The sequence below is a fragment of the Streptomyces sp. NPDC004539 genome (assembly GCF_040610055.1).
Lineage (GTDB): Bacteria > Actinomycetota > Actinomycetes > Streptomycetales > Streptomycetaceae > Streptomyces.
The window spans coordinates 54,857-153,503 of record NZ_JBEXLS010000007.1; the positions used below are offsets into that span (position 1 = coordinate 54,857).

At 72.1% G+C, this 98,647-nt stretch carries 93 protein-coding genes, 1 pseudogene and 1 riboswitch (1 of these 95 only partly in view); of the genes and pseudogenes, 43 read left to right on the forward strand and 51 right to left on the reverse strand.

Translation table 11 applies throughout. From position 1 onward, the window contains the following. Positions 1–60: the 5' end (the start) of a 4-hydroxybenzoate 3-monooxygenase gene (locus ABZX85_RS16600; protein WP_355868943.1), read on the reverse strand. It extends 1,110 nt beyond the left edge of the window; 60 of the gene's 1,170 nt are visible here — the first part of the coding sequence; the start codon lies at positions 58–60; its stop codon lies beyond the left edge, outside the window. Between the two features lie 193 nt (positions 61–253). Next, positions 254–664: a CoA-binding protein gene (locus ABZX85_RS16605; RefSeq protein WP_355868120.1), complete on the reverse strand. Its 411-nt coding sequence runs from the start codon at positions 662–664 to the stop codon at positions 254–256. Positions 665–848: 184 nt separating this feature from the next. On the opposite strand from ABZX85_RS16605, the gene ABZX85_RS16610 reads away from it, so the two are divergent. The 5 genes from ABZX85_RS16610 to ABZX85_RS16630 all read left to right on the forward strand — a co-directional run bounded on the left by ABZX85_RS16610 (position 849) and on the right by ABZX85_RS16630 (position 7,263). Further along, positions 849–1,577 carry a hypothetical protein gene (locus ABZX85_RS16610; RefSeq protein ID WP_355868123.1) on the forward strand — a complete coding sequence of 243 codons (729 nt, stop codon included), beginning with the start codon at positions 849–851 and terminating at the stop codon, positions 1,575–1,577. A gap of 265 nt (positions 1,578–1,842) precedes the next feature. Next, complete coding sequence (locus ABZX85_RS16615) at positions 1,843–2,394, forward strand: histidine phosphatase family protein (protein ID WP_355868946.1); 552 nt, start codon at positions 1,843–1,845, stop codon at positions 2,392–2,394. A 9-nt stretch (positions 2,395–2,403) separates the two neighbouring features. Then, complete coding sequence (locus ABZX85_RS16620) at positions 2,404–3,030, forward strand: YigZ family protein (protein WP_355868126.1); 627 nt, start codon at positions 2,404–2,406, stop codon at positions 3,028–3,030. An 88-nt stretch (positions 3,031–3,118) separates the two neighbouring features. After that, the gene (locus ABZX85_RS16625; protein WP_355868129.1) at positions 3,119–4,282 is read left to right on the forward strand and encodes an exonuclease SbcCD subunit D; all 1,164 of its coding nucleotides are present in this window, start codon (positions 3,119–3,121) and stop codon (positions 4,280–4,282) included. Further along, complete coding sequence (locus tag ABZX85_RS16630; RefSeq protein WP_355868132.1) at positions 4,279–7,263, forward strand: SMC family ATPase; 2,985 nt, start codon at positions 4,279–4,281, stop codon at positions 7,261–7,263. The genes ABZX85_RS16625 and ABZX85_RS16630 overlap by 4 nt, the downstream gene beginning before the upstream one ends. On the opposite strand, the gene ABZX85_RS16635 is transcribed toward ABZX85_RS16630, so the two are convergent. After that, positions 7,257–7,703, reverse strand: coding sequence for an Lrp/AsnC family transcriptional regulator (locus tag ABZX85_RS16635; RefSeq protein WP_355868135.1), 447 nt, complete (start codon positions 7,701–7,703; stop codon positions 7,257–7,259). The genes ABZX85_RS16630 and ABZX85_RS16635 overlap by 7 nt on opposite strands. 94 nt (positions 7,704–7,797) lie before the next feature. On the opposite strand from ABZX85_RS16635, the gene ABZX85_RS16640 reads away from it, so the two are divergent. Continuing rightward, positions 7,798–8,253, forward strand: coding sequence for a rhodanese-like domain-containing protein (locus ABZX85_RS16640; protein ID WP_355868138.1), 456 nt, complete (start codon positions 7,798–7,800; stop codon positions 8,251–8,253). A gap of 42 nt (positions 8,254–8,295) precedes the next feature. On the opposite strand, the gene ABZX85_RS16645 is transcribed toward ABZX85_RS16640, so the two are convergent. The 4 genes from ABZX85_RS16645 to ABZX85_RS16660 form a co-directional block, all read right to left on the reverse strand. Next, a complete protein-coding gene (locus ABZX85_RS16645) occupies positions 8,296–9,984 on the reverse strand; it encodes a DUF885 domain-containing protein (protein WP_355868141.1) in 1,689 nt (562 codons plus the stop codon). Positions 9,985–10,084: 100 nt separating this feature from the next. Beyond that, entirely contained in the window at positions 10,085–11,323 is a 1,239-nt protein-coding gene (locus ABZX85_RS16650) for a GNAT family N-acetyltransferase (protein WP_355868144.1), read from the reverse strand. A gap of 173 nt (positions 11,324–11,496) precedes the next feature. Beyond that, positions 11,497–13,083, reverse strand: a complete 1,587-nt coding sequence (locus tag ABZX85_RS16655) for an alkaline phosphatase D family protein (protein ID WP_355868147.1) — start codon at positions 13,081–13,083, stop codon at positions 11,497–11,499. A 229-nt stretch (positions 13,084–13,312) separates the two neighbouring features. Beyond that, complete coding sequence (locus ABZX85_RS16660; RefSeq protein WP_355868150.1) at positions 13,313–14,143, reverse strand: alpha/beta fold hydrolase; 831 nt, start codon at positions 14,141–14,143, stop codon at positions 13,313–13,315. Between the two features lie 239 nt (positions 14,144–14,382). On the opposite strand from ABZX85_RS16660, the gene ABZX85_RS16665 reads away from it, so the two are divergent. After that, entirely contained in the window at positions 14,383–15,132 is a 750-nt protein-coding gene (locus tag ABZX85_RS16665) for a GntR family transcriptional regulator (protein ID WP_355868153.1), read from the forward strand. Between the two features lie 211 nt (positions 15,133–15,343). Here the strand turns inward: ABZX85_RS16665 and ABZX85_RS16670 are convergent, their stop codons facing one another. From ABZX85_RS16670 to ABZX85_RS16685, 4 genes are all read right to left on the reverse strand, one after another. After that, a complete protein-coding gene (locus ABZX85_RS16670; protein WP_355868156.1) occupies positions 15,344–16,513 on the reverse strand; it encodes an ROK family transcriptional regulator in 1,170 nt (389 codons plus the stop codon). An 85-nt stretch (positions 16,514–16,598) separates the two neighbouring features. Then, positions 16,599–16,973: a VOC family protein gene (locus tag ABZX85_RS16675; RefSeq protein WP_355868159.1), complete on the reverse strand. Its 375-nt coding sequence runs from the start codon at positions 16,971–16,973 to the stop codon at positions 16,599–16,601. A gap of 78 nt (positions 16,974–17,051) precedes the next feature. Continuing rightward, complete coding sequence (locus ABZX85_RS16680; RefSeq protein WP_355868162.1) at positions 17,052–17,702, reverse strand: response regulator transcription factor; 651 nt, start codon at positions 17,700–17,702, stop codon at positions 17,052–17,054. 14 nt (positions 17,703–17,716) lie between these two features. Continuing rightward, positions 17,717–18,949 carry a histidine kinase gene (locus ABZX85_RS16685; RefSeq protein ID WP_355868165.1) on the reverse strand — a complete coding sequence of 411 codons (1,233 nt, stop codon included), beginning with the start codon at positions 18,947–18,949 and terminating at the stop codon, positions 17,717–17,719. A 109-nt stretch (positions 18,950–19,058) separates the two neighbouring features. Here ABZX85_RS16685 and ABZX85_RS16690 point away from each other — a divergent pair, with 109 nt between their 5' ends. After that, on the forward strand, positions 19,059–19,970 hold the full coding sequence (locus ABZX85_RS16690; RefSeq protein WP_355868168.1) for an ATP-binding cassette domain-containing protein: 912 nt from the start codon (positions 19,059–19,061) through the stop codon (positions 19,968–19,970). A gap of 9 nt (positions 19,971–19,979) precedes the next feature. Then, entirely contained in the window at positions 19,980–20,663 is a 684-nt protein-coding gene (locus tag ABZX85_RS16695) for an ABC transporter permease (protein WP_355868171.1), read from the forward strand. A gap of 108 nt (positions 20,664–20,771) precedes the next feature. On the opposite strand, the gene mug is transcribed toward ABZX85_RS16695, so the two are convergent. The 11 genes from mug to ABZX85_RS16750 all read right to left on the reverse strand — a co-directional run bounded on the left by mug (position 20,772) and on the right by ABZX85_RS16750 (position 32,667). After that, positions 20,772–21,317 carry a G/U mismatch-specific DNA glycosylase gene (mug, locus tag ABZX85_RS16700; RefSeq protein WP_355868949.1) on the reverse strand — a complete coding sequence of 182 codons (546 nt, stop codon included), beginning with the start codon at positions 21,315–21,317 and terminating at the stop codon, positions 20,772–20,774. Further along, positions 21,314–22,756 carry an adenylosuccinate lyase gene (gene purB, locus ABZX85_RS16705; protein WP_355868174.1) on the reverse strand — a complete coding sequence of 481 codons (1,443 nt, stop codon included), beginning with the start codon at positions 22,754–22,756 and terminating at the stop codon, positions 21,314–21,316. Before purB ends, mug begins: the two co-directional genes overlap by 4 nt. Positions 22,757–22,892: 136 nt before the next feature. Next, positions 22,893–23,681: an SGNH/GDSL hydrolase family protein gene (locus ABZX85_RS16710; protein ID WP_355868177.1), complete on the reverse strand. Its 789-nt coding sequence runs from the start codon at positions 23,679–23,681 to the stop codon at positions 22,893–22,895. Between the two features lie 128 nt (positions 23,682–23,809). After that, positions 23,810–24,823 (reverse strand): hemolysin family protein, encoded by a 1,014-nt coding sequence (locus tag ABZX85_RS16715; RefSeq protein ID WP_355868180.1) that lies wholly within the window; start codon positions 24,821–24,823, stop codon positions 23,810–23,812. After that, on the reverse strand, positions 24,820–26,166 hold the full coding sequence (locus tag ABZX85_RS16720; RefSeq protein ID WP_355868183.1) for a hemolysin family protein: 1,347 nt from the start codon (positions 26,164–26,166) through the stop codon (positions 24,820–24,822). Before ABZX85_RS16720 ends, ABZX85_RS16715 begins: the two co-directional genes overlap by 4 nt. A gap of 178 nt (positions 26,167–26,344) precedes the next feature. Beyond that, positions 26,345–26,776 (reverse strand): GNAT family N-acetyltransferase, encoded by a 432-nt coding sequence (locus ABZX85_RS16725; RefSeq protein WP_355868186.1) that lies wholly within the window; start codon positions 26,774–26,776, stop codon positions 26,345–26,347. A 7-nt stretch (positions 26,777–26,783) separates the two neighbouring features. Beyond that, on the reverse strand, positions 26,784–27,710 hold the full coding sequence (locus ABZX85_RS16730; protein WP_355868189.1) for a TIGR03621 family F420-dependent LLM class oxidoreductase: 927 nt from the start codon (positions 27,708–27,710) through the stop codon (positions 26,784–26,786). Positions 27,711–27,757: 47 nt separating this feature from the next. Further along, the gene (locus tag ABZX85_RS16735) at positions 27,758–30,325 is read right to left on the reverse strand and encodes an ABC transporter permease (RefSeq protein ID WP_355868192.1); all 2,568 of its coding nucleotides are present in this window, start codon (positions 30,323–30,325) and stop codon (positions 27,758–27,760) included. Between the two features lie 3 nt (positions 30,326–30,328). Then, a complete protein-coding gene (locus ABZX85_RS16740) occupies positions 30,329–31,120 on the reverse strand; it encodes an ABC transporter ATP-binding protein (RefSeq protein ID WP_355868195.1) in 792 nt (263 codons plus the stop codon). Positions 31,121–31,248: 128 nt separating this feature from the next. Next, positions 31,249–31,905, reverse strand: coding sequence for a class I SAM-dependent methyltransferase (locus ABZX85_RS16745; protein ID WP_355868198.1), 657 nt, complete (start codon positions 31,903–31,905; stop codon positions 31,249–31,251). 75 nt (positions 31,906–31,980) lie between these two features. Beyond that, positions 31,981–32,667, reverse strand: coding sequence for an alpha/beta fold hydrolase (locus ABZX85_RS16750; protein WP_355868201.1), 687 nt, complete (start codon positions 32,665–32,667; stop codon positions 31,981–31,983). 115 nt (positions 32,668–32,782) lie between these two features. Here ABZX85_RS16750 and ABZX85_RS16755 point away from each other — a divergent pair, with 115 nt between their 5' ends. After that, positions 32,783–35,071 carry a LuxR C-terminal-related transcriptional regulator gene (locus tag ABZX85_RS16755; protein WP_355868204.1) on the forward strand — a complete coding sequence of 763 codons (2,289 nt, stop codon included), beginning with the start codon at positions 32,783–32,785 and terminating at the stop codon, positions 35,069–35,071. Between the two features lie 52 nt (positions 35,072–35,123). On the opposite strand, the gene bioD is transcribed toward ABZX85_RS16755, so the two are convergent. From bioD to bioB, 3 genes are read right to left on the reverse strand one after another with little or no spacing between them, the layout of a single operon-like run. Then, entirely contained in the window at positions 35,124–35,843 is a 720-nt protein-coding gene (bioD, locus tag ABZX85_RS16760; protein ID WP_355868207.1) for a dethiobiotin synthase, read from the reverse strand. Positions 35,844–35,845: 2 nt separating this feature from the next. Further along, the gene (locus ABZX85_RS16765) at positions 35,846–37,120 is read right to left on the reverse strand and encodes an adenosylmethionine--8-amino-7-oxononanoate transaminase (RefSeq protein ID WP_355868210.1); all 1,275 of its coding nucleotides are present in this window, start codon (positions 37,118–37,120) and stop codon (positions 35,846–35,848) included. Further along, positions 37,113–38,309: a biotin synthase BioB gene (gene bioB, locus ABZX85_RS16770; RefSeq protein WP_355868212.1), complete on the reverse strand. Its 1,197-nt coding sequence runs from the start codon at positions 38,307–38,309 to the stop codon at positions 37,113–37,115. The genes ABZX85_RS16765 and bioB overlap by 8 nt, the downstream gene beginning before the upstream one ends. Before the next feature lie 146 nt (positions 38,310–38,455). On the opposite strand from bioB, the gene ABZX85_RS16775 reads away from it, so the two are divergent. Then, complete coding sequence (locus tag ABZX85_RS16775; RefSeq protein ID WP_355868216.1) at positions 38,456–39,583, forward strand: 8-amino-7-oxononanoate synthase; 1,128 nt, start codon at positions 38,456–38,458, stop codon at positions 39,581–39,583. A gap of 29 nt (positions 39,584–39,612) precedes the next feature. Here ABZX85_RS16775 and ABZX85_RS16780 read toward each other — a convergent pair whose 3' ends face one another. Together ABZX85_RS16780 and ABZX85_RS16785 are read right to left on the reverse strand one after the other, a co-directional pair. Continuing rightward, positions 39,613–39,819, reverse strand: a complete 207-nt coding sequence (locus ABZX85_RS16780; RefSeq protein WP_355868219.1) for a DUF397 domain-containing protein — start codon at positions 39,817–39,819, stop codon at positions 39,613–39,615. A gap of 12 nt (positions 39,820–39,831) precedes the next feature. Continuing rightward, positions 39,832–40,692, reverse strand: coding sequence for a helix-turn-helix transcriptional regulator (locus tag ABZX85_RS16785; RefSeq protein WP_355868221.1), 861 nt, complete (start codon positions 40,690–40,692; stop codon positions 39,832–39,834). 224 nt (positions 40,693–40,916) lie between these two features. On the opposite strand from ABZX85_RS16785, the gene ABZX85_RS16790 reads away from it, so the two are divergent. Further along, on the forward strand, positions 40,917–41,366 hold the full coding sequence (locus tag ABZX85_RS16790; protein ID WP_355868223.1) for an ATP-binding protein: 450 nt from the start codon (positions 40,917–40,919) through the stop codon (positions 41,364–41,366). Here ABZX85_RS16790 and ABZX85_RS16795 read toward each other — a convergent pair. From ABZX85_RS16795 to ABZX85_RS16825, 7 genes are all read right to left on the reverse strand, one after another. Further along, positions 41,359–41,832: a C40 family peptidase gene (locus ABZX85_RS16795; protein WP_355868226.1), complete on the reverse strand. Its 474-nt coding sequence runs from the start codon at positions 41,830–41,832 to the stop codon at positions 41,359–41,361. The genes ABZX85_RS16790 and ABZX85_RS16795 overlap by 8 nt on opposite strands. Before the next feature lie 3 nt (positions 41,833–41,835). After that, a riboswitch (cyclic di-AMP (ydaO/yuaA leader) is annotated at positions 41,836–42,025 on the reverse strand. 473 nt (positions 42,026–42,498) lie between these two features. Beyond that, positions 42,499–42,801: a hypothetical protein gene (locus ABZX85_RS16800; RefSeq protein ID WP_355868229.1), complete on the reverse strand. Its 303-nt coding sequence runs from the start codon at positions 42,799–42,801 to the stop codon at positions 42,499–42,501. Between the two features lie 6 nt (positions 42,802–42,807). Continuing rightward, on the reverse strand, positions 42,808–43,428 hold the full coding sequence (locus tag ABZX85_RS16805; protein ID WP_355868232.1) for an ATP-dependent Clp protease proteolytic subunit: 621 nt from the start codon (positions 43,426–43,428) through the stop codon (positions 42,808–42,810). Positions 43,429–43,678: 250 nt separating this feature from the next. Then, positions 43,679–45,046, reverse strand: a complete 1,368-nt coding sequence (locus ABZX85_RS16810; RefSeq protein ID WP_355868235.1) for an aldehyde dehydrogenase family protein — start codon at positions 45,044–45,046, stop codon at positions 43,679–43,681. Continuing rightward, positions 45,046–46,146 (reverse strand): phenazine antibiotic biosynthesis protein, encoded by a 1,101-nt coding sequence (locus ABZX85_RS16815; RefSeq protein WP_355868238.1) that lies wholly within the window; start codon positions 46,144–46,146, stop codon positions 45,046–45,048. The genes ABZX85_RS16810 and ABZX85_RS16815 overlap by 1 nt, the downstream gene beginning before the upstream one ends. A gap of 45 nt (positions 46,147–46,191) precedes the next feature. After that, positions 46,192–46,506, reverse strand: a complete 315-nt coding sequence (locus ABZX85_RS16820; RefSeq protein ID WP_355868240.1) for a hypothetical protein — start codon at positions 46,504–46,506, stop codon at positions 46,192–46,194. A 35-nt stretch (positions 46,507–46,541) separates the two neighbouring features. Then, positions 46,542–46,739, reverse strand: coding sequence for a hypothetical protein (locus tag ABZX85_RS16825; RefSeq protein WP_355868243.1), 198 nt, complete (start codon positions 46,737–46,739; stop codon positions 46,542–46,544). A 669-nt stretch (positions 46,740–47,408) separates the two neighbouring features. Here ABZX85_RS16825 and ABZX85_RS16830 point away from each other — a divergent pair. From ABZX85_RS16830 to ABZX85_RS16910, 17 genes are all read left to right on the forward strand, one after another. Continuing rightward, positions 47,409–48,395 (forward strand): ParB/RepB/Spo0J family partition protein, encoded by a 987-nt coding sequence (locus ABZX85_RS16830; protein WP_355868246.1) that lies wholly within the window; start codon positions 47,409–47,411, stop codon positions 48,393–48,395. A 109-nt stretch (positions 48,396–48,504) separates the two neighbouring features. Then, positions 48,505–50,106 (forward strand): AMP-binding protein, encoded by a 1,602-nt coding sequence (locus ABZX85_RS16835; RefSeq protein WP_355868249.1) that lies wholly within the window; start codon positions 48,505–48,507, stop codon positions 50,104–50,106. Between the two features lie 96 nt (positions 50,107–50,202). Continuing rightward, positions 50,203–50,667, forward strand: coding sequence for a PhzA/PhzB family protein (locus tag ABZX85_RS16840; protein WP_355868252.1), 465 nt, complete (start codon positions 50,203–50,205; stop codon positions 50,665–50,667). Between the two features lie 16 nt (positions 50,668–50,683). Further along, positions 50,684–51,304, forward strand: a complete 621-nt coding sequence (locus ABZX85_RS16845) for an isochorismatase family protein (protein ID WP_355868255.1) — start codon at positions 50,684–50,686, stop codon at positions 51,302–51,304. After that, the gene (locus ABZX85_RS16850; RefSeq protein WP_355868258.1) at positions 51,294–53,174 is read left to right on the forward strand and encodes a chorismate-binding protein; all 1,881 of its coding nucleotides are present in this window, start codon (positions 51,294–51,296) and stop codon (positions 53,172–53,174) included. The genes ABZX85_RS16845 and ABZX85_RS16850 overlap by 11 nt, the downstream gene beginning before the upstream one ends. Then, on the forward strand, positions 53,174–54,025 hold the full coding sequence (locus ABZX85_RS16855) for a PhzF family phenazine biosynthesis protein (protein ID WP_355868261.1): 852 nt from the start codon (positions 53,174–53,176) through the stop codon (positions 54,023–54,025). The genes ABZX85_RS16850 and ABZX85_RS16855 overlap by 1 nt, the downstream gene beginning before the upstream one ends. Then, positions 54,022–54,672: a pyridoxal 5'-phosphate synthase gene (locus tag ABZX85_RS16860; RefSeq protein ID WP_355868264.1), complete on the forward strand. Its 651-nt coding sequence runs from the start codon at positions 54,022–54,024 to the stop codon at positions 54,670–54,672. The genes ABZX85_RS16855 and ABZX85_RS16860 overlap by 4 nt, the downstream gene beginning before the upstream one ends. After that, positions 54,669–55,745 carry a hypothetical protein gene (locus ABZX85_RS16865; protein WP_355868267.1) on the forward strand — a complete coding sequence of 359 codons (1,077 nt, stop codon included), beginning with the start codon at positions 54,669–54,671 and terminating at the stop codon, positions 55,743–55,745. The genes ABZX85_RS16860 and ABZX85_RS16865 overlap by 4 nt, the downstream gene beginning before the upstream one ends. Positions 55,746–55,945: 200 nt before the next feature. Continuing rightward, positions 55,946–57,271 (forward strand): FAD-binding oxidoreductase, encoded by a 1,326-nt coding sequence (locus ABZX85_RS16870; protein WP_355868270.1) that lies wholly within the window; start codon positions 55,946–55,948, stop codon positions 57,269–57,271. A 25-nt stretch (positions 57,272–57,296) separates the two neighbouring features. Next, on the forward strand, positions 57,297–59,024 hold the full coding sequence (locus ABZX85_RS16875; protein ID WP_355868273.1) for an ABC transporter ATP-binding protein: 1,728 nt from the start codon (positions 57,297–57,299) through the stop codon (positions 59,022–59,024). Next, entirely contained in the window at positions 59,021–60,937 is a 1,917-nt protein-coding gene (locus ABZX85_RS16880; RefSeq protein ID WP_355868275.1) for an ABC transporter ATP-binding protein, read from the forward strand. The genes ABZX85_RS16875 and ABZX85_RS16880 overlap by 4 nt, the downstream gene beginning before the upstream one ends. 76 nt (positions 60,938–61,013) lie before the next feature. Continuing rightward, positions 61,014–61,397, forward strand: a complete 384-nt coding sequence (locus tag ABZX85_RS16885) for a phosphopantetheine-binding protein (protein ID WP_355868278.1) — start codon at positions 61,014–61,016, stop codon at positions 61,395–61,397. Next, positions 61,390–63,831 (forward strand): beta-ketoacyl synthase N-terminal-like domain-containing protein, encoded by a 2,442-nt coding sequence (locus ABZX85_RS16890; protein WP_355868281.1) that lies wholly within the window; start codon positions 61,390–61,392, stop codon positions 63,829–63,831. Before ABZX85_RS16885 ends, ABZX85_RS16890 begins: the two co-directional genes overlap by 8 nt. Before the next feature lie 10 nt (positions 63,832–63,841). Beyond that, the gene (locus tag ABZX85_RS16895; protein ID WP_355868284.1) at positions 63,842–66,046 is read left to right on the forward strand and encodes an alpha/beta fold hydrolase; all 2,205 of its coding nucleotides are present in this window, start codon (positions 63,842–63,844) and stop codon (positions 66,044–66,046) included. Beyond that, positions 66,009–66,428: a lipocalin-like domain-containing protein gene (locus ABZX85_RS16900; RefSeq protein ID WP_355868287.1), complete on the forward strand. Its 420-nt coding sequence runs from the start codon at positions 66,009–66,011 to the stop codon at positions 66,426–66,428. Before ABZX85_RS16895 ends, ABZX85_RS16900 begins: the two co-directional genes overlap by 38 nt. A 248-nt stretch (positions 66,429–66,676) precedes the next feature. Next, positions 66,677–68,143, forward strand: coding sequence for an FAD-binding oxidoreductase (locus ABZX85_RS16905; protein WP_355868290.1), 1,467 nt, complete (start codon positions 66,677–66,679; stop codon positions 68,141–68,143). 62 nt (positions 68,144–68,205) lie between these two features. Next, entirely contained in the window at positions 68,206–68,496 is a 291-nt protein-coding gene (locus ABZX85_RS16910; protein ID WP_355868293.1) for a type II toxin-antitoxin system Phd/YefM family antitoxin, read from the forward strand. Positions 68,497–69,030: 534 nt separating this feature from the next. On the opposite strand, the gene ABZX85_RS16915 is transcribed toward ABZX85_RS16910, so the two are convergent. Next, the gene (locus tag ABZX85_RS16915) at positions 69,031–70,008 is read right to left on the reverse strand and encodes an ABC transporter permease (RefSeq protein WP_355868952.1); all 978 of its coding nucleotides are present in this window, start codon (positions 70,006–70,008) and stop codon (positions 69,031–69,033) included. 169 nt (positions 70,009–70,177) lie between these two features. Between ABZX85_RS16915 and ABZX85_RS16920 the strand changes: the two genes are divergently transcribed. The 8 genes from ABZX85_RS16920 to ABZX85_RS16955 all read left to right on the forward strand — a co-directional run bounded on the left by ABZX85_RS16920 (position 70,178) and on the right by ABZX85_RS16955 (position 77,338). Further along, positions 70,178–70,810 carry a TetR/AcrR family transcriptional regulator gene (locus ABZX85_RS16920; RefSeq protein ID WP_355868296.1) on the forward strand — a complete coding sequence of 211 codons (633 nt, stop codon included), beginning with the start codon at positions 70,178–70,180 and terminating at the stop codon, positions 70,808–70,810. Between the two features lie 139 nt (positions 70,811–70,949). Next, positions 70,950–71,252 carry an urease subunit gamma gene (locus ABZX85_RS16925; RefSeq protein WP_037782101.1) on the forward strand — a complete coding sequence of 101 codons (303 nt, stop codon included), beginning with the start codon at positions 70,950–70,952 and terminating at the stop codon, positions 71,250–71,252. Between the two features lie 11 nt (positions 71,253–71,263). Then, positions 71,264–71,575, forward strand: coding sequence for an urease subunit beta (locus ABZX85_RS16930; protein ID WP_355868299.1), 312 nt, complete (start codon positions 71,264–71,266; stop codon positions 71,573–71,575). Next, positions 71,568–73,289, forward strand: coding sequence for an urease subunit alpha (locus ABZX85_RS16935; RefSeq protein WP_355868302.1), 1,722 nt, complete (start codon positions 71,568–71,570; stop codon positions 73,287–73,289). Before ABZX85_RS16930 ends, ABZX85_RS16935 begins: the two co-directional genes overlap by 8 nt. Before the next feature lie 110 nt (positions 73,290–73,399). Next, complete coding sequence (locus ABZX85_RS16940; protein ID WP_355868305.1) at positions 73,400–74,062, forward strand: urease accessory UreF family protein; 663 nt, start codon at positions 73,400–73,402, stop codon at positions 74,060–74,062. A gap of 127 nt (positions 74,063–74,189) precedes the next feature. Continuing rightward, positions 74,190–74,867: an urease accessory protein UreG gene (gene ureG / locus ABZX85_RS16945; RefSeq protein ID WP_355868308.1), complete on the forward strand. Its 678-nt coding sequence runs from the start codon at positions 74,190–74,192 to the stop codon at positions 74,865–74,867. Then, a complete protein-coding gene (locus tag ABZX85_RS16950) occupies positions 74,855–75,616 on the forward strand; it encodes an urease accessory protein UreD (RefSeq protein WP_355868311.1) in 762 nt (253 codons plus the stop codon). Before ureG ends, ABZX85_RS16950 begins: the two co-directional genes overlap by 13 nt. Positions 75,617–75,745: 129 nt before the next feature. Further along, positions 75,746–77,338: an alpha/beta hydrolase gene (locus tag ABZX85_RS16955; RefSeq protein WP_355868314.1), complete on the forward strand. Its 1,593-nt coding sequence runs from the start codon at positions 75,746–75,748 to the stop codon at positions 77,336–77,338. 48 nt (positions 77,339–77,386) lie between these two features. Here ABZX85_RS16955 and ABZX85_RS16960 read toward each other — a convergent pair whose 3' ends face one another. The 4 genes from ABZX85_RS16960 to ABZX85_RS16975 form a co-directional block, all read right to left on the reverse strand. Beyond that, complete coding sequence (locus tag ABZX85_RS16960) at positions 77,387–78,100, reverse strand: lysophospholipid acyltransferase family protein (RefSeq protein ID WP_355868317.1); 714 nt, start codon at positions 78,098–78,100, stop codon at positions 77,387–77,389. A gap of 496 nt (positions 78,101–78,596) precedes the next feature. Continuing rightward, on the reverse strand, positions 78,597–79,814 hold the full coding sequence (gene rocD / locus ABZX85_RS16965) for an ornithine--oxo-acid transaminase (RefSeq protein ID WP_355868320.1): 1,218 nt from the start codon (positions 79,812–79,814) through the stop codon (positions 78,597–78,599). After that, the gene (gene ddaH / locus ABZX85_RS16970; protein WP_355868323.1) at positions 79,814–80,623 is read right to left on the reverse strand and encodes a dimethylargininase; all 810 of its coding nucleotides are present in this window, start codon (positions 80,621–80,623) and stop codon (positions 79,814–79,816) included. The genes rocD and ddaH overlap by 1 nt, the downstream gene beginning before the upstream one ends. Before the next feature lie 115 nt (positions 80,624–80,738). Beyond that, on the reverse strand, positions 80,739–81,239 hold the full coding sequence (locus ABZX85_RS16975; RefSeq protein WP_355868326.1) for an Lrp/AsnC family transcriptional regulator: 501 nt from the start codon (positions 81,237–81,239) through the stop codon (positions 80,739–80,741). 77 nt (positions 81,240–81,316) lie between these two features. On the opposite strand from ABZX85_RS16975, the gene ABZX85_RS16980 reads away from it, so the two are divergent. The 4 genes and pseudogenes from ABZX85_RS16980 (at position 81,317) to ABZX85_RS16995 (ending at position 85,983) form a co-directional block, all read left to right on the forward strand. Beyond that, a complete protein-coding gene (locus ABZX85_RS16980) occupies positions 81,317–82,066 on the forward strand; it encodes a LytTR family transcriptional regulator DNA-binding domain-containing protein (RefSeq protein WP_355868329.1) in 750 nt (249 codons plus the stop codon). A gap of 41 nt (positions 82,067–82,107) precedes the next feature. Beyond that, the gene (locus ABZX85_RS16985; RefSeq protein WP_355868332.1) at positions 82,108–82,470 is read left to right on the forward strand and encodes a hypothetical protein; all 363 of its coding nucleotides are present in this window, start codon (positions 82,108–82,110) and stop codon (positions 82,468–82,470) included. Between the two features lie 13 nt (positions 82,471–82,483). Continuing rightward, positions 82,484–84,175: pseudogene (locus ABZX85_RS16990) on the forward strand (cation acetate symporter); the annotation flags it as partial. 602 nt (positions 84,176–84,777) lie between these two features. Next, positions 84,778–85,983 carry a histidine kinase gene (locus tag ABZX85_RS16995; RefSeq protein ID WP_355868335.1) on the forward strand — a complete coding sequence of 402 codons (1,206 nt, stop codon included), beginning with the start codon at positions 84,778–84,780 and terminating at the stop codon, positions 85,981–85,983. A gap of 3 nt (positions 85,984–85,986) precedes the next feature. Here the strand turns inward: ABZX85_RS16995 and ABZX85_RS17000 are convergent, their stop codons facing one another. The 5 genes from ABZX85_RS17000 to ABZX85_RS17020 form a co-directional block, all read right to left on the reverse strand. Next, a complete protein-coding gene (locus tag ABZX85_RS17000; RefSeq protein WP_355868338.1) occupies positions 85,987–86,157 on the reverse strand; it encodes a hypothetical protein in 171 nt (56 codons plus the stop codon). Between the two features lie 62 nt (positions 86,158–86,219). Beyond that, positions 86,220–87,170 (reverse strand): cytochrome c oxidase assembly protein, encoded by a 951-nt coding sequence (locus ABZX85_RS17005; RefSeq protein ID WP_355868341.1) that lies wholly within the window; start codon positions 87,168–87,170, stop codon positions 86,220–86,222. A gap of 146 nt (positions 87,171–87,316) precedes the next feature. Continuing rightward, positions 87,317–88,342, reverse strand: coding sequence for a 6-phosphofructokinase (locus ABZX85_RS17010; RefSeq protein WP_355868344.1), 1,026 nt, complete (start codon positions 88,340–88,342; stop codon positions 87,317–87,319). A 192-nt stretch (positions 88,343–88,534) separates the two neighbouring features. Continuing rightward, the gene (locus ABZX85_RS17015; RefSeq protein ID WP_355868347.1) at positions 88,535–89,263 is read right to left on the reverse strand and encodes a glutamine amidotransferase; all 729 of its coding nucleotides are present in this window, start codon (positions 89,261–89,263) and stop codon (positions 88,535–88,537) included. 15 nt (positions 89,264–89,278) lie between these two features. Continuing rightward, a complete protein-coding gene (locus ABZX85_RS17020) occupies positions 89,279–90,517 on the reverse strand; it encodes a MurT ligase domain-containing protein (RefSeq protein WP_355868350.1) in 1,239 nt (412 codons plus the stop codon). Positions 90,518–90,671: 154 nt separating this feature from the next. Here ABZX85_RS17020 and def point away from each other — a divergent pair, with 154 nt between their 5' ends. Beyond that, positions 90,672–91,217 (forward strand): peptide deformylase, encoded by a 546-nt coding sequence (gene def / locus ABZX85_RS17025; protein ID WP_355868353.1) that lies wholly within the window; start codon positions 90,672–90,674, stop codon positions 91,215–91,217. Here the strand turns inward: def and ABZX85_RS17030 are convergent. Further along, positions 91,214–91,858: a TetR family transcriptional regulator gene (locus ABZX85_RS17030; RefSeq protein ID WP_355868356.1), complete on the reverse strand. Its 645-nt coding sequence runs from the start codon at positions 91,856–91,858 to the stop codon at positions 91,214–91,216. The genes def and ABZX85_RS17030 overlap by 4 nt on opposite strands. A gap of 152 nt (positions 91,859–92,010) precedes the next feature. On the opposite strand from ABZX85_RS17030, the gene ABZX85_RS17035 reads away from it, so the two are divergent. Continuing rightward, on the forward strand, positions 92,011–93,237 hold the full coding sequence (locus ABZX85_RS17035) for an acyl-CoA dehydrogenase family protein (RefSeq protein ID WP_355868359.1): 1,227 nt from the start codon (positions 92,011–92,013) through the stop codon (positions 93,235–93,237). On the opposite strand, the gene ABZX85_RS17040 is transcribed toward ABZX85_RS17035, so the two are convergent. The 6 genes from ABZX85_RS17040 to ABZX85_RS17065 form a co-directional block, all read right to left on the reverse strand. Beyond that, positions 93,234–93,755, reverse strand: a complete 522-nt coding sequence (locus ABZX85_RS17040; protein WP_355868362.1) for a cupin domain-containing protein — start codon at positions 93,753–93,755, stop codon at positions 93,234–93,236. The genes ABZX85_RS17035 and ABZX85_RS17040 overlap by 4 nt on opposite strands. Continuing rightward, positions 93,752–94,966 carry a cytochrome P450 gene (locus ABZX85_RS17045; protein ID WP_355868365.1) on the reverse strand — a complete coding sequence of 405 codons (1,215 nt, stop codon included), beginning with the start codon at positions 94,964–94,966 and terminating at the stop codon, positions 93,752–93,754. The genes ABZX85_RS17040 and ABZX85_RS17045 overlap by 4 nt, the downstream gene beginning before the upstream one ends. Further along, positions 94,963–96,012 carry a type III polyketide synthase gene (locus ABZX85_RS17050; RefSeq protein ID WP_355868368.1) on the reverse strand — a complete coding sequence of 350 codons (1,050 nt, stop codon included), beginning with the start codon at positions 96,010–96,012 and terminating at the stop codon, positions 94,963–94,965. The genes ABZX85_RS17045 and ABZX85_RS17050 overlap by 4 nt, the downstream gene beginning before the upstream one ends. Positions 96,013–96,182: 170 nt before the next feature. Then, positions 96,183–96,419, reverse strand: a complete 237-nt coding sequence (locus ABZX85_RS17055; protein ID WP_355868371.1) for a DUF6213 family protein — start codon at positions 96,417–96,419, stop codon at positions 96,183–96,185. 60 nt (positions 96,420–96,479) lie between these two features. Then, complete coding sequence (locus tag ABZX85_RS17060) at positions 96,480–96,947, reverse strand: NUDIX domain-containing protein (protein ID WP_355868374.1); 468 nt, start codon at positions 96,945–96,947, stop codon at positions 96,480–96,482. Then, the gene (locus tag ABZX85_RS17065; protein WP_355868376.1) at positions 96,944–98,476 is read right to left on the reverse strand and encodes an ATP-dependent DNA ligase; all 1,533 of its coding nucleotides are present in this window, start codon (positions 98,474–98,476) and stop codon (positions 96,944–96,946) included. Before ABZX85_RS17065 ends, ABZX85_RS17060 begins: the two co-directional genes overlap by 4 nt. Between the last annotated feature and the right edge of the window lie 171 nt (positions 98,477–98,647).

The following is a 98,647-nucleotide window of genomic DNA, read 5'->3' on the forward strand; positions in this document are numbered from 1 at the left end:
CGACGCGGCCCGCAGGATCGTCCCGACGGTGAGTCCGGCGGGGCCGGCGCCGATGATCACGACCGGGACGCGCTCGGGGGCCGGCTCGGAGGGCGCCGCCGGAGCGGGCTCGGTGGCGGACTCCGCGGCTGACTCGGCAGGTTCGGCGGGGGGTTGTGCGGTGGGCTCGGGAGCCGGTTCCGAAGGCGGTTCGGGGGACGGTGCGTTCACTCCGCCAGTATGGACGCCGGGTCTGACAACGGCCCTCGGCCGGTCACCGGTCCAGCCGGGGTATCTCGATCGCCGGGCAGCGGTCCATCACCATGTCGACGCCCTGCGCGCGCGTCCGCGCGTACGCGTCCTCGTCGACGACGTCCAGCTGGAACCACACCGCCTTCGCGCCCTTGGCGACCGCCTCGTCGGCGACGGCGCCCGCGAGATCGCTGTTCACGAAGACGTCGACGACGTCCACGGGGAACGGGATCTCCGCGAGGGACGCGTACCCCGGCTCCCCGTGGACCGTCTCCGCCTTCGGGTGCACCGGCACGACCCGCTTCCCGAACCTCTGGAGCACCCGGGCGACGCCGTACGCCGCGCGCGAGGGGTTCGTCGACAGGCCGACCACGGCCCAGGTGTCGCCGCTCTCGGTGAGGATCTTGCGGATCGTTGCCTCGTCGCCGTACACGGTCGGCCTCCAGGGGGCGCGGGAAGAAGGGTCTGTCCGGGCAACCGCCGGGAAGGGCGCCTGATTCCGCACATCCTCGCCCCACGCGCGCGTGGGGCGAAGAACGTGTCCTGTTTCCTCTCCTTTCCCCGCGTTTCCGCGCCATCGAACTGCGCGCGGGCCCCGGGCCGCCTACGCTCGCCCCGTGCTCCGCATCATCGACGCCCGTACCGGCGAGTCCGTCGCCGCAGCCCCTGTCCGCCGAGGTCTGACCCGGGTCGAGGTGCATGCCTCCGGGTACGCGACGGGGACGCTGCGGGTGCTGCTCGTCGCCGATCTCCTCGTCCGGGCGCTGGAACTGGGAGGCACGCCGGTGTGGGCGCTGCTCACCGGGGCACGCGATCAGGCCGAGTTGCGGGCCGGGGCTGCGGCGCTCGGCGCGCGGCCGTTCGAGGACAGCCGGGACGTCGGCGCGGGGCTGGGGGAGGCACAGGTGGTGCACGTCGCGCAGGAGGGCAGTCCGGCGCCCGACGGGGTGCTGCTCACGGTGGCCCCCGTGGACGGCGTGACGGACCTCCCCGCGGCCTGGGACACCGACCCGGCGGCCCTGCGTCTCGCGCTGCTCTCCGCGCGCCGCGAGACGCCCCTGAGGCTCGGCACGGACGCCGTGGACGAGGCCCGCGGGACCCTCACGCGCTGGCGGCACGCCGTCGCCGACTGGTCCCGCCGCCCCTCCCGCCCCGTCCCCGACCCCGTCCGCACCCGGCTGCGCCGCGCCTGGGACGACGACCTCGACGTCCCCGCCGTCCTCGCCACCCTCCATGCCGTCGAGACCGACCCCGCCCTCCCCGACGGCGCCCGCTTCGAGACCTACGCCTACGCCGACCGGCTCCTCGGCCTCGACCTGGCGCGGGACATCGGGAGCCTGGCGTGAACGGGCGACGGGACGGGGGTGTGGCGCGCGTGCGCGCGGGAGGCGCCGGGGCGGGGAGCGGCGCCGGCTTCACCGGCGTGCGGACGGGAGGGTCTGTGGAGGACGGCGGTACCGGGTTCGCGCGCGGCCGACGGGGAGAGCCGGCGCAGGGCAGCGGCACACCCGCGCCCGCACACGCCCGCCGGGAGGGACTGTGAACGGCGGTCGTGACGGCATCGCGCGCGCCCGCGCGACAGCGCTCGGGGAAGGCGCTGCCACCGGGTTCGTGCCCGCCGGTGCCGGGCCGTTGCGGCGCCTGGTCGTTCTGCGGCATGCCAAGTCCGCCTGGCCGGAGGGGGTTCCGGATCACGACCGGCCGCTCGGCCCGCGCGGGCTGCGGGACGCGCCGGCGGCCGGGCGGGCGCTCGCGGGCGCGGACCGCCTGCCGGACCTCGCGCTGTGCTCCACCGCCGAGCGGGCCCGCCGTACCTGGGAGCTGGCGTCGGCGCAGTGGGGTACGCCGCCTCCGGTGCGCTACGACCCGCGCCTGTACGGGGCCGACGTCCCGGAGCACCTGGAGGTCGTCCGGGAGACGCCCCCGGAGGTCGGGACGCTTCTCCTGGTCGGCCACAACCCCGGCCTCGAAGACCTCGTCCTCGCCCTCGCGGCCGACGGGGTGGACGACACCCTGGACCGCGTCGCCGTGAAGTTCCCCACCTCCGCGATCGCGGTCCTCACCTGGCACGCCCCCACCTGGCACACGCTCGCGCCCGGGACGGCGCTCCTGACGGAGATGACCGTCCCGCGCGGGAGGAAGCCGGGGCCGGCCGCCCCGTAGTCTGGCCGGATGCAGGACGAGTACCGCACCGTCGCCCGCGCGGGCGTCCACGAGACCGAGGTCAACCGCTCCCGCTTCCTGTGCGCGCTCGCCCCGGCGGCCACCGAACAGGAGGCCCAGGACTTCGTCGCGGCCGTCCGCAAGGAGCACGCCGACGCCACCCACAACTGCTGGGCGTACGTCATCGGCGCCGACGCCTCCGTCCAGAAGGCGAGCGACGACGGCGAACCGGGCGGCACGGCGGGGCTCCCGATGCTCCAGATGCTGACCCGCCGGGACATGCGGTACGTCGTCGCCGTCGTGACCCGCTACTACGGCGGCGTCAAACTCGGCGCGGGCGGCCTCATCAGGGCGTACGGCGGCGCCGTCGGCGAGGCCGTCGACACCCTCGGCACGATCACCCGCCGCCGCTTCCGCCTCGCCACCCTCACCGTCGACCACCAGCGCGCCGGCCGACTCCAGAACGACCTGCGCGCCACCGGCCGTGAGGTCCGCGACGTCCGCTACGGCGAGGCGGTGACCATCGAGATCGGCCTCCCCGACGCCGACGTCCCCGCCTTCCGGAGCTGGCTCGCGGACGCGACGGCGGGCACGGCGGGGTTCGAGGCGGGCGGGGAGGCGTACGGGGACGTGTGAGGCGCGCAGGGGCGCCGGGACGGCTGAGAAGGCCGGTGCCGACGGGATCGTCCGTGATTGTCGGACCCGGCCGATAACCTCGGGGACCATGAGGCTCCTGCACACTTCCGACTGGCATCTGGGCCGGGCGTTCCACCGGGTGAACATGCTCGGCGCCCAGGCCGAGTTCATCGCCCACCTCGTGGCGACCGCGCGCGAACGCGAGGTCGACGCGGTGGTCGTGTCGGGAGACGTGTACGACCGCGCGGTCCCGCCCCTCGCGGCGGTGGAGCTGTTCGACGACGCCCTGCACCGCCTGGCCGGCCTCGGCGTCCCGGCGGTGATGATCTCCGGGAACCACGACTCGGCCCGCCGCCTCGGCGTCGGCGCCGGCCTGATCGACCGCGCGGGCATCCACCTCCGCACGGACCCCGCCTCGGCGGGCACCCCGGTCCTCCTGCGCGACGCGCATGGCGAGGTCGCCCTCTACGGCCTCCCGTACCTCGAACCGGCCCTCGTGAAGGACGAGTTCGGCGTCGAGAAGCCCGGCCACGAAGCGGTCCTCGCCGCCGCCATGGACCGCGTCCGCGCCGACCTCGCCACCCGCCCGCCGGGCACCCGCTCGGTCGTCCTCGCGCACGCGTTCGTCACCGGCGGCCGGCCCAGCGACAGCGAACGGGACATCACGGTCGGCGGCGTCGCCTCCGTCCCGGCGGGCGTCTTCGACGGCGTCGACTACGTCGCCCTCGGCCATCTCCACGGCGCCCAGACCCTCACCGACCGCGTCCGCTACTCCGGTTCGCCCCTCCCGTACTCCTTCTCGGAGTCGGCCCACCACAAGAGCATGTGGCTGATCGACCTGGACGCGCGCGGGGAGGTGACGGCCGAACGCCTCCCGTGCCCCGTCCCGCGCGACCTGGCCCGCATCCGAGGCACCCTGGAGGACCTCCTGGCGGACCCGGCGCTCGCGCGCCACGAGGACGCGTGGGTGGAGGCCACCCTCACCGACCCGGTCCGCCCCGCCGACCCCATGGCCCGCCTCACCGCCCGCTTCCCCCACACCCTGAACCTCGTCTTCGCCCCCGACCGCTCCCCGGAGGACCCCGAGGCGTCCTACGCCCGCCGCCTCGCCGACCGCACGGACGAGCAGATCGCCGAGGACTTCGTGGCGCACGTCAGAGGAGCCGGCCCGGACGCGGCCGAACAGACCGTGCTGCGGGCGGCGTTCGACGCGGTCCGCGCGGACGACACGCTGCGGGAGGTCGCCCGATGAGGCTCCACCGCCTGTCCCTCACCGCCTTCGGCCCCTTCGGCGCCACCCAGACCGTCGACTTCGACGCCCTCTCCACGGCCGGCCTCTTCCTCCTCCACGGCCCCACGGGCGCCGGCAAGACCTCCCTCCTGGACGCCGTCTGCTATGCCCTGTACGGCGCGGTCCCGGGCGCCCGGCAGAACGGCCAGGGCCTCACCCTCCGCAGCGACCACGCCGCTCGGGACGTCCGTACGGAGGTCGTCCTCGACCTGACCGTCGCGGGCCGCCGCCTGGAGATCACCCGCCAGCCCCCGTGGGAGCGCCCCAAGAAACGCGGTTCGGGGACGACGCTCGACAAGGCCCAGTCCTGGCTGCGCGAGCACAAGGCGGGCGCCTGGAAGGACCTCAGCCGTTCCCACCAGGAGATCGGCGAGGAGATCACGCAACTCCTCGGCATGAGCCGCGAACAGTTCTGCCAGGTCGTCCTGCTCCCGCAGGGCGACTTCGCCAGGTTCCTGCGCTCCGGCGCCGAGGAGCGCGGAAAGCTCCTCGGCCGCCTCTTCGACACCCAGCGCTTCGCCGAGGTCGAGAAACGCCTCGCGGACCGCCGCCGCACGACCGAGGCCCAGGTCAAGGAGGGCGACGCGAGCCTCCTCGCGGACGCGCACCGCATGCAGCAGGCGGCCGGCGGCGCCCTCGACCTCCCCGACCTCACCCCGGGAGAGCCGGGGCTCGCCGAAGCGGTCCTCGGCGCGGCGGCGATCGCCCGCAGCACGGCCCGCGAACAGCTCACGATCGCCCACTGCGCCCGCGCGGCGGCCGACTCCGCCCAGACGACGGCCCAGCGCACCCTGGACGACGTCCGTGAACTGGCCGGACTCCAAAGGCGGTTCGGCGAGGCGCAGGACCGTGCGGCCCGGCTCCAGGAGCGCTCCGGCGCCTACGAGGAGGCCCGCGCCCGCATGGAGCGCGCCCGCAAGGCGGAGGCGGTGAAACCGGCGCTGGACCTGCGGGACGCGGCGGACGCCGAGCACCGCGCGGCGGCACGGGCGCAGGAGCGCGCGCGTGCGCTCCTGCCGGACCCCCTCGCCGAGGCCGACGCCGTCTCCCTCGCGGTAGCCGCCCGGCGCACCGCCGAGGAGCTGGGCGGCCTGGAGGCGGCGCGCGGCGCGGAACGCCGGCTCGCCGCCCTCGTCACCGAACGCGCCGCGCTGGACCGCCAGGAGCGGGCGGACGCCGCCGACCTCGCCGACGCGGAGAGCTGGCTCACCGGCTGGGACGAGACCCGCGCCGCGCTCCAGCACCGGATCGACGCGGCCCAGGACGCCGCGACCCGCGCCGAACAGCTCGCGGAACGCCGCGACCCCGCCCGCAGGAGGCTCACGGCCGCCGAACTCCGCGACCGTCTCGCCGTCGACGCCGACGCGGCCCAGGAACGCGCCCTCGTCTCGGGGCGGGCCGCGCAGGACGCCCGTACGCACTGGCTCGACCTCAAGGAGCAGCGCCTCGACGGCATCGCCGCCGAACTCGCCGCGAGCCTCGTCGACGGCGAGGCGTGCGCCGTCTGTGGGGCCGTCGAGCACCCCGCGCCCGCCCGCAAGGACGCCGGGCACGTCGACCGCGCGGCCGAGGAGGACGCCCAGCGGGCCTTCCAGCGCGCGGAGGCCCGCCGCACCGAGGACGAACAGCGCCTCTCCACCACCCGCGAGGCCCTCGCCGCCGCCTCCGCCGAGGCCGGTGATACCCCGACCGCCGCCCTCACCACCGAGGTCGGCGAACTGGAGCACGCCTGCGCGCACGCGCGCCGGGAGGCGTCCGACCTGCACCCCGCGCGCGAGCAGCTGCGCGGCGCCGAACAGGAGCACGCGCGCCGGACCGCCGTCCAGCGCGACGCGGCCGTACGCGTCGCCTCCCGGACCGGCCGGCGGGACGGCCTGGAGCGGGAACAGGCCGCGCTGGAGGGCGAGTTGGCGCGGGCGCGCGGCACCGCCGAGAGCGTCGCCGCACGCGCCGCCCACCTGGAGCGGGAGGCGGAGCGGCTGACCGGAGCGGCCGACGCCGTCCGCCTCGCCGAGGACAGCGCCGTACGCCTCAAGGACGCCGACGGTCGGCTCGCCGAGGCCGCCTACCGTGCGGGTTTCGGCACGCCGGCCGAGGCCGCGGACGCCCTGCTGAGCCCCGACGCCCACCGCGATCTCCAACACCGTCTGGACGCCTGGCAGGCCGAGGAGGCGGCCGTCCGGGCCGTCCTCGCCGAACCCGGGACGGCCGCCGCCGCCCGCCGCCCCGCCGCCGACGTCGCGGGCGCGGCCGAACGCGCCTCCGCCGCCGCCGAGGCGCTGCGCCGGACCGCCTCCGCGCGCGACGCCGCCGCCCGCCGCTGCGAGGAGCTGGACCGGCTCTCCGCGCGCGCGGACAGCGGCGTGCGCGAACTCGCCCCGCTGCGCCGCGAGTACGACCGGGTGGCCCGGCTCGCGGGGCTCACGGCCGGCACCTCGGCGGACAACGAACGCAAGATGCGCCTGGAGGCGTACGTCCTCGCCGCCCGCCTGGAGCAGGTCGCCGCCGCCGCGACCGCACGGCTCCACCGGATGTCGTCCGGGCGCTACACCCTCGTCCACTCCGCCGACCGCTCCGGGCGCGGGCGCAGCGGGCTCGGGCTGCATGTCGTGGACGCCTGGACGGGCCGCGAGCGCGACACGGCGACGCTGTCCGGCGGGGAGACCTTCTTCGCGTCCCTCGCGCTGGCCCTCGGGCTCGCCGACGTCGTCACCGACGAGGCGGGCGGGGTGCGGCTCGACACCCTCTTCATCGACGAGGGGTTCGGCAGCCTCGACGACCAGACCCTCGACGAGGTCCTCGACGTCCTCGACTCACTGCGCGAACGGGACCGCAGCGTCGGCATCGTCAGCCATGTCGCGGACCTGCGGCGGCGCGTCCACGCCCAGTTGGAGGTGGTGAAGGACCGCGGCGGCTCGACCGTGCGGCGGCGCGGTCACTGACCGAGCGGGCGGCGCGGCAGCGGGGAGGAGTAGACGACGCTCGTCGTCACCGACCCGAGCGCGCCGATCTTCCCCGACACCTCCTCCAGATGCCGCATCGACCGGGCGGTGACCTTGATGACGAAACAGTCGTCGCCCGTCACGTGATGCGCCTCCAGGATCTCCGGGGTGACCGCCACCAGGTCGTGGAACGGCTTGTAGTTGCCGTTCGGGTACCTGAGCCGGACGAACGCGAGGATCGGCAGGCCCAGCCGCTCCGGGTCGACGACCGCCGCGTACCCCTGGATCACCCCGGCCTCCTCCAGCCGCCGCACCCGCTCGGTCACCGCGCTCGGCGACATCGACACGGCCCGCGCCAGCTCGGCGAACGAGGCCCGCCCGTCGCGCTGGAGGACATCGAGGATGCGCCAGTCGGTGGCGTCCGGGGAATACGTGGTCATCGGCCAAGAGTGCCGGGGAATCACCGGCCGATCAAGGTGGGGGCCGGGGAACACGCCTTCAGGAAGATGATCACCGAGCCGTAGATTTCCGGTCATGACGAACCCCGTACTGCGCACCGCGCCCGCCGCCCCCGCCGAAGCCGCCGCCCACTTCCGGGCGAGCCTCGCCTTCCACGCGGACGTCTCCGACGTCGCCGCCTCGCTGCCGACCGACGCGTTCGTCGTGCTCGACACCCGCTCCACCGAGGCGTGGGACCAGGGGCACATCCCCGGCGCGGTCCACCTGCCGACCGCGCTCATCGCCGAACAGGCGGAGCGACTCCTCGACAGGAGCGTGCCGGTGGTCACCTACTGCTGGGGGCCCGGCTGCAACGGCGCCACCCGCGCCGCCCTCGCGCTCGCCGAACTCGGCTACCAGGTCAAGGAGATGCTCGGCGGGTTCGAGTACTGGGTGCGCGAGGGCTTCGAGTTCGAGACGTGGGAAGGGACGGAACGCCGAGTCCCCGACCCGCTCACCGCACCTGTCGGTTCCGACGACTGCGGCTGCTGACCGGGGACTCGGGCGTTATTACTGACGTCCCGTCAAGAACGCTTACAGGGCTGCCAGTTCGTCCACCAGGTCGTCCAGGCCCAGCGAACCCTGCGACAGGGCGGCCATGTGCCACGCCTTCAGGTCGAACGCGTCGCCGTGCCGTTCGCGGGCCCGCTCGCGGCCGAGCAGCCAGGCACGCTCGCCGAGTTTGTAGCCGATGGCCTGGCCGGGGATGGTCAGGTAGCGGGTCAGCTCGCTGACGACGAAGTCGGCGGGGCGGCTGCTGTGCGAGAGGAAGAACTCCTCGCCCAGCTCCGGCGTCCAGCGCTCACCCGGGTGGAACGGCGAGTCCGCCGGGATCTCCAGCTCCAGGTGCATGCCGATGTCGATGATGACGCGGACCGCGCGCATCATCTGCGCGTCGAGGTAGCCGAGCCGCTCCTCCGCGTCGGCCAGGAAGCCCAGTTCGTCCATCAGGCGCTCCGCGTACAGCGCCCAGCCCTCGGCGTTCGCGCTGACGATGCCGACGGTCGCCTGGTAGCGGGAGAGGTCCTCCGCGACGTGCACCCACTGGGCGAGCTGGAGGTGGTGGCCGGGGACGCCCTCGTGGTACCAGGTGGAGACCAGGTCGTAGACGGGGAACCGGTTCTGGCCCATCGTCGGCAGCCAGGTGCGGCCCGGGCGCGAGAAGTCCTCCGAGGGGCCCGTGTAGTACGGGGCCGCCGCGCTGCCGGGCGGGGCGATCCGGGACTCCACCTTCCGTACCCGCTCGGCGAGTTCGAAGTGCGTGCCGTCCAGGGACTCGATCGCGCGGTCCATCACGCTCTGGAGCCAGTCGCGGACCTCGTCGACGCCCTCGATGTGCCGGCCGTGCTCGTCGAGGTGCGCGAGCGCCGTCCACGGCGTGGCCGCGCCGGGGAGGATCTTCTCGGCCTCCTTCCGCATCTCGCCCAGCAGCCGGTGGTACTCGGCCCAGCCGTACGCGTACGCCTCGTCCAGGTCGAGGTCGGTGCCGTTGTAGTAGCGCGACAGGCGCGCGTACCGCTCACGGCCGACGACGTTCGGGGCGTCCTCGATCGTGGGCGCGTACACCTCCCGCATCCAGTCCCGGAGCTGGACCACCGAAGCGGTCGCCTCCCGGGCGGCGGCGTCGAGTTCGGTACGCAGCGCGTCCGGGCCGGCCGCCGCGAAGTCCTCGAACCAGCCGCGCCCCTCGCCCGTGTCGGCCCACTCGCCGAGCTGCTCGACGAACGTCGCCGTCGGCCTCGGGGCCGCGAACAGCTTGCGCTCCAGGCCGAGTTCGAGGGACTCGCGGTAGCCGCGCAGCGCCTCGGGCACGGCCCGCAGCCGCTCGGCGATCGCCGCCCAGTCCTCCTCGGTGTCGGCCGGCGTCACCGTGAAGACCTCGCGCACGTGCTGCGCGGGCGTGCCCAGGTTGCCGACCGAGCGCAGGCCCTCCCCGGCGTCGTGGACGGCGAGTTCGGCGGTCAGCCGCTCGCGCAGCAGCCGCGCGCACCGACGTTCCACGTCGCTGTCCGCGCCGGGCCGCGTCTCCGCCTCGTCCAGCGCGGCCAGCGTCTCCCGCGCGAGCCGCGCCAGCGCCTCCTGGCCGGCGGGGGAGAGGTCCGGCATCCGGCGTGAACTCTCCTGCGCGCCGAGGTAGGTTCCGGTGACCGGATCGAGGGCGATGAGACCGTCGACGTACGCGTCGGCGACCTCGCGGGGCAGCGGGCTGTTCGTCTCTGACATGCGGACATCCTCGTACGGATGCCGGTGTCCCGTCAGCCCGCATTGCCTGAGCATGGGCAGGGGGGCGACCGGATTTCGCTGAGGGCCGAGGCCCCCGCCCCTACTCCCGTCCGCCCCGCTCTCCCGCGCACACCTCGAACGGCAGGTCCTGCGGGGTGAGTTCGTCGAGGCGGGCCGTGATGACGAGGGTGCCCTCCTCGATCTGGTAGTCGAGGGGGAGGCCGAGGGAGCGCATCGCGGCGACCATCGCGGTGTTGCCGGAGCGGGTGACGGCGTACACGCTCTCGCCGCCGGTCTCCACGGCCATCCGTACGAGCCGGCGCAGGAGTTCGCCGCCGATGCCGCGCCCCTGCCACTCGTCCTCGACGAGGAGGGCGACCTCGGTCTCGTCGCCGTCCCACAGCAGGTGGCCGAGGCCGACGACGCGCCCGGAGGCGGTGCGGACGGCGAGGGTGCGGCCGAAACGGGGGCTCAGGAGGTGGTTGAGGTAGCGGTCGGCGTCGTGCACGGGACCGTGGTAGCGCATCGTGAGCGTCTGCTGCGAGCACCGCTCGTGCATCGCCCGCGCCGCCGCCAGATCGGCGGTGTCGGCGCGGCCGACCGTGATGTCGTCGCCCTCCGGCAGCGTCAGCACGTCCTGCCCGCGCGGGACGCGGGGCCCGAGCCGGATGTCCAGGTCGACCAGCGCGCGGGCGCGCGCGAACTCGGTCGGGGTGAACGGCAGGTACGGCCGCTCCACGGTGATCACTCCGCCTTCCGGCGCCCGCAGGCGCAGCACTGTCTCCTCCAGGACCCCCTCCGCCGGCACGTCGTGCGCGCCCGGCAGCGAGCGGATCGCGCACCGGCCCAGCAACTGCCGCAGGGCGAGGGGGAGTTCCGCCGCGTCCAGGGCCGTCCGCGTGGCGAGCCCCAGAATCCTCGTCGGCGCGTCGACCAGGTCGTGCGCGTCGGCCCGCTCGATCCAGGTCGCGGTGCCGCCCGCCAGCCGCACCGCTTCGGTGATCTCGGCGCCGCCGAGGGCGCCCGGCGCGCGCAGCAGGAACTCGTCGACCGTGTCCTCGCCCAGCGGGTGCGTCTGGAGGCTCAGGATGTCCACCCGGTGCCCGGCGAGGGCGGCGCACAGCGCGGCCAGCGAGCCGGGGGCGTCCTTCACGGTCGTCCGCATCCGCCACAGCGTGCCGGCGCCGTCCGCGGGGAGGCCGTCGGTGTCCCCGGCCGGTGGCCGGGGGCCGGTATCACCCCCGGGTGGCGCGGGGTCGTGGCCGAGTGATCGCCAGGTGTGCAGGGCCGCCCGGAGGGCCGCGACGGAACGGGTGACGGCAGTCGTCTTCTGATTCATGCAGCTACTGTGCAGGAACGGTGTTGCGTGATCACGAACGCACTGTGACCTAGAGGTAAATGCTCATTTCGCATGAACGGCGTGAATCGCAGCATTCAGGCCAGATCGGGACACCGCGCACCGGGGGATGACGCCGGTACGCGGCACACGACCGAGCCTACGGGACCCGCGCCCTACTGGCCGACACGTCCCGGCTGAAGTACCCGCGTGAACAGGACAGTTCCGTCCGACTCGCGCAGCCGGACCGTCAACTCCCCGCTGTGGCCGTCGATGTCGACCTCCCCGAAGAACTGGAAACCGTCCGCCGGGGACACGTTCGCGACCGTCGGCGCCTTGACGAACACGCGTTCCGGACCGAACGTGCCGTCCAGCTCGTTGGCCGGAAACGCACCCGCGTTGAGCGGACCGGAGACGAACTCCCAGAACGGCTCGAAGTCCTTGAACGCCGCCCGCGAGGGCTGGTAGTGCTGCGCCGAGGTGTGGTGCACGTCCGCCGTCAGCCAGACCGTGCCGGTGATCCGCCGGTGCTTGACGAACCGCAGCAGCTCCGCGATCTGGAGCTCACGCCCGAGCGGCTGCCCCGGGTCGCCCTGCGCGACGGCCTCGAAGTTCGGCTTGTTCTCCATCGGGTCGGGGACGACGAGCCCGAGCGGCATGTCGGCGGCGATCACCTTCCACACCGCGCGCGACGCGGCCAGCTCCCGCTTCAGCCACTCCAGCTGCTCCCGGCCGAGGATGCCCTGCGGGTCGGTCGTCCGCACGTTCGTCGAGTTCGCGTCGCGGTACGTGCGCATGTCCAGCACGAACACGTCCAGCAGCGGCCCGTGCCGCAGCACCCGCTGCACCCGGCCCTGCTTCGCGCCCGGCGTGAGCGTCGAGACGGGGAAGTACTCGCTGAACGCCCGGCGCGCGCGTGCGGCGAGGACGTCCACGCTCCTCTCCGTGTAGCGCGGGTCGGAGTCGGTGATCACCTCGCCGGGGTACCAGTTGTTGCGGACCTCGTGGTCGTCCCACTGGATGACCGACGGGACCCGCGCGTTGAACCGGCGCAGGTTCTCGTCCAGCAGGTTGTAGCGGAAGTTCCCCCGGTACTCCGCGAGCGTCTCGGCGACCTTCGACTTCTCCTCGGTCACCAGGTTGCGGTAGACCCGGCCGTCCGGGAGCGCCTGCGTGGCGTTCATCGGGCCGTCCGCGTAGATGTTGTCGCCGCTGCACAGGAAGAAGTCCGGGTCGAGCTTCGCCATCGCGTCGTAGATGCGGTAGCCGCCGATGTCCTGGTTGATGCCCCAGCCCTGCCCGGCGAGGTCACCGGACCACAGGAACTTCACGCCCTGCCGCCGCTTCTCGGACACCGTGCGGAACGTCCCGGTGACCGGCTCGCCCGTGCGGCGCGGGTCGTCCGGGTCGGCCAGCAGCACCCGGTAGTGGATCTGCTCGCCGGACGGCAGCCCGTGCAGCCGGGTGGTGCCGGTGAAGTCCGTCCCGGCGCCCAGCAGCGGCCCGCACCAGCGGCGCGCGTTACGGAACGACTCCGTCGCCGCGGTCTCGACGACCATCCGCGCGGGCCGGTCCGACCGTACCCACACCAGCCCCGAGTGCGCGCCGACGTCCCCCGTCTGCACCCCCCAGCCCGCCCCGGGCCGCCCCGACAGGGCGAACGCGGGCGCGGCGCCCAGGGCACCGGGCAGGGACAGCGCCGCCGACGCGGCGAGCGAGCCGCGCAGGACGCCGCGACGGCTGGGAGAAGGGAAAGTGCTCATGACGGGGCCTCCAGAGAGGGGAACGGCCGGGGTGCACCGTCAGACCTACTGGGGGAGGAGGACCGGTTCGCGAATGGTGGGTGAACAAGGGGACGAGCGGGGGAGTGGCTTGGGGGCGGGGGAGCGGGGCGGGCCTTTTTCGACGCCGGTTCCCTACGACACCGGACGCGCGTGCCCGGGGTGCCGGGGTCCGGGCCGGTGGGGTCCGGGGCGGTGGGGTCCGGGTCGGTCAGCGGCTTCCGTCCAGGATCACGCGGGAGACCAGCGCCGGGTCGTCGTTCATCGGGCAGTGGCCGCAGCCGGGGAGGCGGATCAGGCGGGCCTGGGGGATGACGCGTTTGGCGCGGACGCCTTGGCGGCGCAGGAGGATACGGTCCCGGGTGCCCCAGGCGATCGTCACGGGCAGACCGGGGACGTCGTCGGTGAACAGCACCGAGCCACCCGCGCGGAGCGTCGCGTCGAAGCCGGTGGCCCCGGTCAAGGCGAGCGTCTCGGCGACGACGGCCTCGGGGGCGCGGCGGCCGGGGCGGGCGTAGATGGTGCTGGTGAGGGCGGTGCGGCCGGCCGCCGAGCGGGCGAGGGTCTCCACCAGCGGCAGGGGCATGCCGCGCGCGATCCGGCGCATCGTCAGGAGCAGCGTGAAGGCGTAACGCCGTTCAGCCTCGGACCAGAAACCGGCGGGGGAGAGGGCCGTCACGGACCGTACGAGGCGTTCGCGGCCCAGCTCCAGGGCCAGGAGCCCGCCCAGGGAGTTCCCGGCGACGTGCGGGCGGTCCAGGCCCAGCGCCTCGCAGAACGCCGCGAACACGGCGGTCGTCGTCGGCAGGTCGTACGCGAGGCCCTCCGGGAGGCCCGGGGAGGCGCCGAAGCCCGGGAGGTCCACCGCGATGACGTCCCGTTCGGTGGCCAGGACGTCCACCACCGGGTCCCACGCCTGCCGGTGATGCCCGATGCCGTGCAGCAGGAGCAGCGGCTCCCCGCGCCCCACGCGCGCGTACGACACGGTCACGGGCTGCGGCCCCCGCGCGGAGGGGACCTTGAAGGAGACGGCGGTGGACATCGGGGTGCTCCTCGTCTGGACTGCGCGGCGAAACTCCTTGGACAGCTTGTCAGTTGTTGCTACCGGCGGGTAGCCCCCGAGGAGGCCGAGAAGCCGCCCGTTCCCGGCCGAAAGCGGTTTCCCGTATTGGTATTGACCAAGGTTGAGGGCCGCCCTATGGTCGCTGACAACTGAAACAACCTTTAATAAACAAGGGCGCGAAAAGAGTCTGTACGCGCGGGGCGGGGCGGAGGACCAGGGTGGGGACCACGCAGCTGGAGACGGTGCCGGAACCGAAGTACTGGCATCTCAGGACGGTGCTCAGCGAAGCACTCGACTCGGAGTTCACCGTGGGGGAGGTGCTGCCCAACGAGCGTGAGCTCGCGGCCCGCTTCGGCGTCGCCCGCGCCACGCTCCGGCAGGCGCTGGAACAGCTCGAACTGGAGGGCCGGCTGCACCGCAGGCGCGGTGTCGGTACGACCGTCGCGCCCCCGCGCGTGGCCGTCGAGGTCGGCCCCGAGGGGACGGCCTGGCCGGGCCCCGACGACGACACCTGGCAGGCCACCGGCAGCGACCTGAGCGCACCCCCGGCCGCCGTCGCCACCGCCCTCGCGCTCCCGCGGGGAACCGCCGTCCACGTCGTCCGCCGCTCCCGCGTCTCCCACGGCCAGCCGGTGGCCGCGGAGCTGCTCTACGTCCCCGAGACCTCCGTCCCTGACCTCCCCGCCTCGGACACCCCGTCCGGCGCCGCACGCGCGCGTGCCGTGCTGCGCGAGCTCCAGCACCTCGATCTCACCGCCCGCAACCGCTCCGTCGAGCTCGGGTCCGCCCGCGCGGACGACGCGAAGCAGCTCGACCGGCTGCCCGGCGCACCGGTTCTGGTGGTCACCACGCACTTCACGACGCCGGCCCGGATCGCGGCGCTGTCCGTCGCGACGTACCGCGCTGACACGTGCCGACTGACGTTCGGGGAGTCGGGGAGGGTGGAGATCGCGGAGGGGGTGGGGTAGGGGGGGCACGAGGGGCGGGAGAGGGGGTCACGAGGGGCGGGGAGGGGGCGCGGCCGGGAACTTTTCCGACGCGCCCGCCCGTTCTCCGGATACGCCCGCTCGTTCTGCGGGCACGCCCGCTCGGTCCGTGGACACGCCCGCTCGGTCTCCGGACGAGCCGCGACGCCTCCGGCCGACGGCGTCACCTCAGCTCACCGCGCGTCACCTCAGCTCACCGTCCCGACCCCCGTCGCCCCGTCACCGTCCCCTCCACCGCGAACAGTTGCTCCTCCACATGGTCCAGGGCCAGCCGCAGCGCCCCGGTCGCCACGGCGGCCTCGCCCAGGGTCGAGAGGGCGACCTTGGGCGGGCGCAGGCAGTAGCGGGCGAGTTCGTCGCGCAGGGGGTCGAGGAGGGCGCCGAGCCCTTCCGTGGAGCCGCCGATGACGACCAGCTCGGGGTCCAGGGCGAGGACGAGCGCCGAGACGTCGTGGACGAGACGCCGGAAGAACCGGTCGACGGCCGCACGCGCACCGGGATCACCGTCGACCGCGCGCGAGAATACGGCCGTCACCGCACGGTCGTCGAGCGGGGGCAACGGCACGTCCGTCGTGGACAGCAGCGCCTCCGGCGTCACCTCGCGCCCCAGCAGATGCCACGACCCGATCTCCCCCGCCGCCCCGCCGTACCCCCGGTGCAGTCGCCCCCCGATCAGCGACCCCGCCCCCGGACTCAGCCCCGCCAGCACCAGCACCACGTCGTCGGAGTCGACCGCCGCCCCCTTCCAGTGCTCGCCCACCGCCGCCGCGTTGGCGTCGTTCTCCACCAGCACCGGGCACCGGAACGACCGGCTCAGCCGCTCACCCAGCCGCAGTCCCGTCCACCCCGGCAGCGCGGAGCACAGCCGTACCGTCCCGTCCGCCTCCACGATCCCCGGCGTCCCCACCCCGACCGCCCGCAGCGCGCTGCGCGGCACCCCGGCCCGCCGCAGCAGCTCGGCGACCGCCGTGCGCAGCCGCTCCAGCCGCTCCTCGGCCGGCGCCCCCTCCGCGACGTCCTTGCCCTGCGCCCCCAGCACCCGCCCGTCCAGATCCGCCACCACCGCCGACACCCGGTGCGCCCCGACGTCCACCCCCAGCAGATACCCGGCCTCCGCCCGGAACCGGAACCGCCGCGCGGGCCGCCCCTGTCTGCGCACGACCGTCACGTCGGCCGCCTCCTCGACGACCAGCCCGGCCCCGATCAGATCCTCCACCACCCCCTCGACCGTCGGCCGCGACAACCCGGTCACCCGGGTGACCTCCGTCAACGTCGCCCGGTCCGCCGCACGCAACGCGTGCAGCACCACCGCGGAGTTGATCCGCCGCAACAACGACGGCTCCCCACCGATCAGCCGCCCCACGCCCATCCTCCCAGCTCGTCGGGTGTGGGCGGATCGTACTCGGAGGAGCAGGGGGCGGCGACAGCCCGGGGAGCCGGGGGGCGCGTCAGCGACGGGCCGCCAGCGGGGACCCCACGCGGAGAGCCGTTCCGTCGGCGTCGACGAACGTGAACTCCCGGAGCCCGTACGGGGTGTCCTCGGGCTCCCCGAGGCGTCCCGCGACGCCGGAGGCCCGCCACTCGGCGTGGAGCGCGTCGGCGTCGCTCACGTAGAGGTAGACCACCGCGCCGGTGCGGGTGGGGTCGTGCTCGTCCCACTCGGTGAGGTGGAGCGACACCGAGCCCCGATCGGCGAATCCGTACCGGTCCGGGCCCTCGTACGCCTTCGCCGTGAAGCCCAGCCGCCGGTACCGGTCCAGAGCGATGTCGAGGTCCCGGACGGGGACGACGGGCGAGACACTCGTGAAGGACACGTCTGACATACGGCCAGTCTCACACGCGGGTGCCGCAGAGGACAGCGGCCGACCGGCTCCCCGGCAGACCGGCCCCCGGCAGCACCTTCAGCGGGGTGCCACGAACCCCGACTCGTACGCCGCGATCACCGCCTGGGTCCGGTCCCGGGCCCCCACCTTCGACAGCACCGCGCTGACGTGGGACTTCACCGTCTCCACCCCCACCACCAGCGACCCCGCGATCTCCCCGTTCGACAGCCCCCGGGCCATCAGCCGCAGCACCTCGCCCTCCCGCTCGGTCAGCCCGGCCGACGCCAGCCGGTCCCGGGCCCCCTCGCCCCCGCGCTCGGCCGCCAGCTTCCGCAGCGACGCCGGGAACAGCAGCGAGTCCCCCTCGGCCACCACCCGCACCGCCCGCACGATCTCCTCGGGCCTCGCCCGCTTCAGCAGGAACCCGTCGGCCCCGGCCCGCAGCGCCTCGTACACGTACTCGTCGTTCTCGAAGGTGGTCACCACCAGGATCTTCGGCGGCGCGTCGACCCCGCGCAGCACGGCGCGCGTCGCCTCGATGCCGTCCAGGAGCGGCATCCGGACGTCCATGGCGACGACATCGGGCCGCAGCCGCCGGACCAGGGGGACGACCGAGGCGCCGTCGGCCGCCTCCCCGACGACCGAGATGTCGGGCTGGGCCTCCAGCACGGCCCGCAGCCCCGCGCGGACCAGCGGTTCGTCGTCGACGAGCAGTACGGTGACGGGCATCCCGCCAGCCTAGATCAGCTCCCCAAGGGCAGCTCCTTCAACGGCGGCTCCCCCAAAGGGAGTTCCCTCAAGGGGAGTTCGCCCAGGGGGAGTTCACCCAAGGGGAGTTCCGCCCGTACCCGCCACTCCCCGGCGTCGGGCCCGGTGGCTGCCCGACCGCCCAGCAGCGCGGCCCGCTCCCGGATGCCCCGCAGGCCGCTGCCCCGCCCGGACCCGGCTGTCCGCGCGGTCAGCGGATTGCGCACCTCCAGTCGCAGCACGTCCCCCTCGACCCCCACCCGGACCCGCACCGGCACGGGCCCCGCATGCCGCAGGACGTTCGTCAGCGCCTCCTGGAGGATGCGGTAGCTCTCCCGGGACACCGGCCCGGGCACCCGCTCCAGCGGCCCCGACAGCTCCGCGTCGACCACGGAACCCGACGCCCGCGCCGACTCCAGCAGCCGGTCCGCCTCGGCGAGCGTCGGCCGCGCGCCCACCGGGGGCTCCGCCTCCCGCAACACCCCCAGCACCCGCTCCAGATCCTCCAGCGCCGCCCGCCCCGTCTCCTCGATGGCCTCCAGCGCCCGCGCCGTGAACGCCGGATCGCCGGCCGTCCGTGCGGCGCCCGCCTGCACCACGGCGACCGTCAGCGCGTGCCCGATCGAGTCGTGCAGCTCGCGGGCGATCCGCGTGCGCTCCAGCAGCCGCTCCGTACGCTCCTCCAGCGCCGCGAGCCGCTCGGCGGCGGAGGGGCCGAGGAGCGCGCGGGCGGCGGCCGTGACGACCAGGCCGAGGGCCACGACGGCGCCGTACAGCACGAGGAGGGGGAGCGGGACCAGCAGGGCGTACGACCGGTGCGGGGAGAGCGCGCCGAGCAACGGGACGGCGCCGTCCGGGTGGCCGAGGGCCAGGCGGACCAGGGTGTACGTCGCCATCAGGGCCCACACGCAGGCGAAGCAGGCCGACGCGCCCAGGACCAGGCGGACTTCGAGCCAGACGACCGTCCGCAGCCGGTCCCGCCAGGTCACCGACGGGGCGATCGAGAAACCGGGGTCCGCCTCGCCCGGCGTCAGCATCCACCGCGCCTGCACCCCCTCGCCCGTCCGCACCCCCGCGACCAGGCCGGCCGGGATCACGAACAGCGCGACCAGCCAGGGCCGGCGGGGATCGACGAACATCCACACGCTCACCACGAGCATCGGCACCCACAGATGCAGGAGCCGTGTGTACGTCGTCCCCCGCAGCAGCGGGCTCAGGAACCGGGCCATACGGACAGCGTGACAGCCGCCACTGACAACGGGCCTCCCCCGAGCGAGGGAGACGGTTCCCACCCCCGGGGGAAGCCCCTGACCGGGCGTCACACCGACAGTGGTGGACATGACCAGCATCGACGTCCACGACCTGACCAAGGTCCACGGCACCCGCCGCGCCGTGGACGGCCTCACCTTCCGCGTCCCGCCCGGCCGCGTGACCGGTTTCCTGGGCCCCAACGGCGCCGGGAAGTCCACCACGCTGCGCCTCCTGCTCGGCCTCGACCGCCCGACCTCCGGCAGCGCCGGCTTCGACGGCCGCCCCTACCGGGCGCTCACCGAACCCCTGCGCCACGTCGGCGCGCTGCTCGACGCGCGGGCCGCGCACGGCGCCCGCACCGGCCGCGACCACCTGAGAGTCCTCGCCGCGAGCAACCGCCTCCCGGCCCGCCGGGTCGACGAGGTCCTCGCGGAGACCGGCCTGACCACGGCCGCCGGTCTCCGCGTCCGGACGTACTCCCTGGGCATGCGCCAACGCCTCGGCATCGCCGCCGCCCTGCTCGGCGACCCCGGAGCGGTCCTGCTCGATGAACCCGCCAACGGCCTCGACCCCGAGGGCATCGTCTGGGTCCGCGGCCTCCTGCGCCGCCTCGCCGCCGAGGGCCGCACCGTCCTCGTCTCCAGCCACCTCATGACCGAGACCGCCGCCTACGCCGACCACCTCATCGTCCTCGGCCGAGGCCGCCTCCTCGCCGACACCCCGCTCGAAGAGTTCGTCCACGCGCGCGTACACCCACGCGTACGGGTGCGGACGACGGACCCCGCCGCCCTCTCCGGCGCGCTCGCCCGCGCCGGGCACCGGGCCGACGAACACCCCGACGGGCACTGGACCGTGCACCACGCGCGCGTGGACGACGTCGGCCGCCTCGCCTCCGACGCCGGCGTCCCCCTCCTCGAACTCGCCGCCGAGGAAGGCACGCTGGAGCAGGCGTACTTCGATCTGACGGCGGGCGAGACCGAGTTCACCGCACACCGCTAGGAGCCCCGCATGTACCCGTCCGCCCTGCACGCCGAGTGGCTCAAGATCCGCACCCTGCGGTCACAGGTCGTCACCCTCGCCGTGATCCCCCTCGTCACGCTCGCGTTCTCGGTGCTCGCCGGACGTGACGCCTCCGGTGACGACCCGCTCTTCTCGGCGTACTTCGGCGTCTCCTTCGGCCAGATCGCGGCCGTCTCCTTCGCGGCGAACGCGATGGCGGCGGAGTTCCGCGACGGCGCTCTGCGGACGTCCCTCGCGGCCGTCCCCGACCGCACACGCTGGTTCGCCGCGAAGGCGACGGCGATCGCGCTGCCGGTCCTCGCGGTGGGGCTCCTCACCGGCGCGCTCTCCCTGTCGACGGGGGACGGGCTCGGGTGGGCCGAGAGTTTCCGGGGCGCCGTGGGCTGCGGGATCTATCTGACGCTGATGGCGCTGCTCGCCGCCGGGCTCACGGCCGTCCTGCGCAGCGGAGTGGCGACGCTCGGGATCGTCGTACCGTTTCTGCTGATCGTGTCGTTCGTCGTCGGTGACCTGTCCGGGACCGTCGCGGACTGGTTCCCCGACCGGGCGGGACAGGCGGTGCTGCACAGCGATCCGCCGGTCGACCCCTGGGCGGGGCTGTCGGTGACGGCGCTGTGGAGCGGGGTGGCGTTGGGGGCGGGGGTGTGGCGGGTGGGGAGGCGGGACGCGTGAACGTTTCTCCGTGCAGGCCGGCGAGATGGGGCGGGCGAACGTTTCCGCGTGTGAGCCGGACGCGCGCACGGCACCGCCCCCGGACGCGCACGGCACCGCCCCCAGGCGTCAGCCCTCCGCCGCCTCCCGCAGCCGCGCGAACTCCTCCGCCATCGTCGCCGCCGTCCAGTGCGCGTTCAGCCCGCTGGGGTTCGGCAGCACCCACACCCGGGTGTCGCCGATCGTCCGTTCCTGTGCCCCCACGCGCGCGTGCCGGTCGGCGAAGGCGGCGCGGTAGGCGGTGATGCCGACGACGGCGAGCCAGGCGGGCTTGAGGCGTTTCACCTTGGCGGTGAGGAGACGGCCGCCCTCCTGGTACTCCTCGGCGGACAGCTCGTCGGCCCGCGCGGTCGCGCGCGCCACGACGTTCGTGATGCCGAGGCCGAACGACAGTAGTTCCTGCTGCTCCGCCGGTTTCAGCAGGCGGGGGGTGAAGCCGGAGAGGTGCAGGACCGGCCAGAAGCGGTTGCCGGGGCGGGCGAAGTGGTGGCCCGTCGCGGCCGTCATCAGGCCGGGGTTGATGCCGCAGAACAGCACGCGGAGGCCGGGCGCGGCCACGTCGGGGACGAGGCGGTCGCGCGCGGCCTCCAGCTCGGCCTGGGTAAGGCGGGTCAGAGGATCGCCCCGGGGGTGTAACCGGCGGCCTCCGGACGCTGCTTGACGATCTCCTCGACCCGGGAGACCACCGAGGCGACCTGGGCCGCCGCCGCGCCCGTGAAGGACAGCTTGTCGGCCATCAGGGCGTCGAGCTGCGCGCGGTCCAGGGGGATGCGGTCGTCGGCGGCGAGCTTGTCGAGGAGCTCGTTGCGCTCGGCACCCTGCTCGCGCATGGCCAGCGCGGAGGCGACCGCGTTCTCCTTGATCGCCTCGTGCGCCAGCTCACGGCCGACGCCCGCGCGGACGGCGCCCATGAGGACCTTCGTCGTCGCGAGGAACGGCAGGTAGCGGTCCAGTTCGCGGGCGACGACCGCCGGGAACGCGCCGAACTCGTCGAGCACCGTCAGGAACGTCTCCAGCAGGCCGTCCAGCGCGAAGAACGCGTCCGGGAGGGCGACGCGGCGGACCACCGAGCACGACACGTCGCCCTCGTTCCACTGGTCGCCCGCCAGCTCGCCCGTCATCGAGGCGTAGCCGCGCAGGATCACCATCAGGCCGTTGACGCGCTCGCAGGAGCGGGTGTTCATCTTGTGCGGCATCGCCGAGGAGCCGACCTGGCCGGGCTTGAAGCCCTCCGTCACCAGCTCGTGGCCCGCCATCAGGCGGATCGTCTTCGCCAGCGAGGAGGGGGCCGCCGCGAGCTGGACGAGGGACGTGACGACCTCGTAGTCCAGCGAGCGGGGGTAGACCTGGCCGACCGAGGTGAACGCCTGCGAGAAGCCCAGGTGGCCGGCGATGCGGTCCTCCAGCTCGGCGAGCTTGGCCGCGTCGCCGCCGAGGAGGTCCAGCATGTCCTGGGCGGTGCCGACCGGACCCTTGATGCCGCGCAGGGGGTAGCGGCCGAGGAGTTCCTCCACGCGCGCGTAGGCGACGAGGAGTTCGTCGGTGGCGGTCGCGAAGCGCTTGCCCAGTGTCGTCGCCTGCGCCGCCACGTTGTGGGAGCGGCCGGCCATCACCAGTTCGCCGTACTCGGAGCTCAGCTTCGCGAGGCGGGCCAGGACCGCGACCGTGCGGTCCCGGACGAGCTCCAGCGACAGCCGGACCTGGAGCTGCTCGACGTTCTCCGTGAGGTCCCGGGACGTCATGCCCTTGTGGACCTGCTCGTGGCCGGCGAGGTCGTTGAACTCCTCGATCCGGGCCTTCACGTCGTGCCGGGTGACCTTCTCGCGCTCGGCGATCGACCCGAGGTCCACGGTGTCCAGCACCCGCTCGTAGTCCTCGACCGCCCCCTCCGGGACCTCGATCCCGAGGTCCCGCTGCGCCCGCAGCACCGCGAGCCAGAGCTGCCGCTCCAGCCTCACCTTGTGCTCGGGCGACCACAGGGTGGCCAGCTCTACGGACGCGTACCGTCCGGCGAGGACGTTCGGGATGCGGGGCTTTGCGGGAGCGGAAGTCACGTGACGTGATTCTACTGGCGATTCACGCAGGCCAGGGCCGGGGTGGGGTTGGTGGGAACGTACGAGACGCCGGTCACTCGCCGTGAGTTCCTCGCCCCTGCTGAGAGAAGCCGGCCCGCGTACGAAAGTGTTCGCGTTACGTCGCCGGGCCCTCGTACGGCAGTAGTTCCGGGTGTTTCGGGGTGCGGCCGTCGCCCGAGGAGCGGCCGGTGAGGCGGCGGGCTATCCAGGGGAGGAGGTACTGGCGGGTGAAGCGGGCGTCGGCGAGGCGGCGGGCCGGCCAGGTGGGTGGGGGTGTGGGTGGGAGGGGGGTGTGCCAGGTGGGGTCTTCCGGGGAGTAGTCGAGGGTTTGCCAGACCGCTTCCGCCACGCGCCGGTGGCCGTCGGCCGTCAGGTGGAGGCGGTCGACGTCCCAGGAGCGGGGGTCCGCGAGGGAGGGGGCGCCGTAGAGGTCCACCACCAGGGCGTCGTGCTTCGCCGCCAGGTCGTCCACGCAGGCGAAGAGTTCTTCCATGCGGGGGCGGAAGCGTTCCAGGACGGGGCCCTGGCGGCCGGGGCTGCGCATGAGGACCAGTTGTTTGCAGGCCGGGGAGAGGCGCTCCACCGCTTCCGTGAGGAGGTCCTTCACGCGGACCATGTCGCACTTCGGGCGGAGGGTGTCGTTGAGGCCGCCGACCAGGGTGACGACGTCGGCGCCCATCCCGGCCGCGACGTCCACCTGCTCCTCGACGATCTGGCCGATCAGCTTGCCGCGCACGGCGAGGTTGGCGTACCGGAAGCCGGGCGCCCGCGCGGACATGCGGCCCGCGAGGAGGTCGGCCCAGCCCCGGTAGGAGCCGTCGGGGAGGAGGTCCGACATGCCCTCGGTGAAGGAGTCGCCGACCGCGACCAGGCTGTCGTACGGGGGAGTGGGTTTCGTCTGCATGGCGTCAGCGATGGTAACCCCAGTCCATACCCGGCGGTCGGTCACCCCGGTGCCCGGGGCAACCGACCCCGTCGGTCGCGAGTCCGATCAGCGGATTGACGTACCGATCGCGCCGACCGGGACCCGCCTCACGCCCGCTGCCCGAACAGCTCCCGCAGCACGTCCTCCATCGTCACCATCCCCGCCAGCCGCCCGTCGTCCCCCATGACCGCCGCCAGATGCGTACGACTCCCGCGCATCGCCGTCAGCACGTCGTCCAGCGGCGTAGCCTCCCGCACGCGCGCGATGGGCCGCAGATCCCGCAGCCGGAACGGCATGTCCCGGGGGGACGCGTCGAGGGCGTCCTTGACGTGGAGGTAGCCGACGATGCGGCGCCCCTCGTCGACGACGGGGAAACGGGAGAAGCCGGAGGAGGCGGAGAGCTCCTCAAGGCCCTCCGGTGAGACCCCCACGCGCGCGTAGACGACGCGTTCCAGCGGCAGGACGACATCCCGCACCGGACGCCGCCCCAGTTCGAGCGCGTCGTGCAGCCGCTCCCGCGCCCGGTCGTCGATGAGCCCCGCGTCGCCCGCGTCCTTGACGATCTGCGCCAGCTCGGAGTCCGAGAAGGTCGCCGTCACCTCGTCCTTGACCTCGATGCGCATGAGCCGCAGCAGGGTGTTGGCGAACGCGTTGATCGTGAAGATCACCGGCCGCAGCGCGCGGGAGAGCGTCACCAGCGGCGGCCCGAGGAGCAGCGCGCTGCGTACGGGTTCGGCGAGCGCGATGTTCTTCGGCACCATCTCGCCGAGCAGCATGTGCAGATACGTCGCGAGGACCAGGGCGATCACGAACGACACCGCGTGCCCGGCGCTCTCGGGGACCCCGACCGCGTGGAACACGGGCTCCAGCAGATGCTCGATGGCGGGTTCCGCGACGACGCCGAGGATCAGCGTGCACAGCGTGATCCCGAGCTGCGCCGCCGCCATCAGCGCGGAGACGTGCTCAAGACCCCACAGCACACTGCGGGCCCGCCGGTCCCCCTGTTCGGCGTACGGCTCGATCTGCGAGCGCCGTACGGAGATCAGCGCGAACTCGGCGCCCACGAAGAAGGCGTTGACCACCAGGGTCGCGAGGCCGATCAGCAACTGGACGGTGGTCATCGCGCGTCCTCCGTCCCGTGAAGCGTGTCTGCCGTGTCCGTCGGGGGCGCGTGCAGCAGCACCCGCGCGGCCCGGTGCCCGGCGGCGTCCACGACGTCCAGCCGCCACCCGGCGACGTCGAGGCTGTCGCCGACGGCGGGTATCCGCCCCAGCTCGGTCGCCACGAGCCCCGCCAGCGTCTCGTACGGCCCCTCGGGGGCCCGCAGACCGACGCGGGCGAGCTGATCGGTACGGGCGGACCCGTCGGCCGAGTAGAGGGCGCGTCCGGCCTCGTCGGTGCCCGCGGGGGCGAGGTCGGGCGTCTCGTGCGGGTCGTGCTCGTCACGGACCTCGCCGACGACCTCCTCGACGATGTCCTCCAGCGTCGCGACGCCGGCCGTACCGCCGTACTCGTCGATGACGACGGCCATCGTGCGCTTCCCGGACAGCCGGTCCAGGAGCCGGTCCACGGTCAGCGACTCGGGGACGAGGAGCGGCTCGCGCATGATCTCCGCGACCGACACGCGCGCCCGGCGCTCGGCGGCGACGGCCAGCGCGTCCTTGATGTGGACCGTGCCGACGACCGAGTCCAGGTTGCCCCGGTAGACCGGGAACCGCGACAGTCCGCTCGCCCGGGTCGCGTTCGCGACGTCCTCGCAGGTCGCCTGCGCCTCCAGCGCCATCACCTGCACGCGCGGCGTCATCACGTTCTCCGCGGTCAGGTCGGCCAGGTTGAGCGTGCGCACGAACAGTTCGGCGGTGTCGGCCTCCAGGGCGCCCTCCTTCGCGGAGTGCCGGGCCAGCGCGGCCAGCTCCTGCGGGCCGCGCGCGGCGGCCAGCTCCTCCGTGGGCTCGACGCCCGCGAGGCGCACGATCCGGTTCGCCGTGTTGTTGAGATGTGTGATGAACGGCCGGAACGCGGCACTGAACCAGCGCTGTGCGTTGCCGACGCTCTTGGCGACCGCCAGCGGCGAGGAGATCGCCCAGTTCTTCGGCACCAGCTCGCCGACGACCATCAGGAACACCGTCGACAGCGCCGTACCGAGCACCAGCGCGACCGACCGCGACGCGCCGCCGGGCAGGCCCGCCGACTCCAGGGGGCCGGAGAGGAGTTTCGAGATCGACGGTTCGGCCAGCATGCCGACGACCAGGTTCGTGACGGTGATGCCGAGCTGGGCACCGGAGAGCTGGAAGGTCAGGTTCCGTACGGCCTTGAGGGCGCCGGCGGCGCCCCGCTCGCCGCGCTCCGCGGCCCGCTCCAGCTCGCCGCGCTCGACGGTGGTCAGCGAGAACTCGGCGGCGACGAAGGCACCGCACGCGAACGACAGCAGCACCGCCACCAGCAGGAGGAGCACTTCGGTCATCGGGTCACCTCCGTCCCATGATCGGGCAGGGCGGGGAGGAACGCGCGATGTCGGGTACCACGGGATCGGGTACTGGGAGGCTCGCCCATGGGCGGACGCTCACACCTTTCGTCGAAGTCGGAGGGGACCGTGCGGCACACGGTCCCCTCAAGAGTAAAGGATGAGCAAAGCAGCCTGGCTAGGACTTGTCGGGCAGGGGCTTCACCCAGCGCCGCCACTTCTCCTCCGCCGAGTACCCCGCCGCCGTCCAGGCGTGGTGCGCGGTCTCGTTGCGCGTGAGGACCATCGCGTCCGCCCGCCGCCCGCCCAGCCGGACGAAGCGCTCCTCGGCGGCGGCCAGCAGCGCCGAGCCGATGCCCCGGCGACGGCGGCCCGGGTGGACGGCGAGCCGGTACAGGTGGCAGCGCCAGCCGTCGAACCCGGCGACGACCGTCCCCACCAGCTCCCCGCCCGACTCGGCGAGGATCAGCGCCTCGGGGTCCCGGGCGACCAGCCGCTCGACCCCCGCCCGGTCGTCACTGATGCTCGTTCCCTCCGCCGCCGTCCGCCAGAAGGCCAGCACGGTGTCGAGGTCGTCGGGCGACGCGGCCCGTATCCGCAGATCATGCATACGGTGATCACAGCACCCCGGGCGCTCCCTCGACGGACATTCCGGCATCCGGACGCGCGCCCGCCACCGGCTCCCGCCCCTGGATCTCGGCCAGCACCGGCCCGAACGCCTCCATGAACCCCTCCAGGACCGTGAAGTAGGTGAACCCGTAGCGCTCCCGCAGCCCCCGCACCTTCGCGACGAGCTCCGCCCGCGACCCGATCAGCAGGATCGGCAGATCGAGCAGCTCCCCGGCCGTCACCCCCGGTATCCGCTCCAGCAGCGGCTGCACGGCACCCTCCGGATCGTCCGTGACGACCACCTGCTGGACCAGCAGATTCCGCTCCGCCCCGACTGCGCGCCCCGCCGCGAACTCCGCGTACTTCGCGACCCGTCCGTCGAGTTCCTCCGGCGACAGGGGAGTTATCTGCCCCGTCGCGCTCCCCTCGACGACCCGCGCACCCGCGAACGCGACGACGTCCGCGTGCTCCGCGGCCAGCCGCAGCATCCGGTCGCCGTTCCCGCCGATCAGCAACGGCACCCGTACGCCGTCCTCCTGACGCTTCCTCAACTCCGCGACCGTGCGCTCCAGATGCGCCACCCGCTCACCCGGGGCGCCCCACGGCAGGCCCGCCTCCTCGTGCTCCGCCGCCACGTACCCGGCGCCCAGGCCCAGTTCGAGCCGGCCCCCGGTCAGCGCGGCCGTCGTCGCCACCTCGCGCGCCAGCAGCACCGGGTTGGAGAAACCCGTGTTGAGGACGAACGTCCCCACCCGGGGCCGCTTTGTCGCCTCCGCCGCCGCGACCAGCGACGGGAACGGCGCCGGCATCCCCAGATGGTCCGGCACCAGCAGCACGTCGTACCCCAGCTCCTCGCCCCGGCGGCACTTCGCCCGCCACGCGTCGAGCGGTGTGGGCTCCAGCAGATTGACCCCGAAACGGAACGGACGCGTCATGAACTCCCCCTGAGCATCAAGTCACTTGAACGTTCGTTCGCATCCCATCACTCGTGTGCGATCGCCGCCAGTACGTTCATCCGCGACGCCCGCAGCGCCGGCAGCAGCGCCGCCACCACCCCCACCACCGCCGAGCCGACCACCACCGCGACGACCGTCCCCCACGGGATCGCCAGCGCCGTCATCCCCTGCAACGCCAGCACCCGCTGCGCGCACACCCCCCACAGCAGGCCCAGCGCGAGCCCCAGGACCGCCCCGAACACCGCGATCACCACCGACTCCAGCCGGATCATCCGCCGCAACTGCCGCCGCGCCAGCCCGATCGCCCGCAGCAGCCCGATCTCCCTGGTCCGCTCCACCACCGACAGCGCCAGCGTGTTGACGACCCCCAGCACCGCGATGACGATCGCCAGCCCCAGCAGCGCGTACACCAGGTACAGCAGCACCGCGATCTGGTCGTGCACCAGCTTCTTGTAGTCCGCCTGGTCCCGGACCTGCACCTGCGGATACGGCTCCAGCGTCCGCTCCAGCGCGCCCCGCAGCGCCCCCGCGCCCGTCCCCGCCGCCGCGTCCACGTACAGCGCGGACTCCTGGCCGCCCGGCACGAACCGCTCGACCGTCGCGAGCCCCAGGAACAGCCCGCCCCGCGCGCCGAAGCCCTCCGCGGCGTCCTGGTCGGTGAGCGCGCCCACCGTCAGCTCCGTCCGCCGCCCGCCCGGGAACTCGGCCGGCAGGACGCTGCCGACCCGCACGCCGTGCTCCCGCGCGAAGTCGACGTCCATCCCGACGTGACCCGCCGCCAGCGCCGCCGCGGTGTCCCCCTCGGCGTACGTGACGTGGGCGACGTCGTCCAGTCTCGGGTCGTACCCGGCTGCCGTCGTCTCGACCCGCTCGCCGTCCGGGAACCGGACCGCGAGGGGCGCGAAACGGGTGCGGACGACGAGACCGACCCCTCGCGTGGCCCGGACCCGGTCGGTGATCTCCTTCGTGAACGGCGTGAAGTTCGCGCTCTGGACGACGAAGTCCGCGCCGAGCGTCCGGTCGATCTGCCGGTCGAAGGACGCCGACATCGACGCGCTCGCCACCGACATCCCGCCGACCAGCGCCAGGCCCACCATCAGCGCGGACGCCGTCGCCCCCGTCCGCCGCGGGTTGCGCAGGGCGTTGCGCTGGCTCATCCGGCCCACGGAGCCGAACAGCGCCGGGAACGCGCCGCCCAGCACCCGGATCACCGGGCGCACCAGCAGCGGACCCGCGACGACCGTGCCCAGCAGGGTGAGGACGATGCCCAGGCCCAGCAGCGACGCCGCCGACGCCGTCCGCGACGAGGCCGCGCAGCCCGCCAGCGCCGCCGCGCCCAGCGCCCCGAGGGCCGCGCCGACGACCGCCCGGACCCGCAGCGGCCTGCCGACCCCGGCGACCTCCGCGTCCGCCAGCGCCGCCATCGGGGAGACCCCCGCCGCCCGCCGCGCGGGGAGATACGCGGCGACGAACGTGACCCCCACCCCGACCGCGTACGCCGCGACCGGGGTCTCCCAGCCGACCGCCATCTCCGTCGTCCTCAGGTTCATGCCGAAGACGCTCATCAGCCTGATCAGCCCGGCCGCGAGACCGATGCCCGCCGCGAGGCCCAGCGTGGAGCCCGTCAGGCCCAGGAGGACCGCTTCCGTGAGGACCGAGCGGCGCACCTGGCGGCGGTCCGCGCCGAGCGCCCTCAGCAGGCCCAGCTCGCGGGTGCGCTGCGCGATCAGCATCGAGAACGTGTTGACGATGAGGAAGACGCCGACGAGCACGGCGATCCCCGCGAAGCCCAGCATCACGTACTTGATGACGTCCAGGAATCCGCCGAGCTGCTCCGCCGAGGACTTCGCCTGCTCGCCCGCCGTCCGCACGTCGTACGGGCCCGCGCCGAGGGTGCTCGCGACCCGCTCCTTGAGGACCGCGTCCGGGACGCCCGGGGCGGCCCGCAGTTCGATCGCCGTCGCCCGGTCCGCCGCGCCGAGGAGCCGGGTCGCGGCCACCGACGGGTCCAGGAAGAGGAGGGCCGCGCCCGGGTTGGTCGTGGTGAACGTGACGATCCCGACGACCGTCACCCGGAACGTGCCCGGCTGGGCCATCACCGTCAGCCGGTCGCCGGTCCGGACGTCCTTCTTGCCGGCCGTGTCCGCGTCGAGCAGCGCCTCGCCGGCACCGCGCGGCGCCCGGCCGGAGGTCAGCTTCACCGGGCTGCGGTCCGTGACGTGCCAGTCCAGGGCCAGGGTGGGGGCGCCGGTCGTGGGGCCGACCGGTCTGTTGCGCGCGTCCACGATCGTCGCGTTCCCGACGCTGACCTCGGCGTGGGTGTCCGCGACGCCCGGGACGCCCGCGAGACGCCGGGCGAGCGACGCCGGGAGCGTCTGCACCGCCCCTGTCGGCACCGCCGACGTCAGGTCGTCCCTCGGCTCCACCGTCACGTCCGCCGACGTCGACGCGAAGAGCCTGTCGAACGTCCGCGTCACCGTGTCCGAGAAGATCAGGCTCCCCGCCACGAACGCCACCGACAGCACCACGGCCAGCGCCGACAGCAGCAGCCGGCCCTTGTGGGCGAGGAAACTCCGGAGGGTGGCCCTGAGCACCGCTCAGCCCTCCTTGCCGGGGCCGGCTCCCTGTGGCCCCCCGCCCGCGAACGTCCGCATCCGCTCCAGCACCGCCCGCGCCGTGGGCCGTTCCATGTCCTCCACGATGCGGCCGTCCGTGAGGAAGAGGACGAGGTCGGAGTGGGCGGCGGCGTTCGGGTCGTGCGTGACCGTGACGACGGTCTGGCCCAGGTCGTCCACCGCCTGGCGGAGGATCGTGAGGACCTCCAGGCCGGACCGGGAGTCGAGGTTGCCGGTGGGTTCGTCGGCGAAGATCAGCTCGGGGCGGGAGAGGAGGGCGCGGGCGCAGGCCACGCGCTGCTGCTGGCCCCCGGAGAGCTGGGACGGGCGGTGCCTGAGGCGGTCGCGCAGACCGAGGGTGTCGACGATCCGGTCCAGCCACTCCTGGTCGGGGCGGCGGCCCGCGATGTCCATGGGGAGCGTGATGTTCTCGGCGGCCGTCAGCGTCGGGATCAGGTTGAACGACTGGAACATGAACCCGACCCGGTCCCGCCGCAGCCGCGTCAGCTCGCGGTCCCTCAGCCCCGTGATCTCCGTGTCGCCCAGCCAGACGCGGCCCGCCGAGACGGAGTCCAGCCCGGCCAGGCAGTGCATCAGCGTCGACTTGCCCGACCCCGACGGGCCCATCACCGCCGTGAACCGGCCGCGCGCGATGTCCACATCCACCGCGTCCAGGGCCAGCACGGCCGTCTCGCCCGAGCCGTACGCCTTCGTCAGCCCCCGCGCACGGGCCGCGACCTCGACGGACCCGCCCGGCCCAGGCTCTCGATGCACGGCAGACGATGACAATGCGGCCTCCCCACTCGGCGCTCTCCTCCTGCGTCCGAGCGTAGGACCGCCCCCCTCGCGGACGGTATCCCTCTCAAGTCAGATATCCCCCCTCCACCCCCGGGTGGAGACCCTCACCCGGCCGGCCGCCGCGCCACCCCCAGCACGCAGTACGACGCCGGCGACACCGGCCCCGACGGCGGCACCAACAGCCGCCGGTACTCCCCGAGTTCGAACCCGGCCCCGACGATCGACGCCACCGGGTCCCGGTCCAGCCGGCACCCCCCGAACAGCAACGGCCACACCGTCCGGTCCAGCCCCCGTTGCACACCCCGCATCACCGGCCCGCCACCCCGCCCGTGCTCGAAGAACCGGAGCTCACCACCCGGCCGCAGCACCCGCCGAAGCTCCCGCAACGCCCGCTCCACGTCCCGCACACTGCACAGCGTCAACGACAGCACGGCCGCGTCGAACGCCTCGCTCTTCACGGGCAGCGCCTCCGCCACCCCCGGCACGACATCGACGGGCACCTCGGCGCGCAGCGCGGCCACCCGCGCCGCCTGCCGCAGCAGCCGCTCCGGTTCCAGCGCCACGACCTCCGAGACGGCCGCCGGGTAGTGCGCGAAGTTCAGCCCGTTCCCCGCGCCGACCTCGATCACCCGCCCCGACAGCCCGGTCAGCAGCTCCGCGCGCAGCGGACCCACGGACGGCTCCGCCGCCACGCTGAAGCGGGTGTAGAAACGGGCGAACCACGGATGACGGACGGCGTCCTCGGGGGTGCGCGTCGGCATGGGGGCCTCCTGCACGCGGGCTCTCCCACGATTGTCCCCCGCGCCGGCGCCGCGCACCCCCTCGGAATCGAGCCGTCAGGCGATGAAGTTCCGCACCTGCTGGTAGACGCCGTAGTCGTTGTTCATGTCGGTGTGCGAGATACACCCGACCTCGACGTTCGTCGCCCCGCTCAGGATCGCCGTGGTGTCCGGGGTGAGAGCGTCGTCGCAGTTCGACCAGTAGCTCGCGTACGACACGCTGCCCGGTGTCTCGTCACCCGAGTTGAGGGACGTCAGGAACGAGCTCCCGGTGTTCATCTCCGCGCACGACGTGTACAGCCACGCGCACCAGCCCGCGGTCGTCGTCCCGTGGTTGACGCCCGCCGTCGACACGAAGTCGTCGACATAGGCCGTTCCGCCGAGGTTCTTCAGGTAGTAACGCGCGCTGAGCACACCCATGGAGTGAGCGACGATGTCGACCTTCGAAGCGCCCGTGCGGGCGAGGACGTTCCTGACCTCCGTGGCGAGCTGCTGCGCGGTCGTGACGTTCGACTGCGACCAGCTGTACGACCACGCGTCCAGCTCGGACGCCGTGTAGCCGTCCGCCTTGAAGTCCGCGATCCAGTCGTCCCAGCTGCTGGAGTCACTGCTGAGACCGTGCACGAAAATGACCGGATTGTGCGTCGCCGCGTGGGCGGCCGGAACGGACAGGGAGAGCGACAGAAGGAGCGAAGCAAACACGGCCGAGACGGCCGCGGCGATGCGACGCATGGGGCGCTGCATGGTGCCTCCTGGTACGGGTGGGGTCGCGAGGAGTGTCCGGTCCGCCCCACGCGCGCCGCATCGGTGAAGTCGCCGGTCTTTACGGCTCAAGTAACCCGCCAGTAACGTGAATTGTGTGGTGACTCAGGTGACTCCCCCCACGCTGGACCACGCTTCGCCACCGCCCCGCCCCGCCTCGGCCCCCACCGAAGGCGTCCGGGCGCGGGTACGCGTGCGTGCGTACGGCGACCCCGGCGCCGCCGCCGAGATCGCGGCGCGGCTGACCGCCCGACAGGCGGCCGGCCTCGACCCCCTGCCCTCCGAACCGGCCGCCCTCGCCCCCGAACTGCTGCGCGCGCGAAGACGCGAGATCCGCGCGCTGCCCGAGGACACGCGCCGTCTGCTCCTGCTCGCCGCCGCCGACCAGTACCCGGTCCCCACCCGGGCCTTCCTGCGCGCGGTGGCCGCCGCCGACCTCGACGCCCGCCCCCTGGAGGCCGCCGAGACCGCCGGCCTCGCCTGCGCGGGACCCGACGGCGTCACGTTCCGCGATCCCTGGGTGCGCGTCGCCGCGTACGAGACGGCGACCTCCGCCGACCGCCGCGACGCCCACCGCCTCCTGGCCCGCGTCCTGCACGGCCGCGCGGAGGCCCCGTACCGCGCCTGGCACCGGGGCGCGGGCGCCCTCGGGCCGAGCGGGCGGCTCGCCGGGGAACTCGCCTCGGCGGCGGCCCACGCGCGCGTGGCGGGCGTTCCCGCGCTCGCCCGTGCCCTCACGGAACGCGCCGCCGCCCTCGCCCCCGACCCCGCCGTCCGCACCCGCCTCCTCGCCCGCGCCGCCGCCGACGCCTGGGAGGCGGGCGACGGCGACCACGCCCGCCTCCTCGCCACCCGCACCGACGCCGACGCCCTCACCGGCGTCCTCGCCCTGCGTACGGGCAACGCGGGGGAGGCGTTCGACGCGGTGCTGGCGGGGGTGGCGAGGAGGAGCGGGACGGAGGAGGGGGCGGGGGACGAGGCTGACGGCGGAACGTTTCGGCACACGCCCCCCTCCCGTCGCACGCCCACCTCCCGCCACGCGTCCCCCTCCCGCCACGCGTCCACCACCACCCCCAACCCCACCGACACCCCTCACCTCCTCGCCCGAGCCACCGAAGCCGCCATCTACACCGGCGACCTCCGCCGCTGCCGCGAAGCCCTCGCCCTCACCCGCCGCGCCGGCATCGACCCGCCCGGCGTCCTAGCCGGCCTCGCCGCCGCCGTGGACGGCAGGTACGGCGACGCCCGCGACCTCCTCGAAGCCGCCGCCGGCCGCTGCGGACCCGGCGGCGACCCCACCCTCCTCGTGCACGCCGGCATCGCCGCGCTGATGCTCGGCGACCACACCCGCGCCGCCACCGCGACGCTCAGAGCGGCCGAGTCGGCAAGGGCGAGGGGCGCCGCCGGGACGGTCGTCCAGGCCAGGGAGTTCCGCGCGTACGCCGACTTCTGGACCGGCCGCCCCCGGGCCGCCGAGGCGGCGACGCTGGAGGCCCTGCGGGAGGCGTACACGACCGGTCAGGACAACGCGGCCTGCCACCTCCAGGCGGCGCTCGCGATGTTCGCGGCGCTCACCGGCGACGCCGACCTGTGCCGGGAACGGGCCGCCGCCGCGCGGGAACACGCCCTCGCGCACGGCCTGGGTCTCCCCGCCGCCCTCGCGCAGTGGGCCCTCGCGGTCCTCGACCTCGGCGGCGGACGCTTCGACGCAGCCGCCGCCCGGCTGCGCGCGCTCGCCGGGTTCGGCCCCGGACACGGCCACCGCGCCATCCGGCACCTCGCGACCCCCGCGTACGTCGAGGCCGCCGTCCGCACCGGCGACACCCGGGTCGCGCGCGCCGCCCACGCCGACTACGACCGCTGGGCACGCGCCGTGCGCAGCGCCGACGACCTCGCGCTCAGTGCCCGCTGCCGGGCCCTGCTCACCCCCGGCGCCGAGGCCGTCGACCACTACCGGACCGCCCTCGACCTGCACGCCGCGGGCACCCGGGACTTCGAACGGGCCCGCACGGAGCTGCTGTTCGGCAGCGCCCTGCGCCGACTGCGCCACCGCACCGAGGCGAGGGACCGGCTGCACAGCGCACTTGAGGCGTTCACCTCGTTCGGCTCCCCGGACCACGCGGGCCTCGCCCGCGCGGAACTGCGTGCGCTGGGCGCCCCCGCCGCACCTCTACGCGCGTCCACCGGCCCCGAAACCTCCCTGACCGCCCAGCAGTTGCTGGTCGCCAGGATGGCCGCAGAGGGCGCGACGAACCGCGAGATCGCCACCCGCCTCGCCCTCAGCCCCCGCACGATCGACCACCATCTCCGGGGCGTCTTCAACCGGTTGGGGATCAGATCGCGGATCGAACTGGTCCGCATCCTGGCCGAGGGCCCACAGGACTGACAGTCCGTCGAAAAGCGGGCCGGACGGTGAAGTCACCGTCCGGCCCGCCCTCCTACGCCCCCTCCAGCCCCGCCCGGAACCCCTCCGCCTCCCACACCCCGTCCAGCCGCGTCGCCAGCCAACTCCCGGCGGCGGAGCGGAAGTCGGCTGGAGCCAGCGCCCCCACCCCCTCCGGCACCGCCCCCAGCAGCGGCGCCCCCGCCACCACCGGCAGATCGCTCACGTTGCACCGCATCGCCAGATCCGGCGCCGAGGGCCAGCTCCCGATCACGACCCCGAGCAACTCCACCTCACGGGCCCGCAGTTCACGGGCCGTCAGCTCCGTCGTGTTCAGCGTCCCGAGCCCCGCCGAGGCGACCAGCAGCACCGGCGCCCGCAGCAGTACGGCGACATCGGCGAGGTTCGCGCCCTCCTCGTCGAACCGCACGAGCAGCCCGCCCGCCCCCTCGACCAGCACCAGATCGTGCTCCGCCGCGAGCTTCTGCGCCCGCTCGACCACGTCGGCGGCCCGCACCGGGGCGAGTCCCGCGCGCCGGGCGGCCGTCGCCGGGGCGAGGGGCTCCGGGTAGCGCGCGCACTCCGCCGCCGTGACGGCACCGGCGAGCCGCGCGACCTCGGCCGCGTCACCGGGCTCGGCCGGCCCCACCCCGGTCTGCGCGGCCTTCAGGACGGCGACCGTACGGCCCGCCGCGACCGCCGCCGCGGCCACCGCCGCCGTCACGACCGTCTTGCCGACCTCCGTGCCCGTCCCCGTGACCACCAGGACCGTCATGCTCATCCCTCCCGCGCCGCGGCGCACACCGCGCGCGCGATCCGGGCGACGTCGTCGTCGCCGGTGACGTACGGCGGCATCGTGTACACGAGGTCGCGGAACGGCCGCAGCCACACGCCCTCGCGGACGGCCGCCGCCGTGGCCGCCGCCATGTCGACGGGGTGGTCCAACTGGACGACCCCGATGGCCCCGAGAACCCGGACGTCCTCAACGCCCGCGATCCCCCGAGCCGTTGACAGTCCCTCCGTCAACCCCGTCTCGATCCGCTTCACTTCGGCCGCCCAGTCCTGCCCGAGGAGCAGCTCGATCGAGGCGCGGGCGACGGCGGCGGCCAGCGGATTGCCCATGAACGTCGGACCGTGGGCCAGCACCGGGACCTCGCCGCGCGAGATCCCCTCGGCGACCCGCGGCGTGCACAGCGTCGCCGCGAGCGTCAGATACCCGCCGGTCAGCGCCTTGCCGACACACATCACGTCCGGCGTCACCGCCGCGTGGTCCGCCGCGAACAGGGCGCCCGTACGCCCGAACCCGGTCGCGATCTCGTCGAACACGAGCAGCACGCCGTACTCGTCGCACGCCTCGCGCAGCACACGCAGGTACGCGGGGGAGTGGAAGCGCATCCCGCCCGCCCCCTGCACGACCGGTTCCACGATGACGGCGGCCAGCTCGTCCGCGTGCCGGGCGATCGCCGCGCGCAGCTCGTCGGCGTACCCCTCGTCGTACTCCGACGGCGGCGCGCCCACGAAGAGCTGGCGGGGCAGGACGCCCGACCACAGTTCGTGCATCCCCCCTTCGGGGTCGCACACGGACATCGGGTGCCAGGTGTCGCCGTGGTAGCCGCCGCGCCAGGTCAGCAGACGCTGCTTCGAGGGCCGGCCCAGCGAACGCCAGTACTGGAGGCACATCTTGACCGCGACCTCGACCGACACCGACCCCGAGTCCGCGAGGAACACGTGCTCCAGGCCCTCGGGGGTGATGTCGACGAGCAGCTTCGCGAGCCGGACGGCGGGTTCGTGGGTGAGCCCGCCGAACATGACGTGGCTCATCCGGCCGAGCTGCTCGCGCGCCGCCTCGTCCAACGCCGGGTGGCGGTAGCCGTGGATCGCCGACCACCACGACGACATGCCGTCCACCAGCTCGCCCCGGCCGTCCGCGAGCCGCAGCCGGACCCCGCTCGCCGACTCCACGACGAGCGGTTCGACGGCGCCCGGCATCGGACCGTACGGATGCCAGACGTGCCGCCGGTCCAGCTCCAGCAGTTCGGGTACGTCAGGCATTCGGCGCGAGGTCCGTTCCGACACCGCGACGGCGGACGGCGACGAGGTCGGGGCGGGGGTCCTGCGCGGCGGGCACGGCGGACGGCGCCGGGGCCGTCGTACCGCAGACGCCGCCGCAGCCGTCGTCCTCGTGGGACCCGCAGCCGGACGCCGCATGAGAGCCGCAGCCGCCGCCACCCGCGTGTGCCCGGTGCTCCGGCAGCGTCACCTGGTCCGCGCCCTCCACCTCGAAGCCCGCGTCGGCGATCATGTCCAGGTCGGCCTGGCCCGCCTGGCCCTCGGTGGTCAGGTAGTCGCCGAGGAAGATCGAGTTGGCGAGGTGCAGGGCGAGGGGTTGCATCGAGCGGAGGTGGACCTCACGGCCGCCCGCGATCCGGACCTCGATGTCCGGGCAGACGAACCGGACCATCGCGAGGATGCGCAGGCAGTGCTGCGGGCTGAGGTGCCACTCCTTCGCGAGGGGGGTGCCCTCGACCGGGATCAGGAAGTTCACCGGCACCGAGTCGGGGTCCAGCTCGCGCAGCGAGAACACGACGTCGACGAGGTCCTCGGCGCTCTCGCCCATGCCCGCGATCAGCCCGGAACAGGCGGAAAGACCGGCCGCGTGCGCCTTCTCGACGGTGTCGACCCGGTCCGCGTACGTGTGGGTCGTGGTGATCTCGCCGTACGTCGACTCGGACGTGTTGAGGTTGTGGTTGTAGGCGTCGGCGCCCGCGTCGCGCAGCCGCTCCGCCTGGCCGTCGGTCAGCAGGCCCAGGCAGGCGCAGACCTCGACGCCCTCGTTCTGGTCCTTGATCGCCTTGATGGTCTCGGAGACCCGGTCGACGTCCCGGTCCGTCGGACCGCGCCCGGACGCCACCAGACAGACCCGCTTGGCGCCCCCGGCGACCCCGGCGGCGGCCGTCCGGGACGCCTCGTCCGGCTTGATCCACGTGTACTTGAGGATGCCGGTCGTCGAACCGAGCCGCTGGGAGCAGTACGAACAGTCCTCCGGGCACAGACCCGACTTGAGGTTGATCAGGTAGTTCAGCTTCACCCGGCGCCCGAACCAGTGCCGGCGCACCTTCCCGGCCGCGGCCACCACGTCCAGCACGTCGTCGTCCGAGGTGCGCAGCACGGCCAGCGCTTCCTCGCGGGTCGGCCGCTCGCGCCGAAGCCCCTTGTCCACCAGCGTGTTCAGCAGGTCCATGAGAGCCGATCCTGCCCTGCGAAGCCTCCCCCGGCCAAGGTGGGAATCACACAACAGGCCCCGCTTGACGTGTGGGTATTGCCACACAGTGGGCGGCTTGTCGGGCCGCTAGTGTCTGTCCGCTACCTACAAACCCCGGAGGGGCCATGGCGTTCGGCTGGATCGACGGACACGCGGCACGGCGCCGGAGCGCCGGACTCGTACGGACCCTGCGCCCGCGTCCCGCCGAGAGCCCCCTCCTCGACCTCGCGAGCAACGACTACCTCGGGCTCGCCCGCCACCCCGAGGTCACCGAGGGGGCCGCCGAGGCCGCCCGGCGCTGGGGCGGCGGCGCCACCGGCTCGCGCCTCGTCACGGGGACGACCGAGCTGCACGCCGAACTCGAACGCGAACTGGCCGATTTCTGCGGCGCCGAGGCGGCGCTCGTCTTCTCCTCCGGCTACGCCGCGAACCTCGCCGCCGTCACCGCCCTCGCCCCCGAGGGCACCCTCGTCCTCTCCGACGCCGGGAACCACGCCTCCCTCATCGACGGCTGCCGGCTGGCCCGGGGCACCGTGCAGGTCGTCGGCCACGCCGACCCCGACGCGGTCCGCAAGACCCTCCGGACGTACGACGGCGAGGCGCTCGTCGTCTCCGACACCGTGTTCTCCGTGGACGGCGACGCGGCCCCCCTGGCCCTGCTCGCGGCGGCCTGCCGGGAGGCGGGCGCCGGACTCGTCGTCGACGACGCGCACGGCCTCGGCGTCCTCGGCGACGGCGGACGCGGCGCCCCGCACGCGGCGGGCCTCGCGGGCGCGCCGGACGTCGTCGTCACCGTCACCCTGTCGAAGTCGCTCGGCAGCCAGGGCGGCGCCGTGCTCGGACCGGCGAAGGTGATCGACCACCTGGTCAACGCGGCGCGCACGTTCATCTTCGACACCGGACTCGCCCCGGCGGCGGCCGGCGCCGCGCTCGCGGCCCTCAGGCTGCTGCGCCGCGAACCCGGACGGGCGGGGCGGGCCCGCGAGGTGGCCTCCGAACTGCACACCCGGCTGACGGTCGCGGGCCTGGACGCGGTACGTCCGGACGCCGCGGTCGTCTCCGTGCGCGCGCCGTCCCCCGAGGCGGCCGTCCGCTGGGCCGCGGACTGCCGGGACGGGGGACTCGCCGTGGGGTGCTTCCGACCCCCTTCCGTGCCCGACGGAGTCTCACGGCTGCGGCTGACCGCCCGCGCGGACCTCTCCGGGGCGGAGCTGGACCGCGCGGTGCGGGTGATCGACGCGACACGACCATGAGTCGGCGGGCACGGCCGTGCGAGGGGTGATCAGAGTGCGGAGGTGAACTCCGCCCAGCTCCCCGGGGTGAAGAGCAGCGCGGGTCCGGTGGGGGACTTGGAGTCGCGTACCGCGAGGAGACCCGTGTGCGGGGCCGTCTCCACGCAGTTGTTCGCTCCGGTGCTGTGGCTGCTGCGCAGCCAGTGAGCCTCATGCAGTGCGGTTGCGGAAGGTACGTTCCGAGGCAGTGCTGTCATGGGGGTGCCTCCTTACGCGCCGTCACCTATCCCGGCGATGAAATCCAACGAGTCCTCGGGTGAAAGGGCGTGGATCTGAAGGTTGGTGAAAGCCTCCGAGTAGGCCCGGAGGTCTTCTTTCCCCTCAAGGTGATGACTACTCGTCAAATGGTCGAGAACGACCACATCCAGATCAGAGACGCTCGAAAACGAGAAGATGACGAAAGGCCCGGTGACGCCGATATGCGCCCCCGCGGTGAACGGCAGTACCTGGAGCCGCACCTGGGGAAGTCGCGCGTCCTCCAGGAGCCGTTCCAACTGCGCCGCCATCACCTCGGGACCACCCACCTGCCGGCGCAGCACCGCCTCGTCCAGGACGGCGTTCAGCAGCAGCGGCGGGTCCCCGCGCAGCACGTCCTGGCGGGCCAGCCGCACCTCCACCAGCGTGTCCAGCTGTCCCGCGTCCGCGCCCTCCAGCGCCGAGCGGGTCACCGCGCGGGCGTACTCCGGGGTCTGGAGCAGCCCCGGGACCACGGTCGTCTCCAGCGTGCGCATCGCGCTCGCCTGCGACTCCAGGCTGATGAAGTCCCGGTAGGCGGGCGGCAGGACACCCCGGTAGGCGTGCCACCAGTGGTCCCGGCCCACCCCCTCGTCGGCGCCGGCGAGCACGAGCATCAGCTCGCGCAGCCGTTCGTCGGCCACTCCGTAGGCGTCCAGCAGCAGCGCCACATCGGCCGGTTTCGCACTGCTGGTGCCCGTCTCGATCCGGCTCACCTTCGACTGGTGCCAGCCCACCAGGCGGGCCGCCTCACCGCTCGTCAGCCGGGCCCGATTGCGTAACGCGCGCAGTTCCGCGCCCAGTTTGCGGCGGCGTACCGCGGGGCCGTGTTGCATGCCCTCCTCCTCACTCCCCATTACTTCTCGCACGCCGCCCAAATCCGATCTGCCGTAGCAGAGTTCACCGCTTCGGGCGACAGATATATGCACATCCTGGTGGATCGCCGCACAGGACGGCCGCGGAAATGGCAGTCTGACGGTGAAGCACCAGTTCCGGGACCGTACTCGAACCATCCGCCTCGTGTCGGACGCCGGTCCCGTGAGAAAGGGACGACGTCGCCATGGCAGACCACCTGGAAGCATCCGTCACCCTGCCGAGCGACCCCGTGTCGGTCGCCGCGGCCCGCACCTTCACCGCGGGCACGCTCGCGGAGTGGGGCCTGCCGCCCGGCGCGGACCTCGCCGAGACCATCCGCCTCATCGTCTCCGAACTCGCCACCAACGCCGTCCAGCACACCCTGGGGCAGTCGCCGACCTTCACCCTCGACCTCGTCCTCGACCGTGACGAGCAGGTCCGCGTCGGCGTCACCGACAGCCATCCGCGGTTCCCCAAACGCCTCCCGGCCGCTGTCCAGCAGGACAACGGCCGGGGGATGGTGATCATCCGCTCGCTCGCGGCGGAGTGCGGGGGGCGGCTCGGCGTGCGGCCCACCCTGGAGGGCGGCAAGACGGTCTTCATCGAGCTGCCCTGGACGGCCGTGCCTCAGCCGTCGGCACCGGGCACTACTTGACCCGGCCGTACCAGACGCTCTTGGTCCAGATCTTCTGGAGCCGCACCACGTCACCCGTCTTCGGCGAGTGCCACACCTTGCCCGCCCCCGCGTATATCCCGACGTGGTAGACGTTCGAGCCCGAGTGGAAGAAGACCAGGTCTCCCTTCTGCCGCGACGACGCGGAGATGTGCTTGGTCTTGTTGTACTGCTGGGTGGTGGTGCGCGGCAGGGACTTGCCCGCCTTCTTGAACGCGTACTGCGTGAGCCCCGAGCAGTCGAACCGGTGCGGACCGGTGGCGCCGTACTTGTACGGTGCGCCCTTCTTCGACGCCGCGACCTGAAGTGCCTTCGTCGCGGGGGTGGCCGCCTCGGCGCCGGAGGCGACGCCCGGTACGACCACGGAGCCGCCGACGGCGGCCAGTGCGAACGCCGAGACCGTACCGGCTCGGACCATCATCGACGGGACACGATTGAGCGCAGTCATGCGCAACCCTTCGTCAACCGCCTGTGAAGGATGACCTGTCGGATTCGGGCTGGCGAAGTTGGCCCGGCCGTGTCACCACGGCTTCACCCCAAGGGCTGCCCGGCACGGTCATGGTGTGACCGCCCCGGCGACCCGTACTGCTGGGTCCTCCACTCCTGCCGATGCACTCCTGTCGACTCGGTCATCCGGACGGCGGCAGGACTCGGCGTCCGCCCGGACCGCCCCGCCTCTGTGGCGGGGGCTTGTCGTCAGACAGGGATCTTGACGGACTCGTGACCGAAATACCCAACGAATTCGAGGATTTGTGGCCTTACTCACGACTGGGCCATTCGGGTGAACAGTTCAGAGAACGGTCACGTGTCCGTCACCCGACGACGCCCCGATCAGGGCGGGAATGCCCCGGTCCACACCCCGAATCCGCAGGTTGCGCAAGTGCGGAGGGCTGCCCGGGGGAAACCTCGTTACGCCGAACGGGGGTCGGTTCCACGCCACCCGCGCCGCCCCGGGGGACGGCTGAAGACGGTGCGTCATCACGCACCCCGCGACAGCCCCGTACGTCGTCCGGAGGGAGCACGGGCGGAGGCACGCGCGCGTGGAGCGAGGGGGCGTCACGCGTGCGTGCTTCTGTGCTTCCCGGGGTGCCGACCGTGCGTCATGTACCGGGCGTCAGTTCCCCGCCGGGGGCAGGGTCACCCGGGCCGTGCGCCGGTCGCCGTCCAGGACGCGCAGGGCCCGCGCGAGGGTCGGGGCGTGCACCTCGTGCTCCCCCCGCTGGTGCATCAGCGTCAGCGCGTCACGCAGCGCCGTCGCCCGGGCCACCAGCGCCTGCGCGGCTCTGAGGCCCCGGTAGGTGTCGCCGTCGCGGCTGGGGTTGATCCGGCCCAGCAGATCGACGGCCGCCAGGTACTGGTCGACCAGCTCGGCCTCGGCGCGCGTCAGCGCCGGGAGCGGCGGGAGTTCCGGCAGCATCCGCCGTCACCCGCCGGTCGTCCGGCGGCTCGGTACGACGCGGTCGACGACGCCGTACTCCACCGCCGCCCGCGCGTCCAGCACCTTGTCCCGCTCGACGTCCTCGGTCACCTGCTCCGGGGTGCGGCCCGTGTGGCGGACGAGCATCTCCTCCAGGAGCGCGCGGGTACGGGTCAGCTCCTCGGCCACGATGGCGAGGTCACTGGCCTGCCCCCGGAACTCGCCCGACGGCTCCGGCGGGCCGACGACCACCCGGGCGCCCGGCAGCGCGAGCCGCTTGCCCGGGGTGCCGGCCGCCAGCAGCACCGCCGCCGACCAGCCCGCCTGGCCCAGGCAGACCGTCTCCACATCACAACTGACGTACCGCATCGTGTCGTAGATCGCCGACATCGCCGTGAACGAGCCGCCCGGGGAGTTGATGTACAGCGAGATGTCCCGCTCCGGGGCCTGGTGCTCCAGGTGCATGAACTGCGCCATCACGTCGTTCGCGGAGATGTCGTCCACCGGGGCACCCAGAAACACGATCCGCTCCTCCAGCAGCTTCGCGTACGGGTCCAGCGTGCGGTGGCCGTGGCCCGTGCGTTCGTGGAACTCGGGCAGGACATGGCGAGCGGTCGCCGGGTTCATGGGAGCCCCTTCCGTCGGCGTCTGTAAAAAATGTACAGGACGTACGTTGCGTTGGGATGGGAACGGACTCCGACGATCAAGTGGAAGGACGACGGCGCGGCGAACCGGCGTTTCCTGGCGGCCCTCTCACCAGGCGTCATCGGGGGCGCCGGGGCATCCGGCCACGTGGTCCTGTGGGGCTTCGCGAAGCTCCCCCGGAGCGGTCAGCCGGAGGCCATGCCGGAAGTGACCGGACTGCTCCCGTGTCGGCTCAGTCCCGTATGAACCCTTTGGTGCGCATGAGGAAATGCGCGAGATATCCGTCGTGCGGGATACCGGTGGCCGTCCAATGGGTCGGGTGGTCACCGACGTAGACGTTGGTGATGGACGGTTCGTCCACGAGCGCGTCGATGAGCTGCTCGTCCTCGGTGTGAACACCGAGGACGAGGGTGTCGCGCAGCGGCGCGATTCCCGCCGCACGTGACCAGGGGGCGACCCACACGCAGGGGAAGGGCAACTCGACACCCGCCCTCGGGTCGTCCGGGCGCTCCAGCTGGTGCACCACCGGGCGGAGCACGGCGCTGCCGTCACCGAGTTCCTCCACGAACCCGGCTCCCCCCAGATGAGCCCGTGCACCCGCCGCCTTGTCCAGCACGAACTTCTCCAACGCCCGCGCGACAGGGGACGCTTGCACCGGGAGCACGGCCTTCTCGTCCTCGGGGGGAAGGCTGGGCAGGAGGGCGAGGCGGTCGGCGACGGCCTCGGCCACAGGCGCCGGGTCACCCTCGACGAGAACAGCGGTGGCGTTCACACAGCCGGTGCCCCCGTGGTGGCTGATCGAGTCGACGACGGTGTCCAGGTGCTCGAGCCAGTCCGTCTCCGCGGTGAGCAGGATCTTCGAGCGGCCGGGATGCAACGGCAGGACGAGCGGGTCATCGGCGTACCGGCGGATCACCTCGTCGCTGCCGTAGGCCAGGTCGGCGCCCCGCAACAGGCCCTCGGCGGCGGCGTGGTCGGTGGGCAGCAGCACCACGTGGTCATCGCCGAATCCGGCCATGCGCAGGGCCGTCACCAGCCGGTGCGGGGTGAACGGCTCGCGCCGCGACGGCCGTACCGCCACGCGATAGCCCAACGCGAGGGCCTCCGGCCACAGAGTGTGGGTGCCGGGATGGTTTCCGGCGGCGTGCACGGCGAAGACCTCCCCGCGCCGGGACCACACGGCCCTGCCCACGCGGGTGAGCGGATCGCGCCAGTCGCCGGCCGCGCCCCGGGGCCGGGCGTGCTGGAGGCTGTTGTACAACTGCTCGGCGCGGTACATCGCGGTCGCGGTGGCGGCCCGCACCACCTGGATCGGTACGCCGCCCACCCGGCTCACCGCGTGCTCGTACTCCGCGACCGTCTGGCCGTTGATCGTGCCGGTGGCGAACAGCCGCCCGGCGAGAGCGATGGCGGCGACCCGCTCATCGAGCGGAAGCGGCGTCGCCCTGCGCAGCGCCGCCATGGCGCGGTCGACGTACACCGTCGGCGCCAGGCTCAGCTCGGCCACGGGCCGGCCACCGACATCCGCCACCGTGGCCCGGTTGCGGGAGCGGTAGGGGCCGGCGGGGCCGAGTACGTCCAGCTGGAGCAGCTCCGTCATCAGTAGACCCCCTCGACAACCGCCTCGTTCTCGAAGTGGGAGACGGGCGCGACGTCCGCGACGGCATCACCGATGCGGCCGGGCAGCGGCTCGACGCGCGTGGCCAGGTCCCGTTCGAGATTGTTGGGGAGGAAGAGCGCCTTGGAGACGTGGTTCATCACCACCTGCCCCCGTTCTCCGTAGGACACCGGCCGACGGGTGCGCGGGTCCACTACCGAGAAGCTCACGTACGGCGAGAAGGTGTCGAAGACACAGGTGTCCTCCTCGCCCGCAGGCACGCGCTGACCGGCGATACCGAGAATCATCGTGCTGCCGTAGTGGCCGTACAGAACGAGGCCGGGGAAGATCTCGGTGCGATACAGCTGATGGGTGTCCGGGTCGAGCTGGGTGCCGCCCCAGCGGATCGCACGTACCTTCTCGTTGACGAGCGCGACCAGCTCGTCGCGCCGCACCAGCCGTTCCAGCAGTGCGGGAGTGATGGTCAGCACGCCGATGTCCTGCGTACGCAGGATGAACTCCGCCTGGTCGACGACGTGTTCGGCGTAGGAGTCGGCCTCGTCCTTCTTCCCCGCCGCGATCAGCTTCTTCACCCAGCGTGGGTCCAGGTCGACCTGGAAGCCGTGCCGTCCGTGTGTGGCCGCCGAGCGCCGGAAGATCTCCCCGACGATGTGGGGGCCGGACGGTACGAGCCCGAGCCAGTCGACGTCGCGCGGGAAGCCGTGTTCGTCGAGGTTGGCGTTGCTCCAGGCGATCAGACGGTCCAGCCAGTCCCGGGGGCACACCACGCGCTTGGGCGCCCCGGTGGTGCCGCCGCTCTCGTACACCCCCGCGATTTCGGGATTCGGTCCGTATCCCCGGGGGATCAGTGCCTGGGCCGATACCTTGCGCATCTCGTTCGCGACGTTCGGGAAGAGCCGCAAGTCGTCGAAGGTCCTGACGTCCCGACGCGGGTCGAAATCAAGCGACTTGGCCCGCTCCAGCCAGTAGGGCGATCCGGTGTCCGGGTGGAAGTGCCACTCCAGAACGGCCTGGAGGTATTCCTCCGGGTCGGGCCGGGTGTCGTAGGGAAGGTCCAGTACCGGGTTGGTTGTGGGCGACACGGTTTCTCCTTGGGACGGCGCGAGGTGGGAAGCGGCCTCACCACATCACTGAACGGGGGGATCGCCTTGAATTCCGTGCACGAGCTTGGGTATCGCGAAACTGACACGGATGTCGGCCGGGCGCCCGATCAGTTGTGCGGCCCGGTTGATCGGCAGGTCGGCCGCCGGGCGCCGTTCCCACACCATGACGCCGCCCCAGCGACGGTTCTCGCGGTCGGCCAGCCAGTACTTGGACAGCAGACCGGGACAGGAAGACCAGTCGTCGGAGCTGTGAAAGAGGTCGGCCTCCATGTCGTGCACGGAGGGATCGCCCGGACCGAGGTCCCACCAAGAGACGATCATGATCGGTGTGCCGCTCATCGTGCCAGGTGCGTCGGCCCGCATTCCCAGCGGCCCTATTTCTCGGCGCCGATGACGCCGGCGATGGTCATTTCGGTGATCAGGACCGGGGAGGGTGGCTCGAAGCCGTTGCTTTCGAGATGTGCGAGCAGTTCCATGACCTGGAGGGAGTCCAGAGGGTCGTTGTCGGCAGTGCCCGGGAGCAGCTGCCGAGCGAGATGGAGCGCGGCATCAGGGCTGTGCGATTCACTCATGCGATCTCCTCGAAATCCCCTGACCGGTGACGGGGAAACGGACTTGGACGCAGTGCCCGATTGTCGGTCGGGAAACGCGATGCGATGTGCGTGAATTGTTTCGGTCGCCGGAACCGGCCGCAGCACAAGAGGATGCTGCTCACACCCCGTGCGGGTCAATGTGATGCGGACGGACCCGGGTGGACCCTCTCGATCCCCGCCCGTGCAACCGCGCAATCTCCGCGGTTGCACGCGGTCGGCGGGACCGCCGGTCCGTCGGACGGCGACTTCGTACGGCCGGAGATCGCGCGGAGCGCATTGTCCTATATTACCTCAAAATATTCGGCGTAGCCATGAAATTGATAGGCCGGGCACAGGAGAGGGACAGGTGTGTGGTGGTGCACGCCTCCTCCTGTGAAAACCTTCTACGGGTAAAATATCTGCATATTTTTGTTGCAGGGTGATTTCGTACTCGTGACCGCCCCGGGGAGCTCGAGCCCGTCGGGCCGGAGTTCCCTTGCCAAGCGGATGATTGATTGATTCACTACTTGACGTCCACGTTGGTGGCTCTATTCACTACGGCGGCCGGCCGGGGGAGGCCCTGGGCAGCCGCCGATGGCTGTGGTCAGGTTCAAAAGGGGGCAAGGTATGCCGGATCAGAAGAACTCTGGAGGGCCTGACTCTGGATACTTGGACGGCAGCCGTCAGAACATTCTTCCAAAAATTTCGCCCACCGCCGTCAACGTCGCGATAGACCGACTGGTCTTGAATGATTCACCCCGTTTGCAGGGAGAAGACGCAGCTCATATAAAGGTGATCGCCGAAGTCGAGGACGGGCTCCCGCCGATCCTGGTCCACCGAGAAACCATGCAGGTCATCGATGGAATGCACAGGGTGCGAGCCGCCATCGTCAAAGGTCGGACAGTGATTGCCGCCCGCTTCTTCGACGGGGACGAAAAAGAAGTCTTCCTTCTCGCTGTCAAAGCGAATATCGAACACGGGTTGCCTCTCTCGCTCACCGACCGCAAGGCCGCAGCGATGCGCATCATCCATTCGCATGCTCATTGGTCGGATCGTGCGATAGCCGAGGCCACCAGTCTGTCGGCCAGGACCATCGCGTCTCTCCGGCCACAGGTGACCACTCGGTCTCCGCAGTTGAATTCCAGATTCGGCCAGGACGGCAGAGTCCGCCCCGTCAGCAATGTCGAGGGCCGCCGGCGAGTCGCCGAACTCATCGCCGAGCGACCGGAGGCATCGCTCCGCGAGGTCGCCAGAGAAGCGGGAGTTTCTCCCAACACCGTGCGAAGAGTGCGTGAGCATTTGCAGCGCGGCGAGGACCCTGCGGCGCTGCGGCTGAAGGTGGTGAAGGAGACGGGAGACGACCTTTCCGCATTGCCCGGCGCGCCGGTCGAAGCAAGTGTCGCGCCCGCACCGCAAAGCTCGGTCGATTGGCGCACTCTTTCGAAAGATCCGGCGATATGCTTCAGTGAGGCCGGCCGGTTTCTGCTCCGAAGCCTCAGCCTGACCGCACTCCCGCCCCAGGACTGGGAACGTATTCTCAAAACAGTTCCCAGCCACCGCGCAGGCACCGTCTCGGCCCTGGCGCTCGAATGTTCCCGACTCTGGGAACAGGTGGCCAGAAATCTAGAGGCAAGTGAGAATTCCCAATCCGGCTGAAGGTGAATCCGGTGCTGTTTCTCACCGAAAAACATGTGCGACAGGAAGGCGATACCAGAGCCGGCACGCCGGACGAGGAACGACACATACCCATGGAGGTACCCATCAGATGGTGCACGGACTGATCGACTGGCCCGCGGAAGTCTCCTCTAGGTACATCAAGGCCGGCGCGTGGCGGGACGAGAATCTCTACGAATGGCTGGTACGGGGCGCGGACAGCTACCCGGAGTCGCTGATCTGCGACGGCGAACTACGGCTGACGAGAACCGAGTTCGTCACCCTCGTCGACCGGATGGCGAACGCCCTGCACCGGGCCGACGTCCGGGCCGGCGAGCACGTCGTGCTCCAGATGTCGAACCAGATCAGCGGACTGGCCTGCGTATTCGCCTGTACGAAGATCGGCGCCGTCCCGCTGCTGGCCATTCCTCAGCTCGGAACGCATGAGCTGCTGTCCTTCATCGACAGGATCGATGCGACCACGCTGGTGGCCACGCCGGACTGCCTGGAGACCTGCCGGGCCGCCGGAGCATCGAGGCCGGCCGTGCGCAACATTCTGAACACCGTCTCGCTGCTCGAAGAACCGGACACCGGACCGGAACCCAGGTTCCGACGCACGGCGTCGGACTCGGTCGCGGTGCTGCTCGTGTCCGGAGGAACGACCGGCCTGCCCAAGATCGTCCCCCAGGTCCACCGGGCCTGGCTGTACCTGGGCCGGTGCGTGGCGGATCGCTGTCGCTTCGATCCGCGCAGCGTCTACTTGGTCGCGATGCCTCTCGCGCACGGGTGGGCGATGTGCAACACACTCGCCGTCCTCGACGCGGGTGGCTCCTTGGTCATCTCGCCGACACCCGCTCCGACGGTCGCCTTCGGCCTGATCGCGCGGTACGGCGTCACACGCACCGGTCTGATCCCGCCTCTGGCGGCGCTCTGGACCGACGCGGCGGGGGGAACGCCCCACGACATCTCGTCATTGCAGACGGTGCTGATCGGCGGCAGCAAGCCGTCGGCCGACGTGCTGAACGGATTCCGCGAGGCTCTGAACTGCGGCGTCCACCAAGGCTTCGGGATGACGGAAGGTCTGTGCGGCATCCAACCGCCGGATCTGCCGCACGATCAGACGGTCACCGACCAGGGTGTTCCCCTTTCGCCCCTGGACGAGCTGATGGTGATCGACGAGGCCGGAGATCCGGTCGCGCCCGGCCAGGTCGGCCAGTTGCTCACCCGAGGGCCTTACACGATTCGCGGGTACTACGCCGACGGCCCGGGCAACTCCACGGTGTTCACGGCGGACGGCTGGTACATGACCGGTGATCTCGTCCGTCTGGACCCTGACGGCGCGGTGTCCTTCGAAGGACGCATCAAGGACCAGATCAACCGCGGCGGCGAGAAGGTGTCGGAACGCGAGGTCGAGGAACTGCTGCGCCGGCACCCCGGTGTCCGCGACGTCGCCGTGGTGGGAGCGCCGGACGACCGGTTCGGCGAGGCGGTGGTCGCCTTCGTCGTCGGTGACGAGTTGCGTCAGTCCGACGTCGCGGAGTTCCTCGTCGCCGCAGGAGCGGCCCGGTACAAGATCCCGACGACGGTCCATCCGCTGACCGAGATTCCCCTGACCCCTGTCGGCCGGGTGGACAAGTTGGAACTGCGGCGCCGAGCGGCCTGCCCGGACCCTGACGGCCCGGATACCCGGAACACCTTCATCCCGACCACCTGAGTCGATCCCTTTCCACCGCGCGACGGTTGCCTGTCCGGGTTCTCCATGGCGACCCGCGGCTGTCGCGAGTCATGACATCCGACGAAGGAAGACGACATGCTGCCTGACGAGGAACGCGCTCGAAATCGCGACGTCGTACGACGTTACCTCGCCTGCAAGGGCGAGGAGCAGCGACGAGCCCGCTACGAATTGTTCGCGGCTGACGGCCAAGCCGGCCTCTGGACGAGCGACAAGCCCGATCCGATCGCCACTCACGGAAAAGAGCGGCTGCGGGACCACGGCGTCTGGGCTCTGGAGTGTTTCCCGGACTGGGAGTGGTACAACGTGCAGATCTTCGACACCCAGCACCCGACGTTCTTCTGGGCCGAGTGCGACGGGCGCGGTGCCATCCGGTTCGAGGGCTATCCGGACGGTCACTACGAGAATCACTTCCTTCACTCGTTCGAGTTCGACGCCGACGGCCTGATCCGCCGGCAGCGCGAGTTCATGAATCCGCTGCGGCAGTACGAGGCACTCGGCATCGCCGTACCGCACATTGTCCGGGCCGGTATCCCGACCTAGAGAGGGAGTGCACCGCATGCAGCCCATAGCTGCCTACGAGCTGCCGCAATTCCGGTCCGGTGGTCCCGGCGACCGGTGGCAGGTGGAGCCGCAGAGTGCCGCCCTGCTCGTCCACGACATGCAGGACTACTTCGTCAACGCGTTCGAGCCGCCACTGCGAACAGCACTGGTCGACGGCGTCACCCGGGCGATCGGCTGGGCTCGCCGGGCGAAGGTCCCGGTGATGTACACCGCGCAGCCCGGCAGCATGTCTCCGGACGAGCGAGGACTTCTCTCGGACTTCTGGGGCACCGGCATGGCTCGGCGGGCCGACGACATCTCGATCGTCGACCGGGTCCGGCCGGACGGCTCCGAGCAGGTCTTCACGAAATGGCGGTACAGCGCGTTCGTCGGGAACGGGCTGGAGTGGGCTCTGCGTCGGCAAGGCATCCACAACCTGGTGATCGCGGGTGTGTACGCCAGCGTCGGCATTCTCGCGACCGCTCTCGACGCGTTCAACAAGGACATCCGGCCGTTCGTGCTGTCCGACTGCGTCGCCGACTTCGACGCCGACGGGCACGCCGCCGCACTCGACTACGTCGCGCGGTATTCCGGCCGGGTCATCGACCTGAACGAGTTGAGCGCCAGTGCCGACTGATATCGCCGAAGTCGTCTCCGGTCACGACTACGCGCTCCTGTACCGGCCGGAGTCGGGTGACGACCGAGTGACCTGTCTGATCGGCAGCGCATCCGAGCACGAGTCGGTGAGCTCGGCCGTGTCGGCCGCACAGGCCCGGGACCTGCCGAGCCTCCTCCTGGTGCCGTTCCGCCAGCTGACCGAGCGCGGCTTCGACGTGCTCGACGACGACGAGAACCTGCTCCTGCTGCCTGCCCGCGAACTGCACACGTTCTCGCCCGCCGACTTCGAGAGTCTGTCCGGCGGGGCGAAGCCCAAGGCCGAGAACGGCACGTTCCTGGACACCGACGCGGAGTACCGCGCGGCGGTGCAACGGATCATCACCGACGAGATAGCCCATGGCGCCGGCTCGAACTTCGTCATCAAGCGCACCTATTCGGCCGAGCTCGACGGGGTCGACGATCTCGCGATGCTGACGGTGTTCGCCGATCTGCTCCGGAACGAACGCGGCGCCTACTGGACCTTCTTGGTCCGGACCGGCGACCTGTATCTGGTCGGTGCCACCCCCGAGCGTCATGTCTCGGTGAGCCGCCGGCGGGTGACGATGAACCCGATCTCCGGAACCGTCGCGCGGGGCACGGCCGATCCCGGCGCCGAGAAGGCGCGGCTGCTCGGCTTCCTCGCCGACGCCAAGGAAGCCGATGAGCTTTCCATGGTTCTGGACGAAGAGCTGAAGATGCTGTCCGCGTTGTGCGAACCGGGTTCCGTGTCGGTGACCGGTCCGGGGCTGCGGCACATGTCGCGGGTCACTCACACCGAGTTCATGATCGAGGGTACGACCGGTCGTCCGCTGGCCGATGTCCTCGTGCACACCATGTTCGCGCCCGCCGTGACCGGGAGCCCGATCCGTAACGCGTGCCGGGTGATCGCCCGGCACGAGCCGCACGGGCGGTCGTACTACGCCGGCTGTCTCGGACTCGTCGAGCCTGCGGGCGACTCGACGTACACCTTCGACTCGGCCATCAACATCCGTTCGGCACAGGTGCGGTGGCACGGTGCCTCGTGGCGGATGCGTACCGATGTCGGAGCGACACTCGTACGCAACTCGTCTCCGCAGCGGGAACTCGCCGAAACACAGGCCAAGGCAGCCGCCATCCTGAGTGCCGTGTGCGCCGAGACGGTCGTACCCGGCGATCTGGGGCCGCGCCGGTTCGATCGCCCCGAGCCCCCCGCCGTGGACGATCCCGATCTGGCGTCGGCCATCGCCCGACGACGCACCGCCATCAATCCGCTCTGGTTCGGGGCCACCGGCGAGTACGGTGCCGCGGTCCGGCGGGCGGTCGTCGTCGACGCCGAGGACGACTTCAACAGCATGCTGGCCCACCAGCTCAGCGCGTTCGGATACGCCGTCGACATCGTGCCCAACGAGCACGCCGCCAGAGCGCTGGACGACGACGCGCTTCTGGTCTTCGGCCCCGGCCCCGGCGACCCGTGCGACGAAGGCGATCCGAGGGTCGCCGTCCTGGAGCAGGCGCTGACGAAGGCCCTGACGGCTTCGAGGCCGTTTCTCGCGGTGTGCCTCAGCCATCAGATCCTCTGCCGCATCCTCGGCTTCGGCATCCACCGGCTCGCGGTGCCGAACCAGGGAACGGCCAGAGACGTGGACTGGTTCGGCAGCCGCAGACGTCTCGGCTTCTACAACGCCTTCGCGGCCAGGGCCGGGAGGACGACCGGCCTGCGGCACCCCGTCGAGGTCGCCACGGATTCCGCCGGAGACATCACCGGACTGACTGCGGAGACATTCGTGTCCATGCAGTTCCATCCCGAATCCGCCTTGAGCGTCGACGGTACGACCGTCCTGGCCGATGCCCTGGCCCGGCTGGAGCGCTGATGATCCGTCACCCCTACCTCCTGATCGACGTCTTCGCGCGATCGGCGTTCCACGGCAACCCGGTCGCGGTCTTCTTCCCCGAGACCGACCTGCCCGACCGGGTCATGCAGGCGATCGGCACCGAACTCAACCTGTCCGAGGTCGCGTTCGTGACACCGACCGGGTCGTCGGCCTGTTTCACGGCGCGGATCTTCACGCCGACTCAGGAACTGCCGTTCGCCGGCCATCCGATGGTCGGTGTTCTCGCCGCTCTCCACACCCGGTTCGACGTCGCGGGAGACATCGCGGTTCGCGTTCCGCGCGGCGAGGTGGCCGGATGGGTGGAGCCCCGGGGCGCAGAGCTCTGGGCCGGATTCACCCTGCCGGTACCGCGGCCGTCCCCGCAGGAGATTCCGGCGGCCGAGATCGTCGCGGCACTGGGCGCCGCGAACATCGCTCCGATCGAGCTGTACGACGTCGGTGCCCGGCACCTCGTGATCGCGCTCGACAGCCTGGACACCCTGCGGGACCTGCGGCCGGATCACACCAGGCTGGCGAAGTTCCCCGACGTCGCCTTCAACTGCTACGCGGGCTCGGGGACGGCGTGGCGCAACCGAATGTTCTCTCCGTCGTACGGAGTCGTCGAGGACGCGGCGACCGGGTCGGCCGCAGGTCCTCTGCTGGCGCACGCGCACACCTACCGGGACGCGCCGACCGGTCGTCCGTGCCGGATCGAGCAGGGCGTCGAGCTCGGCCGGCTCGCCGAGATGCACGTACAGCTCGAATCCGGCGGCGACGTGCCGCAGTCACGGACCTGGGGCCAGTGCGTGACCGTGGGCAGCGGAACACTAGAGCATCCGGAGGACTGGTGAGCGCACAGCACGAGAGCTTGTCCGGGCTGCACGACGTCCCCTTTCCCGAGTGGGACGACGATCCGCCGCGGGAACCGTTCGAGTTGCTCTCCGCCTGGCTCGACGAGGCCGAGCGGCAGGGCTGCGCGGAGCCGCGCGGGGCCGCGGTCTCCACCGTCGACGAGAGCTTCAGCCTGTCCTCACGCATGATGACGATGGTCGAACTCACCGCCAGGGGGCCGGTGTTCGCCACGCACACCACCAGCCGCAAGGCACACGACATCCGCGCGACGAAGTCCGGAAGCGCCTTGTTCTACTGGCGTGAGATCGGCCGGCAGCTGCTTGTCGCGGGGACCTTCGAGCTGGTCGACGAGCGGAAGTCGGAGTCGCTGTGGCGCGACCGGCATCCGGCCCTGCACCCGATGAGCAGCCTGTCCCGGCAGAGCGAGGTACTGGCCGACCCCGCTGAGCTGCGCGATCGGGTCCGCCTGCTCGACGCCGACGCAGCACAGCGACCGGCCCCGATCGCCCGACCGGTCAGGTATGTCGGATATGAGCTGTGCGGCACGCGCATGGAGTTCTGGTCGAGCGCCTCCGACCGGCTCCACCGACGACTTCTGTACACGTGGAGTGGAGGTCAGTGGTGCGTCCGCAGACTCCAGCCGTGACGACGGGAGCACTCCCGCTGCGGCTCGACACCAGCCGTACCTGCTACCTCTACGCGGCGATCGCCTCGTCCGTCATGGGTACTCTCGGACACGTCGCGTGGCTGGAGGAGCGCACGCTGGCGACACGCGGCTGGTACAACGACCGAGGTCAGGCATACACCGACTTCCCGCGGCTGGGTGAATACCGTGACCTCCTGACCGAGGAGCTGTTTCGGCAGCACGAGATACCCGACCGGGAGAGCGCGGCGGAGCTGATCGTCGAGTCGATCCGTGCCGGCCAGTACCTCACGGTGTTCCTCGACCGATCACAACTCGGCCCGTTCTTCGGCCGGCAGTCGACCAGCTTCCCGCACGAGATCCTCGTCTTCGGAGTGGACGCGGACCGCGAAGTGGTCGACGCGGTGGACTACGACGCCGCCGGACGCCTCGCCGTATGCCGGTACCCGTTGGAAACGGTTGCCGCCGCCATGCCGGACGTACAGAGCCTCAGCGCTCCCGGTGACGTCCTGTACGTCGCACAAGCCCTGTCGCCCGGTGAGCCGCCTGCCCCGCGGGACGTCACCCGGGCGGTCGCCGCGGTCCAGGCGTTCGCCGGGGCCGAGGTCGTCCAGCCGGGGGCGGTGCAGTGGTGGCAGCCCGCCGACCTGCACCCCGTCCATGACGCCGAGTACCTGTACGGGTGTGACGTCATCGACCGGCGGCTGTACCTGGACGACGCGTTCGCCGACGCCGACATGCACCTCCAGAACGTGCAGCTGGTCCTCGAACAGACGGTGGCCTGCCGGAACCTGATCGCCAGGCACATCGGCGCGGCGTCGTGCCCGGTGATCGCCGCACACGATCAGGTCGTCCAGGAGATGCGGGCACTCAAGATGTCGGTGCTCGCCCATCGGCTCAAGGGCCTCCGGCTGCGCAACGACTCTCGCCCCGACCGATGGAAGCGGGCGGTCCAGCGCTCGTGCGCCCACTTCGTCGAGGTCGTCGAATCGGCCGGGAGCAACGACGCCGCCGCCTTGGCCAGGAGCCACGAACTGAGGCACCGCGGACCACGAGATGTCGAAACTGCCAACTGACGAGGCACGGGCCGCGGTCGATAGCCTCGTCCGGCTCGCTCGCGATCATGCCCTGACGCAGTCGGCGGGGCACGGTCCCGAGCGAGCCACGCAACCGATGACATGGTCCGGGACCGGCCGCCCGTAGGACGCCGTACCACGAGCCGCCTGTTCGCCGAGTGGGTGCGCACACGCGCTCCCCGATCCAGAAAGTGCCCGCGATGAGTGCCGACACGACCGACGCCGCATCACTTGTGGCCCACCACCCAGGCTCCGCCGAGTACGACGAGCACCGGGCCGGCTTCCAGCTACGGGAGCGACATCGGCCGGCCCGCGTGGTGGCGGCGCGGGACGCCGACGACGTCGTGGCGGCCGTCCGGCACGCCGCGGAGGCGGGTATGCCGATCGCGGTCCAGGCGGCGGGACACGGACTCGCCGCCCCGCTCGCCGGTGAAGGCGTACTGGTGTCGACGCGAAGGATGGACGACATCGATGTCGACCCCGGCGCCGGCACCGTACGGATAGGCGCCGGAGCGCGGTGGAGCGACGTGATCGAGGCCGCCGCACGCCATGATCTGGCACCGCTGTCCGGGAGCATGCCCGGCGTCGGCGCCGTCTCCTACACGCTCGGCGGCGGGATCGGGCTCATGGCCCGTCGCTACGGCTTCGCCGCCGACCATGTCACACGCCTGGAACTGGTCACCGCCGACGGCTCCCTGCTGACGGTTTCGGAACACGAGGAGCCGGACCTGTTCTGGGCGCTGCGCGGCGGTGGCGGGAGCTTCGGCATCGTGACCGCGCTGGAGACGGCCTTGATGCCGGTCGCCAGGCTGATCGGGGGTGGACTGATGTTCGACCTCGGCGAGACACCGGAGGTGGTCTCGACCTGGTTGCGTTGGACGGCGACAGTGCCCCCGGAGATGACCTCGGCGATGACCACGCTCGGAGTCTCCGGGCGGCACATGGCCCATGTCCAGATCGCCTACCTGGGTTCGGCCGCGGAGGCGGACGAGTTGGCGGCCCCGTTGCGGGCGTTGAAACCCGCGTACGACGGTTTGCGGGAGATCCCGTACCGGCGGTCCCACACCGTCTTCAGCGAACCGGATCAGCCGCATGCGTACGTCGCCGACAACGTCCTGCTGCCGGCGATCGACGAGGAGCGCCTCTACGACACCATCGCCGCGTCGGCGCCGGGCCGGCCGGTTTCCTCCATCATCTCGGTCCGCCATCTCGGAGGGGCGCTGTCCGCTCCGCCGAGGGTGCCGAGCGCGGTCAGCCACCGCGAGGCGAAGTACCTGCTGTGCGTCGTAGGAGTGGTGGCCCCGACGGCCAGGTCGAACGCGGCAAGTGCGCGGGCGCTCCAGGACGAACTGCTGGCCGGCTGGTCCGGGACCGCCGTGGGCAGCTCGCCGAACTTCACCCTCGGACGGCCCGACCGGCGCGCCACCGCGGAACTGTTCGACGCCGAGCGTCGTGACCGATTGCTGCGACTGGCCCGTGAGTACGACCCCGCCGGACTGCTGCACCCCAGTTTCGTCATCGCCTGAACACCCCCTACGAAAGGTTGACCCGATGCGGCTGGTTCTTGCTCAGTTCGCCAAGCACCGATGGTGGTTCGCCGGCCTGATCGTCTTCCAGGCGGTCAGCGTCGCCGCCACCTTGTATCTGCCGACGATCAACGCGGATCTGATCGACAACGGCCTGCTGCGCACGGACGTCGGGTACATCTGGACGGCCGGCGGGTGGATGGTGGCCGTCAGTGTCGTCCAGCTGTCGGCCGCGGCGATCTCGTCCTACGCCGGAACGCGCGCGGCCACGGACGCCGCGCACGACTTGCGGGCAGACGTCTACGACAAGATCGCGACGTTCTCGAGCCGGGAGCACCAGGACTTCGGCACGCCGACGCTGATCACGCGCAGCACCGACGACGTGCAGCAGGTACAGGCGTTTCTGCTCACGCTCGGCACAGTGGCCGCCGCCGCACCGATCACGATGCTGGGCGGGGCCTATATGGCGTTGCGCGCGGATGCCGGCCTGTCCCTTCTCATCGTCGTGGCGGTCGTCGTACTGGGTGTGACGTTGGCGGTGATTCTCCGCTGGATGACGCAGGTGTCGCGCCGGATGCAGGACCGGCTGGATGCGATCAACCGGGTCCTGCGCGAGCAGCTGATGGGTCTCACGGTGGTTCGCGCGTTCACCCGCGAGCGCTTCGAGGCCGAGCGGTTCGGGCAGGTGAACAACGAACTGGCGGTGGCGACCCGGTCGATGGGGCTGCTGAACGGGACGTTCGTTCCCGCCGTCATGCTGATCACCGATCTGTCGATCCTGGCCGTGGTGTGGTTCGGCGGTCACCGGGTCGAGTCGGGACATCTGCTGATCGGCGGTCTGACCGCCTACGTCACCTATCTGGGCCTGATCCTCCAGGCAGCCATGATGGCCGCCTCGGCGGTGATGATGCTGCCAAGAGTGCTGGTCGCGGCGGAACGCGTTCAGGCGGTGTTCGACTCCACGCCCGTGCTCCGGCCATCGGGCGCACCCGCGAGGCCGGTCCAGGTCCGCGGTGAGCTGGAGCTGCGCGGCGTCGGACTGCGGTACCCGGGCGCCGATGCCGACGTCCTGTCCGGCATCGACCTGCGGGTCGAGCCCGGCGCCACGGTGGCGATCGTCGGATCGATGGGGGCCGGCAAGACCACCCTGCTGTCGATCGTCGCGCGACTCCAGGACGCGACATCCGGATCGGTCCGGCTCGACGGCGTCGATCTGCGCACCATCGATCCCTCGGTGCTGCGCGGCCGGCTCGCGATCGTTCCGCAGCGGTCGCTGCTTTTCAGCGGTACGGTCGCCGGCAATCTGCGGCTGGCCAGGCCGGACGCCACCGACGCCGAACTCTGGGAGGCGCTGGAGGTCGCCCAGGCTCGCGAGTTCGTCGCCGCGATGGACGACGGGCTCGAGTCACCGATCGCCCAGGGGGGAACGAACGTCTCCGGCGGCCAGCGGCAGCGGTTGTGCATCGCCCGCGCGCTCGTCGCCGCCCCGCAGGTCCTCCTCCTCGACGATCCGGTCTCGGCGCTCGATCCCGAGACATCAGCACGGCTCCTGGCGGCGCTGCGCACGGCCACGGCCGACGCGACAGTCCTGCTGGTGTCGCAGCGGACCGCCGGTGTCCGCGGTGCCGAACGGATCGTGGTGCTCCATGAGGGCAGCGTCGTCGGCGACGGGACACATCAGTCACTGATGGACAGCTGCCGGACGTACCAGGAGCTCGTGGCTTCGCAGGACGCGATCGGAGCATCGGCATGAGCCGCCGGAAGCCTGACCGGCTCGAGGACGGGGCGGGCTTCACCGCGACGTCGCGCCGACTGGCGGGTCTGTTCCGGCCGGTCCGGGTGTCGGTGACCGGATCGCTCGCGCTGGCCGTGTTCGGCGTACTGGCCTACCTGGTCGGCCCGCGGATCTGGGGCCGCGCGATCGACGCGGTGCTGGCCGGCACCCTGGGAGCCGGTCTGCCGGCAGGACAGACCCAGGAGGCCGCCGCGCAGGCGCTGCGCGACAGCGACCGGGACAGCCTCGCGGACATCGTCGAGAAGCTGAACGTCATACCCGGGTCCGGCATCGACTTCGGTCATGTAGGACGGCTGCTGCTGATGGCCGCCGTCCTCTACGGCCTCGGCACCCTGGCGGGATTCGGCCAGCAGTACATCCAGAACAGCGCGATCGCTCGCGTCATGCAGACGCTGCGCGACGACGTCGAGGCGAAGCTCAACCGGCTTCCGGTCCGCCATCTCAACGGCTCCTCACGCGGCGAACTGCTGTCGCGGATGACCAACGACATCGACAACATCGCGACCTCGCTGAGCCAGACGCTGACCCAGTTGCTCTTCGGTCTGCTCACGGTCGTCGGCGCACTGGCCATGATGCTGAGCATCTCACCGCTGCTGACGCTGCTCGCGTTGATCTCGATACCGCTGACCTTCGCCATCGGGGCCGTGATGGCGAAGCGAAGCCAACGGCTGTTCGGCGACCAGTGGCGACTGACCGGAGAACTCAACGCGCATATCGAGGAGTCCTACTCCGGCCACGAACTCGTCACCGTGTTCGACCGCGGAGGCACGTTCCGTGAGACGTTCGCGGACAGGAACGCCGAGGTGAGGAGGGCGAGCCGGCTCGCGCAGTTCGTGTCCGGCCTGATCGCCCCGCTGGTGCTGTTCATCGGGAACCTGAGCTACGTCCTGCTCTGCGTCGTCGGTGCCTTCAGCGTGATCGGCGGGCGGCTGACCCTGGGCGGAGTCGTCGCGTTCGTCCAGTACTCGAGACAGTACTCACAGCCACTCGGAATGCTCGCCTCGATGTCCAACCTGTTCCAGTCGGGCATCGCGTCGGCTGCCCGCGTGTTCGCCCTTCTCGACGAACCGGAGGAGGACCCCGGCAGCCAGGGACGGCTGCCGGCCGCTCGGCCGCGCCGGATCACGTTCGAGCAGGTGTCGTTCGGCTACGACCGCGAGCCGACCATCAAGGGCCTCGATCTGGTCATCGAGCCGGGGCAGACCGCGGCGATCGTCGGCGCGTCGGGCGCCGGGAAGACGACCCTGATGAACCTGCTGATGCGGTTCTACGACGTCAGCGGTGGACACATCCTCGTCGACGGCACGGACATCACCTCGGTGTCACGGAACGCGTTGCGCTCCGAGATCGGGCTCGTTCCCCAGGAGCCGTGGCTGTTCGGCGGAACCATCCGCGACAACATCGCCTACGGGCGACCGGGTGCCACACGCGAGCAGGTCGAGCGGGCCGCTGAGGCATGCGGTGTCAGCCACATCGTGAACGCGCTTCCACAGGGCTACGACACGGTGGTCGACAGCGGGAACGGACGTCTGAGCGAGGGCGAGCGACAACTGATCTGCATCGCGCGCGCGTTCATCGCCGACCCGGCCGTGCTGATCCTCGACGAGGCCACCAGCGCGGTCGACGCCCGCACCGAGCTCCTCCTGCAACAGGCGACCTCGCGGCTGCGTCACGGCCGCACCTGCCTGGTGATCGCCCATCGGCTCTCCACCATCCGCGACGCCGACGTCATCGTCGTACTGAAGGACGGCCGGATCGCGGAGAAGGGAACGCACACGCAGCTGCTGCGAGCCGGCGGCGCGTATCACCGGCTCGTCCAGAGCCAGTTCCACGAGCCGAGCACCCTGCCGGTTCTGGACCCCGGCCCGTGACAACCCTGCCCAGGGCCCCTGGGCCCGCCGATCTCACGAACGACCGGATCAGACCCACATCAAGAAGGGAGCACCTGTGAGTGCGCAGCCGATTCCCCCCGCCGACGGTGTCACGGACACCGAGCGGGTCCTGGCCGTCATCTGGTCCGAGGTACTGCAAGTGCCGCACGTCGGCGTGGAGCAGAACTTCTTCGACCTGGGTGGCCACTCCGTCCTGCTGCACATGGTCCATGACCGGATAGCCGCCCGTCTGGGCATGAACCCGCCCCTCATCGAACTCTTCCAGTATCCGACCGTCCGCGGTCTGGCGGCATACCTCGACGGGAACGCCCCGGGCGCGGAGCCGAGTGCCGGCCGTGGCGAGGCGCCGCGCACCGACGGCCGGGCCCGGCTCGCCGGGAGGCGGGACGGGCGCGTCCGCCGGACGCCCCTGTCCGGGGAGGGCGACGGCGATGAGTGACCACGTCCGTGACGAAGCGGTCGCCCTGACGGACAGCGGGGGGCAGGAGGACGGCGGTTCGTTCGTCGCCGTCATCGGCATGGCGTGCCGTTACCCCGGGGCCGCCGGCCCGGAAGAGTTCTGGCACAACCTGGTCCAGGGCCTGGAGACCGTCACTCGCTTCCCCCGGCGGCCTGTTCCCGGGCCGGCCGGGCAGGCAGGTACCGGGGAGTACGTCCCGGCACGGGGGTTGCTCAAGGACCCGGAGTGGTTCGACGCCGGATACTTCGGCTTCTCACCCCGGGAAGCCCGCATCATCAGCCCGCAGCACCGGATCTTCCTGGAATGCGCGGTGGAGGCGTTGGAGGACGCGGGCTGCGACCCGGAACGCTTCCCGGGGGCCGTCGGCGTCTACGCGGGCGGCACCGACACCTCGTACGCGGACCTCCTCCGTTCCCGCCGCGACGAACTGCCCTCGGTGACCGACATGGAGATCCTGGTCGGCAACGCGCCGGACTACCTCGCCTCCAGGGTCGCCTACAAGATCGGTCTGCGCGGTCCCGCCGTGGTCGTCCAGGCGGCGTGCGCCACCTCACTGGTCGCGGTCCACACCGCCGCGCAGGCGCTGCTGGCCGGTGACTGCGATGTGGCACTCGCGGGCGGTGCGGCGGTCCACGTTCCCACCAGGACGAGTCCCTACATCGAGGGCGGCATCCTCTCCCGCGACGGCACCTGCCGCGCCTTCGACGCCGGAGCGGGCGGGACGGTGGGCGGCGACGGCGTCGGCATCGTCGTGCTCAAGCGCCTGGCCGAGGCGGTCGCGGACGGCGACAGCATCCGCGCGGTGCTGCGCGGCTCCGCGGTGAACAACGACGGAGCCAACCGGATCGGCTACACCGCGCCCGGCATGGAGGGACAGGCGGCGGTGGTCCGCGAGGCGCAGACGGTCGCCGGTGTCGATGCGGCCACCGTCGGCTACGTGGAGGCCCACGGCACAGCCACACCGCTCGGCGACCCGATCGAGATCGCCGCGCTGACCAAGGCGTTCCGCCAGGACACCGACCGTCGCGGCTTCTGCCGGGTCGGCTCGGTCAAGACGAACATCGGCCACACCGACGCCGCCGCAGGCGTGGCCGGACTGATCAAGACCGTGCTCACGCTCCAGCACGGTGTCATCCCGCCGAGCCTCAACTTCACGGCCCCGAATCCCCACATCGACTTCGAAGCGAGCCCGTTCGTGGTGGCCGCCGGCACCCGGGAGTGGCGGACCGACGAGGGCATGCCACGCCGTGCGGGGGTCAGCTCCTTCGGTATCGGAGGCACCAATGCCCACGTCCTGCTGGAGCAGGCCCCCGAGCACACGACCACGGACCTCGTACAGCCCTGGCAGCTGCTTGTGCTGTCGGCCCGCACGCCGACGGCCCTGGACGCGATGACCGACCGGCTCGCCGCCCGTCTGCGGGCGCATGCCGGGGGGCTGCCGCTCGCCGACGTCGCCTGGACGCTCCAGACCGGGCGCCGCGAACACGCCTGCCGCCGATTCGCGGTGGTGCGCGACACCGACGACGCCATCCGCGTCCTGACCGGCCTCGACCCCGGCCGGCTGATCGACTTCGAGGAGCAGGAGCCGGCCCGGCAGGTCGCCCTCGTCTTCCCCGGCACCGTCGACTCCTCCCGGACACGCGAACTGCGCGCGACGCAGCCGGTGTTCCTCCGGGCCCTGGAGGAGTGTGCGAGCGTCGTCGGCGCCGAGGAGGTCCCCGCGGAACTCGACGTCCTGGCCACCGAGCTCGCGCTCGCCCGGCTCTGGCAGTCCTGGGGTGTGCGCCCGGCGGCCGTCGCGGGCAGCGGCATCGGGGCCGTGGCGGCGGACGTCGTAGCCGGAGTCCGCACAGTGGAAGAGGCGGTCCGCCGGACCGTCACCGCAACCACGCTCGAACTCCGCACCCCCCGCATCCCCGTGCTCGAACGGACGAACGGGCCCGGGGAGGCGACGGACCACCTCTGGATGCCCGTGCTCCCGGAGAGCGGCCGGCAGGACGCGTTGCCCACCCTGCTGGACGCCGCCGGCCGCCTCTGGCTCGCCGGGACCACCCTGTGCTGGGAAGCGCTCCACGGAGGAGTGGGGCAGCGCCGAGTCCCGCTGCCGTCCTATCCGTTCGAACGGCAACGGTACGTCGTGGAACCGCGTCCGTTCGCGCCGTCCGGCCGCCCGGAGGGCTCCGTTCACCAGGTCGTCGCGGATCTGTTCGCCCAGACGCTCGGCCTGGAGGCCGTCGAACTCGACGAGAGCTTCTTCGACCTGGGGGGCGATTCGCTCATCGCCACCCAGCTGCTGAGCCGCGCCCGCGAGCTCTTCCCCACCGCCCGACTCGACGCCGCCGACATCTACGAGGCACAGACCCCCGCGGAGTTCGCGGAGTTGATCGACGAACAGACGGCTCCGGCACCCTGAGGAGGATGCGATGACGGAGAGGACATCGCGGCGTACCGGTGCGTCGCGGGGAGGCCGCTGGATCGTCTCCCGCAGACAGCGCCCGGACGCCGCAGCCGACCTGTTCTGCTTCACCCATGCCGGCGGATCGCCCGGCGAGTACCTTCGCTTTGAGGAGGAACTGCCGGAGATCCAGGTGTCCGGCATCCAGTTGCCCGGCCGGGCATCCAGGCTGCGCGAGCCGCCGCTGACCTCCATGGCCTCGGTGGTCGACGCGGTCTCGGAGGCGCTGCGCCCCGAGCGGCCGTTCGCGTTCTTCGGGCACAGCCTCGGCGGCCTGGTGGCCTTCGAGGTGGCCCGCGCACTCCGCGACGCGGGCCGGGAGGTGCCACGGCGGCTGTTCTTGTCATCCAGCCCCCCGCCGCCTCTCGACCACGGCGGGCAACCTGTCCACACCCTGGGCGACGACCTGCTGCTCGCCGAGATCGAGCAGCGCTGGGGCGAGCTGCCGGCAGAGATCCGTGCCGACCCCAGGCTGCTGCGGATGGCCCTCGACGTCTTCCGCGCCGATATCACGATCTACGAAACCTACCGGTACTGGCCCGGGCCGCTGCTGGACATCCCTGTCACGGTGTTCGTCGGCGATCTGGAACGCGACAGACTGCGGGTGACCGAGTGGCGGGCCCGTACCAGCCGCGCCTTCGAGGTCTTCTGCCTGACCGGGGGCCACTTCCCCTTCCGCGACGCGGAGCAGCGGCGCCTGATGCTTGAGCAGATCCGGCATGCCATGGCGGCGCCGGAGCCCGGCCCGAGCCCGAGGAACACAGAGGGCGGCTGCCACGACGGCGTCGCCATCTGGGGCCGGATGGGTGGCCACCGCCTCCTCGCCTTGGCCGCGGAAAGCGCCGAGGGCCTCGAAGAGGCGGTGCGCCGCAGCCGGGCGGGGGCGACCGGCCCGGTGGGGGCGACTGCCTCGGACGCCGCGCCGTCCGCCGACGACGTGCCCTTGCCGTACCGCCGCTTCGTCCTCGACGGCGACCTGGGTACGCCGGTGGACGCCTCGGCCGAGCCGGCGGTCCCCGTGTCCCGGAACACCGTGCGGCGGCCTCGGATCGCGCTCCTCCTCCCCGGCCAGGGATCGCAGTACGCTCGCATGGGATTCGCCCTGTGCCAGGAACTCCCCAGCTTTGCCGAGGAGTTCGAGCACGGCCTGGATCTGCTGCGGGAGGTCGCCGGACCGGACCTGCGCACGGTGCTGGCCGGCACCGGCAGGGACGACGTGGAAGCACTCCGGCAGACCGTCGTCGCCCAGCCCGCCATCTTCCTGCTGGAGTACGCGCTGGCGAGGACCTGGCAGAAGCTGGGTGTGGAACCCGTGGCGATGATCGGGCACAGCCTGGGTGAGTATGTCGCCGCGACGCTCGCCGGGGTCATGACCCTGCCCGACGCGCTGGAGTTCGTCTCCCTGAGGGCCCGGCTGATGCAGCGGGCCCCGACCGGAGCGCTGCTCGCCGTGCCACTGGCGGAGGCAGAGCTGGCGCCGTATCTGGAGCTGGGCGCGGACCTGGCCGCCGTCAACGCCCCTTCGTCCTGCGTGCTGGCCGCAACCGAGCAGGACATCGTGCGGATCGAGGCCCGGCTCGCCGCGGCCGGGACGCCGGGCCGACGGCTGCACGTCTCGCACGCCTTCCACAGCAGGCACATGGAGGGTTGCGTCGAGCAACTCCGCGAGGCCGCCGCGCGACTCACCCTGCGACCGCCCACGAAGGAGTTCGTCTCCTGCATCACCGGCCGGTGGATCACCGCCCAGGAGGCGACGGACCCCGACTACTGGGCCCGGCACATGAGGCGGACCGTGCGCTTCTCCGACGCGGTCGGCACGGTGCTCGCCTCCCCACCGGACGTGCTGCTGGAATGCGGGCCCGGCCGGTCGCTGACCAGCCTCCTCAAGCGCCGTCCCGACCTCCCCGCGAACCTGCTGGCGGTGTCCTCGCTGCCGCATCCCGGCGGCCGGATCTCCGAGCCGGCCGGTCTGTTGTCCACGCTCGGGAAGCTGTGGGAGGCCGGTGCGCCCCTCGACCTGGCGGCCCTCGCCGGCCCGACGCCACGCCCGGTGTCCGGGCACCACGCCGGTCCCGGTCCGCTGGCCGCGTCGCCCTGCCCGCCGTTCCCATCGCCCAGTGCAAGGAGTGAGCACCGTGCCGAGACCCACGACACCACCCGTTCCAGGCGATGAACTTGCCGGAGTCTGGCGGCTCGTGTCCTACCACGACCTGGACGAGCACGGCGCCCGCCGTACGGGCCCGCTCGGGCTCGCACCGGACGGGCTGCTCTTCTACGCACCGGACGGTCACCTGTCGGTCACCATGATGCGCACCGGCGCCGCGCGGCCGGGCGACCAGACCTTCAACAGCTACGCCGGGACCTGGCGGCGAGAGGGAGACCGCGTCATCCACGCGATTCGCCTCGCCCCCGATCCCGCCTGGGTCGGCACGGAGCAGATTCGGGAGCTGGTCCTGGAAGGGGACCGGCTCCGGCTCTACGGCACCGCCCTGATCGGCCCGCCACGCCGCCGCGTCCTGGAATGGCACCGGACCGGGCGGGGCGCGGTGGACTGACGCCGCCGCTGTGCGACCGCCGTGGAGAGAGGCTCCGGCGGTGATCCACAGACGGGCAGGTGCCGACTGCACCTCCGGAAGAACCTTGAACCCATCCACGCGGTACGCGATCGGCGACACCACGCCGGTGGAGACCGCCTGCCCCGGAGACCGGAGCGACAACCATGGCCGAACCCACCGATGGGCCGCTCGAACCGGATACGCCGAGACGCGCAGGTCCGGTTCCGAGGGCGGACCGGCCTGACGGCATGAGCAAGCCCCTGGTCGCGCCCCGCGGCTTTGCCACCGCCGGGGAGACGGATGCGCTGACCGCGGCCGTTCGAGGACCGGTCCTGCTGCCCGGCGGCGAGGGCTATGACGCCGAGAGCGCGGGTTTCCAGGCCGCCTACCGGCACCGTCCCGCCGTCGCGGTGGGGGCCACGACCGCGGACGACGTGTGTACCGCGGTGCGCTTCGCGGCCGAGCGGCGGTGGCCCATCGCGGTCCAGAGCACCGGCCACGGCATCTCCACGCCACTGAGGGGGGAGGGCGTCCTGATCACCACCCGGCGGATGAACCGTGTCGAGGTCGACGCCCGAGCCCGCACGGCACGTGTCGAGGCGGGCGCCCGGTGGAAGGACGTGCTCCGGGAGGCGGCCCGGCACCGGCTGGCCCCGCTCAACGGTTCGGCGCCGGGCGTCGGTGTGGTGGGCTACCTGCTGGGCGGTGGAACCCCCTTGCTCGGACGGGAGTTCGGCTACGCGTGCGATCACGTACGCGGCATCGACATCGTCACTGCCGACGGGACGCACCGGCACGTCACCGCGGACTCCGATGCGGAGCTCTTCTGGGCGCTGCGTGGCGGCGGCGCCAACTTCGGTGTCGTCACAGCCGTCGAGACGGAGCTTGTGCCGGTCGCCGGGCTGTACGGCGGAGGGCTGTTCTTCGACGCGGCGGATGACGCCGTCGACATCCTGCGCGCCTACAGGAACTGGTCGCTCACGGTGCCGGAGCAACTGACCTCGTCCATCGGGCTGATGGCCCACCCGCCCGTGCCCGCCATCCCCGAACCACTGCGCGGGCGGTACGCCGCTCACATCCGGATCGCGTTCAACGGCGATCCGGCGGAGGGAGAACGGCTGATCGCTCCGCTGCGGGCCATCGGGCCGCGTCTCGTCGACACCGTGGCCGACATGCCGTACGCGCAGGTCGGTTCGATCTACGGCGACCCGGAGTTCTCCCATTCCTACTACGGCAACAACATTCTGCTGCGCGAACTGGACTCCTCCGCTCTGCGGACGCTGGTGGACCTGACCGGCCCGGACGCCATTCCGTCGTGTGTCGTGGACCTGCGTCACCTCGGCGGTGCGATGTCGCGCCCTCCGGCCGTGCCGAGCGCTGTGGGCGGCAGGGAGGCGCGATACGTCCTGCGTGTGCTCAGCGGAATCGCCGGCCCGGTCCGGGAGGACCCGTTCGCCGACGCCTGTCCCGTCCATCGGCGACTCATGCGTGCGTTCGCACCGTGGTCGGTCGGGCGCAGCCTCAACTTCGTGTACGGCGACGGCAGGCCGTCCGCACCGGATGATGTGCGGGAGTTCTACGACCCGGAGACATTCGACCGTCTCGTCCGCTTGAAGGCCCGGTACGACGTGCACAACCTGTTCCGGTGCAACCACAATCTCCCGGCCCAGGGGTCGTCATCGCGCCAGAGCCCGTGGCAGCGCGAGAGCTCCTGACCTGTGTATCCCTGTCGCCATGGACCACGGTGAACCAGACGGACATTGCTTAGGCTAGGGCCATGGCCTACGAGATTCCGGTGACGCAAGCCAGGGCTGAACTCGCCGACCTGATCAACCGGGTCGTCTACGGCGGCGAACGCGTCGTCGTGACGCGCCACGGGAAACCCCTGGTCGCGCTGGTCTCCGCGGCCGACCTGGAACGCCTCGAAGCGCTGGACGGACCGGTCGTCCCGGTCGCCGAGGAGGCCGTCATCAGCGCCGTCTCCACGGTCCGAGAGGTCGGCCCAGCCCCTCGCGAACGGCAGCGGTTCGGGATCGCGGCGGAGCATCGGGGGCCGGCGGTGGGGTGATGGGGGAGAGGGTGGGTTGCTTCCCTCCGGAGGGCGAGGTTCGTGGAGCGGTTCGAACCCGCCGGGACGGGGCCGGTGGCGGATGACCGTCGACGCGAGGGCCGTCCGGCGGGGCGAGCGGCGGGATTTCACGGCGGGCGGCCGGGCCGAGGGGGATGTCCCGAGCAGACGGAGTCCCCGAGCGCGTCCTGTCCTGCCGCCGCCCCTGACCGCCCTACGCCCAGTCCCGCCGCCGGGCTCCTGCCGCCATCTCCGCCGCCCTGCCCCGTTGCAGTACGGCTGTCGGCGAGCTGCTGTCGCCCGTTCCCCAGGCCCCGTCAGCGTGCGACCGCCCACGTGTTGCCGTCACCGCTCCGTCTGGTCCTGCCGGGGTGAGGCTGCCCCCTCCCGCCTGGCCTCGCTGGCGTAAGGCTGTTCTCCCGTCTGGTTCTGGCAGGGTGAGGCTGTTGTCCCGCTTGGCCCCGCCGACGTCAGGCTCCCCCCGGCCCACCTCCGTCCACATGCCGTCATCCCCCACCGTCATCGCCCCACCCCTTAGCCCGCCACCCCCGCCCCCGTCCCCCGCCCCTTCAGCGCCGCCCCCAGCAGGACCGCCCCCAAGCCGATCGTGGCCCACCAGGTCAGGGTGAGGGCGGGGGTGAGGGCGGCGGCGCCGTCGAAGAAGGAGACGGAGCGCAGGAGGGTGGCGCCGGCGCCAGGGGGGAGCCACTGGCCGAGGGTGCCGATGGGGGCGGGGAGCATCTGGGGGGCCGAGGAGGCGCCGGAGAAGGGGTTGCCGATCAGCATCATCGTGCCGGCGACCGCCGCCACCCCGGCCCGTCCGACCAGCGCGTTCATGCCGGCCACCGCCGCGCTCACCGCCAGCGTCGCGAGGCCCAGCGCGCCGGCCTCCGCCCAGAAGTCGCCGGCGAGGACGCCCAGCCAGCCGCCCGCGATCCCGGCGGCGACGGCGCCCACCAGCGCGGCCGACCCGATCAGCGCGGCCACCGCACGCCACCCGGCCAGCCCCAGCAGTGACACGACCGCGCCGGCCGCGATCCCGGCCATGGCCAGTGGCAGCACGCTCCCGGCGAGCGCCGCGCCCCGGGGGTCGTTCGCCGGGGCCGCCACCACGTCCACCGTCTTCACGTCACCGCTCTGCGCCACGGCCTGATGCAGGAGCTGCGCCACGAGAGGGCTCGCGGCGGAGGCGGTCAGGAGCGTGGTGCCCTGTGCGGTGACGACCACCGCCCCGTACACGTCCCGGTCCTCGATCGCCGCCCGCGCGGCGGGTTCGTCGGCGTACCGGTGCAGGTCGAACGCGCCCTTGTGAACGTTCAGTCGAGCCTCGACCTGCGTCACCGCCGCGTCCGGACCCGCCACGCCGAGCGGGAGGTCGCGCGGTGCCGTGCGGGCGGCGGGCCAGGCGAAGGCCCACAGCGCGAGGGCGGCGAGGAGGGGGACCAGGAGGAGGGTGGCCAGGAGGCGGCGGGGGAGGGGTGGGGCGGTGGTGGGCCCGGTGCCGGTTTCCATGGAGGCGGGCGCGTCGGTCCCCACCGTCCCCTCGATCACTGGTTCGTCGGTTCGTACGGTCCGCATCGCGGCCCCCTAAAAAGAAGGATCGTTCGTTTTACGTCGACCTCACCGTGCTCCCCTCCCGGGCCGCTTGTCAAGAAGGAACGTTCGTTTTAGATTGGACGGCATGGCCCGTGTATCCCAGGCGCACCTCGACGCCCGCCGCCGCCAGATCCTGGAGGCCGCCGAACGCTGCTTCGCCCGCAACGGCTTCCACGCGACCTCGATGCAGGACGTCCTCAAGGAGGCCGACCTCTCGGCGGGCGCGGTCTACCGCTACTTCAGCGGCAAGGAGGAGCTGATCCACGCGATCGTCGGCGAGGTGATCGGCACGCTCAGCGAGGTGTACGGCGCGGCGGCGGCCGAGACCCCGCCCCCCCTGCCGGACGAACTCGTCCCGAGGGCGCTGCGGAGCATGATGCGGGCGCGGCCGGGCCTGATGGACGGCGGCGAGTGGCTGTTCCCCCGGCTGCTGATCCACGTGTGGACGGAACTCCTGCGCAACGAGGAGCTGGCCGCGCAGGTGCGCGAGGGCTACGAGCGGGTGTGCGCGGCGTGGGGGGACGTGGTCCGGGGCTACAAGGACGCCGGCTTCATGCCCCAGGACGCCGACGCGGACGCGCTGGCCCGGGTGATGATCGCGCTGGCCCAGGGCCTGGTGACGCAGATCGCCGCCCTGGGGGCGACCCCGCAGGACATGGAGAAGGCGCTCACCGACGGCGTCCGGGCCCTGATGAGCATGCGCGACCCCCACTCCTGACGACACGGCGGAGGGTCACAGCTCGGTTAACGTCCCTGAAACGCGTTCCAACTAGCCTCCGATCACGCCACCAGGGCGTTTCCCCGTGGCAGCGGCAGCCGGACCCCGCACGGACCGGCGCGAGGAGGTGAGGTGGGACGTGCAACTGACCCCGCACGAGCAGGAGAGGCTGCTGATCCATGTGGCGGCCGACGTCGCCGAGAAGCGCCGCGCGCGCGGCCTCAGGCTGAACCACCCCGAGGCCGTCGCGCTCATCACCTCGCACATCCTCGAAGGCGCGCGGGACGGCCGTACCGTCGCCGAACTCATGGCGTCCGGGCGGAAGTTGCTCACCAGGGACGACGTCATGGAGGGCATCCCCGAGATGATCCACGACGTACAGGTCGAGGCGACCTTCCCGGACGGCACGAAGCTCGTCACCGTCCACGACCCCATCGTCTGAAGGGCACCGCGATGATCCCCGGAGAGATCCTGTTCGAGGACGGCCCGATCGTGTACAACGCGGGCCGCGAGGTCACCCGGCTGACCGTCCTCAACGCCGCCGACCGCCCCGTGCAGGTCGGCTCCCACTACCACTTCGCCGAGGCCAACCCCGGCCTGGAGTTCGACCGCGCCGCGGCCCACGGCCTGCGGCTCAACGTCGCCGCCGGGACGGCCGTCCGCTTCGAACCGGGGATTCCCGTCGACGTCGAACTCGTCCCGCTGGCCGGCGCCCGGATCGTGCCGGGGCTGCGCGGGGAGACCGGAGGTGCCCTCGATGCCTGAGATCTCGCGCGCCGCGTACGCCGACCTGTTCGGCCCGACGACCGGCGACCGCATCCGCCTCGCGGACACCGACCTGCTGATCGAGATCGAGGAGGACCGCTCCGGCGGACCCGGACTCGCCGGTGACGAGGCCGTGTTCGGCGGCGGCAAGGTCATCCGCGAGTCCATGGGCCAGGCGCGTGCTACGCGCGCAGACGGCACCCCGGACACGGTCATCACGGGTGCGGTGATCGTCGACCACTGGGGGATCGTCAAGGCCGACGTCGGCATCCGCGACGGCCGGATCACCGGGATCGGCAAGGCGGGCAACCCCGACACCATGGACGGCGTCCACCCCGACCTCGTCATCGGCCCCGAGACCGAGATCATCGCCGGGAACGGCCGTATCCTCACGGCGGGCGCGGTCGACGCGCACGTCCACTTCATCTGCCCGCAGATCGCCGACGAGGCGCTGTCGGCCGGCGTCACCACCCTCGTCGGCGGCGGCACCGGACCCGCCGAGGGCTCGAAGGCGACGACCGTCACCCCCGGCCCCTGGCACCTCGCCCGGATGCTGGAGGCGATGGAGCAGTACCCCCTCAACATCGGCTTCCTCGGCAAGGGCAACACCGTCTCGCACGACGCGATGCTCTCCCAGATCCGCGGCGGCGCCCTCGGCCTGAAGCTCCACGAGGACTGGGGCTCCACCCCGGCCGTCATCGACGCGTCCCTGACCGTCGCCGACCAGACCGGCATCCAAGTCGCCATCCACACCGACACGTTGAACGAGGCCGGGTTCGTCGGCGACACCCTCGCCGCGATCGCCGGACGCGGTATCCACGCCTACCACACCGAGGGTGCGGGCGGCGGGCACGCGCCGGACATCATGACCGTCGTCTCCCAGCCGCACGTCCTGCCCAGCTCCACCAATCCGACCCGCCCCTACACCGTCAACACCGCCGAGGAACACCTCGACATGCTGATGGTCTGCCACCACCTCAACCCGGCCGTGCCCGAGGACCTCGCCTTCGCCGAGTCCCGTATCCGGCCCTCCACCATCGGCGCGGAGGACATCCTCCACGACCTCGGCGCCATCTCGATCATCTCCTCCGACGCCCAGGCCATGGGCCGCGTCGGCGAGGTGATCCTGCGGACCTGGCAGACCGCCCACGTCATGAAACGCCGCCGGGGCGCCCTCCCGGGCGACGGCCGCGCCGACAACCACCGCGTACGGCGCTATGTCGCCAAGTACACGATCAACCCGGCGCTCGCGCAGGGCCTCGCCCGCGAGATCGGCTCCGTCGAGACCGGCAAGCTCGCCGACCTCGTCCTGTGGGAGCCCGCGTTCTTCGGGGTGAAGCCCCATCTCGTCGTCAAGGGCGGGCAGATCGCCTACGCGCAGATGGGCGACGCCAACGCGTCCATCCCGACGCCGCAGCCGATCCTGCCGCGTCCCATGTACGGCGCGATCGGGCGGGCCCCGGCCGCGAACTCCTTCAACTTCGTCGCCCCGCTCGCGATCGAGGACGGCCTTCCCGAGCGGCTCCAGCTCGGCAAGCGGTTCGTCGCGATCGAGTCCACGCGCGGGGTCACCAAGGCGGACATGCGGGAGAACGACGCGCGCCCGGACGTCCGGGTCGACCCCGACAGCTTCGCCGTGCACATCGACGGGGAACTGGTCGAGGCGACCCCGGCGGCCGAACTGCCCATGGCCCAGCGGTACTTCCTCTTCTGATGGCCGGGGTCCGAGATGGCCGGCGGTTCGAGAGGGCGAGGGGCCGGGGCGGCAGGGTGCCGAGGCGGCGGGCTTCCGAGAGGACGAGGTACTGAGATGGCGGGCCACTGATGTCCGGGGCGGCACTGCTCGTCCTCGCCGACGGCCGCTTCCCCGCCGGAGGCCACGCGCACTCCGGCGGGGCCGAGGAGGCCGTGCGCACCGGGCGGATCACGGGAGTCCAGGACCTGGAGGCGTTCTGCCGGGGCCGGCTGCATACGACGGGACTCGTCTCGGCGGCACTGGCCTCGGCCGCCGCCGCGGGCGCCGATCCGGTGTGGCTGGACGCCGAGGCGGACGCGCGAACTCCCTCCCCGGCGCTGCGGATCGCCGCCCGCAGGCTGGGGCGGCAGCTGATGCGGGCCGCGCGCGCGACCTGGCCCGGCCCCGAACTCGACGCGCTCGCCCGGGAGTTCCCCAAGGGGGCGCACCAGCCCGTGGTGCTGGGCGTGACGGCCCGCGCCGCGGGACTGGGCGCGCGGGACGCCGCGTACTGCTCGGTGTACGAGAGCGTCAGCGGACCGGCGACGGCCGTGGTGCGCCTGCTGAGCCTCGACCCTTTCCAGGCGACCGGCGTACTGGCCCGGCTGGCACCCGAGATGGACCGCGTCGTGGACACGGCCGTGGCGGCTGGAACGGCGTCGCCACCTCAACTCCCCGCCGCTTCGGCGCCGTTGCTGGAACTGGGGGCGGAGGTACACGCGGGGAGGCGGGGGAGGCTGTTCGCGTCGTGAGCCGCCCGAAGCCGCCTCGGGGAAAGGCGACGGCTGGATGATCGCCCGCGCCTTTCCTCGCCGCCCGCCCCTCGTTCGTCCCGGGTCCACCCCGTCCGCCCCCTCACCCTCCCCCAGGAGTCACCCCATGCACCTCGACCACCCCCACTCCCACGCGGCAGCGCCCAGCGCCGACGCCCACCGCCCCGACGGCACCCGCCGCGCCCTCCGTATCGGCCTCGGCGGCCCCGTAGGCTCCGGCAAGACCGCCACCGTCGCCGCCCTCTGCCGCGAGCTGCGGACGGAGCTGAGTCTCGCCGTCGTCACCAATGACATCTACACCCGCGAGGACGCCGAATTCCTGCTCAGGGAGGCCGTGTTGCCGCCCGAGCGGATCGCGGCCGTGGAGACCGGCGCCTGCCCGCACACCGCGATCCGCGACGACATCTCCGCGAACCTGGAAGCCGTCGAGGACCTGGAGGACACCGTCGGCCCCCTCGACCTCGTCCTCGTCGAGTCCGGCGGCGACAACCTCACCGCGACCTTCTCCAAGGGCCTCGTCGACGCGCAGATCTTCGTCATCGACGTCGCCGGCGGGGACGACATCCCCCGCAAGGGCGGCCCCGGTGTCACGACCGCCGACCTCCTCGTCGTCAACAAGACCGACCTCGCCCCCTATGTCGGCTCCGACCTCGCGAGGATGGCCGCCGACGCGAAGGCCCAGCGTGCCGAACTCCCGGTCGTCTTCCAGTCGTTGCGCAGCGAGGCGGGCGTCGCGGACGTCGCCGCCTGGGTCCGGGCCCAGGTGAGCGCGTGGACGGCGTAACGGCGACAGCCCGGCTGCGGGCGGCCCCCGACGGCCGGGGCGGCACCGCGCTGCCGGTCCTGGAGAGCGACGGCCCGCTCGCCCTGCGCCGTACCCGGGGCGAACACCCCGGCGAGACACGGGTGTTGCTCGTCGGCGCGATGAGCGGCCCCCTCGGCGGCGACCGCTTCCGGATCGAGGCGGCCGTCGAGACCGGCGCCCGGCTCTCCCTCGGCTCCGCCGCCGCGACCATCGCCCTGCCGGGCCAGCACAAGGGCGAGGCCCGCTACGACGTCCGCCTCCGGGTCGCCGCCGACGCCGAACTGCGCTGGCTCCCCGAGCCGTTGATCTCCGCGAACGGCAGCGACCTGTACGTCACGACCCGCGTCGACCTCGACACCGGCGCGCGGCTCGTCCTGCGCGAGGAGCAGATCCTCGGCCGCGCCGGGGAGGAAACCGGGCGGCTCACCAGCCGGTTGACCCTGAGGGTCGGTGAACGTCCCGTCCTGGACCAGGAGTTGTCCTGCGGCCCGGGAGCGCCCGGCGGCTGGGACGGGCCCGCCGTACTCGGCGGTCACCGCGCGGTCGGGCAACTCCTCGTCGTCCGCCCGGAGTTCACGGACAGTCCGGTGCCGGCGCGGGTGCTGGCCGACGGTGCCGCCACCGTCGTACCGCTGAATGGGCCCGCCGCGCTCGTCACGGCGCTCGCGCCCGACGGGCTCGTGCTGCGGCGGGTGCTGGACGGGGTGCTCGCCGAACTGGGGCGGTAGTTCCGGCGAACGGACGTCGTCATCCGCTTATCGGATTGGCAAAGAACGGCGACCGGCTCTGGGCACAGGAAACGCACAACCGACAGGATTCCCGCACGGACATGACAACTTCGTGCTGGGAGACCACTTTTGAGACGCCACAGAACCTTCGTGCTGGGTTCCGCCGGAGCGCTGGTGACGGCGACCCTGATAGCCGGGGCCGTCGCTGCGCCCACCGCGAGCGCGACCACCGGCGGCTCCTCCTACGGGCAGGGCCGTGAGGCCGCCGGAGCCGCGATCGCCGCCGCGCGGGCCGAGAAGGCCGGGATCGACTGGCGGGACTGCCCAGCCGACTGGGGCCTGGAGAAGCCCATCGTGTGCGGCTGGGTGAGCGTGCCGCTCGACTACGCCAAGCCGTACGGCAAGCAGATCAAGCTCGCCGTCGACCGCATCGCCAACACCGGGACCCCCGCCGAGCGGCAGGGCGCCCTGATCTACAACCCCGGCGGCCCCGGCGGCTCCGGGCTGCGCTTCCCGCGCCGCGTCGTCACCAAGGCGCCGGTGTGGGTCAACACCGCCAAGGCGTACGACTTCGTGGGCTTCGACCCGCGCGGCGTCGGCAAGTCCGCGCCGATCTCCTGCGTCGACCCGCAGGAGTTCGTGAAGGCGCCCAAGATGGACCCGGTACCCGACTCCGAGGCCGACAAGCGCGCCCAGCGCAAGCTGGCCCGCGAGTACGCGGAAGGGTGCGCCGAGCGCAGCGGCGCGATGCTGCCGTACATGACGACCCCGAACACCGCGCGCGACCTCGACGTCATCCGGGCGGCGCTCGGCGAGAAGAAGCTCAACTTCCTCGGCGCGTCCTACGGCACCTACCTCGGCGCCGTCTACAGCACCCTGTTCCCGACCCACGTGCGCCGCATGGTCTTCGACAGCGTCGTCGACCCGTCGCGGGAGAAGATCTGGTACCAGGCCAACCTGGACCAGGACGTCGCCTTCGAGGGCCGCTGGAAGGACTGGCAGGACTGGGTCGCCGCCAACGACGCCGCGTTCCACCTCGGGACCACGCGTGCCCAGGTCCAGGCGCAGTGGCTGAAGCTGCGGGCCGCCGCGAAGAAGGCGCCCCTCGGCGGGGTCGTCGGACCGGCCGAGCTGATCGGCTTCTTCCAGAGCGCGCCGTACTACGACTCCTCGTGGGTCCCCACCGCGACGGTCCTCAGCCAGTACGCCGCCGGGAACGTCCAGGCCGTCATCGACGCCGCCGCGCCCGACCTCTCCGACACGGCCGGAAACGCCACCGCCGAGAACGGGAACGCGGTCTACACGGCCGTCGAGTGCGCGGACGCCAAGTGGCCGACGTCGTGGAAGAAGTGGGACCGGGACAACACCCGCCTCCACAAGGACCACCCGTTCATGACGTGGGCCAACGCCTGGCTGAACCTGCCGTGCGCGACCTGGCCGGCCAAGCAGCAGACGCCGGTCGAGGTTCGGACGAACCGGGGCCTGCCGCAGACGCTCATCGTCCAGTCCGAGCGTGACGCCGCCACCCCGTACTCCGGCGCCGTCTCCCTCCACCACCGCCTCAAGGGCTCCCGCCTCATCACCGAGAAGAACGCGGGCTCCCACGGTGTGACCGCCCTCGTCAACCCGTGCGTCAACCAGCGGGTCGACGCGTACCTCCTGAGCGGGACGCTGGACGCGGCCGACGTGGTGTGCGGGCCGCACGCGACGCCGAAGCCGTAAGGAACCACGGGACGGCCTCCGCCGGGGCCGTCCCCTCTGTTCCGCACCTCAACTCAGCGGCATCCGAGGGAACTTCTGCGCCTGCGCTGTTGTCTGGGCCTTCGCGACCGCCGCGTACTGGTCGACGTACTCCTGCCCCGACAGCATCAGGATCGCGTACATGATCTCGTCGGTGATGGCCCGCAGGATCGCCTTCTCGTGCTCCATCCCCGCGTACCGCGAGAAATCGAGCGGCTTCCCGAACCGGATCGTCACCGGGTGCAGGCTCGGGAACCGCTGCCCCGGCGGCTGCGCCTCGAACGTCCCGATCATCGCGCACGGCACGACGGGCACCCCGGCGGTCAGCGCCATCACGGCGACCCCGACCTTGCCCTTGTACAGCTTCCCGTCGTGCGACCGGGTCCCCTCCGGGTAGATCCCGAGCAACTCTCCCTTGCTCAGCACCCCGAGCCCCTCCCGGATGGCCGCCTGCCCGGCCTCCTTCCCGGATCGGTCCACCGGAATCTGCCCCGCGCTCCGGAAGAACGCGGCCGTCAGCCGCCCCCGCACCCCGGGCCCCGTGAAGTACTCGGCCTTGGCGAGAAAGGTGATCCGCCGCTTGATCACGGCCGGCATCAGAAAATGATCGGAGAACGACAGATGATTCCCCGCGACGATCGCCGCCCCGTCCTCCGGCACATTCTCCAGCCCCTCGATCCGCGGCCGGAACAACACCCTCAACAACGGGCCCAGCAACACATGCTTCAACAACTGATAGAACAAGGCCCGCTCCTCGCTCCGACGTTCCGGCAGGTCAGCCGGGACATGAAGTGGAGCCAGTGTAGGCGGGCCCGCAACACACGGGAACGGACCCGGCGGGAGCGCATCCCGTACGCCCCGCGACGGGTCCGGCGTCACTCGTCGCTGGGTGCGGGCCACTCGTCGTCGTCCGGCGCCGGACTGGGGCCGGGTGGGGTGCTTCCCAAGGAAGGCTCCTTACGCTCCGTAGGGTCACTCACCAAAGATTTTGGCGTGCCGGGAGCCCGTCGGCAATCAGCTCGACACGCTCTCCCGGTCTGTCGCTCGCTTTTCCAGTCCGTCGCCGTCATTGCCGACCGACAGCAGTCTGGCAGCGGCACTCCGAGCATGCCTGCACAAGGCTTGTCGAGCCGCGGTGCTCCCCGTCCTCAGACTCCTCCGGATCATCGGACACCTGGGTTCCCCCTGTTCGCCGGACCTGTCACCGCAGATCCAAGCGTAGAGGGAACCCGGCCCGCGATCAGCCCAGCACGTTCCCCAACACCCCGATCGCCGAGCGGAGTTCCTCCTCCGTGATGCACAGGGGTGGGGCGATGCGGATGGTGGAGCCGTGGGTGTCCTTGACCAGGACGCCCTCTCGCATGAGGCGTTCGCTGATGTCGCGGCCGGTGCCGAGGGACGGGTTCACGTCGACGCCGGCCCAGAGGCCGCGGGAGCGGAAGGAGACGACGCCGTGGCCCAGCAGGCCGGTGAGGCCGTTGTGCAGGACGACCCCCAACTCCCTGGCCCGGCGCTGGAATTCGCCCGTCTCCAGGAGGTCGACGACGGCCGTGCCGACCGCTGCCGCGAGGGGGTTGCCGCCGAAGGTGGAGCCGTGTTCGCCGGGGTGGAGGACACCGAGGAGCTCGCGGCGGCCGACGACCGCCGAGACGGGGACGATGCCGCCGCCGAGGGCCTTGCCGAGGAGCACCGCGTCCGGGACGACCCCTTCGTGCTGGACGGCGAGGGTGTGACCGGTGCGGCCGAGCCCGGACTGGATCTCGTCGGCGATGAAGAGGCAGCCGGTGCGGTGGGTCAACTCCCGTACGCCGGAGAGGTATCCGTCGTCCGGGACGAGGACGCCCGCCTCGCCCTGGATCGGCTCGATCAGGACCGCCGCCGTCGTCTCGTCGATCGCCGCCTCCAGCGCGGCGAGGTCGTTGTACGGGACGATCCGGAAACCGGGGGTGAAGGGACCGAAGCCGGCGCGGGCCGTCTCGTCCGTGGAGAAGCTGACGATCGTCGTCGTGCGGCCGTGGAAGTTGTCGGCGGCGACGACGATCGTCGCCTGCCCGTCGGGGACGCCCTTCACGTCGTACGCCCACTTGCGGGCGAGCTTGATGCCGCTCTCCACGGCCTCCGCGCCCGTGTTCATCGGGAGCATCATGTCGTAGCCGGTCAGCTTCACCAGGCGTTCGGCGAACTCGGCGAGACGGTCGTTGTGGAAGGCGCGGGAGGTGAGGGTGAGGCGGTCCAGCTGGCGGTGCGCCGCCTCGATCAGCGCCGGGTGGCGGTGGCCGAAGTTGAGGGCCGAGTACCCGGCGAGCAGGTCCAGGTAGCGGCGGCCGTCGACGTCCTCGACCCAGGCGCCCTCCGCGCGGGCCACCACGACCGGCAGCGGATGGTAGTTGTGGGCGAGGACCGGCTCCTCGGCGCGGATCAGCTCGGCAGAGGTACGCGGTTCGGACACCATCGTCATCAGCGGATCTCCTGGGTGCAGCACTTGATGCCCCCGCCGGCCTTGTGGAACTCCGAGAGGTCGACGGGGACGGGGACGTAGCCGTGGTCGGCGAGCCGCGCGGCCAGCGCCTCGGCGCGCGGGGCGATGAAGACGTGCCGGCCGTCGGAGACGGAGTTCAGGCCGAACGCCAGCGCGTCGTCCCGGGTCGCGAGGACCGCGTCCGGGTACAGCCCGGCCAGCACCTCACGGCTGCCCGGGGAGAACGCCTCCGGGAAGTAGCAGATGTTGTCGTCGTCCAGCACGAACAGCGCCGTGTCCAGGTGGTAGAAGTACGGGTCGGTCAGCGTCAGCGCGATCACCGGCCGGCCGAAGAACTCCTGCGCCTCGCGGTGCGCCTCCCGCGTCGTGCGGAAACCCGTGCCGGCGAGGAGGTAGCGGCCGGTCCAGACGAGGTCGCCCTCGCCCTCGACGACGTGCTCCGGACGGCGCACGTCGTACCCGGCGGTCTTGAACCAGGTGTCGTAGTGGACGGACTCGGGGCGCCGCTCGGGCGCGTGGAAGAGGGCGCCGAGGACCCGGCCGTCCACGACGACCGCCGAGTTCGCGGCGAAGACCATGTCCGGCAGGCCGGGGGCGGGCTCGACGGTGTCCACGGTGTGGCCGTGGGTCCGGTAGGCGCGGATCAGCGACTGCCACTGCTCCTGCGCGAGATCGACGTCGACGGGGGTGTCGGGATGCATCCAGGGGTTGATCGCGTACTGCACGGCGAAGTGCCTGGGTTCGCAGACCAGGAAGCGCCGGGAGCGCGCCACACGGGAGTCGTACACAGAGGTGTTCCTCCGCTTTTCCAGCGAAATCTACGAGACGTGATCAACGGTAGGAACTCGCCGGGGCGCAGGACAAGGAAGCTGCGCTGCGTGTCGACGCAGGAATGCTGCGTGTTCAAGCGCCTTCACGCACGTCTGGTGCGGGTCCGCTGGCCCCCGCCTCCGGTGCCTCCGGCAGCAGATGGGACAGCACCATCACGCTGATCGTCTTCCGGATGAACGGCTCCGTCCTGATCCGCTCCAGCACCTCCTCGAAGTGCTCCACGTCCCGCGCCCGCACGTGCAGCAGCGCGTCCGCCCCGCCCGTCACCGTCATCGCCGCCGTGATCTCCGGATGGTTGCGCACCACCTCCGCGAGCCGCCTCGGGGGCGCGGCGCCCTCGCAGTACACCTCCACGTACGCCTCCGTGCGCCAGCCCAGCGCGGCCGGCTTCACCGTCGCCGTGAACCCCGTGATCACCCCGGTCTCCCGCAGCCGGTCCACCCGCCGCTTCACCGCCGTCGACGACAGCCCCACCGCCGTCCCGATCTCGGCGAAACTGGACCGCGCGTTCGCCATCAACGCCGTCACGATCTTCCGGTCCAGCTCGTCGAAGGGGGCCGCGCCAGAGTTCATGCGGGCACTGTATCCAGCGGATACGCAGACCCCCGGTACGTGTGCACAAGCCGCGTTCCCCCCTACACTCCCCATTCATGCTGCGCGCCCTCGCCGTCGACGACGAACGCCCCTCCCTGGAGGAGCTGCTCTATCTGCTGAACGCCGATCCGCGGATAGGGAGTGTCGAGGGTGCCGGGGACGCGACCGAGGCGTTGCGGCGGATCAACCGGGCGCTGGAGTCGGGACCGGGCGGGCCCGAGGCGATCGACGTGGTGTTCCTCGACATCCAGATGCCGGGGCTGGACGGGCTCGACCTCGCCCGGCTCCTGACCGGCTTCGCCCGCCCCCCGCTGATCGTGTTCGTCACCGCCCACGAGGACTTCGCCGTCCAGGCGTTCGACCTCAAGGCCGTCGACTACGTCCTCAAGCCGGTCCGCAAGGAGCGCCTCGGCGAGGCCGTCCGCCGCGCCGCCGAACTGCGCGGCGCCGCCCCGCACATCCCCGTCCACGAACCCGACCCCGACCACCTCCCCGTCGAGCTCGGCGGCGTCACCCGCTTCGTCTCCGTCGACGACATCACCCACGTCGAGGCCCAGGGCGACTACGCCCGCCTGCACACCGGCCAGGGCAGCCACCTCGTCCGCATCCCCCTGTCCACCCTGGAGGAGCGCTGGCGCGCCCGCGGCTTCGTCCGTATCCACCGCCGCCACCTCGTCGCCCTGCGCCACATACGCGAACTGCGCCTGGACGCCGGTACGGTGAGCGTCCTCGTCGGGGCCGAGGAGCTCCAGGTCAGCCGGCGCCACGCGCGTGAACTGCGGGACCTGCTGATGAGGAGAACGTGAAAACGCCCTACCGCCCGCCGCCGACGAGGAGACTCTGACAGGTGCCCCACCAGGACCCCGCCGAGCGCCGCGTCACCGTCACCGGCCCGCCCCGCCGCACCAGGCGCCCCTCCGGCGCCTACCGCCCGCGCACCGAGATCGACGAACAGACCACCCTCGGCCACACCTACGTCCGCTCCCTCATGCGCAGCCAGCTGCGGGCCGCGCTCACTGTCGCCGCCGTCCTCGCGCTCCTCGTCGGCCCGCTCCCCCTCCTCTTCGCCTCCCTGCCCGGCGCCCGCCGCATGACCTGGCTGATCCTCGGGTTCGGGCTGTACGTCCCGCTGGTCCTGCTGGCCGCCTGGTACGTCCGCCGCGCCGAACGCAACGAGAGGGACTTCGTACGCCTGGTCGAGGACAAATGAACGCCGGAGAGCGATGAACCCCTCGTACGCGATCCCGGCCGTCGCGCTCGTCGTCGTCGCGACCGTCCTCGTCGGCGCGTTCGGGCTGCGGATATCGCGGACGACGTCCGACTTCTACGTCGCCTCCCGGACCGTCGGCCCGCGCCTGAACGCCGCCGCGATCAGCGGGGAGTACCTGTCCGCCGCGTCGTTCCTCGGGATTGCCGGGCTCGTCCTCGTCCAGGGCCCCGACATGCTCTGGTACCCGGTCGGCTACACCGCCGGATACCTGGTCCTCCTGCTCTTCGTCGCCGCCCCGCTGCGCCGCTCCGGCGCCTACACGCTGCCCGACTTCGCGGAGGCGCGGCTCGCGTCGCGGACGGTGCGGCGGCTCGCGGGGACGTTCGTCGTCGGCGTCGGCTGGCTGTACCTGCTGCCCCAGCTCCAGGGCGCCGGGCTGACGCTGACGGTCCTCACGGGGGCGCCCGGCTGGCTCGGCGGGGTCATCGTCGCCGTCGTCGTCACCGCGACCGTCGCGGCGGGCGGCATGCGCAGCATCACGTTCGTACAGGCGTTCCAGTACTGGCTGAAACTGACCGCGCTCCTCGTCCCCGCGCTCTTCCTGGCGCTGGCCTGGCACGGTGACGGGGGGCCGAAACGCGCCTTCGACGAGCCGGCGACCTTCCGTGAGCAGCGGTCCGTCCGCATCGACGCGACCCTCGATCTGAACCTCGCGAGCCCGCTGACCGTGAAGGTGACCGGAAGGGTGGACGGCCGCCGGTACACCGGCACGGAGGTGAGCCTGCCGATGGGCACCCACCGCGTGGAGCGCGGCACGAGGCTGGTCTTCCCGCAGGGCGCGGACGTCCCCACCGCCGACCGCGGCAGCAACGGCGGCATGTCGACGTCGCTCGCGGCGGGCCGCGAGGAACGCCCCCTGTACGCCACGTACGGCCTGATCCTCGCGACCTTCCTCGGCACCATGGGCCTCCCGCACGTCGTCGTCCGCTTCTACACCAGCCCGCACGGCGTCGCGGCCCGGCGGACGACGGTGACGGTGCTGGCGCTCATCGGCGCGTTCTACCTCCTGCCCCCGCTGTACGGCGCCCTCGGCCGCCTCTACGCCCCCGAACTCGCCCTCACCGGCGACGCCGACGCGGCGGTCCTCCTGCTGCCGGACCGGGTGATCGGCGGGCTCGGCGGCGACCTCCTCGGCGCGCTCGTCGCGGGCGGCGCCTTCGCCGCGTTCCTCTCGACCGCCTCCGGCCTCACGATGGCGGTCGCGGGAGTCCTCACCCAGGACGTCCTCCCGGCCCGGGGAGTACGGCACTTCCGCCTCGGTACGGCGCTGGCGATGGCGGCGCCCCTCGCGGCGAGCCTCCTCGTGGGCGGCCTCCCCGTCGCGGACGCGGTCGGCCTCGCCTTCGCTGTCTCCGCGTCCTCCTTCTGCCCCCTGCTGGTCCTGGGCATCTGGTGGCGCCGCCTCACCCCGCCCGGCGCGGCGGCGGGCATGCTGGCGGGCGGCGGCGCGGCGTTCGTCGCCGTGGCGACCACGATGGCGGGCCTCCCGGTGACCGGCACCCTCCACGCCCTGCTGGCCTGGCCCGCCCTCTGGTCCGTCCCCCTCGGCTTCCTCACGATGATCCTGGTCTCCCTCGCCACCCCCGGCCGGGTCCCCCCGGGCACCGCCGCCATCCTCGCCCGCTTCCACCTGCCGGAGGCCCTGGCGGAGGGCCGGGGGCCGGGGGCGGCTGTTTCCTACGGGGTGGGGGAGGAGCCGGTGAGGGGCGGGGCGGGGCGCGCGCCGGAAGAACCGGAGCCGAGCACCGAGCCGGGCGGGACCGCGTCGGGCGCCGGGGCGGACACGGCTGCCGGGCGGGCGCAGGACCGGGTGTCTTCACGTGAGGGGCCGCACGCCGAGGGCGTACTGCCGCTGAGCGGGGCGGGGGCGGGCACCGCAGAGGGGTCGGCGCCGGGTGCCGGGCCGGCGGGGAAGACACCGGGCGTCGCGCGGGCACAGGACCGGATGCCTCCCCGGCCGACTCCGCTTGCCGACGGGCCGGCGTCGTGCGAGCCCGTGCCGCGTGGTGACGCGTACGGTTCGGGCGCCGCCCGCGTCCATGACCGGGTGCCCCCGCAGCCGGCGTCCCCCGAAGGCGGGCCGGTGCCGGATGCCTCGGCCGGACCGGGTCCGGGAGGGGCGGAGTTCGCCGCCCCGGCTCGCCATGACCGCGTCCCGTCGCAGAGCACCCCTCCACCCCATGACGACGCCCAGACCCGCACCCCCCTCCTCCCGGAGTCCGCCCCCCACCCCCCGGAGCCCGGCCCATGAGCGGTTTCCTCGCCGGACTGCTGGTCGCGGCGCTTCCCCTGCTCGCCGCGGGCTTCTGGCTGGGGCGGCGCACGGCCCGGCCCGAGGTGCTCGGGGGCCTGGGGACACCGGTGGAGCACGCGACGTTCCAGACGCTGCACACGGCTTCGCTGGCCGCGCCGGCGCTGCGGGCGGGGCTCACCGAGGACTCCGCGCGGAAGTCGGCGCGGCGGCTGAGGTCACTGCTGGGGACGGACGCGCTGTGCCTGACGGACGAGAAGCGGGTCCTGGCGTGGGACGGGGTGGGGGCGCATCACCGGGCGGAGATCATGGAGCGGCTCTCCGGGGCGCTCGAGACAGGCCGGGGGGAGGCGTTCCGGCTGACCTGCGAGGTCCCGGAGTGCCCCGTCGGCTGGGCGGTGGTCGCCCCGCTGACCGTGGACGAGCGGGTGCACGGCGCGCTCGTCACGTGCGCACCGCGGGAGTCCGCCGTCCTCGTCCGCGCCGCCGCCGAGGTCGCCCGCTGGGTCTCCGTACAGCTCGAACTCGCCGATCTCGACGACTCCCGCACCCGGCTGATCGAGGCGGAGATCAAGGCGCTGCGCGCGCAGATCTCCCCGCACTTCATCTTCAACTCGCTCGCGGTGATCGCCTCGTTCGTCCGGACGGACCCCGAGCGGGCGCGTGAACTGCTCCTGGAGTTCGCGGACTTCACCCGCTACTCGTTCCGCAGGAAGGGCGACTTCACGACCCTCGCGGACGAACTCCACGCCATCGACCACTACCTGGCCCTCGTCCGCGCCCGCTTCGGCGACCGGCTCGCCGTCACCCTCCAGATCGCCCCCGAGGTCCTCCCGGTCACCCTGCCGTTCCTGTGCCTGCAACCGCTCGTGGAGAACGCGGTCAAGCACGGACTGGAGGGCAAGGCCGACAAGTGCCACATAAAGATCACCGCGCAGGACACCGGCGCCGAGGCCACCGTCGTCATCGAGGACGACGGCGCCGGCATGGACCCGGAGCTGCTGCGCCGCATCCTCGCGGGCGCCGTCAGCCCCTCGGGCGGCATCGGCCTCTCCAACGTCGACGACCGGCTCCGCCAGGTCTACGGCGACGACTACGGCCTCGTCATCGAGACGGCCCCCGGCGCCGGCATGAAGATCACCGCCCGCCTCCCGAAGTACCAGCCGGGCGTCCACTCGGCCGCCCGGCTGGCACCGCAGTGAACCTCAGGGCTGACGCAGCACGACGAGCGCCAGCGTGATCAGCCCCAGCACCACCCAGCCGAACCACAGCCAGCCGTTGCTGCCGAGCGCGACCGTGTAGGCCGTCACCGCGACGAGTCCGCCGACGGTGACCACCCCCATGGTCTTGGTGGAACTGTCCGTGGAACCGGCCATCGCGACACCCTCCTCAGGGCCGCCCTCCGCTGGGCGTGTCCACAACCCATGGTGCCTCGGGATCAACGCGAATGTGAGTTCAGGGACGCGAGATAGGCGTTGTACGCCTCCAGCTCCTTGTCGCCGTCCCGGTCGGCGGCCCGGTCCTTGCGCTTGGCCTGGCGCTGTTCGGAGCCGTACCACTGGAAGAGGAGGGCGATGAGGACGATCACGGAGGGGATCTCGCTGAACGCCCACGCGATGCCGCCGGCCGCGCTCTGGTCGGAGAGGGCGTCGACGCCGAGGGAGGCGGGCGGGTTCTCGAACGTCTTCACCATCGGGGTGGACGCCATCATCAGCGCGATGCCGAAGAACGCGTGGAACGGCATGCCGGCGAACAGCTCCAGCATCCGCATCAGGTAGCCGGGGCGGTTCGGGCCCGGGTCGACGCCGATGATCGGCCAGAAGAACACCATGCCGACGGCGAAGAAGTGCACCATCATGCCGATGTGCCCGGCCTTCGACCCCATCAGCGTGTCGAACAGCGGCGTGAAGTACAGCGCGTACAGCGATGCGATGAACAGCGGGATCGTGAACGCGGCGTGCGTGATCACCTTCATGTACCGGCTGTGCAGCAGCATCAGCAGCAGTTCACGCGGCCCCTTGCGGCCCTTCCCGGCGACCGGCAGCGCCCGCAGCGCCAGCGTCATCGGCGCCCCGAGGAGCACGAGGATCGGCGAGACCATGCTGATGACCATGTGCTGCACCATGTGCACGCTGAACATGACCATGCCGTAGTCGTTCAGCTTCGTGCACATCACGAGCGCGACGGTCAGCACGCCGAGCACGAAGGACACGGTCCGCAGCCACGACCAGGAGTCCCCCCGCCGCCGCAGCCGCAGCACCCCCCACCCGTACAGCCCGAGCCCCAGCACACACGCGACCAGGAAGAAGGGATCGACGGACCACTCCAGCCCCCGCCCCAGCGTGAACGGCGGCAGATCCATCGTCATGCCGTGCCCGCTGTGATCCATAAGGGCGGCTCCAGATCAGGTGGGGGAAATATGCGCCTACAAGAGTAGAGCGACCCCCGGCACCTCTTGACACCGGGGGAGCAGACCCACCCAGGGGCGCGGGGAACTGCGCGACCAGCCACAGCGGACCCGCACCCGGCAGACGGCTAGAGAACGCACTCCGCTTCCTCGTACCGCTCCTGCGGCACCGTCTTCAGCGTCTCCACCGCCTGCGCCAGCGGCACCATCGCGATGTCCGTGCCGCGCAGCGCGGTCATCCGGCCGAACTCCCCGCGGTGCACGGCCTCCACGGCGTGCCAGCCGAAGCGCGTCGCCAGCACCCGGTCGTACGCGGTGGGCGTCCCGCCCCGCTGCACGTGCCCGAGGATCACCGGCCGCGCCTCCTTCCCGAGCCGGTTCTCCAGCTCGACGGAGAGCTGCCGGGCGATGCCCGCGAACCGCTCGTGCCCGTAGATGTCCTTACCGCCCTCGTCGAACGCCATGGACCCGGCCTTCGGCTTCGCCCCCTCCGCCGCGACGACGATCGCGAACCGCTTCCCCGCCTCGAACCGCTCCCCGACCCGCCGGGTCAGCTCGTCGATGTCGAAGGGCCGCTCCGGGACGACGATGGCGTGCGCCCCGGCCGCCATCCCGGAGTGCAGCGCTATCCAGCCGGTGTGCCGCCCCATCACCTCGACGACGAGCACCCGCTGATGCGACTCGGCGGTGGTCTTGAGCCGGTCCAGCGCCTCCGTCGCGACCCCGACGGCCGTGTCGAACCCGAACGTGACGTCGGTGACGGCGATGTCGTTGTCGATGGTCTTCGGCACGCCGACGACGGGCAGACCGGCGTCGGACATGAGGCGTGCGGCCTTGAGGGTGCCCTCACCGCCGATCGGGATGATCGCGTCCAGCCCCAGCTCCTCGACGTGCCCCTTGGCGCGCTCCACGCCGTCCCGCAGATGGGAGGGCTGGACGCGGGAGGAGCCGAGGATGGTGCCGCCGCGCGCGAGGATGCCCGCCACGGCGTCGAGGTCGAGCTTGAGGTAGTCGCACTCCAGGAGGCCCTTCCAGCCGTCCCGGAAACCGATGACCTCGTCGCCGTGGTCGACGACGGCACGGTGCACGACGGACCGGATGACCGCGTTCAGACCGGGGCAGTCGCCGCCGGACGTGAGGACACCAATGCGCATAGCCCGCAACAACCTTCTTCACGTGGGCCGGAGACCGGACCACGTCGTCCGGCACGATTCCCGCACACCCTAGCGTCAGGAAGGGGTCGATCCGAAGGGTGCGTCCGTCTGCTGGACGTACCCGCTCACCTGCGCGGGGGCACCGTCAGACGGGCTGTTGACGGTGCCCCGAAAAGCAGGTGAACACACAGGTCAGGCGGGCTGCTGGGCCGCCGCGATCCGCTCGCCCCGCAGCGCCTCGTACCAGCGGTCGTCGCACGGCGGGAGCGCGTTCACGTCGAGTGCGAGTTTCAGCAACAGGTCGCCGATCAGCGGGTTGCGCGCGAGCACCGGACCGTGCATGTACGTGCCGAACACGGTGTCGTTGTACGCGCCTTCCGTGCCGTCGCCCGTGCCGTTGCCCTTGCCCATCTGGACCCGGGCGAAGGGGCGGGCCGTCGGGCCGAGGTGCGTGACGCCCTGGTGGTTCTCGAACCCGGTGAGCTGCGGCAGGCCGAGCCGGGGGTCGATGTCCGCGAGGACGTCACCGACACACCGCTCGCCCTCGCCGCGCACGGTCGTCACGTCGAGCAGGCCGAGGCCCGGCTGGCGCTGGCCCTGGTCGTTGACGAACTCGTGGCCCAGGATCTGGTAGCCGGCGCAGACCGCGAAGACGATCGCGCCGTTGTTCACCGCCTGGTAGAGGTGCCCGTCCCGGATCAACCGCTCCGCCGCGAGCCGCTGCGGACGGTCCTCGCCGCCGCCGATCAGGTAGATGTCCCCGGACGTCGGGATCGGCTGGTCGCTGCGGACGTCGAGCCGCGCCACGTCCAGACCGCGCTGCCGCGCCCGCCGCTCGACGACCAGGACGTTGCCCTGGTCGCCGTACGTGCTCAGCAGGTCGGGGTAGACCCAGACGACCCGCAGTTGGTTGTCGCTCACTGGTTGAACATCCCCTCAGTTGCCGACGCGGCGGCGCAGATCCTGGAAGGCCGTGTAGTTGGCGATGACCTCGATGCGGCCGGGCGGGCACGCCGCCACCGCCTGGTCGGCCGAGTCGAACACCTGGAAGTGCTGGTTCGCCACTTCGAGCCGGACCGCGAGGTCGAGCTTGCGGTCGCCGATGACACAGATCGGGTGCCCGGTCAGCCGCGTGTAGTCGACGTCCCACAGCCAGGAGGTGTCCGTGCCGTCCGCGCCGCGCGCGTTCACCGAGAGGATCACCGGCGCGGGCGCGGGATCGATCAGGCTGAACGTCTCCAGCCAGCCCGCCGGGTTCTTCGCCAGCAGCAGCCGCAGGTCGCGGCCCTGGAACTGGACGACGTCGTAGCGGCCGGCGACCGCCTGGACCTGGTACATGCGCTCCAGGGCGACCTGCGGCGGCACCCCGAACACCGCGGCGACGGCGGCCGAGGAGGCGGCGTTGGCCTTGTTGGCGCGGCCCGGGAGCTGGAGGTGGATCGGCCAGGCGGAGCCGTGCGGGTCGATGACGTGGTCACCGGAGAGGGCCCAACTCGGCTGCGGGCGGCGGAAACCGCACTCCGCGCAGTACCAGTCGTCGCCGGGCCACTGGAGGACGCCGCCGCAGGACGGGCAGGACCAGGCGTCGTCCTTCCACATCTGGCCGGCCGCGACCCAGATGACGTTGTGCGAGGAGGACGCGGCCCACACCACCAGCGGGTCGTCCGCGTTGGCGACGACGACGGCCTTCGAGCCGGCCAGCCCCTCGCGCCAAGCCTCCGCCATCATGCGGGTCTCGGCGGCGCGGTCGAGCTGGTCACGGGAGAGGTTGAGCAGCGCGATGCACTTCGGGTCGGTGTCGCGGGCGACTCCGGCGAGGTACTTCTCGTCGACCTCGATCACGCCGTACCGGGAGTCCGAACCGCCCGCGAGCGCCGAGGTGATGCCCGCGGGCATGTTCGCGCCGAGGGCGTTGGAGACGACCGGGCCCGCCGCGCGCAGGGCCTCGGCGATCAGCCGGGTCGTGGTGGTCTTGCCGTTGGTGGCCGAGACGAGGACGACGTCCAGGTTCTGGGCGAGCCGGGCGAGGAGGTCGGGATCGAGTTTCAGGGCGACCTTGCCACCGATCACCGAGCCGCTGCCGCGGCCGGCGGCCCGGGATGCCGCGGCGACCGCTTTGCCCGCGGTCACGGCGATCTTGGCCCGCGGCGTGAGCGGGTCCGAGTTGCCTGCCATCAGTCCTCGATCCTCCTTCGTACGCGCCGCGCCTCTGCCTGACGACAACGTGGTGTAGTGGCCAGCCTATCGAGATCCATTCGCACTCCCGAATCCCGCCACCGCCTCACGGCCGATCGACATGCGCGTGTCACAAGACCGTACCCTTACCGCTATGCCGCACCGCTCCATCCCGGGCACGCGCGGGCGAGTCCGCCCCGTCACCGTGCACGGCGCACCGTCTCTTCACACCCCCTGCACCGATGTCACCGCCTTCACCCCCGAACTGGCGGCGCTCGTCGAGGACATGTTCGCGACGATGTACGCCGCCGAGGGCGTCGGCCTCGCGGCGAACCAGGTCGGCGAGTCCCTGCGCGTCTTCGTGTACGACTGCCCCGACGACGAGGACGTCCAGCACCGCGGCCACCTCGTCAACCCCCGCCTGATCAGCACCGGCGGCCTGGTGATCCGGGGCCCCGAGGGCTGTCTCTCCCTGCCGGGCCTGGAGGCGGGGACGGAACGCTACGACGAGACGGTCGTCGAGGGCTTCACGGTGACAGGTGAGCGGATCAGGGTGGAGGGCACCGGCTTCTTCGCACGGTGCCTCCAGCACGAGATGGACCACTTGGCGGGGAAGACGTACGCGGACCGGGTGGAGGGGCGCCGGCGCCGGAAGCTGATGAAGCAGGTGAGCAAGGCGCCCTGGAACCGTGGCGGTTAGAACCCGGGACCCCCGACTCGGTCCCCCGCCGCCGCCAGCCTCCCCCACAGCAGATCCGCCAGGCACCGCACCAACTCGGCCCGCTCGCACGGCCGTTCCCCCAGCCACCAGTCCCCGGCCGCGTGCATCATGCCGACGATGCCGTGTCCCCAGACCCGGGCCACCTGCTGTCCGCCCGGCCCCAGGTCCAGCCGCTCCTCGATGACCTGGGCCAGCTCCTCGCCCATGCGCTTGAGCAGCGGCGCGGAGTGCCGGCCGACGTCGAAGCCCTGGTCGCCGCCGGACGTCCCCTCGGCGGGGTGCATGAGGAACCGGTACACCTGGGGGCGGGCCTCGATCGCGGCGAGGTACGTGTCGAGGGTCGCCTCGACCCGCTCGCGCCGCTCGGCCGGGGCGTCGAGCGCGGCCCGCAGGGAGGCGAGCAGCGCGTCGGTGTGGCGCATGGCGAGGGCCGCGTAGAGTCCGCCCTTGTCCCCGAAGTGCCGGTACAGGATCGGCTTCGTGATCCCAGCCTCCGCGGCGATCGCGTTCATCGACGCCTGCGGTCCGTCCCGCAGCACCACCCGGTCCGCGGCCTCCAGCAGCTCGCGGCGCCGGCGGTCAGCAGACCTCTGCTGCTCGGTCCGCTGTGAGGTGTCCATTTTCGCTCCCCTGTGGTGTTTCGGTCACGCCTGCGCAAACTAACACCTGCGTCTGGAGTTGACTTTTACTACTGGCGGGTAACACACTTGGGTTACCGCTAGTAACATGCTCTTAAGTATCACTGTTTGTGCACCGCCGCGCTGGAGGAGTCATGGCCGAGTTCACCATGGAACTCAACGACGAGCAGAAAGAGGTCCGGGACTGGCTCCACGGCTTCGCCGCCGACGTCATCCGCCCCGCCGCCGCGGAGTGGGACGAACGCGAGGAGACCCCCTGGCCGGTCATCCAGGAAGCCGCCAAGGTCGGCATCTACTCCCTGGACTTCTACGCCCAGCAGTACTTCGACGCCACCGGCCTCGGCATCCCCATGGCGATGGAGGAGCTGTTCTGGGGCGACGCCGGCATCGCCCTGTCCATCGTCGGCACCGGCCTCGCCGCCGTCGGCGTCCTCGCGAACGGCACCGAGGAACAGATCGGCACCTGGATTCCCCAGATGTACGGCGACGTCAACGACGTGAAGGTCGCCGCGTTCTGCTCCTCCGAGCCCGACGCCGGCTCCGACGTCGCCTCCATGCGCACCCGCGCCGTGTACGACGAGGCCAAGGACGAGTGGGTGCTCAACGGCACCAAGACCTGGGCGACCAACGGCGGTATCGCGAACGTCCACGTCGTCGTCGCGGTCGTCGACCCCGACCTCGGCTCCAAGGGCCACGCCTCCTTCATCGTCCCGCCCGGCACCGAGGGGCTGTCCCAGGGCCAGAAGTTCAAGAAGCACGGCATCCGCGCCTCGCACACCGCCGAGGTCGTCCTGGACAACGTCCGCGTCCCCGGCTCCTGCCTCCTCGGCGGCAAGGAGAAGCTGGACGAGCGCCTCGCGCGGGCGCACGAGCGGGCCAAGTCGGGCGGGGAGCGCGTGAAGAACGCGGCGATGGCCACGTTCGAGGCGTCCCGGCCGGCCGTCGGCGCCATGGCCGTCGGCACCGCCCGCGCCGCCTACGAGGTCGCCCTCGACTACGCCAAGACGCGTGAGCAGTTCGGGCGGCCCATCATCGACAACCAGGGCGTCGCCTTCCAGCTCGCCGAGATGCGCACCCAGATCGACGCGGCCCGCCTCCTGGTCTGGCGCGCCTCCTGGATGGCGATCAACGGCAAGCCGTTCACCGCCGCCGAGGGCTCCATGTCGAAGCTGTTCGCCAGCGAGACCGCGAAGAAGGTCACCGGCCAGGCGATCCAGATACTCGGCGGCAACGGCTACACGCGGGAGTACCCGGTGGAGCGCATGCACCGGGACGCCGCGATCTACACCATCTTCGAGGGCACGAGCGAGATCCAGAAGCTCGTCATCGCGCGTACCCTCTCCGGGTTTCCCATCCGCTAACGGTGCTTCAACGGCGTGAGCTGCTCGATGTCGTAGCGCCCGCGCAGCTCCTCGATCGCCTCGTGGTCCGGCGGCCCCCCGCTCCCCAGGATCTCCAGCAGCTCCTCGAAGTACCGCTCGTGGTCCGGGGGAGGGGACGCCTGGAAGAACATCTTCGCCGGGGCGTCCGTCGGATTCGCGAACGCGTGGGGGCAGCCCGGGGGGACGACGATGACGGTGCCCGGCGTCGCCCGGACCACCCGGGTGCCCGAAGTCGACTCCCAGCGCTGCCAGTTGTCCGGCGTCCGGACGCGCGGCTCGAAGGCGAGGACGTCCAGCTCGCCCTCCAGGACGTAGAACAGCTCCTCGCTGCGCGTGTGGACGTGCGCCCCCACGTCGAACCCCGGCGGCACCTCCACCTCGAACGCGGACGCCATCCGCGAATGCTCGCCGGTCACCTTGAACGTCACCCGCTGCGCCGGGGTCTCGACGATCCGCCCGTGCCCCGGCGGCACGAGCAGCCCCTCCGGGGCCGTCACCAGGTCACCGGCAGCGACTCGGGACCCCGGATCAACGCGCCCTTCCTGAACGGCACCTGATCCGCCGGCACCGCGAGCCGCAGCCCCGGCAGCCGGTCCAGGACCGCGTCCAGCAGCAGCTCCTCCTCCAGCCGGGCCAGCATGTTCCCGGGACAGAAGTGCGGCCCGAACCCGAACGCGACATGCGGATTGGGGGAGCGGGAGAAGTCGATCGTGTCCGGGTCGGGAAAGACCGCCGGGTCCCGGTTCGCCGCCAGGTACGACACGTACACCGCGTCGCCCGCCCGCATCCGCACCCCCCTGACCTCGACGTCCTCCGTCACGATCCGGGAGAGCCCGACGGCGTTGCGGTGCGGAATCCACCGCAGGAGCTCGTCGATGGCCCGGGGCCGGATCAGCGGCTCCGCACGCAGGTGCGCCACCAGGTCGGGCCGGGTCAGCAGCAGGTGGAACAGCTGGCCGCTGTTGTTCGTGACGGCCTCGCCGCCGATCTGGAGCAGCACCGCGAGCCCGACGGCCTCGTCGAGAGTCACCTCCCCGCTGCCCACGGCCGCCCCCAGCAGCGAGGCGACATCCTCCCCGGACTCCCCGGACGCGCCCTCGCGCAGCCCGATCAGATCGGCGAAGTACGCGCCCATCTCGGCCTTGGCCTTCTCGCTGACCTCCCTGCCGTGCGAGGAGGACAGGATGAGCTGCGTCCAGGTGTGCATGACGTGCCGGTCGGCGGCCGGCACCCCCATCAGCTCGCAGATCACCGCGATCGGGAACGGTGTCAGCACGGCCGCCGTGAGGTCGGCGGGCGGCCCCTCGGCGAGCATTTCGTCGACCAGCCCGTCCAGCAGCAGCCGGGAGTTCTCCCGAACGCGCTCCACGCCCCGCATGGTGAACGCGGCGGCCACCGAGCGCCGCAGCCGGGTGTGGTCCGGCGGATCGAGGAAGCCGACCGCGCCGCGCTCCGGGATGAAGTGCGGGGCGAGCCGGGTCACCGGCCGGTCCATCACCGCCTCCCGGCTGAACCGGGGATCGCTGACGACCATGCGCGTGTCGTCCATCCGTGTCACCAGCCAGGCCCAGCCCTCCCCGTTCGGCAGCTGGATACGGGTCACCGGCCCCTCGGCCATCAGCTCCCGCAGCACGGGGTCGAACTCGGTGCCCTGGAGATCGAGGGCGGGCCACTGCCGGACCGCCTGCGCGATCGTCTCCTCGGTCATGCGCGGCTCCAGCGTCCGAGGGCCATCTCGGCGGTGATGCCGGGACCGAACCCGGCGAGCAGTCCGCGCGCCCGGTCGGGGGCGCCGCCCTCGTCGAACATCCGGCGCAGCGCGTCCAGGACGACGGCGCTCGCGATGTTGCCGTACTCGGTGAGCGTGGCCCGGCTGAAGCGGAAGGCGTGCGGGTCGACCTGGAGGAACTTGCTCAGGTCGTCGAGGATGCGGGGGCCTCCGGCGTGGACGATGTAGAAGTCCAGGTCGGCGGCGTCCCAGCCGTGCGTGCCGGCCAGGTCCTGGAGGGCCGGCGCGAGGGGTTCCATCGTCGCCGGGACCCGCTTGTCGAGCAGGAAGTGGAAGCCGGTCGCGCGGACGTCGTACATGATCCATTCCTCGGTCTTCGGGATCAGGTACGAACCGTTGCGCTCCAGCTCGATGCCCTCGCCGCCCCGGCCCCGGACGACGGCCGCCGCGATGCCGTCGCCGAAGAGGCCGTTGGACAGCAGGGAGCCGATCGCGAGGTCGGTGGGCTGGTAGCACAGCGAGCAGAACTCGCAGGCCACGATGAGCGCGTTGGCCTGCGGGTAGGCCGTGCAGAAGTCGTGCGCCCGGTTGATCGCCGCCCCGCCGGCCGCGCAGCCCAGCTGGGCTATCGGTATCTGGCGGGTGGTGGGGTCGAAGTCCATCTCGTTGATCAGCCACGCCGTCAGCGAGGGCATCATGAACCCCGTGCACGACACGTACAGGATCACGTCGATGTCCGAGGTCAGCAGCTCCGCGTCGTCCAGCGCCCGCTGCACCACGGCGGGCACCCGGGCCTTCGCCTCGGATATGTAGACCCGGTTGCGCTCCTCGAACCCGGGGTGCTTGAGGGTCTCCTCGATCGGCTGCACGATGTGCCGCGTCTTGACCCCCGTGTTCTCGATCAGCCGCAGCGCGAGCGGGAGTTGAGGGTGGTCCGCGTGCCGCTCACGCGCCAGCTCCAGCGTCTCCTCCATCGTGATCACGTGCTCGGGCACGGACACGGAGGGCCTGCACAAAGTCGCCATGAACCAGCCTGCTTTCGCCGTCCGGGGGACCGGGGTCCCTCAGAGAGGTTGGTGCCCCCACCAGAGAGGGTGGTGCCCCCACGATCACCCGGGCTCCTGCCGATCTCGCGCGGAACTACTCCGTTCCAGCGACAGGGGAGCCTCGGCGGGCGAGCGGCGGCGCGGCAGGTCTAGGGCGTGCGTCCGCTGCTGTGCGCGATGCAGGCGACGTCGATGCGGTCGGCGAGTTTCGCCAGCTCGATGGTCAGCTCGGCCACGGTCTCCTCGTCCCAGCCGGAGTCGCCGGCCTCCACGAGGTGGAGCCAGCGCCCGCCGAGGGTGCGGAGCAACTTGCTGACGTCGGCTGCGGCCACCTGGAGATCGCCGCGTTCGTCGACGATCAGAGGGAGAGTCACTTCGCGGTTCACGCAGCGATCGTAACCGCGCAACCGGCACAGACCATGCCAAACAATGATGATGTTGCGGAACTAGCCGTCACCGTGCCCCGACAGCTCCAGCCGGTCCATGAACGCGCTCTGCGCCGCCACGACGAGCGCGCGGGCCTCCGGGAGGTCGAACCAGGCGACCCGGTCCAGTTCGGGGAACTCCTGGACCCGCCCCGACCCGCGCGGCCACTCCATGCGGAACGTCCCCGGTACGACCGCCGCCGGATCGAGGTCCGCCTCCACCGCCCAGACGGTGACGACCTTGCCCCCGGCCTGCGTGACCTCGCCGAGCGGGATCGCCTCCCCGTCCGGCGGTTCGAGCCCCAGCTCCTCCCGGAACTCGCGCCGCGCCGCCTCCCACGCCGGCTCCTCGGGCCCGTACTCACCCTTGGGCACCGACCAGGCCCCCGCGTCCTTCCGCGCGAACAGGGGCCCGCCCATGTGCCCGAGCAGCACCTCCGTACGCCCCTCCCGCCGCCGGAACAGCAGCAGCCCGGCACTGCGCTTCACGGCCGCACCTCCGGGTGCGCGGCGAGCAGGGTCTCCACGGTGTCCGCCTCCTCGGGCCGTTTGTCCTCCCGGTACCGCACGACCCGCGCGAACCTCAGCGTGACGCCCGCCGGATAGCGGGAGGACCGCTGGAGCCCGTCGTAGGCGATCTCCACGACGAGTTCGGGCCGTACGGTGACGACCCACCCGTCGTCCGCCGTGGCCAGCGCCCCGAGCCGTTCCGTCTGCCAGGTCAGCATCGCGTCCGTCATCCCCTTGAAGGTCTTCCCCAGCATCGCGAAGCCGCCGTCGGCGGTCCGGGCGCCGAGGTGCAGGTTGGAGAGCTTGCCCGTGCGGCGGCCGTGCCCGCGCTCGACGGCGAGGACCACCAGGTCGAGGGTGTGGACCGGCTTCACCTTCAGCCAGGAGGCACCCCGGCGGCCCGCGCTGTAGGGCGCGTCGAGCGCCTTGAGGACGACGCCCTCGTGACCCCTGGCCAGGGCCCCGGCGAGGAACTCCGCGGCCGGCACGGGCTCACTCACGACCGCGCGGCGCACCCGCATCGGCTCGGGGACGAGCCGGGCCAGCTCCGCGTGCCGGTCGCGGTAGGGGAGGTCGAGGAGGTCGCGGCCGTCGACGGAGAGGACGTCGAAGAAGACGGGGGACAGGGGCGTCGTCTCGGCGGCCTTCGTGACGTCGACGCGGGAGCCGACGCGGCCCGCCGTGTCCTGGAAGGGGAGCGGGCGGTCCGTCGCCGGGTCGAGGGCGAGGATCTCGCCGTCCAGGATGAACGAGGTGGCCTCGAACTGCCGGGCCAGGGCGGTGAGTTCGGGGACGCGGTCGGTGATCTCGTCGAGGGTGCGGGTGTAGACGTGGATCTCGGAGGCGGCGCGGTGGAGCTGGACGCGGACGCCGTCGAGCTTCTCCTCGACCGCGCAGGGGCCCAGCTTGGCGAGCGCCTCGTCGGTGGAGGCGGCGGTGTGGGCGAGCATGGGGAACACCGGGCGGCCGACCGTGAGCCGGAAGCCGGCGAGGGCCGAGGGGCCTTCCTTGAGGACGGCCTCCGCGACCGGTTGCAGGGAGCCCGCCAGCATCACCGCGCGGCGAACGTCCGCCGGGGGAGCCTCGGTCGCCTGCGCGAGCGCCTCCACGGCGATCGCGTCCAGCGCGCCCTGGCGGACCTCGCCCGTCAACAGGCCCAGCAGGAAGCGCTGTTCGTCGGCGGTGGCCGCGCTCATCAACTGCGTGAGCAGGCGGGCGCGTTCGGCCTGGGAGCCGGTGCCCTTGATCGCGCCGAGCGCGGTGAGGCGGGCGTCCGTGTCGAGGACGGTGAGGGCCGGGGCCGGGGCGGGGTCGGTCGTACGGCTCAGGAGTTTCCAGCCGATGCCGAGTCTGCCTTGCGGGAGGCGGCCGGCGAGGTAGGGGATGACCACGGGGACGTCGGCGGGGGCCGTCTCGCGGAAGAGGTCCGCGAGCAGCGCGGTCTTGCGGGAGCGGGCCGAGGCGGCGGCGACCTCCCGGGAGACCTCGGCGAGCCGGGCCAGGAGCATAGGGCCATGGTGCTACGGGGGCGGCGGGAGCACATCCCGGCGGGCGGCGTTCTCTCGCGCGGGCCTCCCCGGAGTCCGGCGGGCGGCGTTCTCTCGCGCGGGCCTCCCCGGAGTCCGGCGGGCGGCGTTCTCTCGCGCGGGCCTCCCCGGAGTCCGGCGGGCGGCGTTCTC

Excerpts from the sequence above, each read along its gene's own strand:
- ABZX85_RS16620 (WP_355868126.1), top strand. The coding sequence starts at position 2,404 with ATGCAGGACGAGTACCGCACCGTCGCCCGCGCGGGCGTCCACGAGACC.
- ABZX85_RS16625 (WP_355868129.1), top strand. The coding sequence starts at position 3,119 with ATGAGGCTCCTGCACACTTCCGACTGGCATCTGGGCCGGGCGTTCCAC.
- ABZX85_RS16630 (WP_355868132.1), top strand. The coding sequence starts at position 4,279 with ATGAGGCTCCACCGCCTGTCCCTCACCGCCTTCGGCCCCTTCGGCGCC.
- ABZX85_RS16635 (WP_355868135.1), bottom strand. The coding sequence starts at position 7,703 with ATGACCACGTATTCCCCGGACGCCACCGACTGGCGCATCCTCGATGTC.
- ABZX85_RS16640 (WP_355868138.1), top strand. The coding sequence starts at position 7,798 with ATGACGAACCCCGTACTGCGCACCGCGCCCGCCGCCCCCGCCGAAGCC.
- ABZX85_RS16645 (WP_355868141.1), bottom strand. The coding sequence starts at position 9,984 with ATGTCAGAGACGAACAGCCCGCTGCCCCGCGAGGTCGCCGACGCGTAC.
- ABZX85_RS16650 (WP_355868144.1), bottom strand. The coding sequence starts at position 11,323 with ATGAATCAGAAGACGACTGCCGTCACCCGTTCCGTCGCGGCCCTCCGG.
- ABZX85_RS16655 (WP_355868147.1), bottom strand. The coding sequence starts at position 13,083 with ATGAGCACTTTCCCTTCTCCCAGCCGTCGCGGCGTCCTGCGCGGCTCG.
- ABZX85_RS16660 (WP_355868150.1), bottom strand. The coding sequence starts at position 14,143 with ATGTCCACCGCCGTCTCCTTCAAGGTCCCCTCCGCGCGGGGGCCGCAG.
- ABZX85_RS16675 (WP_355868159.1), bottom strand. The coding sequence starts at position 16,973 with ATGTCAGACGTGTCCTTCACGAGTGTCTCGCCCGTCGTCCCCGTCCGG.
- ABZX85_RS16680 (WP_355868162.1), bottom strand. The coding sequence starts at position 17,702 with ATGCCCGTCACCGTACTGCTCGTCGACGACGAACCGCTGGTCCGCGCG.
- ABZX85_RS16685 (WP_355868165.1), bottom strand. The coding sequence starts at position 18,949 with ATGGCCCGGTTCCTGAGCCCGCTGCTGCGGGGGACGACGTACACACGG.
- ABZX85_RS16690 (WP_355868168.1), top strand. The coding sequence starts at position 19,059 with ATGACCAGCATCGACGTCCACGACCTGACCAAGGTCCACGGCACCCGC.
- ABZX85_RS16695 (WP_355868171.1), top strand. The coding sequence starts at position 19,980 with ATGTACCCGTCCGCCCTGCACGCCGAGTGGCTCAAGATCCGCACCCTG.
- ABZX85_RS16710 (WP_355868177.1), bottom strand. The coding sequence starts at position 23,681 with ATGCAGACGAAACCCACTCCCCCGTACGACAGCCTGGTCGCGGTCGGC.
- ABZX85_RS16715 (WP_355868180.1), bottom strand. The coding sequence starts at position 24,823 with ATGACCACCGTCCAGTTGCTGATCGGCCTCGCGACCCTGGTGGTCAAC.
- ABZX85_RS16720 (WP_355868183.1), bottom strand. The coding sequence starts at position 26,166 with ATGACCGAAGTGCTCCTCCTGCTGGTGGCGGTGCTGCTGTCGTTCGCG.
- ABZX85_RS16725 (WP_355868186.1), bottom strand. The coding sequence starts at position 26,776 with ATGCATGATCTGCGGATACGGGCCGCGTCGCCCGACGACCTCGACACC.
- ABZX85_RS16730 (WP_355868189.1), bottom strand. The coding sequence starts at position 27,710 with ATGACGCGTCCGTTCCGTTTCGGGGTCAATCTGCTGGAGCCCACACCG.
- ABZX85_RS16745 (WP_355868198.1), bottom strand. The coding sequence starts at position 31,905 with ATGCCGACGCGCACCCCCGAGGACGCCGTCCGTCATCCGTGGTTCGCC.
- ABZX85_RS16750 (WP_355868201.1), bottom strand. The coding sequence starts at position 32,667 with ATGCAGCGCCCCATGCGTCGCATCGCCGCGGCCGTCTCGGCCGTGTTT.
- bioD (WP_355868207.1), bottom strand. The coding sequence starts at position 35,843 with ATGACGGTCCTGGTGGTCACGGGGACGGGCACGGAGGTCGGCAAGACG.
- ABZX85_RS16765 (WP_355868210.1), bottom strand. The coding sequence starts at position 37,120 with ATGCCTGACGTACCCGAACTGCTGGAGCTGGACCGGCGGCACGTCTGG.
- bioB (WP_355868212.1), bottom strand. The coding sequence starts at position 38,309 with ATGGACCTGCTGAACACGCTGGTGGACAAGGGGCTTCGGCGCGAGCGG.
- ABZX85_RS16775 (WP_355868216.1), top strand. The coding sequence starts at position 38,456 with ATGGCGTTCGGCTGGATCGACGGACACGCGGCACGGCGCCGGAGCGCC.
- ABZX85_RS16780 (WP_355868219.1), bottom strand. The coding sequence starts at position 39,819 with ATGACAGCACTGCCTCGGAACGTACCTTCCGCAACCGCACTGCATGAG.
- ABZX85_RS16785 (WP_355868221.1), bottom strand. The coding sequence starts at position 40,692 with ATGCAACACGGCCCCGCGGTACGCCGCCGCAAACTGGGCGCGGAACTG.
- ABZX85_RS16790 (WP_355868223.1), top strand. The coding sequence starts at position 40,917 with ATGGCAGACCACCTGGAAGCATCCGTCACCCTGCCGAGCGACCCCGTG.
- ABZX85_RS16795 (WP_355868226.1), bottom strand. The coding sequence starts at position 41,832 with ATGACTGCGCTCAATCGTGTCCCGTCGATGATGGTCCGAGCCGGTACG.
- ABZX85_RS16800 (WP_355868229.1), bottom strand. The coding sequence starts at position 42,801 with ATGCTGCCGGAACTCCCGCCGCTCCCGGCGCTGACGCGCGCCGAGGCC.
- ABZX85_RS16805 (WP_355868232.1), bottom strand. The coding sequence starts at position 43,428 with ATGAACCCGGCGACCGCTCGCCATGTCCTGCCCGAGTTCCACGAACGC.
- ABZX85_RS16810 (WP_355868235.1), bottom strand. The coding sequence starts at position 45,046 with ATGACGGAGCTGCTCCAGCTGGACGTACTCGGCCCCGCCGGCCCCTAC.
- ABZX85_RS16820 (WP_355868240.1), bottom strand. The coding sequence starts at position 46,506 with ATGAGCGGCACACCGATCATGATCGTCTCTTGGTGGGACCTCGGTCCG.
- ABZX85_RS16825 (WP_355868243.1), bottom strand. The coding sequence starts at position 46,739 with ATGAGTGAATCGCACAGCCCTGATGCCGCGCTCCATCTCGCTCGGCAG.
- ABZX85_RS16835 (WP_355868249.1), top strand. The coding sequence starts at position 48,505 with ATGGTGCACGGACTGATCGACTGGCCCGCGGAAGTCTCCTCTAGGTAC.
- ABZX85_RS16840 (WP_355868252.1), top strand. The coding sequence starts at position 50,203 with ATGCTGCCTGACGAGGAACGCGCTCGAAATCGCGACGTCGTACGACGT.
- ABZX85_RS16845 (WP_355868255.1), top strand. The coding sequence starts at position 50,684 with ATGCAGCCCATAGCTGCCTACGAGCTGCCGCAATTCCGGTCCGGTGGT.
- ABZX85_RS16855 (WP_355868261.1), top strand. The coding sequence starts at position 53,174 with ATGATCCGTCACCCCTACCTCCTGATCGACGTCTTCGCGCGATCGGCG.
- ABZX85_RS16870 (WP_355868270.1), top strand. The coding sequence starts at position 55,946 with ATGAGTGCCGACACGACCGACGCCGCATCACTTGTGGCCCACCACCCA.
- ABZX85_RS16875 (WP_355868273.1), top strand. The coding sequence starts at position 57,297 with ATGCGGCTGGTTCTTGCTCAGTTCGCCAAGCACCGATGGTGGTTCGCC.
- ABZX85_RS16880 (WP_355868275.1), top strand. The coding sequence starts at position 59,021 with ATGAGCCGCCGGAAGCCTGACCGGCTCGAGGACGGGGCGGGCTTCACC.
- ABZX85_RS16890 (WP_355868281.1), top strand. The coding sequence starts at position 61,390 with ATGAGTGACCACGTCCGTGACGAAGCGGTCGCCCTGACGGACAGCGGG.
- ABZX85_RS16895 (WP_355868284.1), top strand. The coding sequence starts at position 63,842 with ATGACGGAGAGGACATCGCGGCGTACCGGTGCGTCGCGGGGAGGCCGC.
- ABZX85_RS16905 (WP_355868290.1), top strand. The coding sequence starts at position 66,677 with ATGAGCAAGCCCCTGGTCGCGCCCCGCGGCTTTGCCACCGCCGGGGAG.
- ABZX85_RS16910 (WP_355868293.1), top strand. The coding sequence starts at position 68,206 with ATGGCCTACGAGATTCCGGTGACGCAAGCCAGGGCTGAACTCGCCGAC.
- ABZX85_RS16915 (WP_355868952.1), bottom strand. The coding sequence starts at position 70,008 with ATGGAAACCGGCACCGGGCCCACCACCGCCCCACCCCTCCCCCGCCGC.
- ABZX85_RS16920 (WP_355868296.1), top strand. The coding sequence starts at position 70,178 with ATGGCCCGTGTATCCCAGGCGCACCTCGACGCCCGCCGCCGCCAGATC.
- ABZX85_RS16930 (WP_355868299.1), top strand. The coding sequence starts at position 71,264 with ATGATCCCCGGAGAGATCCTGTTCGAGGACGGCCCGATCGTGTACAAC.
- ABZX85_RS16935 (WP_355868302.1), top strand. The coding sequence starts at position 71,568 with ATGCCTGAGATCTCGCGCGCCGCGTACGCCGACCTGTTCGGCCCGACG.
- ABZX85_RS16940 (WP_355868305.1), top strand. The coding sequence starts at position 73,400 with ATGTCCGGGGCGGCACTGCTCGTCCTCGCCGACGGCCGCTTCCCCGCC.
- ureG (WP_355868308.1), top strand. The coding sequence starts at position 74,190 with ATGCACCTCGACCACCCCCACTCCCACGCGGCAGCGCCCAGCGCCGAC.
- rocD (WP_355868320.1), bottom strand. The coding sequence starts at position 79,814 with ATGACGATGGTGTCCGAACCGCGTACCTCTGCCGAGCTGATCCGCGCC.
- ABZX85_RS16975 (WP_355868326.1), bottom strand. The coding sequence starts at position 81,239 with ATGAACTCTGGCGCGGCCCCCTTCGACGAGCTGGACCGGAAGATCGTG.
- ABZX85_RS16980 (WP_355868329.1), top strand. The coding sequence starts at position 81,317 with ATGCTGCGCGCCCTCGCCGTCGACGACGAACGCCCCTCCCTGGAGGAG.
- ABZX85_RS16995 (WP_355868335.1), top strand. The coding sequence starts at position 84,778 with ATGAGCGGTTTCCTCGCCGGACTGCTGGTCGCGGCGCTTCCCCTGCTC.
- ABZX85_RS17000 (WP_355868338.1), bottom strand. The coding sequence starts at position 86,157 with ATGGCCGGTTCCACGGACAGTTCCACCAAGACCATGGGGGTGGTCACC.
- ABZX85_RS17005 (WP_355868341.1), bottom strand. The coding sequence starts at position 87,170 with ATGGATCACAGCGGGCACGGCATGACGATGGATCTGCCGCCGTTCACG.
- ABZX85_RS17010 (WP_355868344.1), bottom strand. The coding sequence starts at position 88,342 with ATGCGCATTGGTGTCCTCACGTCCGGCGGCGACTGCCCCGGTCTGAAC.
- ABZX85_RS17020 (WP_355868350.1), bottom strand. The coding sequence starts at position 90,517 with ATGGCAGGCAACTCGGACCCGCTCACGCCGCGGGCCAAGATCGCCGTG.
- def (WP_355868353.1), top strand. The coding sequence starts at position 90,672 with ATGCCGCACCGCTCCATCCCGGGCACGCGCGGGCGAGTCCGCCCCGTC.
- ABZX85_RS17030 (WP_355868356.1), bottom strand. The coding sequence starts at position 91,858 with ATGGACACCTCACAGCGGACCGAGCAGCAGAGGTCTGCTGACCGCCGG.
- ABZX85_RS17035 (WP_355868359.1), top strand. The coding sequence starts at position 92,011 with ATGGCCGAGTTCACCATGGAACTCAACGACGAGCAGAAAGAGGTCCGG.
- ABZX85_RS17045 (WP_355868365.1), bottom strand. The coding sequence starts at position 94,966 with ATGACCGAGGAGACGATCGCGCAGGCGGTCCGGCAGTGGCCCGCCCTC.
- ABZX85_RS17050 (WP_355868368.1), bottom strand. The coding sequence starts at position 96,012 with ATGGCGACTTTGTGCAGGCCCTCCGTGTCCGTGCCCGAGCACGTGATC.
- ABZX85_RS17065 (WP_355868376.1), bottom strand. The coding sequence starts at position 98,476 with ATGCTCCTGGCCCGGCTCGCCGAGGTCTCCCGGGAGGTCGCCGCCGCC.